At 39.2% G+C, this 91,327-nt stretch carries 77 protein-coding genes and 6 pseudogenes (1 of these 83 running past the window's edge); 44 read left to right on the forward strand and 39 right to left on the reverse strand.

Features of this window, described 5'->3' with window-relative positions; genetic code table 11:
- Positions 1–429, reverse strand: partial view of a hypothetical protein gene (locus PX700_RS13520; protein WP_479520981.1) — the 5' portion only. 27 nt of this gene lie to the left of the window's left edge; 429 of the gene's 456 nt are visible here — the first part of the coding sequence; its start codon is at positions 427–429; the stop codon falls past the left edge of the window.
- A gap of 313 nt (positions 430–742) precedes the next feature.
- On the opposite strand from PX700_RS13520, the gene PX700_RS13525 reads away from it, so the two are divergent.
- The 4 genes from PX700_RS13525 (at position 743) to pbpC (ending at position 10,176) form a co-directional block, all read left to right on the forward strand.
- Complete coding sequence (locus PX700_RS13525; RefSeq protein ID WP_479521028.1) at positions 743–1,204, forward strand: hypothetical protein; 462 nt, start codon at positions 743–745, stop codon at positions 1,202–1,204.
- Positions 1,205–1,231: 27 nt separating this feature from the next.
- The gene (locus PX700_RS13530) at positions 1,232–1,825 is read left to right on the forward strand and encodes a DUF1287 domain-containing protein (RefSeq protein ID WP_479520982.1); all 594 of its coding nucleotides are present in this window, start codon (positions 1,232–1,234) and stop codon (positions 1,823–1,825) included.
- A 64-nt stretch (positions 1,826–1,889) separates the two neighbouring features.
- Positions 1,890–7,814, forward strand: a complete 5,925-nt coding sequence (locus tag PX700_RS13535; RefSeq protein WP_479520983.1) for an alpha-2-macroglobulin family protein — start codon at positions 1,890–1,892, stop codon at positions 7,812–7,814.
- A complete protein-coding gene (gene pbpC / locus PX700_RS13540) occupies positions 7,795–10,176 on the forward strand; it encodes a penicillin-binding protein 1C (protein ID WP_479520984.1) in 2,382 nt (793 codons plus the stop codon). Before PX700_RS13535 ends, pbpC begins: the two co-directional genes overlap by 20 nt.
- A gap of 78 nt (positions 10,177–10,254) precedes the next feature.
- Here pbpC and yfaE (PX700_RS13545) read toward each other — a convergent pair whose 3' ends face one another.
- From yfaE (PX700_RS13545) to PX700_RS13565, 5 genes and pseudogenes are all read right to left on the reverse strand, one after another.
- Positions 10,255–10,527, reverse strand: a complete 273-nt coding sequence (gene yfaE, locus PX700_RS13545) for a class I ribonucleotide reductase maintenance protein YfaE (protein WP_479520985.1) — start codon at positions 10,525–10,527, stop codon at positions 10,255–10,257.
- Positions 10,527–10,676 (reverse strand): annotated as a pseudogene (locus PX700_RS13550) (class Ia ribonucleoside-diphosphate reductase subunit beta); the annotation flags it as partial. The gene yfaE (PX700_RS13545) and the pseudogene PX700_RS13550, both read right to left, overlap by 1 nt.
- A pseudogene (locus tag PX700_RS13555) lies at positions 10,673–10,861 on the reverse strand (hypothetical protein); the annotation flags it as partial. The pseudogenes PX700_RS13555 and PX700_RS13550, both read right to left, overlap by 4 nt.
- 60 nt (positions 10,862–10,921) lie before the next feature.
- Positions 10,922–11,899, reverse strand: coding sequence for a porin (locus PX700_RS13560; protein ID WP_479520986.1), 978 nt, complete (start codon positions 11,897–11,899; stop codon positions 10,922–10,924).
- Between the two features lie 251 nt (positions 11,900–12,150).
- Complete coding sequence (locus PX700_RS13565) at positions 12,151–13,371, reverse strand: dicarboxylate/amino acid:cation symporter (RefSeq protein ID WP_479520987.1); 1,221 nt, start codon at positions 13,369–13,371, stop codon at positions 12,151–12,153.
- Positions 13,372–13,749: 378 nt separating this feature from the next.
- Between PX700_RS13565 and cysE the strand changes: the two genes are divergently transcribed.
- The gene (cysE, locus tag PX700_RS13570) at positions 13,750–14,511 is read left to right on the forward strand and encodes a serine O-acetyltransferase (RefSeq protein WP_479520988.1); all 762 of its coding nucleotides are present in this window, start codon (positions 13,750–13,752) and stop codon (positions 14,509–14,511) included.
- Positions 14,512–14,681: 170 nt separating this feature from the next.
- On the opposite strand, the pseudogene tnpC reads toward cysE, so the two are convergent.
- From tnpC to PX700_RS13590, 4 genes and pseudogenes are all read right to left on the reverse strand, one after another.
- Positions 14,682–16,138 (reverse strand): annotated as a pseudogene (tnpC, locus tag PX700_RS13575) (IS66 family transposase); the annotation flags it as partial.
- A gap of 186 nt (positions 16,139–16,324) precedes the next feature.
- Complete coding sequence (locus PX700_RS13580; protein ID WP_479520989.1) at positions 16,325–17,788, reverse strand: glutathione synthase; 1,464 nt, start codon at positions 17,786–17,788, stop codon at positions 16,325–16,327.
- Between the two features lie 27 nt (positions 17,789–17,815).
- Positions 17,816–19,615, reverse strand: coding sequence for an ABC transporter ATP-binding protein (locus tag PX700_RS13585; protein ID WP_479520990.1), 1,800 nt, complete (start codon positions 19,613–19,615; stop codon positions 17,816–17,818).
- Positions 19,608–21,416 (reverse strand): ABC transporter ATP-binding protein, encoded by a 1,809-nt coding sequence (locus PX700_RS13590; protein WP_479520991.1) that lies wholly within the window; start codon positions 21,414–21,416, stop codon positions 19,608–19,610. Before PX700_RS13590 ends, PX700_RS13585 begins: the two co-directional genes overlap by 8 nt.
- Before the next feature lie 277 nt (positions 21,417–21,693).
- On the opposite strand from PX700_RS13590, the pseudogene PX700_RS13595 reads away from it, so the two are divergent.
- Positions 21,694–22,098, forward strand: a pseudogene (locus PX700_RS13595) (integrase core domain-containing protein); the annotation flags it as partial.
- Positions 22,099–22,185: 87 nt separating this feature from the next.
- Here PX700_RS13595 and sigZ read toward each other — a convergent pair.
- Positions 22,186–22,749: an RNA polymerase sigma factor SigZ gene (gene sigZ, locus PX700_RS13600; protein WP_415635998.1), complete on the reverse strand. Its 564-nt coding sequence runs from the start codon at positions 22,747–22,749 to the stop codon at positions 22,186–22,188.
- Between the two features lie 571 nt (positions 22,750–23,320).
- On the opposite strand from sigZ, the gene moaA reads away from it, so the two are divergent.
- From moaA to PX700_RS13640, 8 genes are all read left to right on the forward strand, one after another.
- Positions 23,321–24,292: a GTP 3',8-cyclase MoaA gene (gene moaA, locus PX700_RS13605; RefSeq protein WP_479520992.1), complete on the forward strand. Its 972-nt coding sequence runs from the start codon at positions 23,321–23,323 to the stop codon at positions 24,290–24,292.
- A gap of 91 nt (positions 24,293–24,383) precedes the next feature.
- The gene (moaB, locus tag PX700_RS13610) at positions 24,384–24,923 is read left to right on the forward strand and encodes a molybdenum cofactor biosynthesis protein B (RefSeq protein WP_415636001.1); all 540 of its coding nucleotides are present in this window, start codon (positions 24,384–24,386) and stop codon (positions 24,921–24,923) included.
- 1 nt (position 24,924) lies between these two features.
- Entirely contained in the window at positions 24,925–25,395 is a 471-nt protein-coding gene (gene moaC, locus PX700_RS13615) for a cyclic pyranopterin monophosphate synthase MoaC (RefSeq protein ID WP_415636002.1), read from the forward strand.
- Positions 25,373–25,672 carry a MoaD/ThiS family protein gene (locus PX700_RS13620; protein ID WP_415636003.1) on the forward strand — a complete coding sequence of 100 codons (300 nt, stop codon included), beginning with the start codon at positions 25,373–25,375 and terminating at the stop codon, positions 25,670–25,672. The genes moaC and PX700_RS13620 overlap by 23 nt, the downstream gene beginning before the upstream one ends.
- Positions 25,672–26,127 (forward strand): molybdopterin synthase catalytic subunit MoaE, encoded by a 456-nt coding sequence (moaE, locus tag PX700_RS13625; protein WP_415636004.1) that lies wholly within the window; start codon positions 25,672–25,674, stop codon positions 26,125–26,127. The genes PX700_RS13620 and moaE overlap by 1 nt, the downstream gene beginning before the upstream one ends.
- A 25-nt stretch (positions 26,128–26,152) precedes the next feature.
- On the forward strand, positions 26,153–26,893 hold the full coding sequence (modA, locus tag PX700_RS13630; RefSeq protein ID WP_415636472.1) for a molybdate ABC transporter substrate-binding protein: 741 nt from the start codon (positions 26,153–26,155) through the stop codon (positions 26,891–26,893).
- A complete protein-coding gene (modB, locus tag PX700_RS13635) occupies positions 26,880–27,557 on the forward strand; it encodes a molybdate ABC transporter permease subunit (protein WP_479520993.1) in 678 nt (225 codons plus the stop codon). Before modA ends, modB begins: the two co-directional genes overlap by 14 nt.
- A 1-nt stretch (position 27,558) precedes the next feature.
- Positions 27,559–28,587, forward strand: coding sequence for an ATP-binding cassette domain-containing protein (locus PX700_RS13640; RefSeq protein WP_479520994.1), 1,029 nt, complete (start codon positions 27,559–27,561; stop codon positions 28,585–28,587).
- A gap of 15 nt (positions 28,588–28,602) precedes the next feature.
- Here PX700_RS13640 and PX700_RS13645 read toward each other — a convergent pair whose 3' ends face one another.
- The 5 genes from PX700_RS13645 to PX700_RS13665 all read right to left on the reverse strand — a co-directional run bounded on the left by PX700_RS13645 (position 28,603) and on the right by PX700_RS13665 (position 33,774).
- Positions 28,603–29,361 carry a HesA/MoeB/ThiF family protein gene (locus PX700_RS13645; protein ID WP_479521029.1) on the reverse strand — a complete coding sequence of 253 codons (759 nt, stop codon included), beginning with the start codon at positions 29,359–29,361 and terminating at the stop codon, positions 28,603–28,605.
- Between the two features lie 478 nt (positions 29,362–29,839).
- Positions 29,840–30,427 (reverse strand): c-type cytochrome, encoded by a 588-nt coding sequence (locus PX700_RS13650; RefSeq protein ID WP_479520995.1) that lies wholly within the window; start codon positions 30,425–30,427, stop codon positions 29,840–29,842.
- Positions 30,420–31,724 carry a sulfite dehydrogenase gene (soxC, locus tag PX700_RS13655; protein WP_415636009.1) on the reverse strand — a complete coding sequence of 435 codons (1,305 nt, stop codon included), beginning with the start codon at positions 31,722–31,724 and terminating at the stop codon, positions 30,420–30,422. Before soxC ends, PX700_RS13650 begins: the two co-directional genes overlap by 8 nt.
- Positions 31,725–31,760: 36 nt before the next feature.
- A complete protein-coding gene (locus PX700_RS13660) occupies positions 31,761–32,504 on the reverse strand; it encodes an SDR family oxidoreductase (protein WP_479520996.1) in 744 nt (247 codons plus the stop codon).
- 82 nt (positions 32,505–32,586) lie between these two features.
- On the reverse strand, positions 32,587–33,774 hold the full coding sequence (locus tag PX700_RS13665) for a MalY/PatB family protein (RefSeq protein WP_479520997.1): 1,188 nt from the start codon (positions 33,772–33,774) through the stop codon (positions 32,587–32,589).
- Positions 33,775–33,926: 152 nt separating this feature from the next.
- Here PX700_RS13665 and PX700_RS13670 point away from each other — a divergent pair, with 152 nt between their 5' ends.
- The 3 genes and pseudogenes from PX700_RS13670 to PX700_RS13680 all read left to right on the forward strand — a co-directional run.
- A complete protein-coding gene (locus PX700_RS13670; RefSeq protein ID WP_415636012.1) occupies positions 33,927–34,313 on the forward strand; it encodes a rhodanese-like domain-containing protein in 387 nt (128 codons plus the stop codon).
- Positions 34,314–34,445: 132 nt separating this feature from the next.
- On the forward strand, positions 34,446–34,886 hold the full coding sequence (locus tag PX700_RS13675; RefSeq protein ID WP_479520998.1) for a hypothetical protein: 441 nt from the start codon (positions 34,446–34,448) through the stop codon (positions 34,884–34,886).
- A gap of 194 nt (positions 34,887–35,080) precedes the next feature.
- A pseudogene (locus PX700_RS13680) lies at positions 35,081–35,257 on the forward strand (hypothetical protein); the annotation flags it as partial.
- A gap of 78 nt (positions 35,258–35,335) precedes the next feature.
- Here PX700_RS13680 and yfaE (PX700_RS13685) read toward each other — a convergent pair.
- The 5 genes from yfaE (PX700_RS13685) to ubiG all read right to left on the reverse strand — a co-directional run bounded on the left by yfaE (PX700_RS13685) (position 35,336) and on the right by ubiG (position 40,885).
- Positions 35,336–35,608 (reverse strand): class I ribonucleotide reductase maintenance protein YfaE, encoded by a 273-nt coding sequence (gene yfaE / locus PX700_RS13685; protein WP_415636014.1) that lies wholly within the window; start codon positions 35,606–35,608, stop codon positions 35,336–35,338.
- Entirely contained in the window at positions 35,608–36,738 is a 1,131-nt protein-coding gene (gene nrdB / locus PX700_RS13690; RefSeq protein ID WP_165727486.1) for a class Ia ribonucleoside-diphosphate reductase subunit beta, read from the reverse strand. The genes yfaE (PX700_RS13685) and nrdB overlap by 1 nt, the downstream gene beginning before the upstream one ends.
- Positions 36,739–36,803: 65 nt before the next feature.
- Positions 36,804–39,086 (reverse strand): class 1a ribonucleoside-diphosphate reductase subunit alpha, encoded by a 2,283-nt coding sequence (gene nrdA, locus PX700_RS13695; protein WP_415636015.1) that lies wholly within the window; start codon positions 39,084–39,086, stop codon positions 36,804–36,806.
- A gap of 408 nt (positions 39,087–39,494) precedes the next feature.
- The gene (locus PX700_RS13700) at positions 39,495–40,175 is read right to left on the reverse strand and encodes an HAD family hydrolase (protein ID WP_479520999.1); all 681 of its coding nucleotides are present in this window, start codon (positions 40,173–40,175) and stop codon (positions 39,495–39,497) included.
- Positions 40,175–40,885, reverse strand: a complete 711-nt coding sequence (gene ubiG, locus PX700_RS13705; RefSeq protein ID WP_007376602.1) for a bifunctional 2-polyprenyl-6-hydroxyphenol methylase/3-demethylubiquinol 3-O-methyltransferase UbiG — start codon at positions 40,883–40,885, stop codon at positions 40,175–40,177. The genes PX700_RS13700 and ubiG overlap by 1 nt, the downstream gene beginning before the upstream one ends.
- A 176-nt stretch (positions 40,886–41,061) precedes the next feature.
- Between ubiG and gyrA the strand changes: the two genes are divergently transcribed.
- From gyrA to PX700_RS13755, 10 genes are all read left to right on the forward strand, one after another.
- On the forward strand, positions 41,062–43,761 hold the full coding sequence (gene gyrA / locus PX700_RS13710; RefSeq protein ID WP_197175224.1) for a DNA topoisomerase (ATP-hydrolyzing) subunit A: 2,700 nt from the start codon (positions 41,062–41,064) through the stop codon (positions 43,759–43,761).
- Positions 43,762–43,912: 151 nt separating this feature from the next.
- Entirely contained in the window at positions 43,913–44,995 is a 1,083-nt protein-coding gene (gene serC, locus PX700_RS13715; RefSeq protein ID WP_479521000.1) for a 3-phosphoserine/phosphohydroxythreonine transaminase, read from the forward strand.
- Positions 44,995–46,272, forward strand: a complete 1,278-nt coding sequence (gene aroA / locus PX700_RS13720; RefSeq protein WP_479521001.1) for a 3-phosphoshikimate 1-carboxyvinyltransferase — start codon at positions 44,995–44,997, stop codon at positions 46,270–46,272. The genes serC and aroA overlap by 1 nt, the downstream gene beginning before the upstream one ends.
- Before the next feature lie 106 nt (positions 46,273–46,378).
- Positions 46,379–47,089 carry a (d)CMP kinase gene (cmk, locus tag PX700_RS13725; RefSeq protein WP_076923977.1) on the forward strand — a complete coding sequence of 237 codons (711 nt, stop codon included), beginning with the start codon at positions 46,379–46,381 and terminating at the stop codon, positions 47,087–47,089.
- A 96-nt stretch (positions 47,090–47,185) separates the two neighbouring features.
- Positions 47,186–48,853 (forward strand): 30S ribosomal protein S1, encoded by a 1,668-nt coding sequence (rpsA, locus tag PX700_RS13730; RefSeq protein ID WP_002961176.1) that lies wholly within the window; start codon positions 47,186–47,188, stop codon positions 48,851–48,853.
- Positions 48,854–48,920: 67 nt separating this feature from the next.
- On the forward strand, positions 48,921–49,208 hold the full coding sequence (ihfB, locus tag PX700_RS13735) for an integration host factor subunit beta (protein WP_007583054.1): 288 nt from the start codon (positions 48,921–48,923) through the stop codon (positions 49,206–49,208).
- A gap of 21 nt (positions 49,209–49,229) precedes the next feature.
- Positions 49,230–49,511 carry a lipopolysaccharide assembly protein LapA domain-containing protein gene (locus tag PX700_RS13740; RefSeq protein WP_024600249.1) on the forward strand — a complete coding sequence of 94 codons (282 nt, stop codon included), beginning with the start codon at positions 49,230–49,232 and terminating at the stop codon, positions 49,509–49,511.
- 2 nt (positions 49,512–49,513) lie between these two features.
- A complete protein-coding gene (gene lapB / locus PX700_RS13745) occupies positions 49,514–50,650 on the forward strand; it encodes a lipopolysaccharide assembly protein LapB (protein ID WP_166419018.1) in 1,137 nt (378 codons plus the stop codon).
- A 43-nt stretch (positions 50,651–50,693) separates the two neighbouring features.
- Positions 50,694–51,398 carry an orotidine-5'-phosphate decarboxylase gene (gene pyrF, locus PX700_RS13750; protein ID WP_479521002.1) on the forward strand — a complete coding sequence of 235 codons (705 nt, stop codon included), beginning with the start codon at positions 50,694–50,696 and terminating at the stop codon, positions 51,396–51,398.
- Between the two features lie 94 nt (positions 51,399–51,492).
- Positions 51,493–51,867 (forward strand): hypothetical protein, encoded by a 375-nt coding sequence (locus tag PX700_RS13755; protein WP_479521003.1) that lies wholly within the window; start codon positions 51,493–51,495, stop codon positions 51,865–51,867.
- Between the two features lie 203 nt (positions 51,868–52,070).
- Here PX700_RS13755 and PX700_RS13760 read toward each other — a convergent pair whose 3' ends face one another.
- Together PX700_RS13760 and PX700_RS13765 are read right to left on the reverse strand one after the other, a co-directional pair.
- Positions 52,071–52,904 (reverse strand): CvfB family protein, encoded by an 834-nt coding sequence (locus tag PX700_RS13760; protein ID WP_024590152.1) that lies wholly within the window; start codon positions 52,902–52,904, stop codon positions 52,071–52,073.
- A 2-nt stretch (positions 52,905–52,906) separates the two neighbouring features.
- Complete coding sequence (locus tag PX700_RS13765) at positions 52,907–54,235, reverse strand: DEAD/DEAH box helicase (protein WP_479521004.1); 1,329 nt, start codon at positions 54,233–54,235, stop codon at positions 52,907–52,909.
- Positions 54,236–54,443: 208 nt separating this feature from the next.
- Between PX700_RS13765 and trhO the strand changes: the two genes are divergently transcribed.
- From trhO to PX700_RS13780, 3 genes are all read left to right on the forward strand, one after another.
- Positions 54,444–55,451 (forward strand): oxygen-dependent tRNA uridine(34) hydroxylase TrhO, encoded by a 1,008-nt coding sequence (gene trhO / locus PX700_RS13770; protein ID WP_479521005.1) that lies wholly within the window; start codon positions 54,444–54,446, stop codon positions 55,449–55,451.
- Between the two features lie 148 nt (positions 55,452–55,599).
- Positions 55,600–57,495 (forward strand): DUF294 nucleotidyltransferase-like domain-containing protein, encoded by a 1,896-nt coding sequence (locus tag PX700_RS13775; RefSeq protein WP_479521006.1) that lies wholly within the window; start codon positions 55,600–55,602, stop codon positions 57,493–57,495.
- 3 nt (positions 57,496–57,498) lie between these two features.
- Positions 57,499–58,209, forward strand: coding sequence for a 3'-5' exonuclease (locus PX700_RS13780; RefSeq protein WP_479521007.1), 711 nt, complete (start codon positions 57,499–57,501; stop codon positions 58,207–58,209).
- Positions 58,210–58,289: 80 nt separating this feature from the next.
- Here PX700_RS13780 and PX700_RS13785 read toward each other — a convergent pair whose 3' ends face one another.
- The gene (locus tag PX700_RS13785; protein WP_479521008.1) at positions 58,290–59,870 is read right to left on the reverse strand and encodes a BCCT family transporter; all 1,581 of its coding nucleotides are present in this window, start codon (positions 59,868–59,870) and stop codon (positions 58,290–58,292) included.
- A gap of 462 nt (positions 59,871–60,332) precedes the next feature.
- On the opposite strand from PX700_RS13785, the gene egtB reads away from it, so the two are divergent.
- Both egtB and egtD read left to right on the forward strand, forming a co-directional pair.
- On the forward strand, positions 60,333–61,604 hold the full coding sequence (egtB, locus tag PX700_RS13790) for an ergothioneine biosynthesis protein EgtB (protein ID WP_479521009.1): 1,272 nt from the start codon (positions 60,333–60,335) through the stop codon (positions 61,602–61,604).
- Complete coding sequence (gene egtD / locus PX700_RS13795; RefSeq protein WP_415636030.1) at positions 61,601–62,575, forward strand: L-histidine N(alpha)-methyltransferase; 975 nt, start codon at positions 61,601–61,603, stop codon at positions 62,573–62,575. Before egtB ends, egtD begins: the two co-directional genes overlap by 4 nt.
- A 333-nt stretch (positions 62,576–62,908) precedes the next feature.
- On the opposite strand, the gene PX700_RS13800 is transcribed toward egtD, so the two are convergent.
- From PX700_RS13800 to pxpB, 6 genes and pseudogenes are all read right to left on the reverse strand, one after another.
- Positions 62,909–63,787 (reverse strand): PhzF family phenazine biosynthesis protein, encoded by an 879-nt coding sequence (locus PX700_RS13800; RefSeq protein WP_479521010.1) that lies wholly within the window; start codon positions 63,785–63,787, stop codon positions 62,909–62,911.
- On the reverse strand, positions 63,771–65,444 hold the full coding sequence (gene asnB / locus PX700_RS13805; protein WP_479521011.1) for an asparagine synthase B: 1,674 nt from the start codon (positions 65,442–65,444) through the stop codon (positions 63,771–63,773). Before asnB ends, PX700_RS13800 begins: the two co-directional genes overlap by 17 nt.
- Before the next feature lie 153 nt (positions 65,445–65,597).
- The gene (gene pcp, locus PX700_RS13810; RefSeq protein ID WP_479521012.1) at positions 65,598–66,266 is read right to left on the reverse strand and encodes a pyroglutamyl-peptidase I; all 669 of its coding nucleotides are present in this window, start codon (positions 66,264–66,266) and stop codon (positions 65,598–65,600) included.
- Positions 66,259–66,354: pseudogene (locus PX700_RS13815) on the reverse strand (5-oxoproline transporter, DUF979 family subunit); the annotation flags it as partial. The pseudogene PX700_RS13815 and the gene pcp, both read right to left, overlap by 8 nt.
- Positions 66,355–66,388: 34 nt before the next feature.
- Positions 66,389–67,318, reverse strand: a complete 930-nt coding sequence (locus PX700_RS13820; protein ID WP_479521013.1) for a 5-oxoprolinase subunit C family protein — start codon at positions 67,316–67,318, stop codon at positions 66,389–66,391.
- Positions 67,311–67,976, reverse strand: a complete 666-nt coding sequence (pxpB, locus tag PX700_RS13825; RefSeq protein WP_479521014.1) for a 5-oxoprolinase subunit PxpB — start codon at positions 67,974–67,976, stop codon at positions 67,311–67,313. The genes PX700_RS13820 and pxpB overlap by 8 nt, the downstream gene beginning before the upstream one ends.
- A gap of 249 nt (positions 67,977–68,225) precedes the next feature.
- Between pxpB and msrA the strand changes: the two genes are divergently transcribed.
- Positions 68,226–69,515, forward strand: coding sequence for a peptide-methionine (S)-S-oxide reductase MsrA (gene msrA / locus PX700_RS13830; protein WP_479521015.1), 1,290 nt, complete (start codon positions 68,226–68,228; stop codon positions 69,513–69,515).
- A 137-nt stretch (positions 69,516–69,652) separates the two neighbouring features.
- Complete coding sequence (locus PX700_RS13835) at positions 69,653–70,429, forward strand: amino acid ABC transporter substrate-binding protein (RefSeq protein ID WP_479521016.1); 777 nt, start codon at positions 69,653–69,655, stop codon at positions 70,427–70,429.
- A gap of 769 nt (positions 70,430–71,198) precedes the next feature.
- Here PX700_RS13835 and PX700_RS13840 read toward each other — a convergent pair.
- From PX700_RS13840 to PX700_RS13880, 9 genes are all read right to left on the reverse strand, one after another.
- The gene (locus PX700_RS13840) at positions 71,199–72,080 is read right to left on the reverse strand and encodes a LysR family transcriptional regulator (protein WP_166419004.1); all 882 of its coding nucleotides are present in this window, start codon (positions 72,078–72,080) and stop codon (positions 71,199–71,201) included.
- A gap of 344 nt (positions 72,081–72,424) precedes the next feature.
- Entirely contained in the window at positions 72,425–73,081 is a 657-nt protein-coding gene (locus tag PX700_RS13845; protein ID WP_007376577.1) for a CoA transferase subunit B, read from the reverse strand.
- A gap of 14 nt (positions 73,082–73,095) precedes the next feature.
- Entirely contained in the window at positions 73,096–73,794 is a 699-nt protein-coding gene (locus tag PX700_RS13850) for a CoA transferase subunit A (RefSeq protein WP_166419003.1), read from the reverse strand.
- Between the two features lie 63 nt (positions 73,795–73,857).
- Positions 73,858–74,754 (reverse strand): hydroxymethylglutaryl-CoA lyase, encoded by an 897-nt coding sequence (locus PX700_RS13855; RefSeq protein WP_479521017.1) that lies wholly within the window; start codon positions 74,752–74,754, stop codon positions 73,858–73,860.
- A complete protein-coding gene (locus PX700_RS13860; protein WP_479521018.1) occupies positions 74,754–76,772 on the reverse strand; it encodes an acetyl/propionyl/methylcrotonyl-CoA carboxylase subunit alpha in 2,019 nt (672 codons plus the stop codon). The genes PX700_RS13855 and PX700_RS13860 overlap by 1 nt, the downstream gene beginning before the upstream one ends.
- Positions 76,773–76,780: 8 nt before the next feature.
- Positions 76,781–77,551 carry an enoyl-CoA hydratase/isomerase family protein gene (locus PX700_RS13865; RefSeq protein ID WP_479521019.1) on the reverse strand — a complete coding sequence of 257 codons (771 nt, stop codon included), beginning with the start codon at positions 77,549–77,551 and terminating at the stop codon, positions 76,781–76,783.
- A 12-nt stretch (positions 77,552–77,563) separates the two neighbouring features.
- Positions 77,564–79,171, reverse strand: a complete 1,608-nt coding sequence (locus PX700_RS13870) for a carboxyl transferase domain-containing protein (protein ID WP_479521020.1) — start codon at positions 79,169–79,171, stop codon at positions 77,564–77,566.
- Positions 79,172–79,181: 10 nt separating this feature from the next.
- On the reverse strand, positions 79,182–80,357 hold the full coding sequence (locus tag PX700_RS13875; RefSeq protein WP_170070948.1) for an isovaleryl-CoA dehydrogenase: 1,176 nt from the start codon (positions 80,355–80,357) through the stop codon (positions 79,182–79,184).
- A gap of 46 nt (positions 80,358–80,403) precedes the next feature.
- A complete protein-coding gene (locus tag PX700_RS13880; RefSeq protein ID WP_024592405.1) occupies positions 80,404–80,838 on the reverse strand; it encodes a MerR family transcriptional regulator in 435 nt (144 codons plus the stop codon).
- 330 nt (positions 80,839–81,168) lie between these two features.
- On the opposite strand from PX700_RS13880, the gene PX700_RS13885 reads away from it, so the two are divergent.
- From PX700_RS13885 to PX700_RS13930, 10 genes are all read left to right on the forward strand, one after another.
- Positions 81,169–82,350 (forward strand): thiolase family protein, encoded by a 1,182-nt coding sequence (locus PX700_RS13885; RefSeq protein WP_479521021.1) that lies wholly within the window; start codon positions 81,169–81,171, stop codon positions 82,348–82,350.
- A 125-nt stretch (positions 82,351–82,475) separates the two neighbouring features.
- Positions 82,476–83,966 carry a CoA-acylating methylmalonate-semialdehyde dehydrogenase gene (locus PX700_RS13890; protein WP_479521022.1) on the forward strand — a complete coding sequence of 497 codons (1,491 nt, stop codon included), beginning with the start codon at positions 82,476–82,478 and terminating at the stop codon, positions 83,964–83,966.
- 162 nt (positions 83,967–84,128) lie between these two features.
- Positions 84,129–85,286 (forward strand): acyl-CoA dehydrogenase family protein, encoded by a 1,158-nt coding sequence (locus tag PX700_RS13895; protein ID WP_165727517.1) that lies wholly within the window; start codon positions 84,129–84,131, stop codon positions 85,284–85,286.
- Positions 85,287–85,296: 10 nt separating this feature from the next.
- Complete coding sequence (locus PX700_RS13900) at positions 85,297–86,088, forward strand: enoyl-CoA hydratase (RefSeq protein WP_415636047.1); 792 nt, start codon at positions 85,297–85,299, stop codon at positions 86,086–86,088.
- Entirely contained in the window at positions 86,088–87,230 is a 1,143-nt protein-coding gene (locus PX700_RS13905) for an enoyl-CoA hydratase/isomerase family protein (RefSeq protein WP_479521023.1), read from the forward strand. The genes PX700_RS13900 and PX700_RS13905 overlap by 1 nt, the downstream gene beginning before the upstream one ends.
- Positions 87,231–87,254: 24 nt before the next feature.
- Entirely contained in the window at positions 87,255–88,154 is a 900-nt protein-coding gene (gene mmsB / locus PX700_RS13910) for a 3-hydroxyisobutyrate dehydrogenase (RefSeq protein ID WP_479521024.1), read from the forward strand.
- 9 nt (positions 88,155–88,163) lie between these two features.
- The gene (locus PX700_RS13915) at positions 88,164–88,934 is read left to right on the forward strand and encodes an SDR family oxidoreductase (protein WP_149602660.1); all 771 of its coding nucleotides are present in this window, start codon (positions 88,164–88,166) and stop codon (positions 88,932–88,934) included.
- Positions 88,935–89,371: 437 nt separating this feature from the next.
- Positions 89,372–89,863 carry a hypothetical protein gene (locus PX700_RS13920; protein ID WP_479521025.1) on the forward strand — a complete coding sequence of 164 codons (492 nt, stop codon included), beginning with the start codon at positions 89,372–89,374 and terminating at the stop codon, positions 89,861–89,863.
- 1 nt (position 89,864) lies between these two features.
- Entirely contained in the window at positions 89,865–90,908 is a 1,044-nt protein-coding gene (locus tag PX700_RS13925) for a class I SAM-dependent methyltransferase (RefSeq protein ID WP_479521026.1), read from the forward strand.
- A gap of 239 nt (positions 90,909–91,147) precedes the next feature.
- Positions 91,148–91,327: transposase (locus tag PX700_RS13930; protein WP_479521027.1), on the forward strand; the 180-nt coding region annotated here is incomplete at its 3' end.

The raw sequence follows: 91,327 nt of genomic DNA on the forward strand, positions 1-91,327 counted from the left end.
TAAAGCAGCAATTTGCTTAATTTCATCAGCTGTTAATGCTTGATATAACCTAGGATATGACCAGCCATAGCCCCATCTAAACGTGGTTGGTATAAAAGGGCTTCCACCAATACGTACCCCAGCAAGCATTAAATTTGCTATATTTGTTTCGCCCACATCAGCAACACAATGCTGTAATACTTTATCGGCTTTTAAACGTTCCTCATACGTACCGCCTTGCCAGTAGGCATAGTCATGAGCTGTGCAGCACGCTAACCACAGCTTTTTATGTTGTATAGTGCCATCAGGAAACGAGCTACACCCATCTGATGTAAACGGTTTTATATTTTCAGCATTCGCTGCATTAGAAAGTAAAATTAGTAAAAGGCTTGCACATAAACGCATTGTTTTAATACTCAAATTTACGTATGTGAGACTAAATTTAGACATACGTTATTTAGTGACGATTTTAGTTACAAATAATAACATTTATTTAAGCATAAAAAAGACGTCTAACTATCTAAAGAGTATATATTCACTGTTGAAATTATTAGTCGCTTTAGGCTAAGTCATTTTAATTTTATGTGTTTACTTTTTATCAGTTATCAATACGGGCTGCCTGAAAATTAAATCTAGGGATAATTAACTCTTAAATATTAAAAAAAGAGATTCGTTAATTTACTTTTGTTACTATTAAAGTATTGGGTTACAGCATATATAAAGTGTTAAGTGAGTATCTTGGAGAAAGGATGTTCTCGAACAAATAGAACAATGGATTGATGCAACAAATATTAAATATAACAACCAAAGAATTAGCTTTGAAAAATTTGCCAGTGAGTTTGCTGGGTTTTATCCTACCGAATTTTTAAAAAATGCCTTTTACGTTGTTGTCGATGAAATACCCAAACCGAACTTTCCTTTTTTGCGTGAAATGGGGCTAGGCGATTTTATTGATATGGATGCCGCAGGTGCTACATACAAAAACACTTATTACATGCTTCCTTACGTAGCTGACAATTTAGCTGTGCACTTTCATGAACTTGTTCACGTAGCCCAATGGAGTGAACTTGGCGCCGAGGCTTTTATGCTGCGTTACATAACCGAAATTCAGCAGGTTGGTTATGCAGCTGCGCCACTTGAAGTCATGGCGTATGGTCTTGATAAGCACTTTACAAATAATGGCAAGAAAATAAACGTACCTGAACACGTGGTTCAAGCGTTGTAGTTAATTAACATTTTCAAAGGATTGCATATGACACGCTTTACTATTTTTTTACTGAGCTTACTTAGCATAAATGCCTATGCGGCATCGTTTGATGACGACATTGTGGCAGCGCTGCTTGAAAGAACAACACACAACGTTACTTACGATGGTGCTTATCGCTCAATTGCATATCCTGGTGGCGATGTGCCCGCTAATGTAGGGGTGTGTACCGATGTCGTTATTCGATCATATCGACTTTTAGGTATTGATTTGCAAAAGCTTGTGCATGAGGACATGCTAAAAAGCTTTGAGCTATATCCCTCTAAGCGTATTTGGGGTTTAACCAAACCTGATAAAAATATAGATCACCGCCGTGTGCCAAATTTACAGGCTTACTTTAAAAATCATGGTCAAGTGCTCACTAAATCAAGTAACGCGAAAGACTATAAAACGGGTGACATTGTAACGTGGATGCTGCCAGGTAATTTGCCGCATATCGGTATGGTTGTGAATGAGTTAGCAAAAGACACAGGGAATCCATTAATTGTTCATAATATTGGAAGAGGGCCTGAAAAAAGCGACATGCTTTTCGATTTTAAAATTACGGGGCATTACCGATTTGTCCCAGAAGAATATAAATAACCAGATTATAAATATGAGTTTTCTCATTTATTGATATTGCAGTATAAAGAAAAAGGATTTGAACGTGAATATAAAAACCGATTCAAAAGAGGCTAACCCAAAAGAGGTTAATCTTAAACAAAGTAAACTCGCTCCCCAAATAGCGAGCTTATTTATGAGTATTGTTTTTTCAGCCATAGGAACGGGCTTGTTTGGTTTGGTTGCAAGCTTATTTGGCAACGTAAATTTAACCGAAAAAACAGTTGGCAGTGTGTGGATTTTACTGACCACGTTTTTTGTTATTTTAAATGTATTTGGTGTCATTATTTGGCACAAGCCAAAGTGGTTAATTACTGCTATAAATAATGTGCTTAGGTTTGCTAAAGAGCGCAAAACAGCATTCTTTAGCGCCGTGCTAATGCTGGTAATATTAATAGCAGGCTATTGTTTTTTCCTTTCTTTACCACAGCCAATTAGTTACAAAGTAACTCACTCTACACCTGCTGTTACCACTTTATCTGATGTTTTAAACCCTGAACCGCTTTATATAGATTTTGCTCCTGTTTTAGATGATGTAGAAAATACGGATACAGTGTCCTATTCGATCGCAAAGCTTGCGCTTGTTGGCAAAGTGCTCTCCAAAGGTATAAAAGTCACGCCAGAGCTAATTGGACAGTGGTCTTGGAATAGTGAAAGCCAGCTTAAATTTATCCCAAAACAAGATTGGTCAGCAGGGCAAGAATATACAGTACGTTTTGATTCGTCTATTTTTAAAAGCGATATACACCTAAGCGATAATGAGCATGTATTTAAAACTCCCGATTTTGAACTAACGCTTAGCTCGCTCGCTTTTTATCAAGATCCTAACGTTAAAAAAAGTCACAAGGTGGTTGCAACATTAAAAGCGACTCACCCAACAGATATAAACACCATAAAAAATAATTTAAAGCTGACTCAATCACTTGATCAAGATGGCAAGAACGAACTCGCACAATATAAATTTGATGTTACTTACGACAAGCATCAACGAGAGATTTACATTACTTCAGAGCAAATACGTATTCAAGATACCGAAAGCTATCTGTATTTTGTTCTTAATAACGGTGTAAAGCCGGTTATGGGTCCTTCTCAAACAACAGTAGAGATTAAAGACGCCGTGTTGGTCCCAAGTGTAAATAGCTTTTTTAGAGTAAATACTGCCAATGTGTTGATGGTAAAAAATACGCAAGGGGAGCCCGAACAAACACTTGTTTTAGACTTCACAGATGATATTTCATCGCAAGATGTGGTTAGTAAAACGATTGCTTACGTATTACCGGCTAAAGATTCAAAAGGTAATTATAAGTACTTCAGTAGCCCACGAGAGGTAACTGATGCAGTGCTTAAGCAATCTCAAAAAGTTAAGTTACATGCGATTCCTACCGCGCAAGATACCGCTAAGTTACACAGTTTTACGTTTGACGCCCCTCAAAACCAGCAAGTTTATATCGCGATTGATAAGGGATTAAAGTCGACGGGTGAGTTTACGATGGTGAATAAATACGACACTATTTTAGATACGCAGGCTTATCCGACACAAGTAAATATTATGTCTAAAGGGTCTATATTATCAAAAAATGGTGACCATAAATTGTCATTTTTGACCCGTGGTGTAAACGCACTTCAAGTTAAAGTCGGTAGGGTAGAAGCCAATCAGATTAACCACCTTATAAGTCAAACCAGTGGTGATATTTCTAATCCAGAATTTAATAATTATTACTTTACAGAAGAAAACATAAGTTCAATTTTTACCAGACAAGTTAATTTAAAATCGGAGCACCCTAAAAAAGCGGTCTATTCATCTATTGATTTGAGTAGTAAGTATAATGAGTCACTTGGTTTAGGCTTGTTTTTTATAAATGCTCAAGCGTTAAATACAGAAGATAATTACGTATATGGACCCCAAGAAAAACGACTTATTCTTATTACGGATTTAGGTATTTTGGTAAAAAACAATGCTGATGGATCTCGCGATATATTTGTCCAATCTATTGAAACAGGAAAACCGGTAGCAAAAGCGAAGGTGTCGTTACTGGGTAAAAACGGATTAGTTATTTTAAATACTAAAACCGACTCCAAAGGGCACGCGTTTTTCGAAGACACAACGTGGTTTACAGAGGACCAAACTCCCGTTGCTTTTGTAGTAGAAACTAAAAATGACATGTCTTTTATTCCTTATAATCGCTATGCTCGAATGGTTAACTACTCTCGGTTTGATACCGGCGGTGTAAGTTCGGGGCTCAGTGGCAGTAATAAAATAGATGCGTTTGTTTTTTCTGACCGTGGAATTTATCGACCAGGCGACAGCGTTAAACTTGCCACGATTGTTAAGCAACAAAACTTTGCAAAACTGGGCGATATACCGCTTGAGTTCATAATTACCGATCCTAAAGGGGCAACTGTTTATAATAAACGTGTGAGCTTGGGTAAGTATGGGTTGCTTGATTTTGACTTTAAAACACAAAGTAGCGCCAACACAGGAACGTATTATGTATCGGTGCAACTTATTAAAAATAATAATAGCCGCGATCAATTAGGCAGTACTGAGTTTAAAGTTGAAGAGTTTGTGCCTGATAGATTGAAAATTAGCAGTCAATTTTCTCAGTCATCTGCTAAGGGGTGGGTAAACAGCTCAAAATTTAAAGCATTGGTGAGTCTTCAAAACTTATTTGGTACACCTGCTCAAAATAGACGCGTTACCGCTGATTTACGTTTATCGCCAGCTGGTTTTTACTTTAATGAATACAAAGATTATGTGTTTTCTGATCCCCACAGTGAAGGGAGAAATATTAGACACAGTAATGAATCATTAACCGAAACCAAAACTGATGAACAAGGCAAGGCAGAGTTTGATATTGACTTAACCCGCTATGAGGCAGGTACTTATCAGTTAAATTTTGCAGTACAAGGGTATGAAGAAGGCGGTGGCAAAAGTGTTCGTGCAAGCAGCTCGGTGCTTGTTTCGCCAGTTGAGCAATTAGTTGGTTATAAAGCCGATGGCGATTTAAGCTACATATCAAAAGAGTCAAAACGTGTTGTAAAATTTATTAATATTAATTCAGAAACTGAGCAAGTTGCGCGTGATGACTTATCGCTAAATTTAATAGAACAACAATATGTATCTACGTTGGTGCAACAAAATAACGGCACTTATAAGTACCAATCGGTTAGAAAAAACAAACAGGTATCAAGCAGTCCGTTTTACATTAAAGAAGATGGCGCAGACTACGAATTACCCACAGCTGAGCCAGGTGATTACTTAGTAGAACTCGTTGACGGCGAAGGAAATACCGTCAGTAGAGTATCATTTACGGTAACCGGTACGGGTAACCTAGCGGGTAAGCTTGAAAAAAATGCAGAACTGCAAGTGCAATTAAATAAACCGGATTACAAACCTGGCGAAACAATTGAAATAAGTATTGTAGCGCCTTATGTTGGCTCGGGTTTAATAACAATTGAAACCAATAAAGTACACGCATTTAAATGGTTTGAGAGTAAAACAACAAGTAGCATACAAACAATAACGCTACCTAAAGGAATAGAAGGCAATGCGTATATTAATGTTTCATTTGTTCGAAGCCTTGAATCGAAAGAAATATTTACAAGCCCACTAAGCTACGCAGTTAAACCATTTGCGATTGATCGTAGTAAACGTGCAATAGATTTTGACGTAAACATACCTGATAAAGTAAAACCAGGTGATGATTTAGTCATTTCATATAGTGCCAAATCACCGTCACGTGTTCTTTTATTTGCTGTAGATGAAGGCATTTTACAAGTGGCGAATTATCGGACGCCAAAGCCGTTAAATCACTTCTTACAAAAACGTGCTTTAGAAGTTAGCACTATGCAAATTGTTGATCTTATTTTACCTGAATTTAAACTAGTGCAAGAGCTTGCAGCTGCCGGTGGCGGTTATGCTGAATCAATGGCATTGAACCGCAAGAGCAAGCAACTTAACCCGTTTTCTCGTAAGGTACAAAAACCAGTCGCATTTTGGTCTGGTATTTTATCGGCTGATGCTAAAACAAAAAAGCATACGTTCACTATTCCAGATACTTTTGCAGGTCAGGTACGTGTAATCGCGATTGCCGTAAATGACGAGGGTGTTGGTGTTAAAGAAAGTACAACACTAGTAAAAGGGCCTTTTGTATTAAGCCCCAATGTATTAACGACAGCGGCACCTGGCGATGAGTTTGATATTGTACTTGGTATTGCCAATGGCGTTGAGGATTCAGGTAAACAACTGCCAATTACGTTAGAGGCGCTTGCTTCAAGCAACATTGAAATAATAAGTGATAAAAAACTAACGCTAAATATTGATGAAAACTCAGAAGACACATTAACGTTTAGAGTAAAAGTGCTCGATAAGCTTGGCGCTGCATCAATTACATTTACTGCGCTGTCGGGTGACAATGTTAGCCAACGTACGGCTACGTTAAGTGTGCGCCCTGCGGTTGCATTTGTTAGTAGTTTTGAAAGTGGCTTTAGTGAATCAGGTAAAAAAGAAATAGCGGTTTCGAGACAGCTATATCCTAATTTAGCACAAAATAATATTACCGCTTCACAAAGCCCGTTAGCGCTTGTTGATGGTCTTATTAGTTATTTAGATAACTTTCCTCATATGTGTACCGAGCAAGTGGTGAGTAGTGTGTTTCCGGTGCTGAGTTATTTAGAACACCCAAGTTATATGGGCGATGTATCTTATAAACATGAGCGTATAAACAACTTAATAGACACCCTTCGTCAACGTCAATTACCTGATGGCAGATTTATGTTATGGCCGGGTAATTCTAGTGCATCTATTTATTCTTCTCTTTATGTTATGCATTTTTTATTAGATGCAAAAGAAGCGGGCGTAGCAATACCTTATGATATGTGGAGCAGTGGTTTTGAAGGTGTGCGCAGTATAGCGAGCGGATCTTTAGAGACGAATGACAGAAACCGCGCTTATGCTATTTATTTGCTAACACGACAAGGTGAGGTAACAACTAATTACTTATCTGATTTAGAAAAAAGCGTAAATGCGAGTAATAGCAAAGTATGGCAACAAGATATAACGTCCGCGTTTATGGGCGCAACTTATCAGCTATTACGTGCAAGCGATAAAGCGCAAGCACTGATCAATAGCTATAAAATTGGGCAAGATACGCAACACGATAATTGGGGCGCTTACGACTCACGTTTAGCTCACGACGGACAGTATATTTATTTGTTATCAAAACATTTTCCTGCTCGCTTAAAGCAGTTAACTGAAGATGATTTGTTTACTGTAGTTGACCCTATTTTTGAAGGAGACTACAACACGTTGTCGTCTGCTTGGTCGGTACTTGCTATGACGGCATACTCAAAAGTTGCGTTATCACAAGCCCAGCCTGAAGATGTAAAAATAATGGCAACAACGACAAAGGCAGATAAAAAGGCATTAGACGTAACCTATACACCTTATCCTAAAGCCTCGTTTTTAAATGACGTTAAAACGCTTAATGTATTAGCGCCACCTCGCTCATTTTACATGATGAGCCAAGCTGGTTTTGATACAAACGTACCACAAAAGTCATTAAGCAATGGCTTAGAAGTTGTTAGAGAATACCAAGACAATAAAGGTAATATTGTAACCACCGCAGTTCAAGGTCAAGAACTAAACGTTGTATTGCGAGTGCGTAGTGCAACGGGTGAAAACATTTCGGATGTTGCTGTTATTGATTTACTACCTGGTGGCTTTGAAGTACTAAGAGACAGCGTTCGCAATAGCTATAACCGCTGGACCTCTGACTATAAAGATATTCGAGAGGATCGCGTTATATTGTATGGCAGCTTTGGCGATAGCATGACTGAGCTTACTTACAAAGTTAAGGCTACTGCATCTGGCAGCTTTGTAGTGCCATCGGCTTATGCTGAATCTATGTATGATTTAAGTATTAAAGCGCACTCAAAATCGGGTCGTTTTGATGTTACTACCGCTAAATAAAAAGTTTAGTTTTATAATAAAAACGGCTTTTTTTACAACAGTACTGCTTGCAGTGCTGTTGTATTTATTTACTCCAAAGCCTGATATTACTCAGCCTAATGCTTACTCAACGGCTTTTTACGATAGCAGTGGTAAATTACTGCGTTTAAATTTAGCCGCAGACGATAGATATAGATTATGGACGCCAATAGATAAAATCCCTTTGAGCGTTCAACAAGCGACTTTATTGTATGAAGACCAAGACTTTTATGAGCATATTGGTGTCGATTTTATTGCTTTAATAAATGCGTTTTATACTAGTTATATTAAAAGAAGTCACCGAGTTGGTGCGTCAACAATAACAATGCAAGTAGCTCGGTTGCACTTTGGGATGAACACGCATGTTATATTTGGAAAAGTAGAACAAATACTTCGAGCGTTACAAATTGAGCGACACTACAGTAAAAACCAAATACTCGAGGCGTATTTTAACTTAGCGCCTTATGGATCAAATATTGAAGGTGTTGGTGCAGCCAGTTTAATTTACTTTAAGAAACCAGCCATTGATCTTAATTTACCTGAGTCATTATTACTTAGCTTAATTCCGCAAAACCCAACTAAACGAAATCCCATTAAAAAATCGGCTAAATTCATATTGCTAGAAACAAGAAAAAAACTGTTTACTCGTTGGCTTGAAAAATACCCAGACGATAAACATTGGCTAGCAGCTATGCAATTACCGATAAAGGTATATGCCTCTTCAGACTTACCTTTTGAAGCCCCACATTTTATTAATAATTTACAAAGCGAATACCCGCACTTAAAGCCGGGAGAATATAAAACGTCGATAGACCTTAATTTACAAAACTTACTTCAGCGCCACGCAAAAAATTATATTAATCGTAGGCAAAGAGACGGGCTTAGTAATACGTCTGCTATTTTACTAAATTATAAAACCATGGAAGTCGTTGCTGAATTAGGCTCTGTGGATTTTTTTAATAATGACATTAGCGGTCAAGTAAATGGTGTAAGAGCCAAACGTTCACCAGGTTCAACCCTTAAACCATTTATTTATGCGCTTGCTATAGACGAAGGGTTAATTCATCCATTAACGCTTGTAAAAGATGCCCCCAAACGCTTTGGAGGGTATACACCAGAGAACTACGATCAGCAGTTTTTAGGCCCTATATCAGCCACTGAATCGCTCGTGTTGAGCCGTAATGTGCCTGCCGTTAATTTGATGTATCGCTTACAAAAAGTTGGGTTATACGATTTACTCGTTGCAGCCGATGTTAAAAAGCTTCAGCCTAAAGAGTTTTATGGTTTAGCACTTGCGCTGGGCGGCAGTGAAGTAACGATGCTAGAGCTCGTTAAGTTATACGCCATGTTGGCTAATTTAGGGGTGTATAAGGATGAAGTTATATTAATAAAAGACGCCACTGCTATTAACCCAAATAACCCAAAGAACTCAAACAATCATATCAAGCAACTCATCAGCCCAGAGGCAGCCTACCTGACTTTACAAATGCTAAATAAAAATAGTGCAGTTGATGAGATCTCATTTCAAAAAGAAAGAAGGCAAGCATACCCTGTATATTGGAAAACCGGTACTTCATTTGCTTTTCGTGATGCATGGTCAGTAGGTATTGTTGGTCCGTATGTTTTAGCTACATGGGTTGGTAATTTTTCAGGAGAAGGGCATCCATCTTTTATTGGGCGACAAGCAGCCGCGCCTTTGTTTTTCGAAATAATTCGTTCATTAGATAGTTACGGCTTAATCAAAGGCGATATAAAACCAGGTGGTTTAAATATTACAGAAGTAGATATTTGCTCTACAACAGGTGATTTACCTAATGTGCATTGCCCTAAAACAGAAAAAGGGCTTTTTATTCCCGCTAAGTCGCCAATTAAAGTATCGGATGTACATCGTGAAATTTATATTGATAAAGCATCGGGTCTACGTGCATGCCAATATAATGAATCTACAACGACAAAAGCAGTTTATGAATTTTGGCCATCTGACCTAGTCAGATTATTTAAACAAGCAGGTATCGTTAAACGCCAGCCTCCACCTTATTTAGATTCATGCTTAATTAATGATACAAGTACACAAGGCTCAGCACCTACTATTACATCGCCAAGTAGTTTGATTAGCTACACTGTGCGAGCAAGTAAACTTAAGCTAGAGAGCATTCCTTTTTCGGCGACCACAGATACAGACTCACGTGTTTTATATTGGTTTGTAGACAACAGCTTTGTAGGTAAAGTTAAACGAGATACTTCACTATTTTGGCAACCACAAGTAGGCGAATTTGATGTAAGAGTGGTTGATAACTTAGGGCGAAGCGCGTCAGTTTCAATGCGTGTAAAGCTCGTTCAGTAATACGTAAATAAGCTAAAGAGCTAGTTATTGGGTATTAACAATTAGATTGGCGTTTATAAACAGTATTTAGCGTTTAGATTACTTTAAATTAATACTTATATTGCCATTAGGCTTGCAGCAGCACAGGAGTATTTCGCCTTCGCGCACAAACGCCAGTGGCTCTTCGTTATACTCAACACTACCTGAAACTAACGTTGCCCTGCAGGCGCCGCAATAACCTTCGCGGCATTGAAATGCTACGTCTATTTTCATGGATTCTAAGCACTGTAAAACAAAAGGGCAGCCAGTGGTAAATTCTATACACCGGCTGTCTACTGCAAGCGTTATGCTTGCAGTAGACTTGTCACTCATTATAAATCAAAGTCACCAAATTCAGATGCATCAACTTGCGAGTCGATTTGACCAACAAGGTATGAGCTAATTTCAGCTTCTTGTGGTGCTACTTGTACGTTATCAGACACTAACCATGAATTGATCCACGGGATAGGGTTATGCTTGTTTTACCAGTTTTACCATTTTTACGCTTAGGGAAGTTATCGTTCTCAAGATGCAGCTCTAACTCAGCGTTCAAAGCAGCTTCCGTTAGTTGCTTTATTAACGGGCTTAAGATGCCATCTTTACCCGTTAATGCTTTGCCATCTTGTAGGTCTTTTAAAGCTTGTTAAAAATTAAAATATTTAGTTATGTGTCATTCCTATTTTAGTCAATTCTACTGAAATGGCTCAGATTTTTGAACACTACCTAATTAAAATAAAAGCTGCATTCTTACTCTATATTCTTCGTTATTTGATGAAGATACTTCGTCTTCTCCGGCCATATAGCTCAAGCTAAACCTTATTTGTTTGTTAAAGTAGTAGTTCGCACCAGTTGAAATTTGTTTTCCAACGGTCTTACCAAGATTGATGTCGCTAAATTTTCCTAGTCCATCTTCATACCTGATTACCATTTCCCAAGCACCGCGAGTGGAATGCGGAATAACGCCTTTAAATTTTCCAGCTTTGTATGGCCTTGAACCATTAAAAATATAGCCAAGTTGAATATAATGGCCTTTGTTAGAATAAGTAGTGTGAGGGGCTGAAGTGTGAAAATATTCAGCTTGAAGATGTATCGATTTATATAATAATGCGTATTCAATATTGTAGTTGGTTATGTCTTTGTTATTGAGGTAGGCGCTTCTATATGTAAAACCAGTACCTAGGTGAACTAACAACTCATCGTTTACTTTCATCGCTTTAGTTAATCGACCTGTAATCGCCTTGTTGCTAAAACCTGATTTGATTTTACGATTGGATTCAAATATGCCAAAACCATATGACCAATCACTCCCTTTTCCGGTTATTTGTATGCCGAAGCTTGGCTCATAAGTGTAGTATTCGGTCATAGCAGAACGCTCTATTATCGATATATCTTTAGAACTGGTGAGCAATTCTAAACCGAAAGGCTCTTTTTGTTTGCCTATAGCAACATTAAAAAAGTCGCCCATTCCTGTGTAGCGTATATAGGCTTCTATAGCGTCACCATTTGTTTTACTGTTTTCTCCAAGCTTTATGGTTGCTTTATAGTCCCAATTTCCAACGTGTCCATAAGAATAGAGCCTTGAACGGCGAAGGGCTGAATTAGAGGTATCTTCGTTGTTTTTGACTTTATTCAGCTCATAATCCCACTGAAGGACGCCACCAAAATTGAAACTAGAATCAGGCTTTGATATTGCTTGATTGTTCACCGACGAGGAGGCGTGAGAAAAGCTCGATAAGATTGTGCTAGAGATGAATGCTATTGTTTTTATGTATTTGTACGTCATATTTAATTATTAACTTAGAAATTGCGTGCAATTTGTCTAATCTTTCCTACTAACTGTTTTTGAGGATAAAGCTACTAATAAGACATAATTGCTGTCATAAAGGCGCAATAAATTTTGCGTTGCGCTTTACTGGTTAGTTGTGCAGCTACTTTTAAAGGTAGCTGCTATAATTTTTAGCTAACATCTTGACTCAGATTTTGTGATTGTTCTGCATCTAGCTCACCGTTTTTGTTAAAAATGCCCTCTAACATTAGTGTAATAGCGCCATCACCAGTTACGTTACAGGCCGTACCAAAGCTATCTTGAATCGCAAAGATAGCGATTAACAATGCAACCCCAGCAGGATCAAACCCTAGAACACCTATGACTATTCCCATAGACGCCATCACTGTGCCACCCGGTACACCAGGAGCACCAATCGCAAATATGCCAAAGAGTAAAATGAACATAGCCATGACATCCATTGACGGAATTGAACCATATAGCATTAGCGAGATAACCATAACAAACAGGGTCTCAGTCAATACCGAACCACACAGGTGTATCGTTCCGCCGAGAGGCACCATGAAATTCACCGTTTTTTTGCTGAGTACTTTTGACTTTAGTGCTCCATTGAGCGACACAGGAAGTGTTGCCGCACTAGACATAGTACCAACGGCTGTGAGGTATGCTGGCCCATAGTGTTTTAGTACCTGCCACGGGTTCTTTCTTGAAATAATACCTGCAATTGAATATAAAATAGTTAACCAAATGAGATGCCCTAATAAAGCCAATATAACTACTTTCAAGAAGACTGGCAGTTGCTGAGTCAGGGTGCCTTCATAAGCAAGTCCCGCAAATGTAGAGGCTATGAATAGAGGTAAAATAGGAATAACAATTGATTTGATCACCATCATCATCATGCTTTCAAATTCACCCAGTAATTTTTCGAAACTATCAGCTTTTGTCTTTAGCGCGGTTATACCAATGAGTATGGCAAGAACTAGCGCCGACATGACTGACATTATTGGCGAAATTGAAAGTTGAAACGCTGCTTCTGGTAAGTGTTTCAGGCTTTCTATTTCAGTAGGAACTGATAGGTGAGGGAGCACCATTATCCCTGCAAAGTACGCTAATGTTGCAGCGCCTATAGCTGAAAGGTAAGCAATACTGATGCCTGCTACTAGCATTTTGTTGGCATTGTATTTCAATTTCGTAATTGCAGGGGCTATAAATGCAACTATCACAAGTGGGACGGTAAAGAAAATAAACTGACCTAATACATATTTTATTGAGGTAACTATCGACATAAATCTTTCGTTGGCTATTAGGCCTATTAATATTCCAACTCCAATGCCTATTATGAGCTTCAAGATGAGTAACCATTCGGTATTTTTACTTTTATTAAATTTCATATCCTCTAAATACTTATCGGTTGATAAGTAACCCCTTGTTTGTTTTGGCTACTTTTTAAGACGAAATATAAGAAAAAAAGACGCAATAAAAAATAAAACATGCAGTTTGATAATTAGCTGCGGGATTGCCGGTGTAGCGCTTTATTTATTGAGACATATAGAGCCAAGCATTAAATTCTTGGCTCTATTATTTTTCTGGGGGATTACCTAGCTTTTTGAAAAAGAGGCATTTTTAATAAAAAATATTTATGCGTCTTATTACAAATTTTTTCGTCTTACTGATCATGAGTGGTGAAACCATTTGCTCAAACGGTAAGTATTTTCTCAACAGGAATGTTGAGTTAGTCGCATGTTTTCTGGATTTAGGAGTATTTTTATATGTTTAAATATTTTAGAGAAGATTTAAAAAGTATTTTTGATCGAGACCCTGCTGCTAGAAATGTTATAGAGGTGCTGTTTAGTTATCCTGGTATTCATGCAATTGCGATGCATCGAATTTCTCATGTTTTATGGAGAAAGGGACTAAAGCTTTTCGCTAGGATAATATCAAGCATAAGTCGCCTTTTGACTGGCATTGAAATACACCCTGGTGCCAAAATTGGTCGCAGGTTTTTCATCGACCATGGCATGGGAGTCGTTATCGGTGAGACCGCAGAAGTTGGCGATGACGTAACACTTTATCATGGCGTTACCTTAGGAGGCACAAGTTGGTCAAAAGGTAAGAGACATCCCACTTTGGGCAATGGTGTCATTGTCGGTGCTGGAGCAAAAATACTTGGCCCAATTAAAATAGGAGAAGGAGTAAAAGTAGGGTCAAATTCAGTTGTTACTAAAGACGTTGCCGAAGGGGAGACTGTTGTAGGAATTCCGGGAAGAGTAGTTTCCAAGGAAAGCAAAATTAAAAATAATGGACATAAGCATAGAGCGTTAACTGAAAATTTGTGCTTCTTTTCTTATGGGGAAACTCAGCATGAAAACGATCCCGTTGCACAGGAAATACGTGAGCTTCTTGACCGTTTGTTAGCGATGGATCAAAGGCTTGAATCTAATTGTTTAGACCCAAGTAATTCGTTTTGTAATGATCACCCGAAAAATCCCCTTCGCGTCAAAATAAATAAAGCGCCAGAAGTGATTACTTGAACATAAAAAGATATTCTCTTAGCTTCAACCTCGTTGTAAGTCATGCATTCATATGACTGGAGGGTTTCTCCAGTCATTCTACACCTGGTAGACATATTTATTGGAAATAGCTATTTGCTGTGCAACCATGCGGTGATCATCACCTAGATATTGATGTTCCAAGTCAATAATCATTCGATGCCTGGCCCTGGCTGACAAAGTTCACCGAGGCAATGCATGATGTAATCAAGCGGCGTTGAGCCGTTGGACTTTGCAGTTTCGATGATGCTGTATTGTATAGGTGGGAGCTTGCTATTTTGCTGTGAGAGGTTTGGCAAAAATCCAGTTCTTACGGCCAATTACAAACGGTCTGATAGCTCGCCCGGCGCGGTTATTGTCGATATTAAGCTGTACATCTTCAAGGTAAATCACTAATTTATGCCATTGAACAGCGAGATAGGTTGCTGTCTCTGGCAGTTTGGTTTTCCCACCTAAATGTGGCAGCTTTTGATCTAACCATTTATGCAGTTTATCGGTTATAGATTTCGCTTGCTGTTGCCTTACTTCATGACTTTGCTCTGGTGTTTTATCTTTAAGTTTTGATTCAATGCCGTACAGTTTCTGAATCAAACTCAAGACTACGTCGACTTTGTCTGCCTTATTTTTACTCTGCACGTGTTTCGCTTCAATAAATTTACAACGCGTATGGGCCCAACAACCAGTGTCGATTGCGTTTGTGCATACGCTTGGTAACCATCAACCTGTAAATACCCCGAAAAGCCATCCAGATAATTAACCACGCAGGAAGCTGCTCGACTGTTTTGATAGTCGTAAAGCACGATGTTTGGTCTTGAGCTGTGTTTATACCAATTCCAATAAATAGCTGATCTATTTTACTTGCTAAAACAACCCATTTCTTTGTTGTAAATTTCGCAAAGGGAACAACCATTTACATCAATTTACGCCTAGAACTGAATTATTTTTTCGACGTAAAATTTAGATCACATACTTAATGGAATTGGTATTACTTATAGCCGATGACGGATCCGAGCCGGTACAATATAGCCAATGTAACTTTTTACCTTGTCGGTGTTGACCACATTGACCGCCGTTTCATCGGCATGTATCGCAGGTTGTTTAAATAACGCGTGTTTCAGACGCTGTATCAGCGGTTCAAACAAGATGGCGGATTTGAGTACCCAGTCACTCATGGTTTTACGACTAAGCTCAATGCCGTATTGTTTGAACATCGACTCTTGTATGTGCAGTGGCAGTATATATTGATATTTGCGGGTGATAATTTGGCTTAAGAAACTGGACGTGTTTGGCATTTTGGCTTGTTTAATACTGTTATTCGACCCTGACTTATCACATTCAGGACACGCGTACTTTGGGCGAATATGCTCAATGACTTTTACATTTTCGGGGACGAAGTCGAGATTTTCACAGACATCTCACCCATTTTATGCAACACATTACCACAGCAGTTACACAGTTGGTCTTCTTCACCAATATCAAGAATCACTTGATAACGGAGTAAGTTTTTTGGTAATGGTTTGTGCTTTGGTATTTTGCGAGTGTAGCTAATCTCTAGTGTAGCAAGCTCATCAGTTTTCTCAATGATGTCTTCGGCTTCATTAAACAACTCCTTGGTGCGTCGGTATTTTCAATTAATTAAATCCACTCTGCTAGGTGTCGTTGCTCGGGCGCTTACTTTGCTGTTCATAACCTGCCTATCTTCAATCATATATGGAAATTAATAAGATAGGCAGCCACACAGCTTTAGTTTCAGGGACAGTTACCGTGTCGGAAAACGAGTAGTATTCCCTTACTTTTAATCTATAAGAGTAATCGAATCTAGAATCCCCTTACCACTATGTATACCCCCTTCATTTTCGCTTGCTGGTTTACTTCGTATTAGGTAGCCCGCGTAACCATTTAATTCGGTCACTGGTTCCCCTTGATAGTAAACGGTAAACAAACCTATTTCGCTTATTAGATCATCAACCACAGTTTGTTTTGCGTCCCTAATAGCTAATACGGGTTTCTCACGCTCATGAGGATATAGACGTTGCATTAATACCCATGCGTCGTATTCATGAGGCTCTATATTTTCTAATTTTTCACTAATATCTGTGCCAAAGACACAATGTCCTCCGCCTTCGCCTTGGTTCTTTAGAACCCAGCTTTCTTTATCAGCTTCAAAATTGAACCAATGAATAGTTTCTTTATTAACCGCCTTCATGTCGGCCAAAACACTTTTAACCAGATGTGCTTCTTCTGGGGTCAAGCCCCAACGAGCATATTCTTGGGCAGGCATTCTCGTAATTAACATTTGCATCGCTTTACTGGTCGCTAACTGCTGACTAATAGTCGCGTTTATTGCGACTCGGTGCTGCTCTAAAAATAATCTTGTTCTACTGAGCGTTTGGCAGCAAACGGATTCATCTAATTCTGGCGAGTAATAATCAGCGCATTGATATCCAGCCCTAAGGTATACTGCGTCAATTGGACCTACACTTTCCAATAATAGGCGTTGAGATTTACCTGTGGACAGTTGAGTACTTAATTGTTCGAATGTACGCCTAACCGTTCGCACACCAAGCTTTTGCAGCTCTAGCTCTAGTAAATGCTGATCATAGACATTGTCTTCGTTCTCTTGAATCACCATAAGAAACGTAGGCGAGCCAGACTCATTAAAATCTTTCTTAATTTTCACTGCGGCGGTAGTAACACCAATAGCCATTTGTTCAAGTCCAACGTTTTCAGCCGGAGTAGCGCCAGTCGTTGCTAACCATTGTTGATACACAGTGCTGTGCTGTTCACTTATATAATTATGAAGCTGTGTAGCACGCTTACCAAATGGAGCCATACCAGCCGCTATTCCATTAAACTCAATAACCTTGGGACCTTGCTCACGATCATCCATATAGTCAGTGCGCATCATTAAAAGTGGTTGTCTGGCAGGTGTTCGCCTTGAAACTTCTTCACCGTGAGCTTCCTTGTGAAGCGACATTAATATGTTAAAGAATGGCTCTGCTGCGGCCGTTTTCATTAACGATGTTTGTAAAAAATCATGATCTTCAGAGATGTTACTAATCAATTTAGAAATTAACGGTGTTGTTTTTAATAGATGCTCAAAACGTTTTTTCTGCATTGTCATAGGGGCTATGCTAAAAGGAACGTGCCTTGCCGTATTATCGTTTTGTTTGAATGCAACACCATTCATGATTTCCCATTCAATAATATCTTCGATTACGTCAGGCGAAAGATAATTGTGAGTGATTGAAATAGTCATATTTTGATACTCTTATTTGAAAATAATTTAAGCTGTTAAGCCTAGCGTCAAGTTGTTTAGGTCTTCTGCTTCTTGCTGTTGTTGAGCAAGGTATAGGTTTTGATAATCACCAGGTTGGGAGATAAGTTGTTGATGAGTTCCCATTTGAACAACTTTGCCTTTATTCATCACAAGTATTTGATCCGCATATTTTACAGTCGAAATACGATGTGCGATTGCAATAACCGTTTTACCCTTTTGAACCTTAGTTAATACCGCCTTTACTGTTTCTTCGCTTTCGCTATCTATATTTGCTGTTGCCTCATCTAAAAGAAAAATAGAAGGAGAATGAGATAAAGTACGAGCAATGGCGATTAATTGGCTTTCGCCCGTAGATAGCTGTGCACCGCCTTGCCCCAAAATATGAGCATATTTGTTTGGCAGTGAGTCAATAAATTTGTGCACATTGACCTGTTTAGCTATTTTGATAGCATGATCTTCACCAAGCTCATCTGAAGATAAGTTAATGTTCTCTAGCGCTGAACCTTTAAATATGACGGGGTCTTGTGAGACTAAACCAAAAATTTTATGGATTTGAGCATCAGAGAATTTATTAAGAGGTTGCCCCCCAATTAGTATCTCGCCTTTTTGATGGTTATAGAACTTCATAAGCACATTGATTATTGAGCTTTTACCACTGCCAGAGTGACCTACAATTGCAGTATATTGCCCCGTTTTGGCTGTGAAACTCACATCTGACAGCACAGGTGAATTTTCGTCGTAACCAAAGCTAACATTTCTAAACTCAATGTCATATTTGTCGTTAAGAGCTTGCTCTTCATAGGTATCTGAATTATGAGTATTTTTCTCATCAAGCATTTCAAAGATACGTTTCGACGAAACCGTAGCGATTTGCAATTTTCTTAGTTCCATTGAAAGTTGGCGGAACGGGTCAAAGAACCTTTCGATATAGTTCAGAAAAGCATACAAAGCGCCTATTTCTATAACTGTTGTCAGAGATGCTCCTGCAAACCATGCGAGAATACCTGCCGTAGCTAACGTTGAAATTAATCGAGTTAAAGGCAGTAACATCAAGCTATCTATTGCGACAGATCTCCTCTTGTATTCAAACCAATGGTTATTTTCATTATAAAACTTTGCTCTAAAAGAACTTTCTTGTCTGAATGATTGAATAAGTGTAATACCCTGAAGTGATTCGCTCAAACGACCATTAATTTTACTTATTTGTGAACGCACGCCTTCGAATGCAGACATTGAAATTTTGCGATAGAGTTGCATTGTTAAAAGTAACACTGGAATTAATACCAGACTGACTAACATTAACCGCCAATCTAATATTGCTATAGCGATAAAGATAGCAATTATTCTGAGTGTACCTTGTAACACTGTAGGTAGTGTTGACATAAACATATCGCGCAGCGCCTCTGTATCATTTATTATGTACGAGACAAGCTTTCCTGAAGGTTCTTTATCAAACTTACTTATTTGGTAATTGAGCACATGACTGAATAGCTGTTTTCTGACATCTTTAACGACTAATAACGCTCCTTTTCGAAATAGTAAATTTTGTATATAGGTAAGAAAAGACGATACTAAGTAGGCGATAACAATAAGTGATAAGAGCAATCCTAGTGCTTGCCACTCAAATTGTTGTGGGATGATGACATCATCAATGATGATTTTAGCTAACCACGGGATTAGCATTTCAGCGCCAATAGCTACAATTAACATCGCGAATGCAGATAAAAATAACTTTTTGTGTGGGAATGAATAACCCAATAAACGCCTAATGAGCGATGTTTGCTTCGTTGATTGTAGGTTAGACATTTTGCTCTCCAGATACTTTTAATTGGCTAGGTTCAATAGTTGGAGGTTTTTTTTCCAATGGGAGTAGGTTTTTTAGCTGACTTTGCTTTTTATATACTTTTGCATACCAACCTTTTTCGGACACAAGTTCGGTGTGGTTGCCTTGCTCTGTAATGTGTCCGTCTTCAAGTACAATAATATGGTTTGCATCTATTAAGTTTGGTAATCGCTGAGTAACTAATAAGATAGTTTTGTCGCTAAAGTGCTTGTTTAGATTTTGACGGACAATAATTTCTATATGCATGTCTAGTGCACTGAATGGGTCATCAAGTAAGAGAATTTCAGCTCCAGTTAGCAACGCTCTAGCAAGTGTTAAGCGCTGTTTTTGGCCGCCAGACAAATTGCTACCGCCTTCAGTTAATATTGTGTTAAATCCATTTGGCATTGCTTCGATTTCTTCAGCAATAGCAGCAACCTCTGCGACAAACCTTATTTCTTCATGATTAGCATTGGGCTTACCTAAGGCAATGTTGTCTGCTATTGTTCCAGAAAACAAAAATGGTTTTTGAGGTACCCACGCTATATAGCCGCGTAGGGATTTAAACGTTAGATCTTTGATAGAATAGCCATTAATATTAATTGTCGACTCGTTTTGTGCCTCAAATTGCCGTGTAATGAGTTGTAATAAAGTTGATTTTCCTCCGCCTATTGGACCCGTAATACCTACCATGCCATGCGCGGGTAAATTAAACTTAATGTCGCTCAATACTTGAGTATTCTCTCCAGAATAAGCAAATGAACTAATATTTACGGATAGATTTGGACGAACATTTATTGGAAGAGTAACAGAGCCTTCTTTTATTTCCTCTTGTTCCGTTAGTATTGTTTGTAATCGTGCCCAAGATGTATTTCCTCGTTGAAAAACATTGAATTGCCAGCCAAATTGCATGAATGGGCCTAAGAGTTGCGTTAAATACAAAGTAAATGTAGTAAATAAACCTACGCTTAAAGTACCTTCATCAACTAGCCATGCACCGTAACCGATAGCCATCACAAAAGATAAACCGTATACAAGCTGAATTGTTGGAGCAAAGGCTGCGTCTATTTTAGCAACAGAGAAGTTTGCCGTTAATGCCTCGTCAAGGGATTTTGAAAAACGCCTTTCTTGTCGAGACTTTATGCCATGTGAATGAACCGCTCGAATACCAGAAACTGTTTCACGTGCTTCTTCATTAAGTGAAGAAAAAGCCTCTTGGGAAAGAGCGAATGCTTTGTGCAATTTAATCCCGTATTTTCGAGTAATGAAAATAAGTAATGGAAAAGGAAGCAGGGCAACGGCAGTAAGCTCGCCACTCACTACAAAAATCATTCCGAAGATAATGGTTAAGCCCGCTATCAAAGAGTCAATTAAGGTCATTATGCCCATACCAGTCGTCTCTTCTATCGCATTTAAATCGTTAGTGGCATGTGCCATTAAATCTCCGGTACTTCTACGAGAATAGAAAGCAGGGCTTAATGTTGAAAATTTATAAAATAGATCCTTACGTAGCTCCTTAGAAATGGAAATAGCAGCGCCATATAGCTTGTTTTGCCATACGTATCGAAGAGCATACATTGCAATTGCACTAAGCAGTATTCCTACTACGTGCATTGCGAGAAAATCAGCGTTAAGTTTACCCTCGTTGATTTGGTTAACTACCTGACCGATCAGCCAGAACGGCACAAGATTTAAAAGTGCGACTATTTGCAGCGCAATAATGGCTACTATGTATTGGCCTGCAAACATGCGTAGGTATTTTCGAAGTTTCCAAATGATATTCATATAAATAAACTGCCTTCTGCATTTGTCATATATTTACAGAGCGGAACAGGGGGGATAAATTTACGCAAATTTACGTAAATGGGAATAGTGCTATTTAAATAGTAAGAATGACACATTTTAAATTTTGCTTGAATTACAACTTGATTTATAAGACGTAACAAAGATAGTAAAGACGCAGATATTTATAATATTAGGCTAGAAATTGAATTTACCACTACACGGGAGGCTAATGAAAGTATGCAATGGAAGTCCACAGTGCACAAAATGATGGAGTAGATTCAATGCAATTGATGATTTCAATCGCGAAGGACTCACAATAGATGCTGACTTATCACTCCCCGCTGAGCGTGTGATCCGTTCGCTCAATCAAATTATAGAATGGCGTGGTAAGCCAAAAGCTATCAGGTGTGATAATGAACCTGAATATATTAGCGACAAATTAGCAGAGTGAGCGTTAAATAATAATATCGAATTACGATTTATTCAACCAGGTGACCCGCAACAAAATGCTTATGTAGAGCGGTTTAATCGCACGGTTAGGTATGACTGGGTAAGTCATTATATTTAAAGTTATATTAGTAAGTTACAAGATAAAGCTACCGATTGGTTATGGGCTTATAACAATGAACGCCCTGACATGGGCATAGGTCACATAACACCCATACAAAAGCTGGAAAAGTAACACAATGGAAATTCTACAGCTCGCCTCAATTAAAAGTCGGGAGATTACCATTTTAGTTGGATGGCTTGATGCTAATAGTAGGCTTAATTAACTAAATCTCTTTCTAATACTTTCATAATATTTTTGGGCACTTTCATTTCTAGGTGTAAAGTCAGTAATGCCACCATTAGAAATTTCAAAGTCGCAACATGTCAACATAATTTCACGAAGTTTATGTCTTCCTCTCTGTATTCTACTTTTAGCTGCTGACAGAGTCAGTCCTAACTTATCTGCAATATGTTGTTGGCTCAATTCTTCTAATTCAGAAAGTACTAGGGCTATTCGGTACTTTTCTGGTAACTCTTGTATTAAAGGTTCAATACAGTTGGCAATAGCTTTATAGTTCGCCTCAGCTGACTCTACTTGTTCTTCAATTATGTTATCTGGTAATTCTTCATATATTACTCGTTTTCTGTAATAATCCATAATCGTGTTTCTGGTTATAGTGTATAGCCAGCTCTTAATACTTCCCTTAGCATTTAAGTTATGGAGGTTAGCACTCGCTTTGATATAAACATCTTGAAGTATATCTTCAACTATGCTTTGGTCATCAACTTTTCTACTGATGTAATTTTTCAGTTGTATCCTATGTTCTTCCCATTCAGCGTACATCAGATTTTCTCTCACCTAAAATATAACAATATTATTTATTAAGACGCAATAATCAACAAAAAGACGCAAATTATAATAAATATTTGTGAATTTAATTGTCCTATTTACTATAAAGAGAGCTTAATTCCTCTTTCGAGGTTGAATTTTCAGCAATATTCTTAGTGTTTAGGCAAGATAGAGCCAATGGCGTGTGGTTATTTCTTATAAGTAGGCGATAGCGTAGAGTCATGCCAAATATACTGCTTTGCGTATGGTGCTGCCTAGATGTATTTTACTCTTTATTGACTACATGGGTGTAGCTAAGGGTTTTGAGCAGGATGCACATGCGTTGCTCGGTTCTAAAACTCGCGTAGCGGTTAAGTAACCCTTAAGTTGAGCCCACTTAAATCCTGAAATGTCCACAGATCCTAGAATAATTTATATTTTAATATTAGTTTGCGTCTTTTATTACTACTCAGCGTCTTATTGATGGAAATACACTAATTTATCGAAAACACGCTTAAAAATATTAACTCGGTGATTTTTTAAAGTAATAATTAATAACCTCATAGGCTTAAATTTAAGGAAGTATATGCTAAATGATCAATTTGGTCGCCAGTTCAATTATTTACGTCTCTCTATTACAGATGTTTGTAATTTTAGTTGCAATTATTGCTTACCAAATGGGTATCAATGCGATACCCCACGTGACTTTTTGGATATAAACGAAATTAAAACCATAGTGAACTCCTTTGCTAAATTAGGTACGAAAAAAGTACGAATTACAGGGGGAGAGCCATGTTTACGAAAAGATATAACTGATATTTTAAAGATATGCAAGGCGACTGCAGGTATCGAAAAAGTGGCAATAACCACTAACGGATTTAATTTACTTGATAAAATTGATGAGTTTGCTGAGGCAGGTCTTGATGCTTTGAATGTAAGTATTGATAGTTTAGACCCTAAAATGTTCAAACTTATCACAGGCCACGATAAATTAGTAAACATCTTAAATGGCATCGATCGTGCAATACAACTAAATATAAAAGACGTTAAAATAAATGCTGTGTTAGCAAAGCAATTTAACCATAATCAATTAAGTGACTTTTTAGATTGGATTAAATATAGAAAAGTTACAGTTCGTTTTATTGAGCTAATGGAAACTGGAAATGGAGCGAAATTCTTTGAAGAAAATCACTTAAATGGCCAAGCACTTAAAACCAAGCTACTAGATCAAGGCTGGACCCAAGTGGTTAGAGAAAAGTTGGATGGCCCCGCAGAAGAATTTTGTCACCCAAATTATGTCGGTCGAATAGGCTTAATAATGCCTTATAGTAAAGGCTTTTGTAAAAGTTGTAATCGTCTTCGAGTTTCGGCTCTTGGTAAGTTGCATTTATGCCTGTTTGCTAACGAAGGGATAGACTTAAGAGAACATTTAAAGAGTAATGATACGTTAAGTACAATAAACGCAATACAAGCAGCAATGGCTAACAAGGAAATAAGTCATGAGTTAGATAAACGTCTAACTGGTGTTACTACTCATTTAGCTATGCTTGGTGGATGAATTTCAGATTATAGGAGCATCCTAACTCTATACTTTAGGTGTGCCACAGTCGAAAGCAATTTTAAAATAACCTATTAATATAAGCTACCCTATGAGCCAAACAACTGAGTTACAAATAGCATTAAACATTGCCGTAATGACAGTAAGCGATACACGCGATGAAATTACGGATACCTCAGGCCATTACTTAATGAAAGCCCTTACCGATGCCGGTCATCATTTAGCTGATAAAGACATAGTTAAAGATGACGTATACCAAATGCGTTCAGTAGCATCAAAGTGGATTGCCGATGACACCATTCACGCTATTTTAGTGACCGGTGGTACGGGATTTACCGAGCGCGACTCAACGCCAGAGGCGTTTACACCGCTGTTTGACAAAAGCGTAGATGGATTTGGTGAGTTATTTAGACATATTTCGTACGGCGAAATTGGTAACTCAACTATTCAATCGCGTGCACTGGCAGGCCTTGCTAATAACACGGTTATTTTTTGTATGCCAGGCTCTACGGGCGCATGTAAAACAGCCTGGACAGGTATTATAAAAGATCAGTTAGACTCAATGCACAAGCCATGTAACTTTGCTCCGCATATTACTATTGGTAAAAAATGCGAATCACGAGAGAAGTAATATGCTGAGCCACGTAGACGAAAACGGTCAAGCAAACATGGTTGATGTATCGCTAAAAGAGGTCACTCTGCGCGATGCATCTGCCGAGGCCTACATTAAAATGAGCAAACAGGCTTTTGAGCAAGTGTTGCTTAATCAAAATAAAAAAGGTGACGTGCTAGGCGTTGCACGCATTGCGGGTATTCAGGGCGCTAAAAAGTGCGCCGATTTAATTCCGCTTTGCCATCCGCTTGCGCTTAGTAAAGTAGCCGTTGATTTTGAATTCGATGAAGAAAATAGCCAAATTAAAGTTACCAGCTATTGTAAATTGGCTGGTAAAACAGGCGTTGAAATGGAAGCGCTCACCGCTGTATCAGTTGCTACGCTTACATTATTTGATATGTGTAAAGCTGCCGATCCGCTTATGGAAATACACGGTATGCGTGTAACACAAAAAGCAGGAGGCAAGCATGGCAGTTGGCAGCGAGACTAATTTAAATAATACTAACGCAGCTGCAGGGCAAGTAAACGTACTGTTTTTTGGCCAACTTAAAGAGCGCCTAAAGTGCGGTAAGCTAACAGCTAATATCATGAATACGCTTAGCATAACAGCGTTTAAAAAAATGCTTGTTGAGCAAAACCCGCATTGGCAAGCATGGCTTGAAGAACGTGATGTATTGTGTGCGCTTAATCAAACTATGTCATCGAGCGATGAGCTTGTAAAAGCAGGGGATGAACTTGCTTTTTTCCCACCGGTTACAGGTGGCTAATGAGCATTTGCATTAAAGTACAAACGCACGATTTTTCAGTAGGCGAGCAATACAACGCACTTTGTAGTAATAACAAAAACGATGGTGCTGTAGTTACTTTTACAGGGCTTGTGCGGGAGTTTAGCAGCGGCGATAACGTTATCGCGCTTGAGCTTGAACACTACCCAGTTATGACTGAACAACTACTGCAATCTATTGCTGAACAAGCGCAAACGCGCTGGCAACTTGCCCGCATAAGCATTATTCATCGGGTAGGTTATTTAGCCCTAGGTGAGAAAATTGTATTTGTAGGCGTTACTAGTCGCCACCGTCAAGCCGCGTTTGAAGGCGCACAATTTATAATGGATTATTTAAAAAACCACGCCACATTTTGGAAAAAAGAGCATTTTAGAGACTCATCAAACTGGGTCGAATTTAAACAAAGCGACAAGCAAGCACTTGTTAAATGGGATTAACTTAGTGAAAATTTTATCCTTCAGCTTGATATTTAAAATTTTTTACTGTGTGTTCTTATTTGGCGTGTTCTCAAGCACATTAAGCGCAAAAGAAATATTGCATGTCGCAGTAGCAAGTAACTTTAAAACTGTATTACAAACTTTACTGCAAGAATCTCCTTTACCTGGCGTACAAATAAAAATATCAGCGGCTTCTAGCGGGATTTTATATTCTCAAATTGTACATAATGCACCGTTTGATGTGTTTTTATCAGCTGATGATGCTCGCCCGCAAGCATTAGTAAAAGAAGGGTTTGCTAGTCAAAGTAGCTTAGTTACCTACGCATTAGGTGAGCTTGCATTGTGGCAGCCCAATGCTAATAAAGTAAATAATAAAGTAGCCATTGCTAACCCGCGTTTTTCACCTTATGGTCGTGCGTCTGAATTTTATGTCAATGCCAATTTTAAAAAGCCAATAAGTTACGTATATGGTAATAACATTACGCAGGCCTTTCAGTTTATTCAAAGTGGTAATGTGTCAATTGGGCTGGTGGCGGTGTCTACGTTAAAAGCTGCGTATAGCAATACACAAAACCCTAAGTATTTAGATTATAAAGTACTAGAGGCTGATGAATACCCCGATATTATTCAGCAAGGCGTTATTATAAAATCGACAAAAAAAAAGGCGAGTGCAAAAAAGCTTATGGATTTTTTAATGACAAGCAGAACTCAACTTAAGCTTATTAAATTAGGATACAGATCAAAGGACAATAATGCTTCAAAGTGATTTAACTGCGCTGTGGTTAACAATAAAACTTGCCTTGATAACTGCTATATTACTACTCGTTTTTTGCATTCCGGTTGCTTATAAATTAGCAGGCTACAAAGGAAAATTTAAACCTTTTTTAGAGGCATTAATTGCTATGCCTTTGGTATTACCGCCTACTTTATTAGGTTTTTACTTGTTGGTTCTTTTTTCGCCTACGCACGCTTTAGGGCAGTTTTGGTTTTGGTTAACGGATACACAGCTTGCTTTTAGTTTTCAAGGTGTGGTTATTGGTTCTCTTTTTTATTCTTTGCCGTTTGTAATGCAGCCTTTGGTTGCAGGTTTTAAACAAACAAATGAAATATATAACGAGGCTGCAATAGCGCTTGGGCTTAGTCATTTTAAGCGTTTTGTGTATTTAATATTACCATTACTAAAGCCCAGTATTGGTAGTGCATTTGCCTTAGGATTTGCTCATACACTCGGTGAATTCGGCTTGGTATTAATGATTGGTGGTAATATTCAAGGGCAAACACAAGTTGTCTCAATTGCATTGTATGACCATGTTGAATCGCTAAATTACGCGGCTGCTCACCAGCTCTCTCTTATTTTATTGGCTATCTCTTTTGCGTGTTTGGTGCTGTTATTTAAATTTAATAAAAGTATAGTCGGGGTTAGACAATAACATGGTTAAATTAACCCTATTTAAAGCGCTTAATAATTTTGATTTAGATATAAACCTGCAATTAGAGTCGTTTAATATTGCAGGTGTTTTTGGTCCATCCGGCTCAGGTAAATCTACATTGCTCCGCTGTATTAGTGGCCTTGAAGGCAAACAAAGCATTTATATTAACAATCAACCTGTGCATCATTTACCTAGTGATAAACGCGGTGTAACACTGCAAGTGCAATCTTGTCCGTTATTCCCTCATTTAGACGTCGCTGGCAATTTAGAATTTACTCAAAAGCACTGCGCTAATAGGCAAACTGACTTATCCGAGCAAGAAGTTATTACAGCTCTTGAGTTACAACTACTGCTTAAACGCAACGTACAAAGTTTATCTGGCGGGGAGCGCCAACGAGTGGTGTTTGCACGTACATTGTTGGCAGGCCAAAAGCTTATAATTTTAGATGAGCCCTTTAGTGCACTTGACTGGCCACTTCGGTTTAAAACACTTACAGCATTGAGTGAGTTGGCAGCTAAATTTAATATAAAATTTATAATAGTGAGCCACTCTTTAAAGGAACTATTATTTTGCTGTGATACCCTAATTCAGCTTGAAAAAGGTAAGGTGATAAACCAAGGATCAAGTGCGTTAGTTGCCAAGGCTATTTATGCTAATAATAAGCAAACACCACTGAGCTTACTTAATTATGACATTATTAAATTTGATGAAAAATACGCTGTTTATCAACTTCAAATAAAACAAAGTGAGCAGCAGTTATTTGTATCCCCAAGTGCAGTTGAGCAAGGTGGTAAGCTAATCATCGAAAGCGAGCAAATAGCAATTAGTGCTATAAAACCATTACTCACAGAGTACAGTAACGTATTGGTTTGTAAGCTTATTAGTGCTGAAGCTATTGATAGCAATTGGCAGCTTACACTTAATGTAGATGGGCAAACATTGCATTGCTTACTTTCGGCAAGGGTGTGGGATCAAAGTAATTATAAAGTGGGCGATACACTTTACGCCGCTATTCATAACCTAGAGTAAAAATTAAAACGCGAGTTACTTACTACACGTGGGGCACTGGCTATTTTTAGGAATTTTAAAGCGGTTAAACTCCATACTGAGCCCATCTACCAACAATAAATGTTCACTTAAGCCGCTTGGCAAACCCGCAAGTATTTTTAGTGCCTCAGTTGCTTGAATACTGCCAATTAGCCCAACAATAGGGGAGAGCACGCCAGATTCAGAGCAGCTTTGTGTTTGCTCATTAAAAAACTGCGATAAGCACTCGTAACAATGGCTATGTTGTTTCATGGTAAAGCAGGCAACTTGGCCTTCCATTCTAATTGCAGAGCCCGAAACTAGTGGTGTTTTAGTCTTATAACAGGCGCTATTGAGTAAATTGCGTGTAGGTAAGTTATCAGAGCAATCAATGACTATATCAATATTACTTAATAGCTCGTCAAGCTTTGACTGCTCATCTAAAAATACATCGATTGTATGTATGTCTATTTCATCATTTAAGCTAGTTAACTGTGCTTTAGCGGCGTGTGTTTTTAAGCTACCTACATCAGTTTGCTTATAAAGCACCTGCCTTTGCAAGTTTGTAGCATCAACTACATCGTTATCTGCAAGCGTTAATGTTCCCACACCTGAGGCAGCCAAGTACTGTGCAACCGGGCAGCCTAAACCACCTAAACCCACTATAAGTGCATGAGATTGCCAAAGTCTTTCTTGTCCATCTATATCAAGTTGCACGAGCATAATGTGGCGAGAGTAACGTAATTGCTGGTTATAAGTTAATGGAGAGGTATGCATTATAAATATACTCACTTCATGTGGCGACTTATTAGGGTCTGTTGATCTTTCAAGGTTAAATTTACAGCAGTCTGTTTGGTATTTAGGCAAGGCAGAGCCTATGCAGTGTGGTTATTCCCCATAAATGGGCGATAACGTAGCATTAATGCCAAACAGGCGCTGCCCAAAGGGTTCTTCCTAGGGGCTATTTACTATTTGTTGCCTGCATGGATGTAGGTAAGGGGCGTGAGCAGGACGCGGAAGCTTTGCTCAGTTTTTACTTAGCCCACTAGGTTACAAATCTCGCGCCGCGATTAAACAGCCTCTAGCTTGAACAAATTTTAATCCGCAAAGATCAACAGACCCTAGTAAATGTTTTTTATCTCAAATATCTTAGCAACATTGCGATAAAAAATAATATGTATTTAAGGTAATAAAAAACTTAAGGGTTAAATATTGTCGTTTAACCCTAAGTCCTCCTAACTATTTATTTAGGTACTCATTGGTTTTTAATTAAAGGCTCTTTCCCACTGAGTTTTCCTTTTTCATCTGTATCCCATGCTATATAAGATTTTTTCTTGTAGGGCATTTCGACTTCAAGTAGATTTTTTTTGTCTATCGTCTCATCTTTTTTAACTATTCCATTTAAGTTTAATATATAAGCTGTCAATGCATATACTTCTGAATCATTTAAAGTCTTGGGTGATTGATGCGGCATAGCTCTACGAATATAATCAAAGATGGTGGTTTGATGCGGCCATGCGCCCACTGTTAGGGCTAATAGTGGGTGAGGGTTATACTCTTGATACCCTAACTCTCCAGCTAATCGAGGAGCGACACCTCCTTCACCAGATAAACCATGACACATCATACATTTAGTTTGATAAATTTTTTCGCCTTCAAATGCATTTCCACTACCCGCTGGAAGATTACGTCCATCTGGATATATTGTAATAGACCATTTTTCAATTTCGGATTTGCTTAGTTCAATACCACCTTGTGTCGTTACTTCCTCAGCCGCATAAGCAGTGTTTGACAAATAGATTAGTAAACTAGTTATTAATATTTTTTTCTTAAAATTAAACATAAAAATTGCTCACTTTACCATCGTTAGAAACAAGCCATGAATTAATTGAGTTATTGTGACCGTGAGAAAATCTAGCATACCGTGATATCCAGTCCTCTCGGGTTGGTTGAGTATTTCCGAACTCATCAATCGCTCGACTTACCAAAATCGCTTTTTTACCACTCCATTTCCAAGGTATAGTAAAGCGAGTCATTGCTTTGCTCATAATAGGACCTTCTAGGTTAGCTTGTGCCCAAGTTTTACCTCCATCTGCAGAGACTTCTACGGCTTTAACTTTTCCACGGCCGGACCAAGCAAAACCTGATATTTCGTAAAAGCCAGGTATTGGAAGTTGTTGTTTACCAGAAGGTTTTGTAATGACCGATTTAACTTCCATGTTGAAGCTATATTGCTTTACTTTTCCATTAGCCATAATGTCTGCATAAAGTGATTGCTCATCTTTACTTTGAGAAGGCGTGTCAGAGATTTCCATACGGTGAAGCCACTTAACATTCATGTTGCCCTCATAACCAGGCACAAAAAGCCTCATAGGGTAACCTTGATCTGGCCTAATTCTTTCACCATTTTGGTACAGCGCTATAATAGCGTCATCATAAAGTTTTTGTAGTGGTATATTTCGAACATGGTTCCCAGCATCAGCACCTTCACACATTGCCCACTTTGCACTGGGTTTTATACCAGCCTCATCTAATAGATATTTTAGAGGTATACCAGTCCATAATGAGCCAGATATTTGTCCGTGTATCGCTCCACATGTCATATCCATAGGACTATCAGCTATAGCATTTGGACCTGAGTTACCTGCACATTCTAAAAAATGGACACGACTAACCATAGGATAATTAAGGAGGGCTTCAACTGACCACTTTAGTGGTTTATTTACTAGTCCATGAATCATAAATTGGTGGTTTGTTGGTTCTATGTCAGGTATTCCACTGTGGTGAACTACAAAATGTAGACCTGCAGGTGTTATAATGCCATTTAATTGATCTATAGGTGTAAATGCAGCTGTGATTATATTAGAGCTGTACACATGCTCGGGCAGTCGGCCTACATGAGACTCGTATTTTGAAGGTTTCCCATAAATCTCACTGGGTACACCTGGTGTTTTCATATGCTTAGGGTGTGACTCGAAAACACGAGCCGCAGCCGTGCTACTCAATGTGGATGCAGCTACTGACGCAGCTGCTATTGAAAGAAAAGAAGCGCTGCTAGTTAAAAATTTCCTTCGATCTAAAAGGCCACCTTTGGCAACTTCTAATTGTTCTTTTGAACTATTTAATTTAATAATACTCATTATTTACTCCAGTTAGGATGTCTTTAAGTTTATTTCCTAAAGTTGAGATCTACCACCATCTACGACTAACTCAGCACCCAACATATAGCTTGATGCATCACTAGCAAGAAAAATTACAGTATTAGCTATTTCCTCAGCACTACCCATACGCCCAATAGGAACTTGTTTACCTAATTGCTTTACATAACCTTCAAAATGCTCATCAGTTTCGTTAGGTGCACGATGTAATGGGGTAATTATTGTTCCAGGACTAATACAATTAACACGGATGTTTTGTTCTATTAATTCAGCCGACATTGTTCTAGCAAAAGACCTTACCGCTGCTTTTGAAGCTGATAAAATAGATTTTCCAGCTGTTCCTATTTGATTAAGCCATGAAGTACTTAGTATTATTGAACTACCATTTTTCATTAAGGGCAAAATTGTCTGGACTGAAAAGAAAACACCTTTGACATTTACATCCATTAATTTATTGTACTGTTCTTCATTTGTACTCCCCAACGGGGTAGCGAAAGCTATGCCTGCATTTGCAAAAAAAATATCAAGCTGACCGAACTCATTGTTTATTTGTTCATACATATATTTAAGATCTTTAGCCTGGCTGACATCTGCACAAATAGTGATTATATTATAGCCTATTTCATTCTTTGCTAATTTTAGCTTTTCTTTATTAGTTCCTGTGATTGCAACTTTGGCGCCGAGCTTTACCATTAATTTGGCTGTGGCCAAGCCAATTCCGCTAGAGCCACCTGTAATTAATGCGGTTTTACCATTAAGCATAATTTACCCTTTTAACTTTTATTCAGATATTAAAGTGGTTTACTGCATGAATGTTTAGCAGCAACTGCTCGAAATATCTTGTCTAGTAAGTGCTAATAACGGATTTTTGCTTGTCCATTACTATTTTTAACCGTTTAAATGCCTCTTCAATGTGCTCTGTTGGGCAAGCAAAGTTCATTCGTGCAAATTGTGCCGCATCGTTACTGAACCATTTACCAGGTGAAACGCCAAAACCAGCATCACCAAATAGGTTAATTAAGTCACTAGCCTCATGTCCTGTTTCAGAAAAATCTAGCCATACTTGATAGGTCCCCTCGACAGGAAACATTTTAATTTGAGGTAATTCATCTTCTAGGTAGGCTTTTATCCAATCAATATTCTTCTGCATATATTCTAGAAAGTTGTTTAACCACTCCTCACCCTTGTCATAAGCGGCAATCGTCGCAAAAGTTGTAAAAGCATTACCATGATCAATATAGAGAGATTCAGCGAGTAATTTTAAGCGTTCAAAAATAAGTTTGTTTTCTGTATATAGATACCCATTTGAGATACTTTGCATACCAAAAGTTTTAGAAGGTGACCCAATCAAAGCTACATGTTTATTAGCGGCAGATTCCATAAGGCTAGTAAACTTATGTCCTTCGAAGATTATATCGGAATGAATTTCATCACTTATAATAGTCACATTGTTTTTGTTCGCAATTTGTATGACTTTATCAAGCTCGCTTTTTAGCCAGACTCGTCCAACGGGATTGTGAGGGCTGCATAAAATCATTACCTTTACATCTGGAGATGACATTTTTTTAGACAGATCTTCAAAGTCCATTTCATACCTGCCATTGATAATTTTTAAAGGGCTTTTAACTACCTCTCTTTTAGCTGTGCTAATTACCTTTGAAAATTGGTGATATGCAGGTGATTGTATTAATACTCCATCACCTTCTTTGGTTAATTCACGAATCAGTAATGCTATGCCTGTTAATACACCTGTTACTTGAACGAAATTATTAGAATCTAGCTTTAAATTATGTCTTCGTTGATACCATCTACTAATTGAATTAAAGACTTGCTGTGAATTGTATTCATAGGCAAAATTCCCTCTATTTACAAGTCGCTGAAGCTCTATAGTGATATCTTCTGCTACTTTAAGGTCCATATCGGCAACCCAAAAAGGAGTAACATTAGTTGTACCAAAAATGTTATTTAGCATTACTTTATTATTCCGGACGAAGCTGTTTTCCAATTCACTGCTTAGTTTCTCAATTTTCATTTTAAACCTTGATAATTATGTCCAATCAGTAATAAGACGAATATGTTTATTAAAAGATGCAATTTTTTATTTATAAGTGTTTTTGTTTTTTATGCATCTTTATTCCAAGATTAGCGACTTACTTAGGTAAGCAAACTTAAACGGTGAAATAAATGTCACAAACAATTGTTAAAGGTATAAATGAATTTGCAGCTGAAGCTCGGTCGGTCATTAAGAACGTATCAGTAGAAGAAGCGAAAAGTATGGAGAATAGTAGTGAATATGCTTTTGTAGATGTCAGAGAGAAAGATGAGATAAACAAAGAGGGTATTATTCCCGGTGCTTTTATTGCTCCTCGGGGAATGCTTGAGTTTCTTATTGATCCTAGTAGCCCTGTACATAATGATTTTTTTAACCAGAATAAAACTTTTATTTTTTATTGCGCGCATGGCCTGCGTTCGCTATTTTCGGCTAAGCTCGCTTTTGATATGGGTCTAACCTCCGTTAGGAATTTAGAAGGTGGATTCGCTAAATGGAATGAAACTCTAAAAGTCAATTAATATAACAGGCTTCGCCGGTAATGAAGTCGAATTAATTTAAAGAAGGTGCAGACAAAAAGGCAAGCTCACTGACTCCAATCTGATACATAATTATTTATAATTGAGAATACAAGGCGACAAGCAGTCGCGCCTTTGTTTTTCGAAATAATACGTTCATTAGATAGTTACGGCTTAATCAAAGGCGATATAAAACCAGGTGGTTTAAATATTACAGAAGTAGATATTTGTTCTACAACAGGCGATTTACCTAATGTGCATTGCCCTAAAACAGAAAAAGGGCTTTTTATTCCAGGTAAGTCGCCAATTAAAGTATCGGATGTACATCGTGAAATTTATATTGATAAAGCATCTGGGTTACGTGCATGCCAATATAATGAAGCTACAACGACAAAAGCAGTTTATGAATTTTGGCCATCTGACTTAGTCAGATTATTTAAACAAGCAGGTATAGTTAAACGCCAGCCTCCACCTTATTTAGATTCATGCTTAATTAATGACACGAGTACACAAGGCTCAGCACCGACTATTACATCCCTGAGTAATTTAATTATACCAATTCCATTAAGTATGTGATCTAAATTTTACGCCGAAAAAATAATTCAGTTCTAGGCGTAAATTGATGTAAATGGTTGTTCCCTTTGCGAAATTTACAACAAAGAAATGGGTTGTTTTAGCAAGTAAAATAGATCAGCTATTTATTGGAATTGGTATTAGCTACATGATAAGAGCCAGTAAATTAAAGCAAGAAAGCCTGCACTTTTAGTGCAACCACAGATATAGACTCACGAATTTTATACTGGTTTGTAGATAACAGCTTTGTAGGTAAAGTAGAGCGGGATGCGCCTTTTTTCTGGCAGCCACAAGTAGGCGAATTTGATGTAAGAGTGGTTGATAATTTAGGGCGAAGCGCGTCAGTTTCAATGCGTGTGAAGCTCGTTCAGTAACACGTAAACAAGCTAAAGCGCTAGTTATCGGGTATTAACAATTAGATTGGCGTTTATAAACAGTATTTAGCGTTTAGATTACTTTAAATTAATACTTATATTGCCATTAGGCTTGCAGCAGCACAGGAGTATTTCGCCTTCGCGCACAAACGCCAGTGGCTCTTCGTTATACTCAACACTACCTGAAACTAACGTTGCCCGACAGGCGCCGCAATAACCTTCGCGACATTGATACGCGACGTCTATTTTCATGGATTCTAAGCACTGTAAAACAGAAGGGCAGCCAGTGGTAAATTCTATACACTGGCTGTTTTCTGCAAGCGTTATGCTTGCAGTAGACTTGTCACTCATTATAAATCAAAGTCACCAAATTCAGATGCATCAACTTGCGAGTCGATTTGACCAACAAGGTATGAGCTAATTTCAGCTTCTTGTGGTGCTACTTGCACGTTATCAGACACTAACCATGAATTAATCCACGGAATAGGGTTACTGTTATTTTCAAACTGTGCTGGTAAGCCAATAGCGGTCATACGTGCGTTAGTAATGTACTCAACGTACTGACATAAAATATGCTTGTTTAGACCAATCATTGAACCATCTTTAAATAGGTACTCTGCCCATTCTTTTTCTTGCTCTGCGGCTTCTACAAACATTTTAATCGCTTCGTCGCGGCACTGAGCTGCAACAATTGCCATTTCTGGGTCGTCTTTACCGTCTTGCATAATATTTAAAATATGCTGGGTACCCGAAAGATGAAGCGCTTCATCTCGCGCAATAAGCTTAATGATTTTAGCGTTACCTTCCATTAATTCACGCTCAGCAAACGCAAACGAACACGCAAAGCTTACATAAAAACGAATGGCTTCAAGAATATTTACCGACATCATGGCAAGGTAAAGTTTCTTTTTAAGTTCGAACAAATTAACGATCACTGTTTTGCCGTTAATTTCGTGTTTGCCTTCACCGTAAAGGTTGTAAAGCGACACTGAATTAATTAAATCATCGTAGTATGTGGTTACTGCATCGGCGCGTTCGCTGATTTTATCGTTGCTAACTATGTCATCAAAAATAAGTTCAGGGGCTTGCGTAACATTACGGATAATATGCGTGTACGAGCGGCTGTGAATGGTTTCACTAAATGCCCATGTTTCTATCCATGTTTCAAGCTCTGGTAACGATACAATAGGAAGTAGGGCAACGTTAGGTGAACGGCCCTGTACACTATCAAGCAAAGTTTGATATTTTAAGTTACTTAAAAATATATGCTTTTCGTGATCGGGTAATGCTTGAAAGTCTAAACGGTCTTTGCTTACATCTACTTCTTCAGGACGCCAAAAGAAAGACAGTTGCTTTTCGATTAATTTTTCAAAAATTGGGTATTTTTGTTGGTCATAACGAGATACGTTTACAGTTTGGCCAAAAAACATTGGCTCTAGCATTTGGTTATTATGGTTTCGGCTAAATGTAGTATAAGACATGTTTATCACTCAAAAAACTATCAGAAAAAGCGGGCTAAATGCCCGCTTAAAATAAAAATTAATAACTATATTTTACACGCGCCGCCTTCACAATCATCATCTTCCACTTCTGGAGTATCTTCTTGCATATCTGAGGCACCATCGCGAGTGTTGTGGTAATACAGTGTTTTAACACCCAGTTTGTACGCAGTTAGTAAGTCTTTTAATAAGACTTTCATAGGTACTTTACCGCCTTCGAATTTATTTGGATCATAATTTGTGTTTGCCGATATAGTTTGATCAACAAATTTTTGCATTATGCCCACAAGCTGCAGGTAACCATCGTTTGATGGAATATCCCATAATAACTCGTAGTTATTCTTTAAACGTTCGTACTCAGGCACTACTTGTTTCAAAATACCGTCTTTACTTGCTTTAACGCTAATGTGACCACGTGGTGGCTCAATACCATTTGTTGCATTAGAGATTTGCGACGATGTTTCTGAAGGCATTAACGCACTTAGTGTTGAGTTACGCATGCCGTGCTCTTTAATGCTGGCACGTAATGTATCCCAATCAAGGTGAAGTGGTTCATCACAAATTTTATCTAAGTCACGTTTGTACGTATCTGTTGGCATAATGCCCTGTGAATACGTTGTTTCGTTAAACTTAGGACATGCACCACGCTCTTTAGCAAGCTCGTTTGATGCTTTCATTAGGTAGTATTGAATCGCTTCAAACGTTTTGTGGGTCAGTGCATTTGCGCTGCCATCTGAGTAACGCTTACCATTTTTAGCTAGGTAGTATGCGTAGTTAATTACGCCTATGCCTAGTGTACGACGACCCATAGTCGCATTTTTTGCAGCCGGTACAGGGTAGTCTTGGAAATCAAGTAAGTTATCAAGTGCGCGCACTGCAAGTTCAGCTAGCTCTTCAAGCTCGTCTAGTGACTCAATGGCGCCTAAGTTAAACGCAGACAGTGTACAAAGGGCAATTTCGCCTTCTTCATCGTTTACGTTGTTTAGTGGCTTAGTTGGCAATGCAATTTCTAAACATAAGTTAGATTGGCGAATTGGCGCAACTTTAGCAATAAACGGGCTGTGCGTATTACAGTGGTCCACATTTTGTAGGTAAATACGACCAGTGCTTGCACGCTCTTGTGCAAACATTGAGAAAAGCTCAATCGCTTTAATACGCTTTTTACGAATAGATTCGTCTTGCTCATATTTTACGTAAAGCGCATCAAATTCTTCTTGGTCTTCAAAAAATGCATCGTAAAGGCCTGGCACGTCTGATGGGCTAAATAACGTAATGTAATCGTCTTTAATTAAACGAGAATACATTAATTTATTAAACTGTACGCCGTAATCTAAATGGCGAACACGGTTGTCATCTACACCACGGTTATTTTTAAGCACAAGTAGGTTTTCTACTTCTAGGTGCCAAAGCGGGTAGAACAATGTTGCTGCGCCGCCACGTACACCACCTTGTGAACAGCTTTTAACAGCTGTTTGAAAGTGCTTATAAAAAGGAATACAACCAGTGTGGTACGCTTCGCCATTACGAATGTGGCTACCTAGCGCACGAATACGACCTGCGTTAATACCAATGCCCGCACGTTGTGAAACGTATTTAACGATTGCAGACGATGTAGCATTGATTGAATCAAGGCTGTCGCCACATTCAATTAATACACATGAGCTAAACTGGCGAGTCGGCGTACGTACACCTGCCATAATAGGCGTTGGTAGTGATATTTTAAATAACGATACCGCATCGTAAAAACGCTTAATGTACGAAACGCGTGTTTCACGTGGGTAGTCAGAAAATAAGCTCGCCGCTACTAAAATATATAAAAACTGTGCACTTTCGTAAATCTCACCCGATACACGGTTTTGAACAAGGTATTTACCTTCAAGCTGTTTTACAGCCGCGTAGCTAAAGTTAAGATCGCGAGAATGATCAAGGTACGCATCAAGCTCGTCTAACTCTTGCTCTGTGTAATCTACAAGTAAGTGAGCGTCGTAGCGTTTATCTTCAACCATTTTTGTTACATGGTTAAATAAACGTGGTGGCTCAAATTGGCCGTACGCTTTTTTACGTAAATGGAATACAGCTAAACGTGCCGCTAGGTATTGGTAATCAGGCGATTCTTTTGAAATTTGATCTGCAGCAGCTTTAATAATGGTTTCGTGTATATCTTTAGTACGAATACCGTCGTAAAACTGAATGTGTGATTTTAATTCAACTTGCGAAACCGATACGTTTTTTAAACCTTCGGCGGCCCATTCAATAACGCGATGGATCTTATCAAGATCAAGAGGCTCTTTACGCCCGTCACGTTTGCTTACAGATAACTGTTGGTTCATTTGCCTGTATTCCTTGGGAATTATGTATTTTGACCAATGGGTCATACCTCGCAATGGCAAGGTAAGTACTCATTTATTATAAGTTTCACCGTATTGGCGAATTTAATTGAATAACATTTGGCCACAATATCTGGTGTTGTTCAATTTAGAGATCACAAGATAGTGTGGTCTGAGTTGTTTTGCAAGGGACATAATTGCCCCTATTTGTGGATAACTTTGGGATAACACATTTGTGTTAGTAGACACTCACCTTCGAACAATCATTTAAGTTAGAATATGCAGAAATCAACTAATGATCTGCTAAATTTACGCATTTTAAAAATAAATTCTGACTGCTTTTTTTATCGACAAGCTTTGTGTGAAAACTAACACAATCACAATATATAGTGTTTAATAATTAACATAGCACTATATATGGTTAAAACCATCAATTGGACTTTGCCAGTTAAAATCAGCATTCCAGCTGTTGGCTTCATCAATACTTGGTATGTAACCCCATAGTGCCGTTGCAGTGTGCATACCTGCCGCTTTGCCTGCTTGTATGTCACGCTGTGCATCACCAATGTACAAACAACGGTTTGGTTTTACCCCCATAAGCTTTGCACAATGTAGCAGTGGTAGCGGTGATGGTTTGGCCTCTGCCAAGGTATCGCCACTTATTACTACACTGGCGTTTTTTAAAGCGGGGATAGCAGCCACTAAAGGATCGGTTAAAAAGCCAGGTTTGTTGGTCATGATCCCCCACTTGATCTTTTTTTGATCAAGGGCGATAAGTAGCGATTCAACACCAGAGAAGCAATGCGTGTGCTTTGCTATGTTTGCAGCGTACTCGTCAACTAATTGCTTAATAAGCTCGCTTTGGTGTTGTTTAGCCCATAACTCTTTAAAACCAGCCTCTAATAATGCACCTGCGCCGTTAGATGCCGCAGGGCGGTATACATCACTACTAACAGGTGTGATTTTATTACTAATAAGCACTGCGTTTAAAGCAGCGCCTAAATCATCAGCGGTATCGAGTAGGGTGCCGTCTAAATCAAATAAAAATGCATCGTACTCAATAAGAGATAGAGGGGATTGAGAGCTAGCCATTAAGCTAACTTCTCAAAATAAAGTATGTAATTTACGCTAACGTCGTTATTAAGCGTATATTGCTTTGATAGTGGGTTATAAGAAAGTCCTGTACTTGCACGTACTTTTAAACCCGCTTGCTCTGCCCATGCAATAAGTTGCGCAGGTTTAATAAACTTTTTATGGTCATGTGTGCCTTCAGGTACCATTTTTAACAGCTTTTCGGCACCAACAATTGCGTACAAATATGCTTTAGGGGTTTTGTTAAGGGTTGAAAAAAACACATCTGCACCTGGCTTTGCAAGTGCAGCTACTGCATGAATGATAGAAGCAGGGTCGGGTACGTGCTCAAGCATTTCCATACACGTTATTACATCAAAACGTTCTGGGTTTTGTGATGCAAACTCTTCGGCAGGTACTTTTATGTAATCTACATTTACGCCTGTTTCTAAACTATGCAATTTAGCAACAGTTAAAGGCTCTTGTCCCATATCGATACCGGTTACTTTAGCACCCATACGCGCCATGCTTTGGCTTAAAATGCCGCCGCCACAGCCAACATCGAGTGTTTCTTTATCGAATAAGCCCTGCGTTTTGTTTGCTATAAAGTCTAGGCGTAACGGGTTAATTTCGTGAAGAGGTTTGAATTCTCCGTCTAGGTCCCACCAACGTTCTGCGATGGCTTCAAATTTTGCTATTTCTGCGTGATCTACATTTTGATGTTCGGTCATAAAATACTTCCTCGTCAATCTGAGGCCATTATATAGGGCTAAATTGATAAATCGCAAAGTTTTGCGCCTGTAAATTGAAATTAATTGTGATAGCATGGCTGTTAGAAATAATAACAATACTCTTAATACCCAATACCGGGTTGTTGAGAGCTGATACTGAAGGAATGTGATATCAAATGACTGATCTCGCCAATGAAATTCTGCCAGTCAATATTGAAGACGAGTTAAAAAACTCCTACTTAGATTACGCAATGAGCGTAATAGTAGGACGTGCATTACCAGACGTACGTGACGGTTTAAAACCTGTTCACCGCCGCGTTTTGTTTGCAATGAACGAGCTTAGTAATGACTGGAACAAGCCTTACAAAAAATCGGCCCGTGTGGTCGGTGACGTAATCGGTAAATACCACCCACACGGCGACAGTGCAGTTTATGACACGATAGTTCGTATGGCTCAGCCATTCTCACTACGTTATATGCTTGTAGATGGCCAAGGTAACTTCGGTTCGGTTGATGGTGATTCAGCAGCGGCAATGCGTTATACAGAAGTACGTATGGCAAAAATGTCGCATGAGTTATTAGCCGATCTTGAAAAAGAAACGGTTGATTTCGTTCCTAACTACGATGGCACAGAGTTCATCCCTGATGTTTTACCAACGAAAGTTCCTAATTTATTAGTGAATGGTTCGTCGGGTATTGCAGTAGGTATGGCTACAAACATTCCACCACATAACTTAACTGAAGTTGTGAACGGGTGTTTGGCACTTATTCAAAATCCTGATTTAACTATTTTAGAGTTAATGGATTATATCCCTGGTCCTGATTTCCCAACGGCTGCAATTATCAACGGTAAGAAGGGCATCGAACAAGCCTACTTAACTGGCCGTGGTAAAGTGTACATGCGTGCACGCGCCGACGTCGAAACCGATGAAAAAACAGGCCGTGAAACAATCATCGTTCACGAAATTCCTTATCAAGTTAACAAAGCTCGCCTAATTGAAAAAATTGCTGAGCTGGTTAAAGATAAGAAAATTGAAGGAATTAGCGCGCTACGTGATGAATCAGATAAAGACGGTATGCGTATCGTTATTGAGATAAAACGTGGTGACGTAGGCGAAGTTATTCTAAATAACTTATATTCACAAACTCAGTTACAAACTGTGTTTGGTATGAATATGGTTGCTTTAATTAATAACCAACCTAAGTGTTTTAATTTAAAAGAAATGCTTGAAGAGTTTATTATTCACCGTCGTGAAGTAGTAACTCGTCGTACCGTGTTTGATTTACGCAAAGCTCGCGACCGTGCTCACACGCTAGAAGGCTTAGCGATTGCACTTGCAAACATTGACCCAATTATCGAGCTTATTCGTAAATCTCCTACACCTGCTGAAGCTAAGATTGCTTTAACAGCACGTCCGTGGGAACTAGGTCATGTACAAGGCATGCTTGAAAAAGCAGGCGAAGATAATGTTGCCCGCCCAGATTGGCTTGCTGATGATTTAGGTATTCGTGATGGTCAATATTATATTTCTGAGCAACAAGCTCAAGCAATATTAGATTTACGTTTACACAAGTTGACTGGTCTTGAACACGAAAAGATTATAAGTGAATACCAAACCTTATTAGATTTAATTGCAGATCTTTTATATATTTTGGCCACGCCTGAGCGTTTAATGGAAGTTATTCGTGACGAACTAGTTGAAATTAAAGAGCAATATGGCGATGAGCGTCGTACAGAAATTAACGCCGCAGCTCACGATATAAGCTTAGAAGATTTAATTACTGAAGAAAACGTTGTAGTAACGCTTTCTCACGAAGGTTATGTGAAGTATCAGGCATTATCTGATTACGAAGCGCAGCGTCGTGGTGGTAAAGGTAAGTCAGCAACGAAGATGAAAGATGAAGATTTCATTGAACGTCTGTTAGTTGCAAATACACACGATACTATATTGTGTTTCTCTACAGCGGGTCGTTTATATTGGCTTAAAGTGTATCAGTTACCACTAGCAAGTCGTGCAGCGCGCGGTAAGCCAATTGTTAACCTGTTACCACTAGAAGCTGACGAACGTATTACTGCTATATTGCCAGTACGCGAGTACGCAGAAGATAAATACATCTTTATGGCAACTGCATTTGGTACTGTTAAGAAAACACCATTAACGGCTTACAGTCGTCAACGTGCAAGCGGTATTATTGCTGTTAACTTAAATGATGGCGATAGCTTGATTGGTGTTGATATTACCGATGGTAGTAACGAAATTATGTTGTTCACTGATGCAGGTAAAGTTGTACGCTTCAAAGAAGCTGAAGAAACAACAGTTGTTGATGAAAACGGTAACCCAGTATTAGACGAAGAAGGTAACCCTGAGATTCGCTTCAAAGGTGTTCGTCCAATGGGCCGTACTGCTACAGGTGTTCGTGGTATAAAAATGCCAGACGAGCAACGCGTAGTATCGTTAATTGTTCCAAAAACTGACGGTGCTATTTTAACTGTAACTGAAAATGGTTACGGTAAGCGTACACAGCTTGAAGATTACCCATCTAAGAGTCGTGCAACTCAAGGTGTTGTATCTATCAAGGTGAGTGAACGCAACGGTGCTGTTGTTGGTGCTGTTCAAGTTGACGACAACGATGAAATAATGATTATTTCTAATCGTGGTACCTTAGTACGAACTCGCGTTAATGAAGTTTCTACGGTTGGACGTAACACGCAAGGTGTTATTTTGATCAGAACTATTGACGGAGAGCAAGTAGTTGGTTTACAACGTATAGAAGAGATTGAAGTTACAGAAAGTGACTTAATTGATATCGATGACGTTGAAACAGTTGATACGGTTATTGAAGAAGTAGTGGATGACAATCCTCCTTCTGAATAATTGAAATTGAAAAAGCGGCTAAGGCCGCTTTTTTTAATCTTGTTGAAAAAAATTAATAGGGTGTGAAATTATATTCATTCATTAAAGGTTTAGTGAGTTGGTATTATACGTTCATGCTTGGTAGTTAAATTACTGGAATGAGGCAAAGGTAATGAGTAAATATAATTTTTGTGCGGGACCGGCTATGCTTCCGCAAGCGGTGATGAAAAAAGCGCAAAAAGAGTTCCTAGATTGGCAAGATCTAGGTGTTTCTGTGATGGAAATAAGCCATCGTAGTAAAGAGTTTTTAGCGCTTACTGCAAAATGTGAAGCTAGCCTTCGTCGCCTAATGAATATTAGTGATGAGTTTGAAGTGCTGTTTATGCATGGTGGCGGTCGAGGTCAATTTAGTGCCGTGCCTTTAAATTTACACCAAGAAGGTAAAACCGCTTTTTATTGCGAAAATGGCGTATGGTCAAAAAGCGCGAGAGATGAAGCGAGTAAATTCACTCAAACGACTTTTACTGATGTACGTAATGATGCTGATGGCGAGTTTTCTATTAAAGCGGTAGCTGACTGGGATTTACCAGCAGATGCAGCGTACATCCACTATTGCCCTAACGAAACCGTTGATGGCTTAGAGATTTTTGATGTACCTAGCCACCCAACAGCACCAATTGTTGCCGATATGTCGTCAACTATTTTATCGCGCGAAATAGACGTTAATAAATTTGATTTAATTTATGCCGGCGCACAAAAGAATATTGGTCCATCGGGTATATCAATCGTTATTGTGCGTAAAACATTATTAGAGCGTGAAGGTCTACCAAAACCTGGTATTTTAGATTACGCACTTGAAGCAAAGCAGGGCAGTATGTTTAATACCCCACCGACTTTTGCTTGGTATTTAGCGGCTGAAGTATTTGAATGGCTTGAAAGCAATGGTGGTGTAAAAACCATGGAAGCACAAAATATTGCTAAAGCAGATTTATTGTATGACTTTATCGATAACTCTGATTTTTATTCAAATATTGTTGCTAAGCATTGTCGTTCACGCATGAATGTTCCTTTTTGGTTGAATGATGAAAGCTTAAATAGCAAATTTGTTGCTGAATCTAACGAAGCGGGTTTACTTGCTTTGGAAGGTCACCGAATAGTGGGCGGTATGCGCGCCAGCATTTATAACGCAATGCCACTTGAAGGTGTTCAGGCACTAGTTGACTTTATGGCTGCCTTTGCAAAGGAAAATAGCTAATGGAGCAACTTCGTTTAGAGCCCATTTCTCGTGTAAATGGCACAGTTACCTTACCTGGGTCAAAAAGCTTATCAAACCGTATTTTATTATTAGCAGCGCTTGCTAATGGTACAACCGTTGTAGAGAACTTACTTGATAGTGATGATATTCGTCATATGTTGGGTGCTCTGAAGCTTTTAGGTGTAAATGTAACACTTAATGAAGAACGCACTGTAGCTACTGTAGAGGGTGTTGGTGGTGTGTTTAAAACACCAAGTGAACCATTATTTTTAGGTAATGCAGGTACTGCCTACCGACCTCTAACCGCTGTACTTGCTGCTGTAAGTGGTGAGTACGAGCTAATAGGCGAGCCGCGTATGGAAGAGCGCCCAATAGGGCACTTAGTTGATGCTCTACAAACGCTGGGTGGCGATGTTACCTATACAAAACATAAAGATTATCCACCTTTAAAAATCGTAGGCGGTCAAATCAACGGCGGTGAAGTTGAAATTGACGGCAGTATTTCAAGCCAATTTTTAACTGCCTTGTTAATGGCAGCACCTTTATTTAACGGCGATACAAATATAACTATTAAGGGCACTTTAGTATCTAAACCTTATATTGATATTACGTTAGGTGTTATGGCGCGCTTTGGTATTGATGTTGAGCACAGTGACTATGCAACTTTTAAAGTTAAAGGTGGTCAACAGTATCAATCAATCGAGCGTATTATGGTTGAAGGTGATGCTTCATCGGCTTCTTATTTCGTTGCAGCCGCAGCGATTGCCGGTGGCGAGATAGAAATTAAAGGTGTTGGCGCTAAATCGGTTCAAGGTGATATTGGCTTTGCTAAAGTCATGGAGCAGGTTGGCGCTAAAATTGATTGGTATGATGAGCGTTTAGTTGTTCGCAAAGGCGAGCTTAATGGCGTAGATATAGATGCGAATGCAATTCCTGATGCAGCAATGACACTGGCAACAGTTGCTTTATTTGCTAAAGGTAAAACCGCTATTCGTAATATTTATAACTGGCGTGTTAAAGAAACAGACCGTTTGTACGCAATGGCAACTGAGCTCAGAAAAGTAGGCGCTGAAGTTGTAGAGGGTGAGGATTTTATTGAAATCACTCCACCTGAACATTTTAATGATGTTGCTATAGATACTTACGACGATCACCGTATAGCTATGTGTTTTGCTATGGTTGCCGTAGGCGGAAAGCCAATAACGATTAATGATCCAAAGTGTACTTATAAAACATTTCCTACATTTTTCAATGTTTTAGCATCAGTCAGTGAATAAGCTATTTAGAAGTAATTACAAAAGTTACACACTAATAGCAGATATATTTTAATAACTGACGTATAATGTCGCGGTTTATTTAGGTGTGCATTGCAGGAGGTTTTAAATGCAGGCGTTATTAATGCCCGTGATCACCGTTGATGGCCCAAGTGGTTCAGGTAAAGGAACTGTTTGTCGCTTGTTAGCCGACAAGTTGGGGTGGGATGTACTAGATAGTGGTGCGATTTATCGCGTTTTATCTTTAGCTGCACTTCACCACCAAATTGCATTAGACAATGAAGAAGGGCTTGTCCCTCTTGCTGCAAATTTAGATGTGCAGTTTTTGGTAGATAGCCAAACTAATGCAGGAAAAGTTATTTTAGAAGGCGAAGATGTAACGACTACTATTCGTAATGAAGAAGTAGGCGCTGCAGCGTCAAAGGTTGCAGCATTACCTCGCGTTCGTGAAGCATTATTACGCCGCCAGCGTGCATTTCGCACTGAAAATGGCTTAATAGCCGATGGTCGTGATATGGGCACTGTGGTTTTTCAAGATGCACCGTTAAAAATATATTTAACAGCAAGCGCAGAAGAGCGTGCTCGCAGACGTTTTGTTGAGTTGAATACGCGCGGTCTTGATGTTACACTAAGTGGTCTATTACAGGACATTCAAGCTCGTGATGAGCGCGATATGAATCGTGCCGTTGCTCCGCTTGTACCTGCAGAGGATGCTATTGAGATCGATACTAGCGAACTTAATGCACAGCAAGTGTTTGATAAAGTAATAACTTTATTAGATATTGCAATATCTGAAGGTAAGCTTCCTAAACGAAGCTAAAACACATTTTATGCGCCAGCAGGATGCCAGTGCTATTTTAACAACCCCATGCAGCATGGTTGCTTATTGGTATAATATATAGAGACGTATATTCGTATGTCAGAAAATTTTGCGCAGTTATTTGAAGAAAGCTTAAAGGGTTTTGAAGCAGAGCAAGGCTCTATCGTTAAAGGTACAGTAATCTCAATCGAGAACAACATTGTACTTGTAGATGCTGGTCTTAAATCAGAAAGTGCTATCCCTGCTGAGCAGTTCAAAAATGCTGCTGGTGAACTTGAAGTTGCTGTTGGCGACGAAGTAGATGTTGCACTAGATGCAATTGAAGACGGTTTCGGTGAAACTATTCTTTCTCGTGAGAAAGCTAAGCGTCACGAAGCATGGATCCGTCTTGAGAAAGCATGTGAAGAGCAAGAAACTGTTACTGGTGTTATCAACGGTAAAGTTAAAGGCGGTTTCACAGTTGAAGTTGATTCAATCCGTGCTTTCCTACCTGGTTCACTTGTTGATGTTCGTCCAGTACGTGACACAACTCACCTTGAAGGCAAAGAGCTTGAATTTAAAGTAATCAAGCTTGACCAAAAACGTAACAACGTTGTTGTTTCACGTCGTGCAGTTATCGAATCTGAAAACTCACAAGAACGTGAAGAGCTTCTTGCTAACCTTGTTGAAGGTCAAGAAGTTAAAGGTATCGTTAAGAACCTTACTGACTACGGTGCATTCGTTGACCTTGGTGGTGTTGATGGTCTACTACACATTACTGATATGGCGTGGAAGCGTGTTAAGCACCCTTCAGAAATCGTTAATGTTGGCGACGAAATCGCAGTTAAAGTTCTTAAATTCGACAAAGATAAAACTCGTGTATCTCTAGGCCTTAAACAGCTTGGTGAAGATCCATGGGCAGCTATCGCTGGTCGTTACCCAGAAGGTTCTAAACTTTCTGGTCGTGTTACTAATCTTACAGATTACGGCTGTTTCGTGGAAATCGAAGAAGGCGTTGAAGGTTTAGTACACGTTTCTGAAATGGATTGGACTAACAAAAATATCCATCCTTCAAAAGTTGTTAGCTTAGGCGACACTGTTGAAGTTATGGTTTTAGAAATTGACGAAGAACGTCGTCGTATTTCTCTTGGTCTTAAGCAATGTATTGCTAATCCTTGGCAGGAATTTGCTCGTCTACAGAACAAAGGCGATCAAGTTACTGGTAAGATCAAATCAATCACTGACTTCGGTATCTTTATCGGTCTTGACGGTGGTATTGACGGTCTTGTACACCTTTCAGACATTTCTTGGAATACACCTGGCGAAGAAGCTGTACGTGAATTCAAGAAAGGCGACGAAATCACTGCTATCGTATTGCAAGTTGACCCAGAGCGTGAACGTATCTCTCTAGGTGTTAAGCAAATCGAAGCTGACCCATTCAATAACTACCTTGATGCAAACAAAAAAGGTGCTATTGTTAAAGGTAAAGTGACTGAAGTTGATGCGAAAGGCGCAACTGTTGAACTTATCGAAGGCGTTGAAGGTTACATCCGTGTAGCTGATATCGCTCAAGAGCGCGTTGAAGATGCAACTACTGTTGTTTCTGTAGGCGACGAGATTGAAGTTAAATACGTTGGTGTTGATCGTAAGAACCGCACTTTAAGCTTATCTGTAAAAGCTCTTTTCGAAGCAGAAGAGAAAGAAGTACTAGAGAAGCTTAAGAAAGAAGAGCCAGTGTTTGAAAACGCAATGGCAGCTGCTTTCGCAAATGCACAAAAAGACTAATATATAATTAGTTTTTAGTTGGAAGGGCATTCTTTGCCCTTCCTATATCTCTTTTTAAGGAAACGTTATGACTAAGTCAGAACTGATAGAAACACTTGCGGAACAACACGCACACGTTCCAGTGAAAGATGTTGAGAATGCTGTAAAAGAAATTCTTGAACAAATGGCCGGCTCATTATCTACTTCAGATCGTATTGAGATCAGAGGTTTTGGTAGTTTCTCTTTGCATTTCCGCGCTCCTCGCACAGGTCGTAATCCTAAGACTGGCGATACAGTTGAGCTTGAAGGAAAGCATGTACCTCATTTTAAACCAGGCAAAGAATTACGCGACCGCGTAAATGAAAGCATTGCCTAGTTAACTTAGTGGAGTAGTTACTTGTTCAAGGTATTAAAAATTATTCTGGTTGCACTATGCCTTATCAGTGCATTTGTATTAGGGTCACAAAACCCACAGTTAGTACAAATAAATTATATTATAGCCAGTAATACACTACCTTTAGCTGTAATAATAAGTATCTGCTTTTTATTAGGTGTTTTGATTGGTTGTTTTATTAGCTTTAAATTGTTTTCACAATTAAAGTGGCAAAACTACCGTTTAAAAAAGCAATTAGCGCCTGAAAAAGATAAAAAAAAGCTTGCCGCGAATAAAGACACCTAACTATGATTGAGCTTTTGTTTTTACTATTACCTGTTGCCGCCGGTTACGGTTGGATTATGGGTAAAAACAGTGCTAAAAACCAAGCTCATCAACTTAATCGTCAGATCACTTCTGAATACAGCAAAGGCTTAAAGTTTCTACTCGACAGAGAAGAAGACCAAGGCTTAGAGCACTTAATCAACTTACTTGAAGTGTCAGCCGACTCAGTTGAGCACTATTCTACACTTGCCACCATGTTTCGCCGTAGAGGTGAATTAGACCGCGCAATAAAAATCCATGAACTTTTATTAAAACACCCAGGCTTAAATGAACAACAAGCTGCAACTAGCCGTTTAGAACTTGCCGAAGATTACATAATGGCTGGGCTACTAGACAGTGCGGAAGAGCACTTAGTTTGGTTAGTTAAAGCAGGGCATGTAGAAGCGCTAGATCCTATTATTACTTTATACTCGCAAACCCGTGAATGGGAGAAAGGCATCAACATGTTTGAAGCCCACAGTGAGTTATTTTCAAAAGAACAACAATTTAAAGCGATTGCTAATTTTTATTGTGAGTCAGCTTTAAGTGACAGTACGCCCCAACTAATGAGAAAAGCGATTAGCTTAAATTATAAAGCTGTGCGTCCCCTGTATGAATTAGGTTTAGTTGCTTACGCAAAAGAAGATTACGTTAAAGCTATTTATTACTGGCGTGAACTTGTCACTCAATTCACTTTGTTTGCGCCTTTATTTATTGATGAGCTTGCCCACAGTTATAAACAATTAAATTTAACGCATCAATTTCATGAATTAGTCAGTGATTTATTAGAAAAGGGCGGTGTATTAATTAAAATAAAACATTGCCAAGCCTTACTTGAACAAGGGCATACAAAACAAGCCTTTGAATTTTTAACTGATAGCTTAAAACGTCAACCTACTATTCGTGGTTTCAGTTTTTTACTGCAATTGATGGGCGACCAAAATAAAAATACCAAAGAAGTACTTAACGAAATTGATAAACTTGTAACCTCTTATATTGCTACAAAGCCTGACTTTCAATGTCAGCATTGTGGTTTTACAAGTTACACAATATATTGGAATTGCCCTTCTTGTAAGCATTGGGAAACCATTGTTCCAAGTCGAGGCTTAGACGGATTTTAATAACCCCATATTAATAATTTTACTGCCATACATTAGGATAGTCATGTCTTTCGAACACTCAAAAAAAATTCTTATAGCATTAGATTACGATGATCAAGAAGTTGCCTTAAACTTTGTTAAACAACTTTCTCCTGATACATGTCGTCTTAAAGTCGGCAAAGAAATGTTTACTTATTTTGGGCCTGCATTTGTTAAAGAGTTAATTGATTTAGGTTTTGATGTTTTTTTAGATTTAAAATTTCATGACATTCCTAATACAGTAGCTAAAGCGGTTACTGCTGCTGCGAAAATGGGTGTATGGATGGTTAACGTACATGCATCTGGTGGCTTTGAAATGATGAGTAAAGCTAAATCTGCTCTTGAGCAATTTGGTGATAAAGCGCCACTGCTTATTGCTGTTACTGTATTAACCAGCATGGATGAAACAGAACTAAAGCGTTTAGGCGTTGATAAATCTGCTCAAGAGCAAGTTATATATTTAGCTAAGCTTGCAAAGGAAGCAGGGCTTGATGGCGTTGTGTGTTCTGCGCAAGAAGCTAAAGCTTTAAAAGCAGAGTTAGGTGAGAGCTTTAAACTTGTTACACCAGGTATACGTCCTGAAGGCAGTGATGCCGGCGATCAAAAGCGTATCATGACTCCTAAGCAAGCTATAGATGCAGGAAGTGATTATTTAGTTATAGGGCGACCTATTACTCAAGCGGATAATCCCGTTAAAGTGCTCAACGATGTTAATAAAACCATATTATAATTTAACAAAAAGCAGCAATATAGTGCTAAAGACCCTTACCTAATGTGTATTTTATGTTACATTGTTAGAATAAAGATGAAGTAAGGGGTTTGTTTTGAAGTTATTATTTGGTTCATTAATAATTATTGTTGCAGTTTTTTCGGTAAATAAATATGTTTTTTCTAATAAAGTATATGACGGTGTCACAACCGTTACAGATATAATTTCAACGTACCCTGTCGATATTTTTTATTTTAAAAAAACAATGCAAGATTATGCTCATCACCTGTGTTACAAAAATGAAGATACACTCATATCTCAGCATGTAAGTGTGAGTGAATGCATATCTAAACTTGATGATAAAAAAACAGAATGTGAAAAAAAGGTTTTTCGTTTAGCGCCACTCAATATTGAGTCGGAAGGTGAAGTCCTTGATTATTCAAGGCAATATACGCAATGTACATTGCCTTACAAGTATATTTTAGGTTAATTACAAACAGATAATATGAGTAATACCAACCTGCATAAATCTTTGATCAATTTAACGAATTAAATTTCACTATAACGTTGTTAAAAATTTTTTATTTAGAACAACTAGATACAAAAATTTTTGCCTAGTTCTAGCGTAATTTTCTTAACGTTAAATAGACCTCATATATAAGCAGATTGGTATAATTAAAGCCAATTATATAATTAAGATCTTAAGCGAATGGATTTCGCTTCAATATCTATCAACTCTTGTTTAAACAATCCACCAATCGCTTTTTTATAATTAGCTTTACTAGTAGAAAACATCTTTTTAATCGCTTCAGGTTCAGACTTATCGCCTAATGGAATAACTCCACCTTCGTTTTTAAGTTTTTGCATAATAGTTTCACCAAGGTCACTTACTTTACCCATGCCTGGCTTTTCTAGTACAACATCAATTTTTCCGTCTTCACGTACTTTTTGAATGAATCCTTTAAGCTTTTGGCCTACAAATAAGCTTTTAAATACCATATTGTAAAAAACAACACCGAAGTGCGATTCTTCAATTAATACCTTGTAGCCAATATCTGTTTTACCAGCGACGATTAAATCCACTTCTTGTAAGTGAGTATATTGCGGCTCATCTTTAGATAAGAAACGATTAAAGTTGTTTGATGCACAAATACGTTGGCTTGCATTATCAAGGTACAAACGAACTAAATATGAATGACCCTCTTGCATGCGTGGTTTTTGTTCGTTGAACGGAGTTAGAACATCTTTTTCAAGACCCCAATCTAAAAATGCACCAATACTATTAATTTCTTTAACGCGAAGTAGAGCATATTCACCTACTTGTGCGTGTGGCTTTTTAGTTGTCGCAGTCGCTAAATTAGCATTATCTAAAAAGATAAAAACACTTATGCTATCGCCAGCTTCAAGTTCATGTTTAATTTCTTGCTTTGGTAAAAATACTTCACCTAAATCATGGCCGTCTAAGTAAGCACCTTCGTTACTCACTTCTTTTACAAATAATGTTTGTGTGGTTCCTAGGTAACTCATAATTATTCCTGCTCAGTCTTTTTTTTACGGCGCATTGGTGTATCGCCATCAATGTTCATTGGTGCTTTAATTGGTGCTGTCGGCTTTTTAGGTTTAGCTTTGCGTTTAAATACAGGCTTTTTAACAGCAGCTGCTTTTTCTTTAGATTTATCCCACGTTGTCTCAGGTTTTTTCTCTTTTAAACCTTTAAACTTAGCTTTTAAACCCTCTAAGCTCGCAAATTTTAACTCGTCATTTAAAAATGCTTTAATAGCTAAATAACTTGCCCAATCTTTAGGACCAACTAATGAAATTGCGTTACCTTTAAAACCAGCACGCCCAGTACGACCTATGCGGTGTACATACTCTTCTGCGTGTTTTGGTAAATCAAAGTTAATAACATGCGTTACGCTTAGTAAATCTAAACCACGAGACGCAACATCGGTCGTTATCAATATTTTAAAGTTTTCGCGACTAAACGAATCCATAATATCTAAACGTTTACTTTGCGTTAAGTCTCCTGCAAGTGCTACAGACTTAAAGCCTTTAGCATTAAGCGCCTCACTCAAGCGACTCGTGTCAGAACGTGTTGCTGTAAAGATAATGCACTGGCCAACATCATCTTGATTCAAGAAATGCTCTAAAAGCGCTTCTTTATGATCAAGGTGATCGGCAAGATATAACGTTTGTTTAATATCGCTATGTTGCTCGTTCGCTGCACTTAGCGTAATTTGCTTTGGCTTTTTTAATAGGTTACGTGATAGTGCATCTACTTGCGCATGATCAAGTGTTGCAGAAAACAATAGCGTTTGACGTAAACGGTGATTAGCTTGCTCGTTAATCATTTTTAACTGCTCGGTAAAGCCTAAATCTAATATACGATCGGCTTCATCAAAAATAAGCAGTTCTAGTCCACTCAATTGTAGTGAGCGTTTTGTAATGTGATCGGCTAAACGCCCAGGTGTAGCAACTACAAATTGTGGATCGTTTCTAAGTGCTTTTATTTGGTCATTAAAGTTTTCGCCGCCAAGTATTTTTACGGCCTTAATAGCTGTGCCTGCAATTAATAAACGCAGTTGAGTAAATACTTGCGTAGCAAGCTCACGCGTAGGAGCAACAATAAGTACACGAGGATCGCGTTTACTGAGTGCTTTTTGTTTCATAACCCTTTGTACAGCAGGTAATAAAAACGCCAAGGTTTTGCCCGACCCAGTTTTAGACTGAGCGAAAATATCATACCCCGCAAGTGCTGTAGGCACCGCATGAGCTTGAATGTCGGTGGGCTGGGTGATCCCTTGATGTGCTAATTGTGTTTCAAGGCGTGTATCAATCCCAAGATCAGTAAACTGCAATGTGTGTTTCTCCAAAATGAGCAAATTAAGTCTATAAATTTATCAGCGCATTATAGCTTACACAGATAGGTCGCTAACAGTAAAAACCAATCTATAGCGCTATTTTTTGCAATTAAATTAAAAAAGCGTAAAATACGCGCCCCATATGCGCCGGATTTACGATTCGGTAAACGCCAATACTGGCTAAAAAAGCAAAATAGGAAATAAAATGACGGCTGTCCATAAAGATAATGTAACAAATGAGCACTTTGTAGTGTGTGCGATGTATAAGTTTGTTGGTTTACCTGAATTTGAAGCTATCCGTAAGCCATTGCTTGAAGTGATGGAAGCGAATGAAGTACGCGGTACGTTATTACTTGCGGCTGAAGGAATAAACGGCACTGTTTCTGCAAAACGTGAAGGGATAGACAATTTACTAGCATGGCTTGATACGCAACCAAATTTAAAAAACATCGTAACAAAAGAATCTTACGATGATGAATGCCCGTTTTATCGCACTAAAGTAAAACTCAAAAAAGAAATTGTAACGATGGGCGTTGAGGGCATTGACCCTCTAAAAGTTGTGGGTAGTTATGTAAAACCAAAAGATTGGAATGCGCTTATTTCTGATCCAGAAGTTATTTTAATTGATACACGTAATGACTACGAAATTGAGATTGGTACTTTTCAAAATGCAGTCGATCCAAATACAACGACATTCCGTGAATTTCCACAGTGGGCAAAAGAAAACTTAGACCCTGAGAAACATAAAAAAGTAGCGATGTTTTGTACCGGCGGCATTCGCTGTGAAAAATCGACAGCCTACATGAAAGAGCAAGGTTTTGATGAGGTTTATCATCTTGAAGGCGGTATTTTAAAATATCTTGAAGAAGTGCCAAAAGAAGAAACCATGTGGGAAGGCGAATGTTTTGTATTTGATAATCGAGTTGCGGTTGATCACGACTTACAAAAAGGTTCTTATGATCAATGCCACGCGTGCCGTATGCCAATTACAGAAGAAGAAAAGTTAAAGCCTGAATACATGGAAGGTGTATCTTGTCATCATTGTATTGAGGAAGTAACAGACGAGCAACGCGCGCGTTTTGCCGAACGCCAAAAGCAAATAGAACTAGCACAAGCGCGTGGTGAAGGTCATATTGGCAATGAAGCGCAAGCCGTTTTACAGCAACGTAAAGAAGCTAAAAAAGCTAAAAAAGAGGCTCAGCGCGGTAAATAAATTTTTACAATAAGTATTACATTTAAAGAGTCTATTTAGGCTCTTTTTTTGTGCCCTAAATTGTGCAGTAATTGTTTTCACACTCCGATGATAGTGTTAATCTGCAAAGCATATTTAGTCATTTTAATGCGCATATAGGAAGGGATTTATGCAAGCCGAACAAGTTGAAATCGCACAATTTTTAGCACAACATCCTCCTTTTGATGACTTACCTCAAAAAGCGCTTAATGAGCTGGCTCAACAAGTGGAAGTTGCTTATTTTAGAGCAAAAACAGACATTTTAAGTTTTGGACAAGATATATCTGATTTGTATGTGATTAGAAGTGGCTCTGTAGAAATGTATCGCCGGAATGGTGAGCTATACAATCGTTTGGCCATCGCAGGAATATTTGGTCAAATGGGTTTATTGATGAACCGTAAGGTGCGTTTTCCTGCAACTGCTCTTGAAGATACGTTAGTTTATTGCATAAATGTTGAACTATTTAATCATTACTGTGATGAGTTTGATGCATTTGCTGATTACTTTGAAACAGATGGTAATGTGCGTTTACATCAAGCTATTGTTGAACAAGCTGATGGCAATGACCTTACAACTGCGAAGGTAAAATCATTAATTCACAGAGATGTAGTCACCGTAGATGCAACGTCTACAATACAAGATATTGCAAAATTGATGACCGAAGAGGCCGTTTCGTCAGTGTTGGTAACCGATGTAAATAAACCAATAAACGACGATCCTGAGGAAGATGATGGACAAGTCGTTGGCATAATAACCGATAGAGATTTACGCTCAAAAGTAGTGGCTAAAGGACTTGCTTTTAATACTCAAGCAAAAGAGATTATGTCGACTAACTTAGTACTTTTAGACGCTAATGATTATATTTTCGAGGCAGTACTTGCCATGCTTAGAGATAACTTACATCATTTGCCAGTAGTACAAAAAAGACGTCCTATAGGGGTTATATCACTCTCTGATATTTTACGTTATGAATCGCAAAGCAGCTTATTACTTGTGCGCGGCATACTTGCTCAACAAACAATTGAAGATTTAGCGCATTATGCACGCCAATTACCCAATGTATTTGTACGCATGGTTAATGAAGATGCAAATTCACACATGATTGGTACTGCCATGGCCGTTATCGGGCGTACATTTAAGCAAAGATTACTTGTATTAGCTGAAGAAAAGTTTGGGCCGCCACCCGTCCCTTATTGTTTTATTGCACTGGGCTCAATGGCTCGCGACGAGCAACTTATTGTAACTGATCAAGATAACGCACTCATTTTAGATGACAGTTACGACGATGAAAAACATAACGAATATTTTCAAAATATTGCCGATTTTGTATGCGATGGCTTAGCGCAATGTGGTTACACCTATTGTGATGGCGAAATAATGGCGTCGTTTAAAAAATGGCGTAAAACTCGCTCAGAGTGGTTTGATCAATTTGCTGATTGGATAGCCCAGCCAAAACCACAAGCACTGCTTAATAGTTCTATATTTTTTGATTTAGACGGGGTGTGGGGTAAAACTAAGTGGGCTAATGAGCTTAAAATATTTATAGCCAAACAAAGTAAAGTTAATCGGGTGTTTTTAGCTAATATGGCAGCAAATGCAAGAAATAGAACACCACCGCTTGGCTTTTTTAAAGGCTTTGTTATGGAGCATAATGGCCAACATAAGCGTTCAATGAACTTAAAGCGAAGAGGGACTGCACCACTTTCTGATGTTATACGCGTGCATGCGTTAGCCATTGGTTCGCGTAAACAAAATTCGTTTGAGCGTTTAGAAGATATTATTGAAGCTAAGCTATTACCACAGGGTAAAGCGCAAGATTTACGTGATGCACTCGAGTACATAGCCATGATGCGAATTCGTCATCAAGCGTGGCAAATAGAGAAGGGCGAAGAGCCAGATAATGACTTAGACCCACATTTACTTTCTCCGTTCGAGCAGCGAAATTTAAAGGAGGCATTCGCTATTTTAGAAAAAGCACAAAGCTATTTAAAATTTAGCTACACAGCAAATACGGGTGTGAAGTAGTCTATGAATCCGCGTAATCATAAATCAGTTGACTGGCAAGCTAGGTATAACGAGCTTGCCAACAGCACTGAAAATAAACTGTTAAAACATTTTTATGCTGGGGCTTATAATCAAGATAAAGCAGCAGTAGAAGATGTGCCTTTTGTAGCAATGGACTTTGAAACAACAGGTTTGAATAGCCAAAACGACGATATTGTGAGTGTTGGCTTAGTGCCGTTTAATTTAAAGCGTATTTATTGCAAGCACAGTCGACATTGGGTTGTACAACCTAGACGTAACCTGCATGAAGAGTCTATTTTAATCCATGGAATAACGCATTCTGAGGTAGACGATGCCCCTGATTTTAATCGAATCATTGAACCTTTACTTGAAGCGCTTAGCGGTAAAATTGTAGTGGTACATTACGCCGCAATAGAACGTCACTTTTTAAATAATGCGTTATTGCTAAGGCTTAAAGAAGGTATTGAGTTTGCGCTTGTCGATACAATGGAAATAGAAAGAAGAGCACTAAAAGCAAGGCAGGGTTTATTAGGTCGAGTATTTAATACAAAACTGGGTTCGCTCAGACTTACGGATTGCCGTGCGCGTTATTCTTTGCCCGCGTATCAAAACCATAATGCATTAACAGATGCTCTTGCTACCGCTGAGCTATTACAAGCGCAGCTGAGTCATCATTATCGTGTTGATACCCCAATCTCAGAGCTGTGGCTCTAACTTTTAATGACCAAACAAAAAAGCGCCGCAAAAATTGCGGCGCTTTTGTTACTAATTGTAAGTATAACTTACTAAAAATATTACTTAACTGGGCGAGGCTCAGTTCGTAAACCTAAAACTAAGCTTAAACACATAAACAACAATACAATAGTAAATGGCAAGCCTGTAGAAACAGCACCTGCTTGTAATGCTTCAATTGCTTGTGTACCACCAATCCAAAGTAAGGCTGCAGCAATCGCGCCCTCTACCGTTGCCCAAAATATACGTTGTGGAACCGGTGCATCAATTTTACCGCCAGCAGTAATTGAATCAATTACCAATGAACCAGAATCAGATGAGGTAATAAAAAATACTAATACTAATATAATCGCAATAAACGATAAGATATTAGATAGAGGTAATTCATCAAGCATTTGGAACATAGCTAAAGGTACTTCAGTTAAACCATTAGTGCCTAGCGCACCAATACCGTTAACTACTTGGTCAATAGCAATACCGCCGTAAATAGACATCCATAAAACAGTAACTAGCGTAGGGATAAGTAATACCGCAATTAAGAATTCACGAATTGTTCGACCGCGAGATACACGCGCGATAAACATACCTACAAATGGTGACCAGGAAATCCACCAAGCCCAGTAGAATACAGTCCAGCCATGCATCCATGTTTCGTCTTCACGGCCATGTGGGTTACTCAATGGAATAATGTTTTCTACATAGCCCATCACGGTAGTCGGTACGTTGCCCATTGCTACAGCAAAGCCAACTAAACAAACAAACAATAATAATGAAAACGCGATGAGCATATTTACATTACTCAGTAGTTTCACACCACCATCAATACCACGCACTACAGAAACGATTGCTAGGAGTGTAACACCCACAATAACCAAAATTTGAGACCCTACACCACCTTCTGTACCAAATACATGATTAATACCAGCAGAGGCTTGTTGAGCACCTAAACCTAAAGATGTTGCAAGACCAAATAACGTAGCAAGTACAGCTAAGATATCAATGATATGACCAGGCCAACCCCACGCTCTGTCGCCTAGTATAGGATAAAAAATAGAACGAATAGAAAGCGGTAACCCTTTGTTATAGGTAAAAAAGGCAAGAGATAAACCAACAACAGCGTAAATAGCCCAAGGGTGAAGTCCCCAATGGAACATAGTTGCGCCCATTGCTAATTTTGCAGCCTCAGGTGTATTAGCTGCCACATTAAGTGGTGTTTCGTACCAACCAGTAAAGTAAGCAACTGGTTCAGCAACGCCCCAAAACATAAGGCCGATACCCATACCTGCAGCAAATAACATAGCTAGCCATGAGATTCGAGAGTGAGAAGGTTTAGCATCATCGCCACCAAGGCGAATATTTCCGTAAGGAGAAACTATAAGTGCTAAACAAAAGAGTACAAAGAAGTTAGCAGCCCACATAAATAGGGCATCAAAATTATTAATAATATCTGTCTTGATACTATCAAGCGCTGTTTTTGCAGTTTGTGGGTCGGTAACAAGTATGGCGATTAAAAAGATGACAATCAGACCCGCACTAGTTCCAAAAACAGGGTTATGTATATCAAAGCCCCACTTTTGTACGTTGTCCTGACCTACAGTGTAGTCTGTACTGTCAATACTATATTTGTCATGATTTTCCTTCATGCAATACCTCTTTAGTTGTCCTAACAAGCCAAAATAAATTCGGCGTCATATCGAATTACATTAGCCTTTAAATATTAAGTAAAAAGTAATACCGTAATTATTTGAAGACTAACTAATTTGAAGAGTGATCATACAGCTAGTAGTGTATGAGTTAAATATTAAATGTAAATGAATTTGTATTTAAAATGCTGTTTATATAGCCAAATTCATGATTCTTTAGTTTAAAAGCCCTAAAATTATAAATTCAGTGAACGTTAAAATTTAGTTTGCTATTAAAAGTATTAATGTACTTAGTTAAGTAAAAAAAGATCACTTTTAACAACATATATTCAATGCTTAAGATTAGGACTATTATAAATTTATAAGCCGATAAGCATCTTTAATCAAGTTGTAATATGAATATGATTTAAAACAATACTGGGCTATATTTTATAAATAGATAGGAAAAGGATTAATACTATTATGCGTGAATGCGCTTTAAACAATACCAATCAAAACGAACTTGTTAAACGCTTTTGCAGCGTTAGAGGTGGAAGTCTGGCTATGATTGAACCTCTCACGGTAGAAGATTGCCAACTACAAGCTATGGCAGATGTCAGTCCAAGCAAATGGCATTTAGCGCACACCACCTGGTTTTTTGAAACGTTTTTACTTAGCGTTCATTGTAAACAGTACACAGTGTTTAATCCTCATTATAAAATGCTTTTCAATTCTTACTACAATGGTATTGGAGAGCAATTTAAGCGCGCCAACCGAGGTAGTTTATCCAGACCTGGTTTAGATGAAGTGTTAGCTTATAGAAAGCATGTAGATAGCTGCATTATCGAATTGCTTAAGAGCGAAGTTAGTCCACAAATTAAAGATATTATTGATCTTGGATTAAACCACGAGCAACAGCATCAAGAGCTGATGCTTATGGATATAAAATATAACTTTTCAGTAAACCCATTATTTCCACAATATCAAAAATCACTTTTAACTAATCAAAATAAACCAATTCATATTAAGCCTCTTAATTTTATAAACTTTGAGCAAGCCATTATTAATATAGGCACAAATGCCGACGACGAATTTGCATATGATAACGAGCTACCTAAGCACCAAGTATTAATTCATCCATTTAGCTTTGCTAACAGGTTAATCACTAATGGTGAATATTTAGAGTTTATAAATACCGGTGGATATAGCGACCCACAGTATTGGCTGAGCGATGGTTGGGCAAACATTCAAAATAACAAATTAACAAAGCCATTATATTGGCATTGCATAAATAACGAATGGTTTGAGTTTACACACTATGGGTTGCAGCCTCTTAATTTAAATGCACCCATCTGCCATGTTAGTTATTTTGAGGCCAGCGCCTATGCTAATTTTGTAAAAGCGCGTTTGCCTACCGAGTTCGAATGGGAATATGCGGCTAAGAACGATTATTTGGTTGAAGCAGAAGAACGTTATCTCACACCTCAACCAGTAAAAGATGATACTAAAATAAGTCAGTTAACTGATTCATGCTGGCAATGGACGAACAGTGCATATTTACCATACCCCGGTTTTAAACCTATTGAAGGCGTAGCAGGGGAATACAATGGTAAGTTTATGAATAACCAAATGGTATTACGCGGCGGGTGTGTGTTTACCCCTCAAAACCATTTGCGACAAACATACCGTAATTTTTATTACCCGCACCAAGCGTGGATGTGCAGCGGAATTAGACTAGCTAAGGATATAGTATGAGCCAAATAACAGCGATTAAGCAAAGCAACATAACCGACACTGAATTTCTAAAAGACGTGATAAGCGGGTTAACTCAGCAACAAAAAACACTTCCGTGTAAATATTTTTATGATGATAAAGGCGCTGCATTATTCGAGCAAATAACAACACTGCAAGAATATTATGTTACACGCACAGAGCTTTCTATTTTAGAGCAGCACTCACACGCAATTGGCAAAATGCTTCCCGAAAACCTATCTATCATAGAGCCAGGCTGTGGCTCTGGTAAAAAAGTAGCGTATTTACTAGCTCATATGGAAAACGTAAAAACCTTTGTTCCGTTTGAAATATCTGAAGAAATGCTTAGTTACTCCCTTGCACATTTGTCGCCGTTGTTTCCTGAACTAGCAATTTCACCTCTACTAGGCGATTTTACGCATAGCCAACTGGTTAAGCAGTTAACCAAAGATACCGCTTTAGACAGTCAAACTAACTTAGTGTATTTTCCGGGGTCGACTCTTGGTAATTTTGCTCCTGTAAAAGCGATTGAGATTATGAATAATTTCCATCGGTTATGCGGTGTAAACGGGTATGTGTTAATTGGCATTGATTTAGTCAAAGAGCGCCAAGTGCTACTTGATGCCTACAACGATAAAGCGGGAGTCACCGCCGCGTTTAATAAAAATTTAATGGAACGTATTAATAATGAGCTAAATGGTACATTTAATTTAGACAACTTTAGCCATGAGTCACGTTTTAACGAGCAACATAGCCGTATTGAAATGCATTTAGTAAGTAGCTGTACTCAGAGTGTAATTATAAACGATCAGCAAATAGACTTTATAGAAGGTGAAAGCATTCATACAGAAAACTCTCACAAGTACACGCTCGAATCGTTTGAGCAGCTTGCAGCGCATGCTAATTTAAAGTTAGAGCAAACGTGGCAAGACGATAGTAACTATTTTGCCCTGTGCTTATTAAGGCCTCTTTAAACAGTTACTTACACTATGTATAGGGCGTGTTGAACTTTGATGGTTGAATTTGCAGCAGTATGTTTGGTTTTTAGGCAAGGCAGAGCCTATGAAGTGTGGTTATTCCCCATAAATAGGAGATAACGCAGCATAAATGCCAAACATGCGCTGCCCTTAGGGTTCTGCCTAGGGGCGATAAACTCTTTGTTGCTCGATTTTTACTTATTCTTACATGGATGTAAGCCAGTAGAATAAAGCAGGAGCAGTTATCGAGCCCACTAGGTTACAAACCTCGCGCCGCGATTTAATCGCCCCTAGATTGAACAAATTTCAATCCGCAAAGATCAACACGCCCTAGTAAATTAAAACTTTAGCATTGTTAAATTCATAGTTTAGCAATGCGCCATTATTTGATTGCTGTATAAGCTTGGCTTTATTTAAACCGTACAGTCTAAAAAGCAGTGGGGCAATAACCGATAGAGCAGAGCCCGTAGCACTGTCTTCATTTACACCAAACTGGGGTGCGAAGTATCTAAAATGCGCTATGGCATTTTTTTTGTCTGTATTTTTTATACTGAGCGCTATAACAGCATTTTTATGTGCTTTACTCAAAGCTTTAAAATCAACGCGTAAACTTTTTAAGTTCTGTTTTTCATCGGAATTTTTATCACATTCTTCATTAAACTCTTTATTAAATAATACAACCGTGTAACCGTTTTTATCATCGGTACTATAGGCTGCTTTTAACGCGGATGAAAACACGTTATGTAACTCATCTTTAGCTAATTTGCTTTTTTGTGGCTCTATGCTTTTTAGTAACAGCTGAGCGCGTTGTTTTTTTACTTGTATAGTAAAGCGCTCATTACTCATTGAAATAAATGCTTCAGGGCAATAACCCAAATAACCTATCAAAAAATTAGCGGCAGCTAAAGTGCCATGCCCGCAGCGTTTAATTTCACTGGTTTGATTAAACCAACGAATTTTACAATGGCGTTTAGTTATTTCATTTTGATTTAAAAATACGGTAGCAGGGTGAATTGATTGTGATGCAATATATTGCATTGTTTTTGAAGTTAACCCATTTTCATAAATAACAATTAAAGCGCTTGAGCCTTTTAAGTTATTTGCATGGCTAAAAAAAACAGATTGGGTGTAAGTGTACTTTATAAAGCGCAGCGTGAGCCATAAAGGCTTACGCTGCGATATACAAAAAGTGTTAACCTTTGCTTGCATATGCGTCGTTATGAACGCCTGCAGCACGACCTGATGGATCAGCATTGTTTTGGAACGATGCGTCCCATGCAAGTGCTTCAGGAGTCGAACACGCTACCGATTTACCATGTGGTACACATTTAGCAGATGCATCACCTGGAAAGTGTTCTTCAAAAATTGCACGGTAGTAATATGCTTCTTTTGAATCTGGTGTATTAATAGGGTATTTAAATTTTGCATTTGCAAGCTCTTGATCGCTTACTTGCTCGTTTACAAACTCTTTTAACGTATCAATCCAGCTGTAACCAACACCATCTGAAAACTGCTCTTTTTGACGCCATAAAACTTCATCAGGCAAGTAGCCTTCAAAGCCTTCACGTAAAATATGTTTTTCAATTTTGCCATCTTTACACATTTTAGCTTCAGGGTTGATACGCATAGCAACATCAACAAATTCTTTATCAAGAAACGGTACGCGTGCTTCTACGCCCCATGCAGCCATTGATTTATTAGCACGTAAACAGTCAAACATATGCAGTTTTGATACTTTACGGTTTAACTCTTCATGAAACTCTTGTGCGTTTGGCGCTTTATGGAAGTATAAGTAACCACCAAATAACTCATCTGCACCTTCACCCGATAACACCATTTTAATGCCCATGGCTTTAATTTGGCGAGCCATTAAGTACATTGGTGTAGAGGCACGAATTGTTGTTACATCGTACGTTTCTATGTGGTAAATCACTTCACGAAGTGCATCAATGCCTTCTTGAATGGTAAAAATGATAGGGTGGTGAATAGTACCAATCATGTCAGCTACTTTTTGTGCAGCTGCTAAATCTGGTGAGCCTTCAAGGCCTACTGAAAAAGAATGAAGCTTAGGCCACCATGCATCACTTTCGTCGTTATCTTCAATACGTTTTGCGGCAAAGCGCTGCGTAATAGCAGAGATAACTGATGAGTCTAAGCCACCAGAAAGTAATACACCATAAGGTACATCACACATTAGCTGACGTTTAACGGCTGCCTCTAATGCATCTTTAACGTCTTGGGCTTCTGCGCTGTTATCTTTAACTGCATCAAATGTTTCCCAATCACGCTTGTAATAAGGCGTCATTTTTCCATCTTTGCTGTAAAGGTAATGCCCTGGTGGAAATTCTTCAATGTGCTTACAAATTGGAGAAAGTGCTTTTAGCTCAGAAGCAACATAAAAGTTACCGTGCTCGTCGTGACCGGTGTAAAGCGGGATAATACCAATATGGTCACGGCCAATTAAGTAGGCGTCGTTTTCTTCGTCGTATAAACAAAATGCAAAAATGCCGTTTAGGTCATCTAAAAAGTCAGGCCCTTTTTGTTTATACAGCGCTAAAATAACTTCACAGTCTGATTGAGTTTGAAAAGTAAAATCAACGTCTAGCTCTGCTGCAAGTTCTTTATGATTATAAATTTCGCCATTAACCGCTAAAATATTTGTTTTTTCTGGGTTGTATAAAGGTTGTGCACCGCTTGATACACCAACAATAGCTAAACGCTCATGCACTAAAATAGCTTGTTCAGATGCATATACACCAGACCAATCTGGTCCACGGTGTCTAAGCAGCTTTGACATTTCAATTGCTTGGGTACGCAATTGAGTGGGATCAGATTTAATATCTAATACCCCAAAAATTGAACACATAGTAACTCCTCATTCCTATTATGTGTGCAGCAGAGCCAATTTGCTGTACTGCGAAACCTTGTTTTATCAGAAAAAATTACTCAAGTCACATAGCTTTTACAATTAATTAAGAATAATTTATGCACCAACTTAGATGTAACTGCACCAAAGTGGTTAATGCGTGGTGCCTGCTGCTATTTTCACATCACTATTGTTGTTCAAAGCTTGTGCGATCATGACCTTTAAAGCGTTAATAATGGTTTCTTCACTCATGCTTGGTGCGCCATTGTGGTGCACGGCTTGGCTTGGTAAATAAGGAACATGTACTAAGCCACCTTTCATCACCGCGCAGTGATCGTTTATGTAATGCATAAGGCCATACATAACGTGATTACACACATACGTACCTGCCGTATTTGAAATAGCAGCAGGGATATTACTGTTGTGCAATGCTTGTAACATGCGCTTTATGGGTAAGTTTGTGAAATAGGCATCAGGGCCATTTTTTTCAATTGGCGTATCGATAGGCTGCTTACCTACATTATCTTTAATGCGTGCATCGTCAACGTTTATTGCAATACGCTCGATTGATATTTCACTGCGCCCACCAGCTTGTCCTATACACAAAACAACCGCCGGGTTATGCGACTCAATGGCGTTTATAAGCTGACTGATAGACGTATTAAATTCACAGGCAAGTTCTAGTGTGCATATTTTGTGTTTCATGATGATAGTTTCATCAAGTTTTTGCACTGCTTGCCAAGAAGGATTGATAGTTTCGCCACCAAAAGGAGCAAAACCGGTTATTAATACACACGGCATAGTAGAAGTTGATTTAGTCATTAAACACCAAGCTATACATTAAAATAATATTAACGGCGAGTAAGGTAACTGCCGTCGGAATTTGAACCTTTGTTACATGGTACTTATCTTTTAAATCTAGGGTGTGTTGATTCTAGAATGTTTTATAGGTTATTTTTAAGTGCAAGGCTCAATTGATGTAGGTGCCCGTCAAGTTTCTGCTTTGCTTTTGCTGCTTCTTCAAACGTTACATATTTAAACTCAACCGTGTCTAAAGGTCTAAATTGTGCAAATTGATGTAAGTCGGCTTCAATAACTGTTCCTAAAAGAGGATAGCCCCCAGTGGTTTGTCCATCGTTAAGTAGCACAATAGGATCACCATTTGGTGGTAGTTGAATACTCCCAGGACTCACCCCTAATGATGGCAAAGAGTGCGAATGCACCAAGCTATTCTTATTATGCTCAAGCCTTACGCCCATTCGATTACTGTTAGTACTGACTTTGAATGCAGTTGCTGCAAAGGTATCCAATAATGGCTTACCCAGTAAGTTAGCGTGAGGGCTCGGGTACAAGCGTATAAGTTTGCGCTGGGCGGGAGCAATTGCACCTACTTTTATAAACTCTCCATAATAAGGAGTAATAGGTATTTCATCATCTGTGGTGAGAGCTCTACCTTGAATACCACCAAAACATGCGTTTAAATCTGTAGATTTAGAGCCCATAACCTCAGTATTTTGTATACCGCCTTTCACCGCTAAATAAGCTCTTAAGCCCGCTCTACCTGTAGCAAAGCTAAGTACTTGTTTATTTTTTACTGTGTATGTCCAACCAGGATAAATTGTTTGCCCATCAAGGGTTGCTTGCAAATCGGCACCATGAAGCGCAATTACTGTGTTGCAAGTAAATTCAAGTTCGCACAAACCAACGGTTATTTCTAAAACGGCATCATTGTCGTTATTGTTAAGTAATCTATTAGCAATTATTTGCGCAAAGGGGTCTAAGGTGCCCGCTTTACTTACACCTAAATGGCGGTAGCCAACACGGCCAAAATCTTGAATTGTAAGCAATACACCACTTTTAAGTACTTTAATCATGAGTTGCTCCTTTATTAACTAGCGGAACAAATTCAAGCGTATCGCCAGGTTGAATTAAACAAGGTTGCGCAGAGGTCGAATCAAACAAAGAGGTATCTGTATTGCCTATTATGTGCCAACCGCCTGGCGTATCCGCAGGGTAAACTCCGGTTTGTGTCGCACCTATCGCAACAGAACCTTTAGGAACTCTAATTCGTGGCTCATCACGCCTTGGTGTATGTAATTGCTCATCTAAGCCGTGTAGGTAGGCAAAGCCGGGCTGAAAGCCTAAAAATAAAACGTGGTACTTGGCTTTACTGTGAATATTAATAACCTCATCAGCGCTTAAATTATGATAATTAGCCACGTAATTAATATCCTCACCCTTGTAGGTGGTTTCAATTAAGTGATGCAGCCCCTTAAAAGTACTGCTTTTAATGTCATTCCAAAGCGAAGGTAGCACTTGGAGCCATTTATTTAAGAGTTTATCTGATTTTAAATAAAGAGTGATTGAGTTCATGGCCGGCACCAAATCGGTAAATTCATTAGTGCTTTTACAGTGATTGGTTAAAGCCCAAATTTTCTTTTGAATGGAGAGTCTATCTTTAGCGTCTAAATGCGATGCATCAAGTAGTAAACTACTGTTTGTTAATGCATAAATATGAGGAGTTGGCTTCATTAAATAAACCTATTTGTACAACATAATTTAAACGTAACACAGTTTTATTAATTTATTTACACCATTGCGACTAAGTGGTTATTTTTATTTGTTCAGCTTGGTTTAAGAGTGTTTTTATATTTAATTAATCGTATTTAACTTATTGAAGACCAAAACTTAATACGCTTCGTACTAAATATGTAATTAGGTTGAAATGAAAATTAAGGTAAGGAGGTCTTAATTAGCACGCACTTGTTTAAGAGGTACATTATGAAACACCAGCATTTATTATATTTATCAGGCGCTGCTATTATATTTAGCGCAGGCAGCTTTGCTTTATCTATGGAAAAGGTCGAGCACAGCAATATAGAAGCCACCATGCATGTAGAAACCATTGTACTTGGATCAGGTTGTTTTTGGGGGGCTGAAAAACGCTACGAAGCGCTTAATGGCGTTATTGATGCCGAGTCGGGTTATGCCGACGGCAATGGCTTTAAAGCAACATACAGAAACATTACTGATCAGTCTCGTCGCTTTGACGAAAACAATTATGCTGAAGTTGTACAGGTTATGTATAACAGTAATATAATTTCGGCTGAAGATTTACTAAAAAACTATTTTGAAAGCCACGATCCTACGCAAAAAAATCGCCAAGGTAACGACATCGGTACGCAATATCGTTCAATTGTATTAACGACTACAGATGCACAAGCTAAAGTAGCTGAGCAAGTTAAATCGCAATATCAGCAGCTTTTAACTGATGCGAGCTACGGTAAAATTGAAACGGTTATTAAACCGCTGGAAGGTTTTGTATCGGCAGAAGAGTATCATCAAAATTATTTAGAAAAGAACCCTAATGGCTATTGCCCAGATCATTCTACCGGTGTTGTTTTTAATAAAACACCCGTAGAAAAAGTAGACAACAGTGCTCTACTCGCAGGCAAGCAAATCGTGGTCTTAGATTCACGTGAATACTGCCCATACTGTGAAAAGTTTAAAAAAGCAGTCGCAAATGATTACAAAGGGACGATACCTATGTCGTTTCGCCATGCTGATCAACTACAGGGGTTAACCATCAAATCAGCCACGTGGGCAACACCGACTATCTTGTTTTTAGAAAATGGCATTGAAGTATATGGCCGTCAAGGTTACGCAACGCCTGAAGAGTTTTATAAAGCGTTAGGCGCTTTTAAATTAGGTAACAGCGATGCTTATAAAGTTGCATTTGATGCACGAACAGATAGACCTTACTGTAAAGAGTACAAAGAGTTTAAAAATACACCTGACGGTACTTTTGTTGATAAATTAAGTGGCGAGCCACTATTTGATACACGCGATAGGTTTAACTCCGGTACTGGTTGGTTGTCGTTTAAGCACCCAGTAAAAAGTAGTGTAACGCAGCATGACGATAGCAGTTGGGGGATAACCCGGATTGAGCTTCGTTCTAAAAGTACAGGTATTCATCTTGGTCATTTATTCCCAGGAGAAGGACCTAGAGGCACAGACCGCTACTGTATAAACGCAACAGTACTCGATTTTGTACCAAGAGATAAAAGCTAAATAGCTAACTAAAAAGTCTGATTATAAATCAGACTTTTTTTGCATAATATAAAATAGGTTTATCATAATCTCTGCAAATTTGTTAAAATTTAGTTAGCTGAGACTCACTAACAATATCTACCTACCTTAGGTTATTAATGAATCTATTAACAAAAATAGTTAAGCCGTTAATCTATCTGCCTTTTGCTTTATTGCTTTTAATGACCAACGCTAAATCTGCCACTCATTATGTGGTGGGTGTTGAAAATATAGAGTACCTTCCGTATTTTGACGGTAGTGGGGCTGATAACCGTGACTATTATGGTTTCAGTCAAAAGTTACTTACCTTGTTTGCCCAGCAGCATGACTTTGAGTTTGAATTTTACACATTACCTATTAATCGACTTTACAAAGAATTTATGGAGCATCGTCATGTCGACTTTAAGTATCCAGATAACCCTAGCTGGAAACCAAGTTATAAAGCTTCCTTTGGTGATTTAAATGAAATTATTTATTCGCAGCCAACCGTTGTGACTAAAGCGGGTATTGCGAGTTTAAATAAAAATATCACTATTGATGAATGCGTTAGTTTTGCAACGGTAAGAGGGTTTACGCCTCTAAGTTTTATGCAATTAATGAACAACGAAAACGTTGAGCTAATTGAAACAGCTAACGTAATAGAATTAATCGAGTTGCTTTTAAAAGAGCGGGTGGAGTGCATCTACATATCTAACGATGTATTAAACTATAATATCGTTAAATACTTTAAATTAACCCGACCCGTTTATTTTCAAAACGAATTACCGACAGATTTACAAGCCTTTTTATTATCGTCCATTGACTACCCTGAGGTAGTTAAGCAATTTGATACATTCTTGCTTTCACATAAAGTGCAAATAAGTAAATTAAAAAAAGAGTATCAAATAAAAAATTAACTAAAAAAGCCCCGTAAGTTATAACTTACGGGGCTTTTTAAAAGGTATTAACCTGTATATAACTATATTATGTATGTGCTTAATAATAAAAACAGTTCAAGCCAAGTCACCACCTAACTTGAACCGTTTTTCACACTGACAACATCTTCACACACAATATAAAGATTCTGTTTGCTACGCTCTTAAAGCATTTGTATTGCACATCATGTGGTTTGAGCCAAGAATAAAAACAGTTCAAGCCAAGTCACCACCTAACTTGAACCATTTTTCACACTGACAACATCTTCACACACAATATAAAGATTCTTTTTACTGCAAGGTTTGAGTCACTAAAACTCAAAGGTTGCATTTATTACTCTTAATAAACAATTAAACTTAACTGTTTCGAGCCGATGAGGTAACTTTAATATTTAACTTTATTTTCGACAAACGATAAAAATAAAACCAATGAGTGAAAAAAATTTAACTATAGACTTTAGTCTAATCTGTGGTTTTAATAGATTGTATTTTAAAGAAATTACTGAAAAATAATACCAATTCCATTAAGTATGTGTTCTAAATTTCACGCCGAAAAAATAATTCAGTTCTAGGCGTAAATTGATGTAAATGGTTGTTCCCTTTGCGAAATTTACAACAAAGAAATGGGTTGTTTTAGCAAGTAAAATAGATCAGCTATTTATTGGAGTTGGTATAAAGTGAGGTTTAGGATTTAGACGAACCATAAACACAACACACAATGGCTGTATTAATAAGTTCGCCTAATAGAGAGTTACTCTTGAATTTTTCTAAATGTGCTTACAACCCACTTCGCAAATAAATCAAGCGGGTGATTAGGGGTACTTGATTCGTGCTGCACTAAATAATACTTATCTTTAGTTGTTAAAGGCTGTTCAAATAATTTATAGAGCCACTGCTCATCTAACCAGCTTTGGCTTATAGGTAGTGGAATAAGTGCAATCCCCATACCCTGTTGCGCAGCACGTGCTACACCAAACATACTATCTATTTGAATAATTTGAGAAGGAGAGAAGTCATCAATTCCTGCTTTTTCGGCCCACTGATGCCAGGCCCAAGGGCGAGCTTTGTGTAGTATTAGCGGAACTTGATTAAGCGCTTGACGGTGATCGTCCCTCCACTGATCGAGCAATTTTTTATTACATGCAGGAATGTATTCAAGATTAAACAGCTCCGTTGCAGAACCTTCAGTGGGTTTACTCGATGATAATACAATAGATAAATCGCTATGACGGGTTATTTCTTTACGTGTTTTAAGCGTATCCATTTGCAGGTTTATATTAGGGTGCTCTGACGTCCACTCACTTAATTTAGGCATGAGTAGTTCGCTGGCAAAAAACTCAGGCAACGTAATCGTCAAGTTTGTATTTTGCTGCATCTGACTAAACTCATTAATGGTGCCTTCTAACATAGTGATAATTGGGGACACAGCATCAAAAAAGTTTTTACCCGCAGTGGTTAAACTAATTGAACGCGTTTTACGTTGAAAAAGTTCAATACCAAGTTGTTCTTCAAGTTGTTTTATTTGGTGGCTCACTGCCGAAGGTGTTAAGTACAGCTCATTAGCTGCATGCTTAAAACTTAGGCTTCTTGCTGCAAAGCAAAAAGAGCGAAGGCCACGAATAGGAGTTTGCATGTTTTCCAGTATTAAGTTGTTTATATAGCCTAGTATAGGCAAAAATCGAACCAATTAGTAATTACAATAATATCAATAAGTTAAAAATATTAACAGCGTAAATTCACAAAAGTGGTGCATCATTAAAACATAGTAGTGCAAATGTTCTAACTAACTAATCATCTATTTATGCAACTATTATAGATAAAAATTTACTACAGATGTATGAACAAGACTAAAAATAAGTAAAAAAGACAAAAAAAATCCCTCATGAGAGGGATTTTGGGTAACTCAGCGCCATTGGCACTGGGAATGAGGTCGGTACAGGGTAAAGCGTTATTTTAAGTTAACTTGTTAAAAAGTTCCTAAAAAACCATTTCTGGTACTTCACCGTCAACAAGTAATTTACCTGCTGTTTTACTAATGATTTCATCAACCGAGACGCCCGGAGCACGTTCGAGTAAATGAAATGCGCCGTCTTTAACTTCTAATACGGCTAAATCTGTTACTATTTTTTTAACGCAATTAACACCAGTAAGCGGTAAAGAGCAGGCCTCTAGTAATTTAGAGTCACCATGCTTACTTGCATGGGTCATAGTAACAATAATGTTTTTCGCGCCAGCGACTAAATCCATCGCGCCACCCATGCCTTTAATCAGCTTTTTAGGGATCATCCACGAGGCGATGTTGCCGTTCTGGTCAACTTCAAATGCACCCAGAACAGTTAAGTCTACATGACCACCCCGTATCATGGCAAAACTATCTGCACTATTAAATATGGCTGCACCTTTAGCTGCTGTCACGGTTTCTTTACCCGCGTTAATCATATCGGCATCTAGCTCTGCTTTAGTAGGGTACGGGCCCATGCCTAAAAGGCCATTTTCGGACTGTAACATAACTTCAATATCATCCGGTACATAGTTTGCGACGAGTGTCGGAATTCCTATACCCAAATTTACGTAATAGCCGTCTTGAAGTTCTTGTGCAACGCGCATTGCAACTTGTTCACGTGATAATGCCATAATTATGCTCCTGCTTAATCTCGTGTTGTTACACGTTCAATGCGTTTTTCAAAGTTGCCTTTAATAACGCGATTTACAAAAATACCTGGGGTATGAATTTGGCTTGGTTCAAGCTCACCCGGCTCTACAATTTCTTCTACTTCGGCAACGGTAATTTTACCCGCCGTTGCTGCCATGGGGTTAAAGTTCATGGCGGTGTGTCTAAACACTAAATTGCCATAACGATCTGCTTTCCATGCTTTTACAATAGCAAATTCACCTGTTATAGACTCTTCTAAAATATACGGGCGACCATTAAATTCTTTTACGTCTTTACCTTCTGCCACTGGAGTGCCGTAACCGGTTGCGGTGTAAAACGCAGGGATACCCGCGCCACCAGCACGCATTTTTTCAGCAAGTGTGCCTTGAGGTGTAAGCTCTACATCAATTTCGCCACTTAATAACTGCTGCTCGAATAGGGCGTTTTCGCCTACGTATGAGGCAACTACTTTTTTAATTTGTTTGTCTTGTAATAAAATACCTAAACCAAAGTCATCAACACCACAGTTATTAGATACCACGGTTAAGTCTTTTGTTTGCATGTGCTTAATTTGTTTAATTAAGCCCTCAGGAATACCACATAAACCAAAACCACCGGCAATAATAGTATCGCCGTCTTTTAATCCTTCCATTGCAGCTTCGTAACTAGAAACTACTTTATCAAAACCGGCCATGAGTCTCTCCTCATTGTGTGCTATTTGTTGTTAACTATCTTGTAATATCATTTTATAAGATAGCTATTTAGTGTGTAGTGCCACAGATACTTTGCTCACAGGTTGCTTACCAAGTGCTTTGGTTATCTCCCAGCCAGCATCACTTAACCTTTGTAAATCAATTCCATGCTCAATGCCAAGCCCTTGTAGCAAGTAAACTACATCTTCGGTGGCAACATTTCCTGACGCACCCTTAGCATAAGGGCAGCCACCAAGGCCAGCCACTGCCGCGTCAACTGTTGCTATACCTAGGTTTAAGGCTGCGTAAATATTTGTGAGCGCTTGTCCGTAAGTATCATGGAAATGCACGGCCAACTTGGTTTTATCAATGTGTGTTAAAAGTAATTCTATTAGCTGCGTTACTTTTTTAGCAGTGCCAACACCTATGGTATCGCCAAGGCTTACTTCGTAACAGCCTAAATCTAATAGTTTTTGCGACACACTCAGCACTGCTTGTGGGTCAATATCACCCTCATAAGGGCAACCTAGCACACAGCTTACATAACCACGCACGCGAATGTTATTCGCTTTAGCAAACGCCATTATTTCGCTAAAGCGCTCAATACTTTCATCAATGGAGCAGTTTATGTTTTTTTGGCAAAACGACTCACTCGCAGCGGTAAATATAGCAAACTCTTTAATGCCAACAGCGTGCGCTGCTTGCGCACCTTTTAAGTTAGGTGTAAGGGCACTTAGGTTTACATCAGGTAAATCAAGGGCTGATATTACATCTGCTGAGTCTGCCATTTGCGGCACCCATTTAGGGGATACAAACGCGCCGGCTTCAATGTCTTTTAAACCAGCAGCACTTAGCGCGTTAATAAGCGCTACTTTATCCGCTGTACTGACTGTTTTTTCGTTTTGAAGGCCGTCACGAGCGCCAACTTCAACAATACGTACTTTACTCGGAAAAGCACTCATTATGCATCTTCCTCAGTCGTATCTTCTACTATAGCAAGCAGAGCACCATGGGTTACCAGTTCGCCCTCACCAAAACAGTAGCTTTTTAAAATGCCGTCGTGTGGTGCGTTAAGCGTGTATTCCATTTTCATGGCTTCAATAATAACAACTGCATCACCTTTGATAATTGTGCTACCAATGTCGATTAAGTGTTTTACTACCGTGCCATTGAGCGGGGCGGCAAGGGGCAGTGCTTCGCTTTCGTGCGAACTAATATAGTGTTTATCAACTAGTTCAAGCTTAGTTTGCAGTGCTTTATTCATCACTGTCACACTATTAGCTACTGTACTATTGCCAACGGTATAATTACCTACCGTAGTTACATGTGCGCTGTGTTTTTCGCCGTTAATAAATACAGTGCATAGGCCGTTATTTAATGTGCCTTGTAGGTTAAATACGTGCTCGTTATGCGTAATACTATAGCCCGCTGTGGTTTTTATAGCGCTTAGCTGTAAATCGGCAAAAGGAATTTTAATTGCTTGCGGCGCATTGAGTGTAAAACCGCTTAGTTGTTGCCAAGGGCTTACACTCTTTGCTGCATTTTGTGTATTAGGTAACGACTCTAAATATGCAAACGCACCAATAAGTTGGCTTGCTTGCAACAGCTGCTCATCAACCGCTACTAACGAGTCACCTTGCTCTGCTATAAAGTGCGTACTTGGCGCACCTTGTTTAAACGTAGGGTGGCTTGCTAAGTTATGTAAAAAGCCAATGTTAGTGCTAAAACCCGCTAAATGAAATTGCTCAAGGGCGTGTTGTAAACGGCTCAAGGCTTGTTCGCGATTGTCGTCGTGCACAATAAGTTTTGCAATCATCGGGTCGTAAAACGGGCTGATTTCATCGCCTTGTGCAATGCCTGTATCAATGCGTACAAATTCACTGTTAAGTGGTGTATGTAGTGCTTCAATCTTGCCTGAGCACGGAATGAAGTCGTTGGCTGGATCTTCTGCGTATATACGCGCTTCAAAGCTATGACCCTGCAATTGAATATCACTTTGTGTTAGTGGCAATGTTTGCCCACCCGCAATATTAATTTGCCAATTAACTAAATCTACACCGGTTACCATTTCGGTCACTGGGTGTTCTACTTGTAGGCGCGTATTCATTTCCATAAAGAAAAATTCATCGCCACACAATAAAAACTCAACCGTACCTGCACCTCGGTAATTTATAGCCAGTGCACAGCGTACAGCCGCTTCACCCATTTCTTTTCGTAGCTCGTCAGATAAACCTGGGGCAGGGGCTTCTTCAATTACTTTTTGATGACGACGTTGCAGGGAGCAATCACGATCGCCTAAATAAACACAGTTACCGTGGTTATCTGCAAATACTTGTACTTCAACATGGCGAGGCTGGTTTACGTAGCGCTCAAGCAATACTAAATCGTTACCAAAACCGGCAATAGCTTCACGTTGCGCACCTTGTAGTGCACTCATAAAGTCTTTTGCTTTTTCAACTACGCGCATGCCTTTACCACCGCCACCAAAGGCGGCTTTAATAAGTACAGGGTAGCCAATTTTTTCAGCTTCACTTTGTAAAAAAGCAGGGTCTTGTTTATCACCGTAATAACCAGGCACTAACGGCACATTGGCGGCTGCCATTATTTCTTTAGCGCGGGTTTTAGACCCCATTGCTTCAATACTGCTTGCTGGTGGCCCTACAAAAGCAATATTGTTCGCTTCGCATGCCTTAGCAAATTCACTGTTTTCAGATAAAAAACCATACCCTGGGTGAATGCAATCAGCGCCACAATCTTTGGCCACTTGCAAAATTTTATCAGCTACTAAATACGAGTCTTTACTTGGCGCAGCACCAATATGGTAAGCCTCATCAGCCATTTTTACGTGTTGGGCATTTTTGTCTGCATCAGAATAAACCGCGACCGTGGTTAAGCCCATTTGTTTTGCGCTGCGCATTACGCGGCACGCAATTTCTCCACGATTGGCAATCAGTATTTTTTGTAATCGTTGTGTGTTCATAATCAATCCTACAGTTGCCAAGCGGGTGGGCGTTTATCAAAAAAAGCAGTTAGCCCTTCTTGACCTTCTTCAGATACGCGAATTTTTGCAATACGCTCAGCAGTAAGTTCAATGAGTTCATCGGTAATCTCTTTATTTGCGACATCGTTAATTAATGCTTTTGCGGCTTTTACTGCAACAGGTCCGTTATCAATCAGTGTTTGCAACATATTATCGACCGCACAGTCTAAATTACCGGTTACTTGATGAATTAAACCCAGTTGTTTAGCAGTATGTGCATCAAACACTTCAGCCGTTAAAAAGTACCTGCGAGCAGCGCGTTCACCAATCGCTTTAATGACGTATGGGCTGATAACAGCCGGAATAAGGCCAAGCTTTACTTCGCTTAAACAAAATTGCGCATCGTCTTTACTAAGGGCTATGTCGCAACAGGCTATTAAACCCAGTGCACCACCAAAAGCAGCACCTTGCACAGCGCAAATTGTAGGGTGCGGCGAGCTTGCTAATACCTGCATTAATTTAGCTAAATGCATAGAATCAGCTAAATTATCGGCGTAGTTGTTATCCGCCATAGACTTCATCCACGCTAAATCAGCACCGGCTGAAAAGTGTTTACCGTCGGTTTTTAAAACCAAAGCACGAATATCGAGCGTATTTGCATGTTCAATACACTGAATCAATTCGTGTATTACTTCGCTGTTAAATGCGTTTCTTTTTTCTGGGCGGCTTAACACAAGTACAGCCACATTAGATTTTGTTATTTGTAGTGTTACTGACATTTTGCGCTCCGGTTACATTCTAAATACGCCAAATTTCGAATCACGTTTTGGTGCGTTATTCGCAGCCGTTAACGCAAGCCCTAATACATTACGCGTATCGGCAGGGTCTATAATGCCGTCATCCCACAAGCGTGCGCTGGCGTAATACGGGTGACCTTGCTCTTCGTATTGATCAATAATTGGCTTTTTAAAGTCAGTGATTTCTTGCTCGCTCATGCTTTGGCCTTTGCGTGCTAAACCATCTTGTTTAACTTGCGCCATTACACCGGCTGCTTGCTCGCCGCCCATTACCGAAATACGGGAATTAGGCCACATCCACATCATGGTGGGTTCAAATGCACGGCCACACATACCGTAGTTACCTGCGCCGTAAGAGCCACCAATAAGTACTGTAAATTTAGGCACATCAGCACACGAAACCGCCATCACCATTTTAGCGCCGTGCTTAGCAATGCCTTCGGCTTCGTATTTTTTACCCACCATAAAGCCAGTAATGTTTTGTAAAAATACCAAAGGAATATTGCGCTGAGCACACAGCTGAATAAAGTGCGCGCCTTTTTGCGCCGACTCACTAAATAAAATACCGTTATTAGCCACTATGCCAACCGGGTTGCCATAAATGCTGGCAAAACCCGTTACCAGCGTTTCACCAAAGTAACGTTTAAATTCATCAAATGATGAGTCGTCCACTGTGCGCGCTATTACTTCGCGTACATCAAACGGCTTTTTAAGGTCGGTACCCACAATGCCGTAAAGCTCGTTAATGTCGTAACGTGGTGGCTTTACATCCTCTAGAAGAGGGGCTGTAGGGCGTGTGTAATTAATGCGCTCAATACATTGGCGCGCAATAGACAGCGCATGAGTATCGTTTTCAGCGTAGTGATCGGCAACACCCGACACTTTACAGTGCACATCGGCGCCGCCTAGTTCTTCGGCGGTTACTTCTTCGCCTGTTGCTGCTTTTACAAGGGGCGGACCTGCTAAAAATATAGTGCCTTGCTCTTTTACAATAATGCTTTCATCGGCCATTGCAGGTACGTATGCACCGCCTGCGGTACACAAACCCATTACCACGGCAATTTGTGGAATGCCTTTACCCGACATACGGGCTTGATTGTAAAAAATACGACCAAAATGCAGCTTATCCGGAAATACATCGTCTTGCTCTGGCAGGTTTGCACCACCCGAATCTACAAGATAAATACACGGTAAGTGGCAACGCTCTGCAATGTCTTGTGCACGTAAATGCTTTTTAACGGTAAGCGGAAAATACGTACCGCCTTTAACCGTGGCATCGTTTGCAATAATCATGCATTCAATGCCTTTAACACGGCTAATACCGGCTACAACACCTGCGCACGGTATTGCTTGCTCGTACACACCAAATGCCGCAAATTGCGAAATTTCTAAAAACGGTGAGCCTTCGTCAATTAACGTACTTATACGGTCGCGTACAAATAATTTACCACGGCCTTCGTGGCGCTCTTTTAACGCAGCGCCTCCGCCTTGACTAATAGTGGCTACTTTACTGCGTAAATCATCCACCAGCGCCGACATGTTTTTATGGTTTTGCACAAACGTTGGATCGTGAGGATTAACGCTCGATTTTAAAATCGTCATGGTTTAATCCTTAACGGCTTTCAGTGAAAAGTTCGCGGCCAATAAGCATGCGGCGTATTTCTGATGTACCTGCACCAATTTCGTATAATTTAGCGTCGCGCAGCAGGCGGCCCGTTGCGTATTCGTTTATGTAGCCATTGCCACCTAAAATTTGAATCGCATCGAGTGCCATTTTAGTTGCAAGCTCTGCGGCATATAAAATGGCACCGGCTGCATCTTTACGGGTTGTTTCACCTCGGTCACAAGAGCGAGCTACCGTATATACATATGAGCGCGCCGCATTCATTTGTGTATACATGTCGGCTACTTTGCCCTGAATTAACTGAAATTGACCAATAGGGGTGTCAAATTGTTTACGCTCATGAATGTACGGTACCACTATGTCCATACACGCTTGCATTATGCCAAGCGGGCCAGCTGCAAGTACTACGCGTTCGTAATCAAGGCCACTCATAAGTACTTTAACGCCTTCGTTTAAGTTACCTAAAATGTTCTCCTCTGGTACTTCACAGTTTTCAAATACTAGCTCACAGGTGTTTGAGCCACGCATGCCCAGTTTGTCTAGCTTTTGCGCTGTTGAAAACCCCGGAAAGTTGCTCTCAACAATAAACGCGGTAATGCCTTTAGCGCCGGCATCTAAATCTGTTTTAGCGTAAATAACTAATGTATGTGCGTCTGGTCCATTAGTGATCCACATTTTATTGCCGTTTAAAATGTACTTATCGCCTTTTTTCTCGGCTTTAAGTTTCATTGATACAACGTCAGAACCTGCATTAGGCTCGCTCATTGCAAGGGCACCAATGTGCTCACCACTAATAAGCTTAGGTAAGTATTTTTCTTTTTGAGCTTGTGTGCCATTACGGTTAATTTGATTAACACACAGGTTTGAATGCGCGCCATAGCTTAGGCCAATAGAGGCACTGGCGCGGCTAATTTCTTCCATAGCAATAACATGTTCTAAGTAACCTAATCCTGCGCCGCCTAACTCCTCAGATACGGTCATACCTAGTACGCCCATTTCGCCCATTTGAGTCCAAAGTTGATTTGGGAAAGCGTTATCTAAGTCAGTTTTTTCAGCAAGTGGGGCAATTTCTTGGCTTGCAAAACTGTTTACGTGGTCGCGGATCATATCGGCGGTTTCGCCTAGGCCAAAGTTCATTTCTTTATATAGTGAAATAGTGCTCATGATTCATTCCTGTGTGTCGTCAGTGTGTTGTTATTCTTAAAATAGGCTACTCGTCTATTTTGTTAAGTGTGTCTCTGCAGCGGCGCTCGGCCGTCACTAACTCCATAAGAACAACTTTAATGTCGTCCATTTGTTGAGATAGGTCAGATTTTTTATCAGCTATTAAATCAAGCATGGTAACCAGCTGCTTAGCGCTTGACTTATCAGCGTCGTACAGTTCAAACAAACGGCCGGTTTCGGCAAGCGTAAAGCCCAATCGTTTACCACGTAATATTAGTTTTAAGCGCACTTTGTCGCGTTTTGAATAAATACGGGTTTGACCATTACGATCAGGTGTTATTAGCCCTTGGTCTTCGTAAAAGCGAATAGAGCGGGTAGTAATGTCAAATTCTTTAGCGAGTTCGCTAATGCTAAATGTTTGTTCATTACTTGCCGGCATTTTGGCTGAACTTGCAAAGTTTGTTTGATTATCTGGTTTCATAATTGTATTTACCTCATTCGAATAACTCCAATATAAGTGAAGTTTACGTAAAGGTAAAGCTTGGCGTGATTTGAAACTATTTATAAAGGAGTGCTGGTGTGAAATTTTAAGTTATATTGTTAGCATTCAATAAGTTAATTTTATTTATTTGATACAGCCTAACAGCTGGAAAATAATGCTTACACTTTTAAAACTAAAAATTAAGCTGTTTTTAGTTGACGTTGGCGTAAACGTTAGTATTGTGTGTAGGTATTAAATAATAAATGAATACTAAATTAATAGAGCAAATATACTAACAATTATTTGCATTAAATTACAACGGAGTTAGTTATGACTTTAGAATCAGTGGTAATTGTAGCAGCAAAACGCACCCCAATGGGTGGTTTTATGGGAGCGTTAAGTGATGCGCAGTCTACCGAGCTTGGCGCAACCGCCATTGCCAGTGCACTTGCACAAACTGGTTTAGCTAATGATGCAATAGATGAAGTAATTATGGGTTGTGTATTACCAGCAGGCCTTGGGCAAGCACCTGCACGCCAAGCGATGTTAAAAGCAGGGCTTGCACTTAGCACCGGTGCTACAACAATCAACAAAGTATGTGGCTCTGGTTTAAAAGCGGCCATGCTTGCAAACGATTTAATTAAAGCAGGCTCTATTCAATCAGCTATTGCCGGTGGTATGGAAAGCATGACAAACGCACCGTACTTTATTCCAAAAGCGCGTGGCGGAATGCGTATGGGTCACGGCGAAATAAAAGATCACATGATGAGCGATGGCCTTGAAGATGCTTACGACAACAAAGCAATGGGCTGTTTTGCACAAGACACCGCCGACGAATACGGCATTGGCCGCGAGCAAATGGATACGTTTGCACTGGGCTCATTAAGTAAAGCAAAAGCCGCAATACAAAACGGCAGTTTTGATAACGAAGTTGCCCCGCACACAATGCAAACACGCAAAGGCGATGTAACAGTATCGATTGACGAGCAACCAGGTAATGCCCGTCCTGAAAAAATCCCAAGCCTACGTGCAGCGTTTAAAAAAGACGGCACTATTACAGCGGCTAATTCATCGTCAATTTCAGACGGCGGCGCAGCGCTTATATTAATGAGCGAATCAAAAGCAAAAGAGCAGGGCTTAACACCGCTTTGTAAAATTGTAGCCCACAGCACACATTCTCAAAAACCAAGTGAATTCACAGTTGCGCCAGTAGGCGCAATGAACAGCGTGCTTGAAAAAGCAGGTTGGACTACAAGTGATGTTGATCTTTGGGAAATTAACGAAGCATTTGCCATGGTAACTATGCTGGCTATTAACGAGTTAAAACTAGATGAAAGCAAAGTAAACGTAAATGGCGGCGCATGTGCACTTGGTCACCCAATTGGTGCAAGCGGCGCGCGTATTTTAGTAACGCTTATTCATGCCCTTAAAAATCGAGGCCTTAAAAAAGGTATCGCGTCTTTATGTATTGGTGGCGGTGAAGCGGTTGCTATGGCCGTAGAAGCGTATTAACTAGGTATTAAGTAGTTATAAGAAAGCTATACGAATAACTATAAAAGCGCTGCACTAATAATACTAACAAAGCGGCGCTACTTATTTTTAATGAGAACACACAACTCACACACTAGGATTTAATCATGCACCAAGTACCACTACTTATTAATGGCGAATTTATTCAATCAGCATCAAAAGAGCTTATCGATGTTATAAACCCAGCAACTCAAGAAGTACTTGCACAAGTGCCATGTACCACCGAGTCAGAAATGGACGCGGCAATTGCCTCAGCCTCTGAGACGTTTAAAACATGGAAAGACGTACCTATTACAGAACGTGCTCGCATTATGATGAAGTACGCGGCGCTATTAAAAGAACATCACGATGAGCTTGCTACCATTATTTGCCACGAGCTGGGTAAAACATTTGAAGATGCAAAAGGCGATGTGTGGCGTGGTATTGAAGTAGTAGAACAAGCAGCTAACGCACCATCATTAATGATGGGTGAAACAATGGAAAACGTAGCCCGTAAAATCGATACGTATTCTTACATGCAGCCACTTGGCGTATGTGCGGGCGTTACTCCGTTTAATTTCCCTGCAATGATCCCACTTTGGATGTTCCCGCTGGCTATTGTGTGTGGTAACACCTTTATTTTAAAACCGTCTGAGCAAGATCCACTTACACCAATGCGTTTAGCAGAGCTATTTATTGAAGCCGGTGCACCAAAAGGCGTATTACAAGTTGTTCACGGTACAAAACCACAAGTAGACCGCATATTAGAAGATAAAGCAGTACGTGCTATTTCGTTTGTTGGCTCGTGTGGCGTAGGTGCTTATATTTATTCTAAAGGCACGCAAAACCTTAAACGCGTTCAAGCCTGTGTTGGTGCTAAAAACCACATGGTTATTATGCCTGATGCAAGTAAATCGCACGTTGTAAACAACCTAGTGGGTGCATCAGTTGGTGCTGCTGGCCAGCGCTGTATGGGTATTTCGGTTGCTGTATTTGTAGGCCAAGCGAGCGAATGGGTAGATGAAATTAAAGCAGGCTTTGAAAATGTACGCCCAGGTGTATGGGATGATGCAAATGCGGCATATGGTCCACAAACATCAAAAGCAGCAAAGTCGCGTATTTTATCGCTTATTGCCGGTGGTAAAGAGCAAGGCGCTACCTGTTTAATTGATGGCTCAGACTTTACAGTTGAAGGGTATGAGCAAGGTAACTGGGTTGGCCCAACGTTATTTACTGACGTAACCAAAGAAATGGATTTATACAAAGAAGAAATATTTGGCCCCGTACTGGCGTGTATGTTTGTAGACACGCTTGATGAAGCAATCGCACTTATTAACGACAGCCCTTACGGTAACGGCACCTCGTTATTTACCTCAAGCGGCGCAGTGGCTCGTAAATTCCAACACGAAATTGAAGTAGGGCAAGTAGGTATTAATGTACCAATTCCGGTGCCACTTCCGTTCTTTTCGTTCACTGGTTGGAAAGGCTCATTTTATGGCGATACGCACACGTACGGTAAACAAGGTATTCGTTTTTACACAGAAACTAAAACGATTACCTCACGTTGGTTTGAAGACGATATTGCTTCGGGTCCAAACATGAGCATTAACTTAAAATAATCGTAATTAAAAAATGAGTAAATAAAAGAATAATTAATAATAAAGATGGGCGCGAAGGCTACTTCACACACAACACACATAAGCTTTCGCCGCTCGTCACTAACTATTCCTGTAATGGGAAAACGACACACAACAACAAACACAACTAAAGAGGTCTCTACCATGGACTTTAACTTATCAGAAGATCAACAAGCCTTTGCGCAAACAGCACGACAATTTGCCGAGTCAGAACTCGCACCTTATGCAGCAAAATGGGATCGCGAACATATTTTTCCTAAAGACACGATTAAAGCGGCTGGCGAGCTTGGTTTTTGTGGTTTATACACGCCAGAGGAAGCGGGCGGCCTTGGTTTATCACGTTTAGATTCGAGCATTATTTTTGAGCAGCTTGCTATGGGCTGTACCGCAACAACGGCCATGTTAACCATTCATAATATGGCCACCTGGATGGTAGCAAGTTTTGGTACCGATGCAGTTAAAGACCAATACGTAGAGCAATTAGTAATGGGCGAGCTACTTGCCTCTTATTGTTTAACAGAGCCAGGGTCGGGTTCAGACGCCGCATCACTTAAAACAAAAGCCGTGCTTGAGGGCGATGAGTACGTTATTAACGGCTCAAAAATGTTTATATCGGGCGCTGGCGAAACCGAAGTATTGGTGGTAATGGCACGTACAGGCGGCGAAGGCGCCGCGGGTATTTCGGCATTTGTAGTCCCTGCCGACGCAAAAGGCGTTGAATACGGCAAAGCAGAAGAAAAAATGGGTTGGAACGCACAACCTACACGCCTAATTAGCTTTGAAGATGTACGCATACCTGCGCATAACTTATTAGGGGCTGAGGGCGAAGGCTTTAAATTTGCGATGCAAGGCCTTGATGGCGGTCGAATTAACATTGCCACATGTTCAATTGGTACAGCGCAAGCAGCGCTTAATACCGCCCGCGAATATTTAAAAGAGCGCACGCAATTTGGTAAACCACTCGCTGCGTTTCAAGCACTACAATTTAAAATTGCCGATATGAACACCGAGCTTGTAGCTGCGCGCCAAATGGTCAGGCTTGCTGCATTTAAACTTGATAACAACGACGTTGAAAAAACCACTTACTGCGCCATGGCTAAACGCTTTGCTACCGATGTTGGTTTTACCGTGTGTAACGACGCACTGCAAATTCATGGTGGTTACGGTTACATAAAAGAATACCCACTTGAGCGCCATGTACGCGATGTGCGTGTTCATCAAATTTTAGAAGGCACTAACGAAATCATGCGCGTAATTATTGCGCGCCGTATTTTAGCCGAGTCAGCAAGCGACGTTTTATAAGGAGCAATTTATGTCAGAATCTAAATCTAATCCGAGTATTGAACTTACAACCGAAGGTCATGTTGCAATTTTAACAATGTCTAACCCGCCAGCAAACACGTGGACAAAAGACACTTTAGTTGATTTAAAAAATACCGTTAACGAGCTAAACAATAATAAAAATATTTATGCCTTAGTGCTCACTGGCGAAGGCGAGAAGTTTTTTAGCGCCGGTGCCGACCTAAACGTATTTGCAGGTGGCGATAAAGGCGTAGCCGCCGATATGTCGCGTGTATTTGGTGAAGCGTTTGAAGCGCTTACTAATTTTAGAGGTGTGTCGGTCGCTGCTATTAACGGCTATGCAATGGGCGGCGGCTTAGAAGTAGCCCTTGCGTGCGATTTACGTATTGCGGAAGAGCAAGCACAAATGGCGCTACCTGAAGCTAAAGTAGGGTTATTACCGTGTGCGGGTGGCACACAAAATTTAGCATGGCTTGTAGGCGAAGGCTGGGCAAAACGCATGATTTTATGCGGCGAGCGCTTAAAAGCTGATAAAGCCCTGCAAATTGGCTTAGTAGAAGAAGTAGTTCCACAAGGTGAAAGCTTTGCTGCGGCATTAAAACTAGCCAACCAAGTGGCCGATCAAAGCCCTACCTCAGTAGCAGCGTGTAAAACATTGATTCAAAAAGGGCGTCATCAACCAATGGCAAGTGTATTGCCTCTTGAACGTGAATTATTTGTTGGTTTATTTGATACCGAAGATCAACAAGAAGGCGTAAATGCCTTTTTAGAAAAACGCCGCGCTAACTGGGTAAACGGCTAATGAGTGCTTTAACAGTATTAAATAACGCCGATGAGCCCGTGATATTTGAAACTGCAACTGCAGAAAATGGCAGTTTAATAGGGCTTATTACACTCAATGCGCCAAAAGCGTTAAATGCACTTAATTTTGAGATGATCAAATTACTTGAGCCGCAATTGCAAGCTTGGCAAGACGATGATGCTATTACAATGGTGTTGTTAAAAGGCGCTGGCGATAAAGCATTTTGTGCTGGTGGCGATGTTGTAAGCCTTCATCATGCAATGGCGCAAGGTAAACCAACAAGCCTAGTTGAAGAGTTTTTTACGCTTGAGTATAAACTTGACTACCTTATTCATACCTTTGATAAACCAATCCTTGTTTGGGGTAACGGCATAGTAATGGGCGGCGGTTTAGGGTTAATGGCCGGTGCTAGCCACCGCGTCGTAACCGAAACATCACGCATTGCCATGCCAGAGCAAACCATTGGTTTATACCCAGATGTAGGCGGCAGTTACTTTTTACATAAAATGCCACAAAGTGTTGGGTTATTTTTAGGCTTAACGTCGGCCTCTATAAACTGCGACGACGCGCGTTTTGTATCGCTTGCCGATCACTTTATCGATAGCAACAAATATGATGCCATGCTTGCGCAAATTTTAACTGCTAAGTGGGGCAAAACGGCAAGCCTAAATCATGACAGGTTAACCGATTTACTCACCGATTTAGACAACCAGTCGGCGCGTATGCCTAAAGGTAACGTAAAAGCTAACCTAAAAACGATTCAAAAACTGGGTGAGTTTACAACCTTGCAGGAGCAAGTTGATTACATTTTAGGGCTAACCACTGACGATAAATGGCTACAACGCGCTCAAAAATCACTTAAACATGGCTGCCCACTAAGTTGTGCACTTGTAAGTGAGCAATTAAAAACAAGCCAAGGCAAAAGCTTATTAGCGTGTTTTAAAATGGAGCTGGGTATGTCGGTTCGCGCTGGCGAAGTAGGTGAGTTTCAAGAAGGTGTAAGGGCGCTACTAATAGATAAAGACGGTGCGCCAAATTGGCAATACAAAACACTTAGTGATGTACCACAAACAATAATAGATAGCTTTTTTGCTAACCGCTTTGGCGAAAATCACCCGCTCAATGAGCTTGCTGTTAAATAAAATTGGTATCTAAAAGGAACAACTATGAGTAAATTAAACATAGGTTTTATTGGTTTAGGTAATATGGGTGGCCCAATGGCGGCTAACCTAATTAAAGCAGGACATACTGTGAGTGTGTTCGATTTAAACCAATCGGTCGTAAATGAGCTTGCAAGCAAAGGCGCAAAAGCAGCAGTTGATGCAAAACAGTGCGCAACTAATGCTGACGTACTTATTAGTATGTTACCTGCGGGCAAACATGTTAAGTCGTTGTACTTAGGTAATAATGACGACAAAGGCCTAATTAACGTCCTGAGCAAAAATACATTAGTCATTGATTGCTCAACAATAGATGCAGAGTCAGCCCGCATTGTAGGCAGTGCGCTTGGTGAACAAGGCATAAGCTTTGTAGATGCACCGGTATCGGGCGGCGTTGCAGGCGCAACCGCAGGCACACTTACCTTTATTGTAGGCGGCGAAAAAGCAGCGTTTAATAAAGCAAATACAGTGCTTAGTGATATGGGTAAAAACATATTTTATGCAGGCGATATTGGTGCAGGGCAAGTTGCCAAAATATGTAACAACATGCTGCTTAGCATTTTAATGGCAGGCACCAGCGAAGCACTGCAAATGGGTATAAATAACGGCCTAGACCCTAAAGTACTTAGCGACATAATGACCGCAAGTTCTGGCCGTAACTGGACGCTTGAACTTTACAATCCTTGCCCAGGTGTAATGGATACCGCACCGGCTAGTAACGATTATAAACCAGGCTTTATGGTTGATTTAATGGCTAAAGATTTAGGGCTTGCCATGGAAGCCGCGCAGCAAAGTAATTCATCAACCCCAATGGGTTCAATGGCTAAAAATTTATACACTATGCTACAGCACCAAGGTGCGGGTAGTGATGACTTTAGTGCCATTTTTAAACTGTTTTCTAAGTAGGAGCAACGCGTGGAAATTAAAAATAACACGGTAGTAATAACCGGTGGCGCACAAGGTTTAGGCTTTGCAATGGCGCAAAAGTTTGCTCTTATGGGTGCAAACATCGCTTTAATAGATATGGCACAAGACTTATTAAACACCGCATGCGAGCAGTTAACGCAGCTTGAAGGTGTCACAAGCAATATTAAAGGTTATGCCGCAAACGTAACCGCTGAGAGCGAAGTAGAAAACGTATTTAATACCATTAACAGCGATTTTGGTCACATTGGCGTACTTATTAACAACGCCGGTATTTTACGCGACGGCATGTTTATAAAGGCTAAAGACGGCAAAGTCGTTAAAAAAATGTCTCTTGAGCAATTTCAATCGGTGATTGATGTAAACCTGACAGGTGTGTTTTTAGCAGGGCGGGAAGCTGCAAGCCACATGATTGAATCAGGTAAAGGCGGCGTAATCGTTAATATGTCGAGCGTAGCGCGCGCAGGTAACATAGGCCAAACAAACTACGCGGCATCAAAAGCAGGCGTAGTGGCACTTACCACCACATGGGCTAAAGAACTTGGACGCTTTGGTATACGCGTAGGCGCTATTGCACCAGGTGTAATAAGCACCGCCATGACCGACGCCATGAAGCCCGAAGCGAAACAACGAATGCTTGCAGTAACGCCAGTAGGGCGCTTAGGCGAAAGCGACGAAATTGCCCATACCGCACAATACATAATCGAAAACGACTTTTTTACCGGTCGGGTGGTAGAAATAGACGGCGGCATTCGTTTGTAAACCGAACTGGATTAAGGTTTATTTAAAAAGCATGGCGCTTGTGGGCTGTGCTTTTTTGTTTTAAATCGGGGAGTTTATAATCTTGAAAAAGGGCTGGTAACCCCGCTGGTAATTTGTTGTAAACGCTTGCTATACATAGGATCTTTAATCATCGTTAGAAAGATAAATTTTATAAATAATATTAAGCTTTAAACGCGCACTGTTTGCACAGACAGTTGTTTGTGTTTTGTCCAATAACATTATTAAAAGTTGTTTTGGTGTATTTTAACAACGGCAATTTTATAACATACGTAATTACTTGTTTACATTGAAGTAGTTTGGTGGAATTATTAAGCAATGTAATATACGCCGTTTTGGGGTGTTATAACCCCCCAAAGTGGTGTTCAATAAGCGGTTAGGGGTTTTTATGTTTCAATCTAATATGGAGAAGTTAAGTCATGAAAGACATTGATCACCCTGTATTGTATTCAACTATGAGTACGTTGGCTTACAATATTAATAAAAAATACTATGGTGATAAACATTACTTATGGTGTACCCCTTATTTTGGTTCAGATTTTCAATCACCTCATTTCACTGTCCCTCCAAGTTCATCTCCACTTGAAATATACAACACTTTAAAAAATGAAGTTGATGGTTCTGATTTGCATAATACGAAAATAAAACTGAATCGAAGGGGCATAAGAAATGGTGCTGGTATTATGCTTAAGCTTAAAAAAATTAGCCAAGAAATTCACGATGAAATAGTTGTTATCTCAAAGCTTGCAAAAGACCAACAGTTCAAACCTTTACTTTGCGTTATATCTAGAACTGAGGCATTACCATTTTATCAAAAGGTTGATGTCAAAAAACGTGCAAACCCGATGTCACATGAGTATATAGTCTCTGATTTACCACAGGCCGCATTCGATATTATAAGGATTGGATAAGATGAATGAACTAAAAAATATGGTTTCTAATGAGTTAGTGTCTGATGCTAGATCTGCATTCTATTATTTAGGGCGTTATTTAAAACAAGCCACGATTTCTGAAGACTATGAGAAAGATATTTTTGATGATGGTTTAGAAAGTCGGCCAAATGAAGTAGTAAAAAATCTGACTATTAAACTTATTGAATTTATAGAAAATTCTCAAAAGAAGAAGTGTTTTGATTTTTCGGATAATGAATATAATCATTGGATGGATATAATTGATTCTGTAGAAAGTCAGCTTGATTCAACTCCTTCTGATGAGTTAGTTGACACAGCTAGGGAATCTATTAAAGAGCTTAGTAACCCTGAACAATATTCACAACTTTGGAAGGCAGAGTCTGAACAGCTCGAATCTAACAATATTTATGAACAATTATCAAGAATGATCCCCTGTGAAAACACTCTTGAATTTGGTTGTGGTATAGGTAATGGAACGATTCATCTTGCAAAAAACAGAGATGTATTATCTCTGGATAATAACCAAAGTCTCATAGAACAAGCTATGACACGATTAGAAAACCAAGGTATAAAGCATCAAATACATAAATGTGATTTTTTTAATATTGGTGAGACAGAAAAACAACTTATCTGTGCTTTTGAACCCAAAGTGATCGTTGGCTGGTTTATTGGATCTCATGGTGAAGATATATTTAAAAACACAAAAGAAGAGCCTCACCCGATAACAAAGTCAAAGTTATATAGAGAAAAAATCGAAGACATAATAATTTCAAGTGATGTTTGCATCGACTCTGTTGAATATATTCATTTAGCTAATAGAGGTGAATTAGTTGTTGGGTTTAGTGAAAAAGAGATATTTGATTCTCAAAAAGATGATTACGATACTCACGTATTTAAAAAAATTGGCTTTGAAGTAGTCGAAGTTAATCAAGTCGAATGGGTACGCGAAAAAAGTGAATTTTCATACGGGCATGCCCATAACCCTATTCTGGCTAAGGGTGAAAGAGTACCTGTAATTACTTCAATAATTGCAAAGAGAATTTAGCTTTTAGGTTAAAAATCAGACAACCCCTAACAAGAACATCAAACGGAAAATTTACAGTTTGCTGCGCTCGTACCTCGCACATTTTAGCCAACTATAATTTTCCGCTTATGTAAGCGTTGAGGCTGTAGAATTACTCTTTTTAGGAACGTATCCAACTATTCTTGGTTGGTTGCTTTTTAATCTTGAATCCATCTGTTCGCTGTGATCTAATAGATATTATTCACCCACGGTAAACTGTTATGGCTAACTACAAGCCTGACTTATCCTGTCAAAATAAATTCATTCCTATCAATTTCGCTGAGCAAATTTTGCCTGGTACATTTGAATATGCCCTTTGTTATATCATCGAAAATAAACTCGATTTATCGGGCTTTGACGCGTGGTACAACAATGAAAAAACGGGCGCTGCTGCGTATTCG

The sequence above is a fragment of the Pseudoalteromonas sp. TP27 genome (assembly GCF_056470645.1).

Coding starts and splice junctions, on each gene's coding strand:
- pbpC (WP_479520984.1), top strand. CDS start 7,795: ATGTTACTACCGCTAAATAAAAAGTTTAGTTTTATAATAAAAACGGCT.
- moaE (WP_415636004.1), top strand. CDS start 25,672: ATGAGCATTTGCATTAAAGTACAAACGCACGATTTTTCAGTAGGCGAG.
- nrdA (WP_415636015.1), bottom strand. CDS start 39,086: ATGAACCAACAGTTATCTGTAAGCAAACGTGACGGGCGTAAAGAGCCT.
- msrA (WP_479521015.1), top strand. CDS start 68,226: ATGAAACACCAGCATTTATTATATTTATCAGGCGCTGCTATTATATTT.
- PX700_RS13820 (WP_479521013.1), bottom strand. CDS start 67,318: ATGATTAAAGTACTTAAAAGTGGTGTATTGCTTACAATTCAAGATTTT.
- PX700_RS13670 (WP_415636012.1), top strand. CDS start 33,927: ATGTCACAAACAATTGTTAAAGGTATAAATGAATTTGCAGCTGAAGCT.
- PX700_RS13780 (WP_479521007.1), top strand. CDS start 57,499: ATGAATCCGCGTAATCATAAATCAGTTGACTGGCAAGCTAGGTATAAC.
- sigZ (WP_415635998.1), bottom strand. CDS start 22,749: ATGTACGCTGAATGGGAAGAACATAGGATACAACTGAAAAATTACATC.
- ihfB (WP_007583054.1), top strand. CDS start 48,921: ATGACTAAGTCAGAACTGATAGAAACACTTGCGGAACAACACGCACAC.
- PX700_RS13865 (WP_479521019.1), bottom strand. CDS start 77,551: ATGTCAGTAACACTACAAATAACAAAATCTAATGTGGCTGTACTTGTG.
- soxC (WP_415636009.1), bottom strand. CDS start 31,724: ATGAGTATTATTAAATTAAATAGTTCAAAAGAACAATTAGAAGTTGCC.
- PX700_RS13665 (WP_479520997.1), bottom strand. CDS start 33,774: ATGAAAATTGAGAAACTAAGCAGTGAATTGGAAAACAGCTTCGTCCGG.
- nrdB (WP_165727486.1), bottom strand. CDS start 36,738: ATGTCTTATACTACATTTAGCCGAAACCATAATAACCAAATGCTAGAG.
- PX700_RS13700 (WP_479520999.1), bottom strand. CDS start 40,175: ATGGCTAGCTCTCAATCCCCTCTATCTCTTATTGAGTACGATGCATTT.
- PX700_RS13530 (WP_479520982.1), top strand. CDS start 1,232: ATGACACGCTTTACTATTTTTTTACTGAGCTTACTTAGCATAAATGCC.
- PX700_RS13840 (WP_166419004.1), bottom strand. CDS start 72,080: ATGCAAACTCCTATTCGTGGCCTTCGCTCTTTTTGCTTTGCAGCAAGA.
- yfaE (WP_479520985.1), bottom strand. CDS start 10,527: ATGAGTGACAAGTCTACTGCAAGCATAACGCTTGCAGTAGACAGCCGG.
- PX700_RS13900 (WP_415636047.1), top strand. CDS start 85,297: ATGTCAGAATCTAAATCTAATCCGAGTATTGAACTTACAACCGAAGGT.
- PX700_RS13785 (WP_479521008.1), bottom strand. CDS start 59,870: ATGAAGGAAAATCATGACAAATATAGTATTGACAGTACAGACTACACT.
- PX700_RS13855 (WP_479521017.1), bottom strand. CDS start 74,754: ATGAGTGCTTTTCCGAGTAAAGTACGTATTGTTGAAGTTGGCGCTCGT.
- ubiG (WP_007376602.1), bottom strand. CDS start 40,885: ATGACCGAACATCAAAATGTAGATCACGCAGAAATAGCAAAATTTGAA.
- PX700_RS13775 (WP_479521006.1), top strand. CDS start 55,600: ATGCAAGCCGAACAAGTTGAAATCGCACAATTTTTAGCACAACATCCT.
- PX700_RS13860 (WP_479521018.1), bottom strand. CDS start 76,772: ATGAACACACAACGATTACAAAAAATACTGATTGCCAATCGTGGAGAA.
- PX700_RS13645 (WP_479521029.1), bottom strand. CDS start 29,361: ATGCATACCTCTCCATTAACTTATAACCAGCAATTACGTTACTCTCGC.
- aroA (WP_479521001.1), top strand. CDS start 44,995: ATGGAGCAACTTCGTTTAGAGCCCATTTCTCGTGTAAATGGCACAGTT.
- trhO (WP_479521005.1), top strand. CDS start 54,444: ATGACGGCTGTCCATAAAGATAATGTAACAAATGAGCACTTTGTAGTG.
- cmk (WP_076923977.1), top strand. CDS start 46,379: ATGCAGGCGTTATTAATGCCCGTGATCACCGTTGATGGCCCAAGTGGT.
- PX700_RS13580 (WP_479520989.1), bottom strand. CDS start 17,788: ATGACTATTTCAATCACTCACAATTATCTTTCGCCTGACGTAATCGAA.
- serC (WP_479521000.1), top strand. CDS start 43,913: ATGAGTAAATATAATTTTTGTGCGGGACCGGCTATGCTTCCGCAAGCG.
- PX700_RS13650 (WP_479520995.1), bottom strand. CDS start 30,427: ATGTTTAATTTTAAGAAAAAAATATTAATAACTAGTTTACTAATCTAT.
- rpsA (WP_002961176.1), top strand. CDS start 47,186: ATGTCAGAAAATTTTGCGCAGTTATTTGAAGAAAGCTTAAAGGGTTTT.
- pyrF (WP_479521002.1), top strand. CDS start 50,694: ATGTCTTTCGAACACTCAAAAAAAATTCTTATAGCATTAGATTACGAT.
- PX700_RS13590 (WP_479520991.1), bottom strand. CDS start 21,416: ATGAATATCATTTGGAAACTTCGAAAATACCTACGCATGTTTGCAGGC.
- PX700_RS13835 (WP_479521016.1), top strand. CDS start 69,653: ATGAATCTATTAACAAAAATAGTTAAGCCGTTAATCTATCTGCCTTTT.
- PX700_RS13760 (WP_024590152.1), bottom strand. CDS start 52,904: ATGAGTTACCTAGGAACCACACAAACATTATTTGTAAAAGAAGTGAGT.
- PX700_RS13850 (WP_166419003.1), bottom strand. CDS start 73,794: ATGGCCGGTTTTGATAAAGTAGTTTCTAGTTACGAAGCTGCAATGGAA.
- lapB (WP_166419018.1), top strand. CDS start 49,514: ATGATTGAGCTTTTGTTTTTACTATTACCTGTTGCCGCCGGTTACGGT.
- PX700_RS13800 (WP_479521010.1), bottom strand. CDS start 63,787: ATGCAAGCAAAGGTTAACACTTTTTGTATATCGCAGCGTAAGCCTTTA.
- PX700_RS13640 (WP_479520994.1), top strand. CDS start 27,559: ATGGTTAAATTAACCCTATTTAAAGCGCTTAATAATTTTGATTTAGAT.
- cysE (WP_479520988.1), top strand. CDS start 13,750: ATGTTTAAATATTTTAGAGAAGATTTAAAAAGTATTTTTGATCGAGAC.
- modB (WP_479520993.1), top strand. CDS start 26,880: ATGCTTCAAAGTGATTTAACTGCGCTGTGGTTAACAATAAAACTTGCC.
- PX700_RS13870 (WP_479521020.1), bottom strand. CDS start 79,171: ATGACGATTTTAAAATCGAGCGTTAATCCTCACGATCCAACGTTTGTG.
- gyrA (WP_197175224.1), top strand. CDS start 41,062: ATGACTGATCTCGCCAATGAAATTCTGCCAGTCAATATTGAAGACGAG.
- PX700_RS13585 (WP_479520990.1), bottom strand. CDS start 19,615: ATGTCTAACCTACAATCAACGAAGCAAACATCGCTCATTAGGCGTTTA.
- pcp (WP_479521012.1), bottom strand. CDS start 66,266: ATGACTAAATCAACTTCTACTATGCCGTGTGTATTAATAACCGGTTTT.
- PX700_RS13905 (WP_479521023.1), top strand. CDS start 86,088: ATGAGTGCTTTAACAGTATTAAATAACGCCGATGAGCCCGTGATATTT.
- pxpB (WP_479521014.1), bottom strand. CDS start 67,976: ATGAAGCCAACTCCTCATATTTATGCATTAACAAACAGTAGTTTACTA.
- PX700_RS13920 (WP_479521025.1), top strand. CDS start 89,372: ATGAAAGACATTGATCACCCTGTATTGTATTCAACTATGAGTACGTTG.
- PX700_RS13845 (WP_007376577.1), bottom strand. CDS start 73,081: ATGGCATTATCACGTGAACAAGTTGCAATGCGCGTTGCACAAGAACTT.
- PX700_RS13885 (WP_479521021.1), top strand. CDS start 81,169: ATGACTTTAGAATCAGTGGTAATTGTAGCAGCAAAACGCACCCCAATG.
- egtB (WP_479521009.1), top strand. CDS start 60,333: ATGCGTGAATGCGCTTTAAACAATACCAATCAAAACGAACTTGTTAAA.
- PX700_RS13895 (WP_165727517.1), top strand. CDS start 84,129: ATGGACTTTAACTTATCAGAAGATCAACAAGCCTTTGCGCAAACAGCA.
- PX700_RS13660 (WP_479520996.1), bottom strand. CDS start 32,504: ATGCTTAATGGTAAAACCGCATTAATTACAGGTGGCTCTAGCGGAATT.
- PX700_RS13620 (WP_415636003.1), top strand. CDS start 25,373: ATGGCAGTTGGCAGCGAGACTAATTTAAATAATACTAACGCAGCTGCA.
- egtD (WP_415636030.1), top strand. CDS start 61,601: ATGAGCCAAATAACAGCGATTAAGCAAAGCAACATAACCGACACTGAA.
- mmsB (WP_479521024.1), top strand. CDS start 87,255: ATGAGTAAATTAAACATAGGTTTTATTGGTTTAGGTAATATGGGTGGC.
- PX700_RS13880 (WP_024592405.1), bottom strand. CDS start 80,838: ATGAAACCAGATAATCAAACAAACTTTGCAAGTTCAGCCAAAATGCCG.
- asnB (WP_479521011.1), bottom strand. CDS start 65,444: ATGTGTTCAATTTTTGGGGTATTAGATATTAAATCTGATCCCACTCAA.
- PX700_RS13890 (WP_479521022.1), top strand. CDS start 82,476: ATGCACCAAGTACCACTACTTATTAATGGCGAATTTATTCAATCAGCA.
- moaB (WP_415636001.1), top strand. CDS start 24,384: ATGAGCCAAACAACTGAGTTACAAATAGCATTAAACATTGCCGTAATG.
- moaC (WP_415636002.1), top strand. CDS start 24,925: ATGCTGAGCCACGTAGACGAAAACGGTCAAGCAAACATGGTTGATGTA.
- moaA (WP_479520992.1), top strand. CDS start 23,321: ATGCTAAATGATCAATTTGGTCGCCAGTTCAATTATTTACGTCTCTCT.
- PX700_RS13875 (WP_170070948.1), bottom strand. CDS start 80,357: ATGAGCACTATTTCACTATATAAAGAAATGAACTTTGGCCTAGGCGAA.
- PX700_RS13565 (WP_479520987.1), bottom strand. CDS start 13,371: ATGAAATTTAATAAAAGTAAAAATACCGAATGGTTACTCATCTTGAAG.
- yfaE (WP_415636014.1), bottom strand. CDS start 35,608: ATGAGTGACAAGTCTACTGCAAGCATAACGCTTGCAGAAAACAGCCAG.
- PX700_RS13925 (WP_479521026.1), top strand. CDS start 89,865: ATGAATGAACTAAAAAATATGGTTTCTAATGAGTTAGTGTCTGATGCT.